Origin of the sequence: Chachezhania sediminis (assembly GCF_009765275.1) — a bacterium.
Lineage (GTDB): Bacteria > Pseudomonadota > Alphaproteobacteria > Rhodobacterales > Rhodobacteraceae > Chachezhania > Chachezhania sediminis.
The window spans coordinates 113,080-227,514 of the sequence record NZ_VOPH01000005.1 but is presented as its reverse complement, the minus strand read 5'-3'; the positions used below and the strand labels follow the sequence as shown (position 1 = coordinate 227,514).

The following is a 114,435-nucleotide window of genomic DNA, read 5'->3' as shown; positions in this document are numbered from 1 at the left end:
GGCGGCAGAACGCGAGGGCCTGAATCTGCGCCGCGTCGGTCAGACCAGGGTCGGCATCACGCTGGACGAGCTGACCCGTGCGGCAACGGTCGAGGCCGTCTGGCGCGCTTTCGGCATCGATGCGCCCAAGGACGACCCGTTGCGCGACGATGCGAAGGGCGAGGCCGAGCGCCTGCCCGAAGGTCTGAAGCGCGAGAGCGATTTCATGACCCACCCGGTCTTTCACATGAACCGGGCCGAGACCGAGATGATGCGCTACATGCGCCGCCTGGCCGACCGCGACCTGGCCCTGGACCGCGCGATGATCCCGCTGGGATCCTGCACCATGAAGCTGAACGCGGCTGCCGAGATGATGCCGATCAGCTGGCCGGAATTCGCATCGCTCCACCCTTTCGTGCCGGCGAACCAGGCGCTGGGCTACAAGGAGATGATCGACGACCTGTCGGCCAAGCTTTGCGCGATCACCGGCTACGACGCCTTTTCCATGCAACCCAATTCGGGCGCGCAGGGCGAGTACGCGGGTCTGATGACGATCCGCGCCTTCCACATCGCCAATGGCGAAGGGCACCGCAAGGTCTGCCTGATCCCGATGAGCGCGCACGGCACCAACCCGGCTTCGGCCCAGATGGCAGGCTGGGACGTGGTGGCGGTGAAATCGGCGGCGAACGGGGATATCGACCTGGACGATTTCCGCGCCAAGGCGGAAAAGCACGGGCCCAATCTGGCCGGTTGCATGATCACCTATCCCTCGACCCATGGCGTGTTCGAGGAAACGGTGCGCGAGGTCTGCGCCATCACCCATGAACATGGCGGACAGGTCTATATCGACGGCGCCAACATGAACGCGATGGTGGGTCTGGCGCGTCCCGGCGACCTGGGCGGCGATGTCAGCCACCTGAACCTGCACAAGACCTTCTGCATCCCCCATGGCGGCGGCGGCCCCGGCATGGGCCCGATCGGCGTCAAGGCGCACCTGACGCCGTTCCTGCCGGGCCACCCGGCCACGGGCGGCAAGACCGGCCCGGTGTCCGCCGCGCCCTACGGCTCGCCGTCGCTTCTGCCGATCTCCTGGGCCTATTGCCTGATGATGGGGGGCGAGGGGCTGACCCAGGCGACGCGGGTGGCGATCCTGAACGCCAACTACATCGCCAAGCGGCTGGAAGGCGCCTTCGACGTGCTGTTCAAGGGCGGCAAGGGGCGGGTGGCGCATGAATGCATCCTGGACACGCGGCCCTTCCTGGACAGCGCCGGCGTGACGGTGGACGACATCGCCAAGCGCCTTGCCGATTGCGGTTTCCACGCGCCGACGATGAGCTGGCCGGTGGCGGGCACGCTGATGGTCGAGCCCACGGAAAGCGAGACCAAGGCCGAACTCGACCGCTTCTGCGACGCGATGCTGGCGATCAGGGCCGAGATCGCGCATATCGAGGAGGGCCGGATCGACCGCGACAACAATCCGCTGAAGAACGCGCCCCACACGATGGAGGACCTGGTCCGCGACTGGGACCGGCCCTATTCCCGCGAACAGGGCTGTTTTCCGCCGGGATCCTTCCGGGTCGACAAGTACTGGCCGCCGGTCAACCGGGTCGACAATGTCTGGGGCGACCGCAACCTGACCTGCACCTGCCCGCCGATGGAAGCCTATGCCGACGCGGCTGAGTAATCGCCGGCCGGCGTGACCGGGCCAATGGGGCCAGATCGGGTCTGACCGGTGCCCGCCGGTTTCCCGACCGCGGCGCGGGCGTTGCGGTCGGATGCCTCCGGCGGGAGGTATTTGGAAAGAGAAGAAGGGGCGCGCGCGCCCTGCTTTCCGTCGGTGGCACGACAGCCGCCGGGCGAGGTTGAGACGCCGCGGCCCTGCTTCCCTGATCATCGCATGTTTCCGCGGCCGGATCGTGACACCGCGGTGCAGGCCGGCGCCAGCATCTGCGCCGCCCGCATCCATCCGGCACTGAGCCATGGCGTCCAGATCGACATGACCCCTGCCAAGGCCCGGACGCGGCGGCGCCGGGCAGGGGAGGCCGCGCCGGGCCCACGAAATTCCCCACCGGATCGTACATTCCGTGATATTCTTGACGTTAGGGAAAGCGTGCGAGTCGCAGCCCAGGTCGGGTGCAATCCACCAAGAACAAGGGCCGGAAAACCGGTTCGGGAGGAATGGAAGACATGAACCGGATGACGATGTGCCTGGCCGCCGCCGTGCTGGCCGGCGCAGGGGCCGTATCGGCCGAAACCCTGCAGGAGCGCGGCGAATACCTGGTCCGCGGGCCCGCCGGCTGCGGAAACTGCCACACGCCCATCGGTCCCGATGGCCCGGTCGCCAACATGGAGCTGGCCGGCCGCCTGGTCGAGAAGAACCCGGCCTTCACCGCCATTGCCCCCAATATCACGCCCGCAGGCGCAATAGGCGGCTGGTCCGATGCGGAACTGGCCCGCGCGATCCGCGAAGGCATTCGCCCCGACGGTTCGGTCATCGGCCCGCCGATGCCCTTTGCCTTCTACCGCGGTCTTTCGGATACGGACCTTGCGGCCATCGTGGCCTTCCTGCGGACCCTGCCGGGGATCGAGAACGATCCGGGTATCTCGCACTACAATATCCCGCTGCCCCCGGCCTACGGGCCCCCGGTCGCCGGGGTGGCCGACATCCCGCGGGGACCCACGGTGGAATACGGAGCCTACCTGGCCGGCCCGGTGACCCATTGCCTGGAATGCCACACGCCGATGGGGCCGCAGGGACCGATGGTCGACACCGACCTGGGCCGCGGCGGGTTCGAGTTCCATGGGCCCTGGGGCACCTCGGTCGCGTCGAACCTGACCAGCCATGCGGACGGGCTGGCCCGCTACTCGGATGACGAACTGAAGGCGATGATCGTGAACGGCACGCGTCCGGACGGCAGCCCGATGATGCCGCCGATGCCCTATGGCTACCTTGCCCACATGACACCCGGGGATCTGGACGCCATTGTGGCCTACCTGCGCACGCTGCCGCCGCTGCCCGACAAGGGGTAAGGTCGGGGCCGGCTACGGGGCGAAAGGATCCGTGTCGTAGCCGACGCCGGCCAGGTACAGCCCAGTCGGCGGCGCCACGGGCCCGCAGGTGGCCCGGTCGCGGGCCTCCAGCGCGGCCCGGACATCGTCCGGGGCCCAGGCGCCTCGGCCGACGCGCTCGAGCGTGCCGACGAAGCTGCGCACCTGGTTGTGCAGGAAGGACCGCGCCCGGACGCGGATCTGGATTTCAGGCCCGAAAAAGCCATCGACCCGCGCCACGTCCACGGCATCGACCGTCTTCACCGGGCTTTTCGCCTGACAGATCGAGGCGCGGAAGGTCGTGAAATCGTGCCGTCCCAGCAGATGGTTCGCACCTTTCTGCATGGCTTCGGCATCAAGGTCGTGACCGATCTTCCAGACCTGGCCGTGGATCAGCGTCGGCGGCGCCCGGCGCAGCAGGATCCGGTAGAGATAGCGCCGTTCCACCGCCGAGAACCTTGCATGCCAGTCGTCATCGACAGCCGCGGCGACGGTGATGGCAACCGGCGCGGGCTTCAGATGATGGTTCAACGCTTCCGACAATCGGAATGGATCCCAGCTTTTCTCCATGTCGCAATGCGCCACTTGTGCCAGCGCATGGACGCCAGCATCGGTGCGGCCGGCCGCGGCGATCGTGTGCGCGCGCGGCTCCAGCTTCGCCAGTGCGGCCTCGATTGCGCCCTGGACCGACGGCTGGTCGGCCTGGCGCTGCCAGCCCGCGAAGGGGCCGCCATCATATTCGACACGAAGGGCATAACGGGGCATGCGCGCCTCCTAGTCCGCGCCGCGCTGCCGGGCAAGGCCCGTGCGCGATCCCTGTGGTCCGCCCCCCTGCCGCAAGCGGTGCAAAGGGGAGTATTTGGAAGGAGAAGAAGGGGGCAGGCGGCCCCCGGACAGGCGCCGGAAAGTCGTCCCCGCAGGGCGCTGCAGGCTGTGAACCGCGCCGTCCAACACAGCCAGGGACTGCGCCTTTCCCTTCTTTGATCTTCAAATATCTCGGGGGTGTGGGGGCAGCGCCCCCACCTGTCCTGCCGCGACCGGCCCCGCGACCGGACGGCCCGTCAGGGTCCCGCGCGGTCCTGCCACTGGCGAGCGGCTGCGGAGGGGCTTATGTAGATTGCGAGGTCAGAAGGGGCAGAACCGGACGTGGTCATCTCTACACTTGCCGACGGGCTTGTGCGCAGCGTCGAGAGCGTCGGCGATGCCGTCACGGGCGCGTTCACCGATCCGACGATCCGGCTGGGCGTGACCGGGCTGGCGCGCGCGGGCAAGACGGTGTTCATCACCTCGCTGGTGGCGAACCTGCTGGACCGGGGCCGGATGCCCGGGCTGGTGGCCGCGCGGGACGGTCGGATCCAGGCGGCGTATCTCCAGCCCCAGCCCGACGACACGATTCCGCGCTTCGATTTCGAGACGCATCGCGACGCCCTGACCGCGCCGGTCCCGCACTGGCCCGACAGCACCCGGGCGGTCAGCGAGTTGCGGCTGTCGCTTAAGGTCCAGCCCGGCGGCTTCCTGGGCGGGCTTCAGGGCCCGCGGACCGTGCACCTGGACATCGTCGACTATCCGGGCGAATGGCTGCTGGACCTGGGCCTGATGGACCGCAGCTACGACAACTGGTCGGCCGACGTCCTCGACCGGCTGGAGGGGCGGCCCGAGGGCGCGGCCTATCTGTCGCTGGTCCGCGAGACCGACGCCGCACAGCGCTTCGAGGAACCGGTGGCCAAGCGGCTGGCCGAAAGCTTTGCCGCCTATCTGCAGGCCGCGCGCGATGCCGGGTACTATGACTGCACGCCGGGGCGGTTCCTGCTGCCGGGAGAGATGGCGGGGTCGCCCGTGCTGACCTTCGCGCCCCTGCCGCGGGATGCCGGACCGAAGCGGGGCACGCTGCTGCACGAGATGGCGCGGCGGTTCGAGGCCTACAAGAGCCAGGTCGTGCGGCCCTTCTTCCGGGACCATTTTTCGCGCATCGACCGGCAGATCGTGCTGGTGGATGCGCTGGGCGCGATCCATTCGGGCCCCCGCGCGGTCGAAGACATGCGCCTGGCCATGGCCGAGATCCTAGGCGCCTTCAGGCCGGGCCGCAATTCCTGGCTGACCCAGATCCTGATGGGGCGGCGGGTGGAAAGGATCCTCTTCGCCGCGACCAAGGCCGATCACCTGCATCACCTGCAACACCCCCGCCTGACCGCGATCATGGAGGCGCTGACGCGCGAGGCGCGCGACCGGGCGCAATTCGCCGGCGCCGAGACCGCCGCCATGTCCATCGCCGCATTGCGTGCCACGACCGAGGAGATGCGCGAGCATCACGGCCGCGAGCTGCCTTGCGTCCGCGGCATCGTCGCCGGCACGGGGCGGCAGGTGGCGTTCTATCCGGGCGAACTGCCCGAGGATCCGGCGCGGATCCTGTCGCCGGCGCGGGCGGGCGAGGACCGCTGGCTGCAGGAAGATTTCGGGCACATGTCCTTTGCCCCGTCGCCGCTGACGCTGAAACCCGGCGACGGTCCGCCCCATATCCGGCTGGACCGCGCCGCGGAATTCCTGATCGGGGACCGGCTGTGACCGGCACGCTGCGGCCGGCACGGCCGCTGGATGCGGGCGTGCTGGGGGATATCCTGCACGATTTCCAGGCGCGGACGCCCTGGATGCCGAAGCTTTACAGCGGGGCCGAGACGGTGGCCTTCTGCGGTACGCTGATCGACCGCGGCTGGGTCCGCGTGGCCGAGAGGGAAGGCGTGCCCGCAGGTTTCATCGCCCGGGACGGCGCGGAGATCTGTGCGCTTTACATCACCGATGCGGCGCGGCGGCAGGGCCATGGGGCGGCGCTTCTGGCGGATGCCAAGGGGCGGCAGGACCGGCTTTGGCTGCGCTGCTTCCAGGTCAATGCCGGGGCCCAGGCCTTTTACCGGGCGCAGGGCTTCCGGCAAGCCGGGACCGGAGACGGCACCGGAAACGAAGAAGGGTTGCCGGACTTTCTGTATGAATGGCAGGCGGAGGATGCGAGATGACCAGGGGACCCGTGATCTTCGATCTGGAAGATGACCGGCAGGGGCCGGCGCTGGACGTGGCGGCGGCGCCGCCGGTGCCGGAACCCGGCGTGCCGCAGGGCGCCGCGATGTTGACCGCGGCCCGGCTGGCCGGGCGACGACAGCGCGCCTCGCGCCTGGCCAAGCTGTTCTGGTCGCTGCTGGGGGCGCTGGTGACGGCGCTTCTGTCCTTTGCCGCCTGGCGCTTTGCCGAGGACCTGATGACCCGCGTGCCGGTGCTGGGCTGGATCGTGACCGGCCTTCTGGTGGCGTTCCTGGTGGTCGTCATCCTGATCGCTCTGCGCGAGATTGCGGCCATCGGCCGGCTGGCGCGGCTGGACGGGTTGCGCGCCGATGCTGCCAAGGTGCTGGAGACGGCCGATCTGGAAGGCGCGCGCGGCGTGGCGAAGCGGGTTGTCGCCCTTTATGCCCACCGGCCCGAGACGGGGAATGGAAGAACCCGGGTCACCGATCGTCTGGGCGACAGTTTCGAGGCCTCGGACACCCTGCGGCTGGTTGAACAGGACCTGCTGGCGCCGCTGGACCGGGCCGTGGTGCTGGAAATCGAAAGCTCGGCCCGGCAGGTGGCGATGGTGACGGCACTGGTGCCACTGGCGCTGGCGGATGTGGCGGCGGCGCTGGCCAATGCGCTGCGGATGATCCGCCGGATCGCCGAGATCTATGGCGGGCGGTCGGGTGTCATCGGCAGCTGGCGGCTGACCCGCGCCGTGCTGGGGCACATGCTGGCGACCGGTGCGGTGGCCGCGCTCGATGACATGATCGAGCCGGTGATGGGCGGGACGATCCTGTCGAAGCTCTCGCGCCGCTTCGGCGAAGGGCTGGTGAACGGTGCCCTGACGGCGCGGGTGGGGCTGGCCGCGATGGATGTCTGCCGGCCGCTGCCGTTTTCGCCCGGCCTGCGCCCGTCGTCGCGGGCCATCGTGAAGGCGGCGCTGACGGGCCTGTTTTCCCGGGCCGAGCGGGAGGGCTGAGTCCCGCATCGCCCCGTCGTGGGCCCGTCCGCCCACCCCGCCGGGGCGCCTGCGCGTCCCGTCTTGCCGGTTCGGGAGCGGTCAGAGTGTCCATGCGAACATATTGCGAATTGTGCATGTCAATGATCTGACGCAATGTGGCCCGACCCAACCATGGTTCCCGGGATCCCCGAATGCTTCAGCCACCCGACACGCCAGAGCATGGACACACGCCCGGAGAGGTGGCGGCGCGCATCGATGCGCCGCCGGGGAAGGGTGTGCTGGGCGATGTCGTATACGGGGCGATCGACGGGTCGGTGACGACCTTCGCGATCGTGGCCGGTGTCGCGGGCGCCGGCCTGTCCCCGTTCATCGTCCTGGCGCTGGGCTTTGCCAATGTGCTGGCCGACGGCTTTTCGATGGCGGTGGGCAACTATTCCGCCACCAAGGCGCAGGTCGACAATGTCGCCCGCGTGCGCGAGATCGAGAAGCGGCATATCGACCTCTATCCCGATGGCGAGCGGCTGGAAGTTCGCGAGATCCTGCGGCGCAAGGGGCTGACCGGCAAGGTGCTGGAGGCCGCGACCGACGCGATCTGTGCCGACCGCGAGGCCTGGATCGCCCTGATGGTCGAAGGCGAATACGGGTTGGGCGAAGTCGATCCGAGACCGCTGCGTGCCGCGCTTGCGACCTTCGGCGCCTTCCTGGCCGCGGGCATGGTGCCTATGCTGCCGTTCCTTTTCGGCCTTGCGGACGCATTCCGGGTGTCTGCCGGGCTGACGCTGGTCGTCTTCTTCGCCATCGGCGCGCTGAAAAGCCTGTGGTCGCTTGCGCCCTGGTGGCGGTCCGGGGCCGAGACTCTGGCCATCGGCGGGGTGGCGGCCGGGCTGGCCTATGTCGTGGGAACCCTGTTCCAGGTCTGAAGGCGGCGGGGCCGGCCGCCGCCGCGAAGGCCCATGCCTCTGGGGTCTTGCCCCGGGGCAGCGTTGACCGGTCTCTTTACCCTGCTGCGCCACCTGCCTATAACCCGCGCCATGAACAGCCTACTGCGCATGTTGATCCGAATTAGCGTCCCGGCGCTCTGATCCGTCAGAGCGGCCGGGTCATCCTTGCCGGGCGCCCGGCCGCGCGACCCATTCGGTCCGGCTTTGCGTCCACCCTGCTTTCCGACTTTCCGAACCTGAGGACGCCACCCGATGTGCGCCGACACGCCGACCGAGACGAAGACCGTCGATTACAAAGATACGCTGAACCTGCCGAAAACCGATTTCCCGATGCGCGCGGGCCTGCCCAAGCGCGAACCGGAATGGCTGGACCGCTGGGCCAGGATCGGCGTCTATGACCGCCTGCGGGAAAAGCAGGGCCGCACGCCCTTCACGCTGCATGACGGCCCGCCCTACGCCAACGGGCACCTGCATATCGGGCACGCGCTGAACAAGACGATCAAGGACATCATCGTCCGCTCGCACCAGATGATGGGCTTCGATTCCGGCTATGTCCCCGGCTGGGACTGCCACGGCCTGCCCATCGAATGGAAGATCGAGGAACAGTACCGTGCCAAGGGCAAGGACAAGGACGCCGTTCCGGTGGTCGAATTCCGGCAGGAATGCCGCAAGTTCGCCGAAGGCTGGGTCGACATCCAGCGCGAGGAGTTCAAGCGCCTTGGCATCACCGGCAACTGGGCCGACCCCTACCTGACCATGAACTTCCATGCCGAGCGTGTCATCGCCGAGGAATTCATGAAGTTCCTGATGAACGGTACGCTCTACCAGGGATCCAAGCCCGTGATGTGGTCGCCGGTCGAGGAAACCGCGCTGGCCGAGGCCGAGGTCGAATACCACGACAAGGAAAGCCCGACGGTCTGGGTGAAGTTCCGGGTAGGCGGGCTTAGTAATGATCGCAATGTGTGGCCTGACTTGGAAAAGCATCCGCTTTCCGACATGCAGAAAACCTTTGTCGTAATCTGGACCACTACACCTTGGACACTGCCTTCTAACAAGGCCGTCGTTTTCGGCGACGACATTGCTTATGGACTTTATGAGGTTACTGGCACTCCGGAAGAATGCTGGGCAGCGGTTGGCGAAAAGTTCGTTCTTGCCGATAAGCTTGCGGACGAAGTGATGAAGCGCGCCCGTCTGGAACCGGGCATGTATCGTCGAGTTAGCGATGTTGATCCCAACGAAATCGCTTGGGTAATGCACCCACTTGCCAATGTTGAAGGTGCAAATGGCGAGTGGAATGTCGAACGCGATTTCCGCGCCGCCGACTTCGTCACCGACGAGGAAGGCACGGGCTTCGTCCACTGCGCGCCGTCCCACGGGATGGAGGAATACGAGCTTTATCGTGGCCTCGGCATGCTGGAGCAGGTCATCACCTACAACGTGATGGACGACGGGTCGTTCCGTGCGGATCTGCCCTTCTTCGGCGGCAAGAAGATCCTGCGCGCCAAGGCCAAGAACGGCAGCTGGGAAGGCGACGCCAACGCCGCCGTCATCGCCAAGCTGACCGAGGTCGGCGGTCTTCTGGCCCGCGGCAAGATCAAGCATTCGTACCCGCACAGCTGGCGGTCCAAGGCGCCGGTGATCTATCGCAACACGCCGCAATGGTTCGCCGCCATCGACCGCAAGATCGGTGACGGGCAGGACACCTATGGCGAGACGATCCGCGAACGCGCGCTGAAGTCGATCGAGGACCTGGTGAAATTCACGCCGGTGTCTGGCCGCAACCGCCTGCATTCGATGATGGAAACGCGCCCCGACTGGGTGCTGTCGCGCCAGCGTGCCTGGGGTGTGCCGCTGACCTGCTTTACCAAGGTGGGCGCGCTGCCGACCGACCCGGATTTCCTGCTGCGCGATCCGAAGGTCAACGCCCGCATCACCGAGGCGTTCGAGGCCGAAGGCGCCGATGCCTGGTACAAGGACGGTGCCAAGGAACGCTTCCTGGGCAATGATTACGACCCGGCGGAATGGAACAAGGTCGACGATATCCTCGACGTCTGGTTCGACTCCGGCTCGACTCATGCCTTCGTGCTGCGCGACCGGGCAGACGGGACCGCGGACGGCATCGCCGACGTCTACATGGAAGGCACCGACCAGCACCGCGGGTGGTTCCATTCGTCGCTGCTGGAGGCCTGCGGCACGCTGGGCCGCGCGCCCTATCGCAACGTGGTCACCCATGGCTTCACGCTGGACGAGAAGGGCAACAAGATGTCCAAGTCGCTCGGCAATACCATCGGGCCGGACGAGATCGTCAAGCAGTACGGCGCCGATATCCTGCGGCTGTGGGTGGCGCAGACGGATTACACCGCCGACCAGCGGATCGGGCCGGAGATCCTGAAGGGCGTGGCCGACAGCTATCGCCGGCTGCGCAACACCATGCGCTTCATGCTGGGGTCCTTGTCGGACTTTACCGAGGCCGACCGGATCGACGTGTCGGACATGCCGGACCTGGACGCCTGGGTCCTGCACCGGATGGCCGAACTGGACGAGGTGGTGCGCAAGGGCTATGCCGCCTTCGACTTCCAGGGCGTGTTCCAGGCGGTCTTCACCTTCGCAACCGGTGATCTGTCGGCGTTCTATTTCGACGTGCGGAAGGATGCGCTTTACTGCGACGGCGATACGGTCGACCGCCGCGCGGCGCGGACCGTGCTGGACCTGCTGTTTCACCGCATCACCACCTGGCTGGCGCCGATCCTGGTCTTCACCATGGAAGAGGTCTGGCTGGAACGTTATCCGGGCGACGACAGTTCCGTCCATCTGGTCGACATGCCGGACACGCCGGCGGATTGGCGGAACGACGACCTGGCGGTGCGGATCGCATCCATGCGCAAGGTCCGCCGCGTGGTCACCGCGGCGCTGGAAATCCAGCGCCGCGAAAAGACCATCGGGGCCAGCCTGGAGGCCGCGCCGGTCGTCCATGTCGAGGACGCGGGCGTTCTGGCGGTGCTGAAGGCGATGCCGATGGATGATCTCTGCATCACCTCGGCCCTGACCCTGACCGCAGATCCCAGCCCGGCCGAGGCCTTCCGCCTGCCAGAGGTCGAAGGCGTGGGCGTGGTGTTCGAAAAGGCCGAAGGGCAGAAGTGCCAGCGCTGCTGGAAGATCCTGCCCGATGTCGGCCAGCACGGGCACGAAGGCGTCTGCGGCCGCTGCGACGCGGCGCTATCCTGATTGCCTTGCGCCGGGCCATGCCCGGCGCCGGGTGTTCCGTCCTGCATCCCGCCTGAGCGGGATGTCGTGCCAAGGCAGTCGCGTTGCCGCAAATGTCACGAACCGGGTTGATCCGGGCCGCGGTCCCGGTCAGCTTGATGCCATGCCCAGCGTCGCTGTCGATACCCGTTTCGGAACCCTGTGCGTCACCGAGGACGACGGCGCCATCGTGCGCCTGACCTGGGCCGATGACACGCATGACGCGGCGACGGCGCTTCTGCGCGAGGCCGTGGCCCAGATCCGCGCCTATGAGGCCGGGGAACTGAAGGTCTTCGATCTGCCGCTTGCGGTCCGCGGCAACGATTTCCAGAAGGCCGTCTGCGCGCAGATGTCGGCGATCCCGTTCGGCGAGACAAGGACCTATGGCGATATCGCCAAGGCACTGGGCCATCCCGCCCAGGCAGTGGGCCAGGCCTGCGGACGCAACCCGATCGCGGTCGTGATCCCCTGTCACCGGGTGATGGGCGCCAGGGGCCTGACCGGCTTTTCCGGCGGCGAAGGGGTTGAGACCAAGGTGCAGCTTCTGATCCACGAAAAGGCCGGCGGGTTCCTGATCTGAAGGCCTTCGCGTCGCGGCGGGATTGAACTCTGCCGTCATTGCGATCACATCATTGGACAATCGGAAGACGGAGGAGAGCGGAGCGATGAGCCCGACCCAAGACACGAACAAAGACCGGGCCGCGCTGAAGGCGGCAATCTATGACCGCATGATGGCCCTGGAAGCGCACGAGCTGGAGGTGGCGAAGGAACATTACCGTGCCTACCTGAGCGACGCCGTGATGGGCGAGGGCGCACAGCAGGACCGGTCCGCCGTGGCCGAGGCGACGGAAAGCCTGGACCTGGCCCATTCCTTCGATCACCCGGTGCAGACGCACCAGGCCAAGGTGGATGCGCTGGAAAACCTGGATTTCGGCCTGAAGTCCGAGGTGATGGCCGGCGCGGTCGTGTCATTCTCGGGCAAGAACTTCGTCGTGGCCGTATCGACCGACGCCTTCGAGGTCGGGGGAGAGCGCTACATGGGAATTTCGGAACAAAGCCCGATCTACCGCGCCATGCAGGGCCTGGCGGAAGGCGACAGCTTTGCGTTCAACGGCAAGGACGTGATGCTGGACCAGGTTTTCTGACCGACGCCTGCAACCCGGGCCAAGGCGCTTGGTGAAGCGCCTTGCTGCCCTCAGGCCCGCCGTTGCGCCCTTGGGTGGGCCGTTTCATAGACCTCCATCAGCCGCGCTGTGTCGACGGCTGTGTAGACCTGCGTGGTCGACAGGGACGCATGGCCCAGCAGTTCCTGGATCGCCCGCAGATCGCCGCCATTGGCCAGCAGGTGGCTGGCGAAGCTGTGGCGCAGGGCATGGGGTGTGGCGGTCGACGGCAGGCCCATCCGCAGCCGCGCCCGGGCCATCGCGCCCCGGATCAGCCGCGGGTTCAGCGCCCCGCCGCGCGCGCCGCGAAACAGCGCCACACCGCGTTCGACAGGGTAGGGGCACAGGGTGACATAGCGGTCGACCGCGTCGCGGGCGGCCGGCAACACAGGTACCATCCGTTCCTTGCCGCCCTTGCCGCGGATCTTCAGCGTCGCCGGCAGCGGGACCGCATCGCCCGTCAGGCCCAGCGCTTCGGATATCCGCAGCCCACAGCCGTAAAGCAGCGTCACCACGGCCGCATCGCGTGCGGCGATCCAGGGCTCGGCCGCGTCCATCTCGACCTCGCCCAGCATCTCCTTGGCGGCACTTTCGCTCAGGGGGCGGGGCAGTTTCTTAAGGAACTTGGGCGACCGTGTCGACAGCACGGCCGTGGGTTCGAACCCTTCGCGCCGGGCCAGCCAGCGATAGAAGCTTTTCACCGCCGACAGCCGCCGTGCCAGGGACCGGGCGGAAATCCCGGTCTTGCGTTCTTCGGCCATCCAGGCGCGCATGTCGGTGACGGTGATCTTGGCCAGCGCCCCCAGCCCCTCGCGCTCGCCATGGTGCAGGGTCATGAAGGACAGGAAGCCCACGACATCGGTGCGATAGGCCGTCACGGTCGCGGGGCTGGCGCCGTCGACGGCGGCCATGACCTCCAGCCAGGTCTGCAACGCATCCCGCGCTGCAGGAGAGATCAGGCCCGTTTCAGCCATTGTCGCATGGTCCTCTCGAAGACCCCGGCGAAGAAGGCCAGAAGGTCCGTGCCCTGCTGGGGCGAGAACTGTTTCGCATCGCCCGACCCGATCACCAGCAGCGCCGGCGCCCGCCCGGTGCCCAGGTCCAGGACCATGCAGGCCTCGGACCGGACCCTGCCGGCCTTGGCGCCGTAGATGTCCGCGCCGGCATGGCGCAACTGGCGCAGCACCACCTGCCTGCCGGTGTCCCCGCGCGAGATGTAGGTCTGGACGAAGCCCGGCCCCATCACCCGCAGCACGTCTCCCAGGCGGCCCAGGGTCGCGGCCTCGTCACCTTGGGCCGATTCCAGCACCAGGTGGATCGCCTCGACCCGCAGGATCTGGGCCACGTCGCTGCCCAGGCCCGTGACGAAACCTTCGAAGGTGTCGGGATCCAGCAGCTTCAGCACCGCGCGGTGGATCTGGTTGGTGCCGGAAATGCTGTCATAGGCCGCGGCAATCACGGAACGGTGGAGGTTTTCCAGCCGGTCCAGCCGCGATTCCAACCGCTGCATGGCCATGCCGCGCATGTCGACGATATTGTCGCCGCGCGCCGCTTCGGTCGCGCTGACCAGGGCGCGCATCAGGTCGGGATCGTCCAGAATCACATCCGGACGGGTCAACAACTTGTCCCGGGTTTCCGGGTCAATCTTGGCCGTACTGCTCATTTGGTCCCCGCAATCTGTCGTGCGATGCCGTGCAGGTGGGGTCCCGCCAGCATTTGCGACACCGTAACAGGGGACTAGGCCAAAATCTTCAACTATTTCACCCGGCGCCCGCAGGTGTGGCGCCGGGACCTCTTGGACCTGCCTGGCCTAAAGGATCTTCTGGCCGGTCTTTTCCCAGTCCGCCAGGAAGGCCGCCAGGCCCTTGTCGGTCAGCGGATGATCGGCCAGCTTGCGGATCACTTCCGGCGGGGCGGTGATCACGTCGGCGCCGATACGCGCGCTGTCGGCCACGTGATTGACCGTCCGGATCGACGCGGCGAGGATCTGGGTCTGGAAGTCGTAGTTGTCATAGACGGTGCGGATGTCCTCGATCAGCTCCATCCCGTCCAGGTTGATGTCGTCCAGCCGGCCGATGAACGGCGAAATGAACGTGGCCCCCGCCTTTGCCGCCAGAAGCGCCTGGTTGACCGAGAAGCAGAGCGTGACATTGACCATGTGGTTCTGGTCCGACAGGTACTTGCAGGCCTTCAGCCCGTCCCAGGTCAGCGGCACCTTGACGGCGATGTTGTCGGCGATCGCGGCCAGCTTCAGGCCTTCCTCGATCATCGTGGCGGCGTCGGTGGCCACCACCTCGGCCGAGACGGGGCCCGACACGATGCTGCAGATCTCCTTGGTCACTTCCAGGATATCGCGCCCGGATTTCATGATCAGGGACGGGTTGGTGGTGACACCGTCGACCATGCCAAGCTCGTTCAGCTCGGTGATGGCGGCGATGTCGGCGCTGTCGACGAAGAATTTCATAGGGTGCATCCTCGGGTTGGGCTTGGCACGGACTTGCGCGCGCTTTACCGCAGGACGCGTGATGCCGAAACCCCCTTGCCACCTCTCTGTCCCGCTGCGGGGCCGGTCATGACCGGGCCTGGGCCGCTGTTCGGCCCGGATCCGGCGGACGTCGGCGCGTCCGGGGCCTGGGACGACGACGTCTTCCCGCCCGGCGCGCTGGTGGCGGTGCAGACGACACAGCCGCTGGACCGCACGCTGGACTACAAGGCGCCCGAAGGCGGGGTGCGCTTGGGCGCCTATGTCGAGGTGCCGCTGGGCCCGCGCAAGGTGCTGGGCGTGGTCTGGGGGCCGGGGGCGGGGGATTTCGACCGATCGAAGATCCGGACCGTGTCCCGCGTGCTGGACGCGGCGCCGATGCGGGACGAGTTGCGGGAATTCTTGCAGCGCGCTGCCGATTACACGCTGACGCCGATGCCCGCGATGCTGCGGTTGGCCACCCGCGCGCCGGGGTTGGGCGATCCGCCGTCGATGCGCAAGGTCTATCGCCTGGGCGAGGGGGAACCGGCCCGGATGACCGATGCCCGCATCCGCGTGATCGAGGTGCTGGAGGAACATGGCGGCCATCAGGGCCCGGCCTTCACGCTGAAGGAACTGGCGGAACTGGCGGGCGTGACGCCGTCTGTCGTGAAGGGGCTGGTCGATGCCGGTGCGGTGCGGGAAGAGGAAAGCCCCCGCGACATGCCGTTCCCGCGCCTGGACCCGTCCCGCCCCAGCAAGGACCTGACCGAAGGCCAGGAAGCGGCGGCCGAGGTCCTGCGGGAGGAAGCCCGGTCCGACACCTACGGCACGACCCTGCTGAAGGGCGTCACCGGGTCCGGCAAGACCGAGGTCTATCTTGAGGCGGTGGCGGCCGCGCTGGCCGCGGGCAAGCAGGCGCTGGTGCTGCTGCCGGAAATCGCGCTGACCGCCGAATTCATCACCCGGGTCGAGGCGCGGTTCGGCGCGCGGCCGGCCGAATGGCATTCCGGCGTGACCATGACCGAACGCCGTCGTGTCTGGCGCATGGTGGGCGAGGGGGAGGCCGATCTGGTGGTCGGCGCCCGGTCGGCCCTGTTCCTGCCGTTCCAGCGCCTGGGCCTGATCGTCGTGGATGAGGAACACGATACCTCCTACAAGCAGGAGGACGGGGTTCTTTACAACGCGCGCGACATGGCGGTGCTGCGGGCCGCGATCTGCGGGGCGCGCGTGGTGCTGGCCTCTGCCACGCCCAGCCTGGAAAGCTGGGCCAATGCCGAGGCCGGGAAATACCGCCGCCTGGACCTGCCGGCGCGGTTCGGGGCATCGCAGCTGCCGGAAATGCGGACCATCGACATGCGGGCCGAACGGCTTCAGCCCGGGCACTGGATTTCCCCGACGCTGCGGCAGGCGGTGTCACAGCGGCTGGAGAAGGGGGAACAGTCGCTTCTCTTCATCAACCGCCGCGGCTTTGCGCCGGTGACGCTGTGCCGGGCCTGCGGCGAACAGGTGGCCTGCCCCCATTGCGACGCGCGGATGGTGGAGCACCGGTTCCTGAAGCGGCTGATGTGTCACCAGTGCGGCACCACCATGCCGGTGCCCGATGTCTGCCCGTCCTGCAAGGTCGAAGGCAAGATGACCGCCGTAGGCCCGGGTATCGAACGGCTGGCCGAGGAAGCAGCGGCGCTGTTCCCGGATGCGAAACAGGCGGTGCTGAGTTCCGACCTCTTCGGGTCCGCCCGCGCGCTGAAGGCCGCGATCGAAGAGATCGCGGCGGGGAGCGCCGATATCATCCTGGGCACGCAGCTGGTGGCCAAGGGGCACAATTTCCCGCTGCTGACGCTGGTGGGCGTGATCGACGCGGACCTGGGTCTGCAGGGGTCCGACCTGCGCGCGGCGGAACGGACCTTCCAGCTGATGCGCCAGGTGGCGGGGCGCGCGGGCCGGGCGGAACGGCCGGGCGTGGCGCTTCTGCAGACGTACCAGCCCGAACACCCGGTGATCCGCGCCATCCTGGGCGGCGACGAGGAGGCGTTCTGGGCCGCCGAGGCTGCCGAACGCCAGCAGGCGGGTGTCCCGCCCTATGGCCGGATGGCCGGGATCATCCTGTCGGGCACGGACGTGGCGCAGGTCTTCGACCTGGGCGAAGCGCTGGCCCGCAACGACGCGCCGATGCGCCAGATCGGGGCCCAGGTCTTCGGGCCCGCGCCTGCGCCCATCGCGCGGATCCGCGGACGGCACCGGGTGCGGTTGCTGGTCAAGGCCGACAAGGGGGCGCCGCTGCAGGCCGCGCTGGCCCGTTGGCTGGCGCCGGTGCGGCCAAAGGGCGATCTGCGGCTGGCCGTCGACATCGACCCGCAAAGCTTTCTTTGACGATCAGGGGCCGGCCGTTGGGTTGGCCCTGCCGGCGGGTGTTCCGAAGTGGACCAGGCAAGGCGACCGGATGGGCGTGACAGCTCGCGATCCGCTGGACCGGCCCCCTTCGCGTGCTTGTCCGCCGCTGCGATCCGGGCCAGTCTGGCGTCGCGACAAGGAGAGGGGACAGGGTGTGCAGGCAATCGTGATCGGGGCAGGCCCCGCGGGGCTGGCGGTTGCGGCCTGCCTGAAACGGGACGGGGCCGCGGTTACCGTGCTGGAACGGTCGGATCGGGTCGCGTCCAGCTGGCACCGGCACTATGACCGGCTGCACCTGCACACCCCGCGCTGGCTGTCGCACCTGCCGGATCACCCGATGCCGGACGACTGGCCGCGCTATCCGTCGCGCCTGCAGCTGATTTCCTATCTGGAAGACTATGCCATGGCCCAGGGTGTGGACCCGGTTTTCGGAACCTCTGTCCAGTCCGTCCAGCAGACGCCCGGCGGGTGGGAGGTGCAGCACGACAAGGGAACGGAAACGGGCGAGATCGTGGTCTTCTGCACCGGTCTGTCGCAGGAGCCCTTCGTGCCGGACTGGCCGGGGCTGGACGGGTTCCCGGGGACGGTTGTCCATTCGTCGGCCTATCGCAACCCTGTGCCGTTCGACGGGCAGCGGGTGCTGGTGGTGGGGTTCGGCAATTCCGGCGGAGAGATCGCACTGGACATGGCGGAGTTCGGCAATGCCGTCGACATCTGCGTCCGGAACGAGGTGAACATCCTGCCCCGCGAACTGTTCGGGCGGCCGATCCAGTCCATGGGCCTGTTGCAGAAGATCCTGCCCCACCGGCTGGCCGACGCGATCACCGGGCCGATTCTGCGCCGCGCCTTGGGCGACTATACGAAGTACGGCCTGCGGAAATCGAAACACGGCCCCGTCACCCAGATCCGCGAGGAGGGGCGCGTGCCCCTGATCGACATCGGCACGCTGGACGCGATCCGCGAGGGCAGGATCAAGGTACGCCCGGGGGCCCGACGGGTCGAGGGCGAGGTGGTGCATTACGAGGACGGCTCTACCGGGTCCTATGACGCCATCATCATGGCAACCGGCTATCGCGTTGACCTGCGCCCCTATCTGGGCCCGGCGCCGGAGGTGCTGACCGATGACGGGCGGCCACAGGTCTGCGGCGGACCGACGGCCTGGAAGGGCCTTTATTTCTGCGCCTACAACCCGTCGTCCATGGGGCAGCTGGGCCAGATCCGGATGGAATCCCAGGCCATTGCCAAGGATATCGCAGGCGGCTGAAGTGTCAGGCCGCCGGGGCCAGGCTGCGCTGGTCGACCAGAAGGTCGGTCCCCATCGCGCCGACCCACATCATGAACAGTGCGAGCCACGCGGTGCCCACGAAGATCGACGATCCGGTCACGCCCGCGCCGATGGCACAGCCGCCGGCCAGCATGCCGCCAAAGCCCATCAGCGCCGCCCCGATCATCGCCTTTCGCATCGCGACGGGACCGTCGAAGGCCTGAATCTTCAGCTCTCCGGCCAGGGCTGCGGCGACCAGCGCGCCGATGAAAACGCCTGGAACCAGCCCGATGTCGAATTCCAGCACCGGGTCGCGGACCAGGAAGAACATCAGCGTATGGGCGGAGGGCCCGGTGAAGGTGGCGCTTTCGATCTGCACAGGCTCGAACGCCACTTGTGCCAGAGCGTAGGTCAGGACCCAGCCGACCGCCACGGCAAAGCCCACGCCCGAGGCAAAGACCAGACGGGCGGCGCCGATCCGGTTCCGCCGCGCGATCACCAGCGCCACCGCCGCCGTCCCGGCGCCCAGCACCAGCCCGCCCCAGTCGGGCAGGCCGATCCAGGCCGACAGGTCCATGTTGCGCCCGCCCGACGTGATCCACAGCCCCGCCAGCCGCTCCCGCAGGGGGGCCAGCATGCCCGACAGGCTCATCTGTGCGACCACGGCGAAGATCAGGCCCGACACGACCGACCGTAGGTTGCCGGTGGCGGCCAGCACCAGAAGGCGGCCGGAACAGCCGCGGGCCAGCACCATGCCGATCCCGAAAATCAACCCGCCGATGGCCGCCCCCGACCAGCTGCCCGGCACCGCCATCATCCGCGCATCGGCCGACCGCATCAGCCCCGCAAGGCCGGCGGCCTGCACCCAGACCATGGCGGTGGAAAAGGTCAGCAGCCATACCGCCACCTTGTCGCCCAGCCGTCCGCGGGCGAATTCCACCGTTGCCGCACGCAGGCAGAACCGCGACCGCTGTGCCGCCACACCGAAGATCGTGCCGGTCACCAGACCGAACAGCGCCGCCGTCGGTCCTTCGCCGATCCGCTCGGCCAGCGATACAACCTGATCGAGAGTGTCCATGTGCGCATCTTTCCCGAATCACATTCGAATATGTGTGCCGGATCGGGCCTTCTGTGCCTTGACGCAGATCAGCTATGCAAACTTGCTAAGACACTATCCAAAGCAAGTTGACGCATGTATGGGCAATCCATGACACGGATCGTTCCCATCGCGGCGGCCGAGTCGCTGCCGCGCTGGCGCAGACCGGTCACCCTGCTTTTCGTCATGGCCTTCACCATGCCGATCGCCTTCTACTCCTGGTATGCCCTGATCACGAATTTCGTGGTCGAGGTCGGCGGATTCAATGGCGCCGACAATGGCCTTCTGCACACGGTGCGCGAGATCCCGGGCTTTCTGGCGATCGGCGTGATTGCGATCATCATCTTCGTGCGGGAACAGGTCCTGGCGCTGTCATCGCTGATGCTGCTGGGGCTGGCCACGGCCTTCACCGGCTGGTTCACGGATCTGGGCGGCATCCTTCTGCTGACCTTCCTCAGCTCGCTGGGGTTCCATTACTACGAGACGGTGAACCAGTCGCTGCAACTGCAATGGCTGCCCAAGGAACGGGCGCCCCAGATGCTGGGTTGGATCATGTCGGCGGCGGCCGCCACGACTGTCGTGGTCTATGTGCTGATCGTGATGCTGTGGGACGTGCTGAACCTGACCTACAGCGTGGTCTTCATGACCTCGGGCCTGATCACGACCGCCATCGCGGCCGCCTGCCTGATGCTGTTCCCGCAATTCGAAAGCCCGCATCCGCAGCTGAAGAAGTTCATCCTGCGCAAGCGATACTGGCTGTATTACGCGCTTCAGTTCATGTCGGGCGCGCGGCGGCAGATCTTCATGGTCTTCGCGGGCTTCATGATGGTCGAAAAGTTCGGCTTTCAGGTCCATGAGCTGACCGGACTCTACCTCTTCAACCTCGTGGTGAACATGTGCGTGGCGCCCTTCCTGGGCAAGATCGTCGGCCGGTATGGTGAACGGCGGGTGCTGATCGGCGAATATGCCGGCCTGGTCCTGGTGTTCCTGGCCTATGGCGGGATCTACTGGTTTGGGTGGGGCGTGGCGCTGGCGGCGACGCTGTTCGTGATCGATCACATCTTGTTCGGCCTGGCACTGGCGCTGAAGACCTATTTCCAGAAGATCGCCGATCCGGGCGACATCGCCCCCACCGCGGCTGTGGCCTTCACGATCAACCATATCGCGGCGGTGGTCCTGCCGGTGGTTCTGGGTCTTCTGTGGATGGCCTCGCCGTCGTCGGTCTTTGCACTGGCGGCCGGCATGGCGGCCACGTCGCTGTGCCTGGCGCTGCTGATCCCGCGCCACCCGGCGCCGGGGAATGAAACGCGCCTTTCGGTCGCCGTGCCGGCGCTGGCGGAATAGGATCGGGCGATGACACAGCAGGCGCGCTTTCTGACCGGATCCACCATGGGCCACGTCGCGCGCATGACGCTGACCGGCGCCTTCGGCATGACCTTCGTCTTCGTCGTCGATGCGGCGAACCTATTCTGGATCTCGCTTCTGGGCGACCCACAGCTTCTGGCCGCGATGGGGTTTGCCTTCGCGCTGCAGCTGATGTCGGTTTCCACTGGCGTGGGCATGATGATCGGGGCCGTGGCGCTGATTTCCCGCTCCATCGGAGCGGGGGACATGGACCGCGCCCGGCGCCTGGCCACCAGTGCCGCGATCACCGCCTTCATTGTGCAGGCCGGGGTGGCAACAGGGTTGATCGCGTTTCGTTATCCGCTTCTGGGCCTTCTTGGCGCATCCGGAGAAACCGCGGACATCGCGGCCCGCTACCTTGTGATCTCGCTGCCCACCATCGCGATCATGGCCTTCGGCATGGTCGGAATGGGCACCCTGCGGGCACAGGGCGATGCCCGGCGGTCGCTGATGGTGACCCTGTCGGCCGGTATCGTGGCGATGGTGCTGGATCCGTTGATGATCTACGTCCTGGGCTGGGGCGTCGACGGGGCGGCGCTGGGCGTGAACCTGTTCCGCGGGATCATGTGCATCCAGGCGCTGCGCTTTACCATCCGGGTCCATGACCTGATGGCGAAACCCAACCTGCACGACGTCATCCACAATGCCCGCGCGCATTTCGCCGTGGCCATTCCCGCCATCGCGACACAGTTGTCGACGCCGGTGGGCAACGCGCTTCTGACCGCCGTGATTGCGCCCTTCGGCGATGCCGCCATCGCCGGCTGGACCGTGATCGGCCGCATGACCGTGGTGGCCTTTGCCGGCATCTTCTCGCTCGCCGGGGCCATCGGGGGCATCTTCGGCCAGAACTACGGCGCCCGGAACCCCGAGCGGCTGCGGTCTGCCTATCGCGACGCGATGATCTTTGGCGCCTGCTACACGCTGATCACGTGGGTTCTGCTGGCCTGGGCCGCGGACGGCGTGATCGACGGTCTGGGCCTGCCGCCCGAGGCGGGGAAGGTGGTTCATGCCTTCACCGACTATGCCGCGGTGGCGTTCTTCTTCGTTTCGGCCCTGTTCGTCAGCAACGCCGCCTTCAACACGCTGGGCCGGCCGCTGTGGTCGACCGGGTTCAACTGGATCCGCGACGGCATCATCACCCTGCCGTTGGGCCTGGCCTTCGCGGCCTGGTTCGGCGCCAATGGCGTGATCTATGCCCAGGCGGTGGCCAGCGTGCTGGTCGGCGGCATTGCAGGCTATGCCGGGTGGCGCTATGTGCGGCAGCTGAGCCGCCAGATGACGGCCGCGGCGGCTGTTCCCACGGCACCTGCCTCGGTCGATCCCGTCGGCTGAGGCACCGCGACAAAGGAAGACCCCATGCCCACCTATTCGGCCCTGACGACCCTGCCCGGCAAGGCTGCGGCCGAAGCGCTTGGCGAAGCGATGGAAAACCTGGATCCGGCACCCGGCGGCGTTGGTGTGTTCGAGATCGAGGATGGGTCCGGCCTTTGGGAAGTCGGGAGCTATTTCGAGGAAGCCCCCGACGAGGTCGGCCTGGCGCTTCTGGCTGCGGTGCACGGGGCAAAGCCCTTCACCGTCTCGGAAATCCCGGAAACAGACTGGGTCGCCCATGTGAAGCGGGAACTGTCGCCGGTGGTGGCCGGGCGCTTCTATGTCTATGGCAGCCATGATGCCGACACCGTTCCGGAAGATGCCGAACCCTTGCTGATCGAGGCCGCGATGGCCTTTGGCACCGGTCATCACGGCACCACGCTGGGCTGCCTTCAGGCGCTGGATCACCTTGTGACCGAAGGGTTTTCGCCATCCCGCGTGGCCGATATCGGCTGCGGGACGGCGGTGCTGGCCATGGCCGCGGCGCGGATCTGGCAGGGCACGATCCTGGCCAGCGACATCGACCCCGTTGCCGTCGATGTGGCCCGCGCCAATGTCGAGGCGAACGGTCTGGCAGGCCAGGTCGAATGCCTGGAGGCCGCGGGCTTCGACGCGCCGGCGCTTGCCGCATCAGCGCCTTACGACCTGATCTTCGCCAACATCCTGAAAGGCCCGCTGGTCGCGCTGGCCCCCGATCTGGTCGCCAGCCTGGCGCCGGGCGGGGCCGCGATTCTGTCCGGCATTCTCAACGAACAGGCCGATGACGTGATCTCGACCTATACGGCGCTTGGGGCCGAACTGGCGGAACGCAATGTCATCGGCGACTGGACGACGCTGCTACTGCGTTACAAAGGTTGAACAATTCGATTCCGTCCAAGTTTCTGGGATTACGGTTTCGCGAATGTGATCGCTTTGGCGCGCAAGTTCCTGTTGTTGCAGGCGATATTGCCTGTACAGTTCGACCTGAATTTCACGAGTCGCGGGACACGGCCCTGAAGTTCGGGACGCGGCCGATCACTGCGGCTGCCGCACCCATGTCAACGGATCTGGTCATGCGTGCCGGCCTTCGGGGCCTGCACCGATCTCCGTCCGGTTCGCCTAGAGCTTGTTCCCCCAAGAACGCCGGACAGAGAAACGGCGCGTCGGATCACTCCGCCGCGCCGTTCCCTGTTCCGTCGGTCAGCGATCCAAGTGCGGGACCGCGACCCCTGCGGTCGATCAACGACCGTTTGCGATGGAATCGATGTCGCCACGCAGCAGACCGATATCTGCCAGTTCCTGGTCGGACAGACGCGACAGTGCATCGCGGGTGGTCCGGGCATCGACCCACGACGCATAGGCGCCGCGCAGGGTGGTGAACATGTGTCCGACACGGCCGATCAGGCCGACGCGGTGTGCGGTGCGGGTGGTGTCAAAAGCAGCCATAGCCGTTCTCCTTTAGGTTTGCCGGTTGCAAAACTGTTGTTGCGGACGGCAGCTGGCCGTCCCTCGTGTCTCACGATCGGTCATCTATTGAGCGGAATGAAAACCGGCAATGGCTGAAATGGCATGTTCCTTATGCGTCTGCTGCATAGGTCCGCATTTTCCGGAAGTGTTTGTAAATCTTTCAAGAATTCCTGTTGGGTTCGTGTGTCGCGGACAGGCGGGCCGATGTCGTTTCCGTCGGTTTCTGTCGTCGCAAGCGGGGCTGCGGCCGGTTTTGCGCATTCTCTCCGCAATTTGTGAACTGCGGTTGCGGCCTTGGCGGATGTTCGCCTTTCGTGCTATTGACTCAAAAGCCGGCGAATAACAGCCCATCCGCCGGGGTCGGACTGCCGGTCCGGGCCCGGAGGCGGGCACATAATCGGGCCGGAAGACGATGCCGGGCGCCCCAAAGGGCCTTCGGACGGGCAGCGAGGCAGGCGGGCATGCGGATACTGGGAATCGACCCGGGGCTTCGGACCATGGGCTGGGGCGTGATCGAAACCGACGGACCGCGGATGCGCCACGTGGCCAACGGGCTGTGCCAGTCCGAAGGCGACGATCTGGCTCAGCGGCTGCTGTCGCTTTACCACCAACTGACCCGGGTGCTGGGCGATCATGGGCCCGATACCGCTGCTGTCGAACAGACCTTCGTCAACAAGGACGCCGTGGGCACGCTGAAGCTGGGTCAGGCGCGGGCCGTGGCGCTGCTGGTGCCGGCGCAGGCAGGGCTGAGCGTAGGCGAATATGCCCCGAACAAGGTCAAGAAGACCGTGGTCGGCGTGGGCCATGCCGACAAGCGGCAAGTCGAACACATGGTGCGCCTGCAACTGCCGGGCTGCGAACCGGCCGGGCCGGACGCAGCCGACGCGCTGGCCGTCGCGATCTGCCACGCGTTCTATGCAAGGGCTGACGCTGCCCTGAGGATCCGCGCATGATCGGTCGTCTGTCCGGCATCCTGGGCTACCGGGCCGAGGATCATATCCTGATCGACGTCCGTGGCGTGGGCTACATCGTCTATTGTTCCTCTCGCACGCTGGCGACGCTGCCGGGGCCGGGAGAGCCCGTATCGCTTTATACCGAGATGCTGGTGAGGGAGGACCTGATCCAGCTTTTCGGCTTTCCCTCGCTGGTTGAAAAGGAATGGCACCGGCTGCTGACGGGCGTGCAGGGGGTCGGTGCGAAGATGTCACTGGCGATCCTGGGCGCGCTGGGCCCGGACGGTGTCAGCCGGGCGATCGCGCTGGGCGACTGGTCGACGGTGAAGGTCGCCAAGGGCGTCGGCCCCAAGACCGCACAGCGGATCGTCCTGGACCTGAAGGACAAGGCACCTACGATCATGGCCATGGCGGCCCCTGTCGCAGCGAAATCGAAACCGGGCGACGACGATGCGGTCATCGAACCCGTCGCCGAACCCACCCCGGCCGTCGCGCCGCCGCCGGCCTTTGCCCAGTCTGACGCGATGTCGGCCCTGACCAACCTGGGCTATTCCCCGTCCGAAGCCGCCGCCGCCGTGGCCGAGGTGCTGGGAGAGACGCCGGACGCCGACTCCGCCACCCTTATCCGCGCCGCTTTGCGCAAGCTGGCGCCGGCGGGATAAGATATGACCACCGACGCCGATCCCACCCTGCGAGCAGAGCGCATGCCCGAAGATGCCGAAGGCATGGGCGCGGCCCTGCGCCCCGAATCGCTGGACGCCTTCGTCGGCCAGGCCGAGGCGCGGGCGAACCTGCGGGTCTTCGTGCAGTCCGCCCGGCAACGGGGCGAAGCGATGGACCACACGCTGTTCTATGGCCCGCCCGGTCTGGGGAAGACGACGCTGGCACAGATTCTGGCGCGCGAATTGGGGGTGAACTTCCGCATGACGTCCGGCCCGGTTCTGGCCCGTGCGGGGGACCTGGCGGCGATCCTGACGAACCTCGAAGCGCGCGACGTTCTGTTCATCGATGAGATCCACCGGCTGAATCCGGCGGTGGAAGAGGTCCTTTATCCCGCGATGGAGGATTTCGAGCTGGACCTTGTCATCGGCGAGGGACCTGCGGCGCGAACGGTACGGATCGAGCTTCAGCCCTTCACGCTGGTGGGCGCCACGACCCGGATGGGCCTGCTGACCACGCCGCTGCGCGATCGTTTCGGGATCCCGACGCGGCTGCAGTTCTATACAGAGGACGAGCTGTTTCAGATCGTCACCCGCAATGCCCGCCTTCTGGGCGCGCCGGCAGACCCCGAAGGCGCGCGGGAAATCGCGCGCCGGGCGCGGGGCACGCCCCGGATCGCCGGACGGCTGCTGCGGCGGGTCGTCGACTTTGCTGTTGTCGAGGGCGATGGGCGCATCACGAAGGGTCTGGCCGACAACGCGCTGACCCGGCTGGGGGTCGACGGTCTTGGCCTTGACGGGGCCGACCGGCGCTATCTGAAGCTGATCGCCGAAAGCTATCAGGGCGGGCCCGTGGGGATCGAGACGCTGTCGGCCGCGCTGTCGGAAAGCCGCGATGCGCTGGAAGAGGTGATCGAACCCTACTTGCTGCAGCAGGGATTGATCCAGCGCACGCCACGGGGCCGGATGCTGGCCCAGGCCGCCTGGACCCATCTGGGGATGGCGCCGCCAAGGCCGCAGGGGGACCTTTTCGGCTGAAACCGGCTCGGGCCGGGATGGGCAATGGCGCTTCGGGGGCGTAGAACGGTGTCATCCGGTGCGCCCGACCGTCGGCTGGACGCCCGTCCCAGCGGAGGCAGGGTCATGACATCCATCGAAATCGTTCCTTTCACCACAGATCACCTGACCGCCGCACAGCGCCTTTCCGCTGCCGCTGGCTGGCCCCACAGAATCGAGGACTGGGCCTTCACGCTGAAGGTTTCGGGCGGTTTCGCGGCGGTGGCCGATGGCAGGGTCGTGGGCACGGCACTGTGTTCGCCGATGGGCGACCGGGCCGGGATCAACATGATCATCGTCGAAAAGGATCTGCGGGGGCAGGGGCTGGGCCGGCGACTGATGGAGGCGGCGCTGACCCTGGCCGGCGACCGGGACCTGCAACTGACGGCCACGGCCGAAGGACGGCCGCTTTACGAAAAGCTGGGCTTCGTCGCGGTGGGGCAGGTGCTGCAATGCCAGGGCCATGTCCAGACCATTCCCGTGGCGCCCCATGTCGCCCTGCGTCCCGCGACGGCGGACGATCTGGACACAATCTGCGCGATGGACCGCGACGCCACCGGCTCGGACCGGCGCGGCCTGCTGGCAGAGCTGTTGGCCAATGACCGCGTGCTGATCGGCGAAACCGGGTTCGGTGCCGTCCGGACCTTCGGCAAGGGCCGTCTGATCGGGCCTGTGGTGGCCGCGGATCGCTCGACGGCGCTGGCGCTGATCGCGACCTTCGCGGAACCGGGCCAGTTCCTGCGGATCGACGTCACGGACGATGCCGACCTTGCGCCGGTCCTGTCCGGCGCGGGCCTGACCGTTCTGCCGCCAGAGGTCGCGATGGTCCGGGGCGCGTCTGCACCTGTGCCGGAGAGGTTCCGCCGCTACGCCTTGGTGTCGCAGGCCCTGGGCTGACCCCACGGGTTGGACCCGGCCGCCCTTCGGGATAGCGTGGCGCCGCATCATCGCCTGCACCCCCGAAGGAGAGACGCCTTGACCCCGGAAGAGATCCAGTCGCTGTTCACCGCCGATGACGGCAGCTTCCGTTTCGCCCGCTGGGCCTATCCGATCGCGCCTTCTGTCTTCGGGGTGGACGACGCCACCATCAGCGTCTTCAAGGGCGCGTTCGAGGCGGTGGTCACGCTTGCCGGTCACAAGATGATCGAAATGGACCCCGAGATGGGCACCAATGCCCCGGTCTTCTGCGTGGCCGACTGGGAAGAGCTGGCCAATGCCGATCACATGGTCAAGCTGGTGCCGGAAATTGCGGCCCTGACCGAACGCCTGCGGGAATCGGATGCCAACCAGTACCGCGTCTTTCGCTTCGACGAGACGGGGGCGATCCGGGCCGTGCTTCTTTTCCTGCGGATCGACGAACAGCTGTCCCAGGTGCCCGCGGACGTGCTGGCGCTGACGCAGGTCGTGCAGACCATGCTGACCTGGTCCGACAGCGCCTTCCGCACCCGCTCGCCCTTGGCTCGGGCCGATGACACCACGATCCTGCGGCCCGAGATCGCGGACCTGATCCGCGCCGCCTATGACCCGGTGCTGCCGACCGTGGCGACCGACCCGTCCCATGCGCTGCGCCTGGCGGCCCGGATGGGGCAGGGCGCGTCATGACCCACCGCTTTCCGGTTCAAGTCTATTACGAAGACACCGACATGGCGGGGATCGTCTACCACGCCAACTACCTGCGCTATATCGAACGGGCCCGCAGCGACTGGGTGTCGAGTCTGGGCCTGGACCAGAACGCGATGCGCGACGACGGTCTGGTCTTCGTCGTCCGACGGATCGAGGCCGACTACCTTGCCCCGGCAAGGTTCGAGGACCGGCTGGAAGTGGTCACGGAACTGTCATCGGTATCCCGCGTGAAAATGGGCCTGACGCAATCCGTGTTCCGTGGCGAACAGCTTCTTTTCAAGGCCGAAGTGACCGCCGTCTGCATGACCATGGCGGGGCGGCCCGTTGGTCTTCCGGCAAAGATTTGCGCATTGCGGGCGTAACCGCACAGGCGTAAATCGGGCCTCGCATGGCCATTGCCGCGGATCCGGGATAGCCTGTTGCCATCCCGGTCCTTGTGCGTGCCAGATGCACGCATGGCAATCGGGGAAGGGGCGGTACAGCCCCGGCAGGATAACAAGGGCAGGCACACCGATGGAAACGGAACTGCTGGTACAGGCGCAGAGCATCGATTTTTCGGTCCTGGGATTGTTCGCCCGGGCCACGATCACGGTCAAGCTGGTCATCATGCTGCTGATTGCGGCATCGGTGTGGTCCTGGTCGGTCATCATCCAGAAACACCTGACCTATCGCGCCGCCCGGCGCGAGGCCGCCCGCTTCGACGAGGCGTTCTGGTCGGGCGAACCACTCGACTCGCTTTTCGAGTCGCTGGGACCCGATCCGCGGGGCAGCTCGCAACGGATCTTCGCGGCGGGCATGATCGAATGGCGGCGCAGCCACCTGAACGATGGCGGGCTGATCCCGGGGGCGATGTCCCGGATCGACCGGACCATGGATGTGACCCTGGCGGGCGAGGCGGAACGGCTGCAGGGCGGGCTGGGCGGTCTGGCCACGATCGGGGCGACGGCGCCTTTCGTGGGCCTCTTCGGCACCGTCTGGGGCATCATGAACGCCTTCATCGAAATCGCAGAGCAGCAGAATACCAACCTGGCCGTCGTGGCGCCGGGCATTGCCGAGGCGCTGTTTGCCACCGGCCTGGGCCTTTTGGCGGCCATTCCGGCGGTCATCTTCTACAACAAGCTGAACGCCGACAGCGGCAAGATCATCGCGGGCTACGAAGCCTTCGCCGATGAATTCGCCACGATCCTGTCGCGCCAGACGGGCGGATAGGCCATGGGCGCCGGTGTCCAGACAGGCGGCGGGGGCGGCGGGCGCAGGCGCGGCCGGCGCCGCACGCGTGCGATGCAGCCGATGGCCGAAATCAACGTCACGCCCTTCGTGGACGTGATGCTGGTGCTGTTGATCGTCTTTATGGTGGCCGCGCCCCTGCTGACGGTGGGCGTGCCGGTCGAACTGCCGAAGACCGCCGCCAATCCGCTGCCCGGGGAACAGGAAGAACCGCTCAGCGTTACCATCCTTCCGGACGGGACCGTGCAGATCATGACGACCGAAACCCCGCGGGGGGAACTGATCAGCCGCCTTCGGGCGATTGCCGGCGAACGCGATTCGCGCCGGGTGTTCCTGAGAGCGGACGGGGCAGTGCCGTACCGGGACGTGATGGAAGTGATGGGTGCCCTGAACGCGGGCGGATTTTCCGATGTGGGCCTGGTGACGGACGTCGGCGGTCCGACGCTGGATGCCCAGTCAGAATAGACCAGAATGGCTTTGGTGGGCCGGATGCAGACCGGAACCAAGATCTCAGTCGGGGCCCATGCCGTGCTCGTGGGCTGGGCGCTTGTGGGCGGCGTGTTCGCGCCGGACCACATGCCTCCGGTCGAGGTGCAGGAAGTCGCGATCATCCCGGCCGATGTCTTCGCCGCGATGACCACGGCGCCGGCCCCCGCGACGCAGGAGGCCGAACCGACGGAAGAAACGCCCCGGCCGGAAGCCGCGGCGCCCGAACAGGCGGAACCCGAACAGGTGACCCCGCCGGTGGCGGAGCCGGAGCCCCAGCCGGTGGCTGAACCGGAACCTGCGCCCGAACCGGAACCCGTGCCGGAGCCCGAACCTGAACCGATCCCCGAACCGCAGCCGGAACCGGAGGTCGTCGAGGTGCCGCAGGTCGTCCCGCCGCCCAGGCCCGAGCCGCAGCCCGAACCCCAGATCCTGCCGGACCCGGTCCCGGCCCAGCCGGATATCGAGCGTATCGCGCCCGAACCTGCGCCGGTGCCGCCCGAGCAGACGACGACCGACGAGGTGGCCCAGCCCGCCGTCAGCGACACCGAAGCCGCGGAAACGCCGGTTCCGGATCGCGAGGAGACGGTGCCCGAAGCCGCCATCGACCGCGCGGTCGAGGAAGCGGAAGAGGCTCCGCGTCCCACGGCGCCCCTGTCCTCGGTCAGGCCCAGGACGCGACCGGCGCCGCCGCCGCCGACCCAGACGGCCCGGCCCGAAACGCCCGCCGCCCCGCGCGAGGACGCGGTGAACGCGGCCCTTGCCGAGGCCCTGGGCGGCGAGACCCCGTCCGACACGCCGGCCCCGGCCGATCCGGTGCGCGTGCCCACAGGGCCGCGGATGACGGCGCAGGAAACCGATGCGCTGCGGGTTGCGGTGGCGTCGTGCTGGAACGTTGGGTCCTTGTCCTCGGCCGCGTTGCAGACGACGGTGGTCGTCGGCATGAAACTCGGCCGCGACGGACGGCCCGATGCGAACTCGATCCGGATGATTTCCAGCGAGGGCGGGACATCCGACGCGGCGAAACAGGCCTTCGAGGCCGCAAGACGGGCCATCATCCGGTGCGGGGCCAGTGGTTACAAGTTGCCTGCGGACAAGTACGATCAGTGGCGCGACATCGAAATGACATTCAATCCTGAAAGGATGCGGATCCGATGAAGGTGGGTTTTGCGGGTATCATGGCGGCACTGGCCGCATTCGCGGGCGTCGCCGCGGCGACGCTGCCAGCGGCGGCACAGCCCCTGCGGCTGGAGATCACCGAAGGCGTGATCGAGCCGATGCCCATCGCGGTGCCCGCTTTCGTGCCGACAAGTTCGGCCGCGTCCACCTTTGCGACCAACATCGCCAGCGTGGTGGCGGGGGACCTGACGGGGACGGGGCTTTTCCGGGAAATCCCGGCCAGCGCCCATATCAGCCCGGTCACGGATTTTTCCGCACCCGTCCGCTATGGCGACTGGAAGGCGGTGAACGCGCAGGCGCTGGTGACGGGATCGGTTGCCGTGTCGGGCAGCCGCCTGACGGTGCAGTTCCGCATCTACGACGTCTTCGCCGGGTCCGAACTGGGCACCGGCCTGCAATTCGTGTCGACGACCGATGGCTGGCGGCGCGTGGCGCACAAGGTGGCCGATGCGGTCTACAGCCGGATCACCGGGGAAAGCGGCTATTTCGACAGCCGCGTGGCCTTCGTGTCGGAAAGCGGGCCCAAGGCCGACCGGCGCAAGCGGCTGGCGATCATGGATTACGACGGCCAGAACGTGCAGTACCTGACCGACAGCTCCACCATAGTCCTGAACCCGCGCTTTTCGCCCACCGGGCAGCAGATCCTCTATACCAGCTATGACAGCGGCGTGCCGCGGATCAACGTGCTGGACGTGGGTCAGGTTCGCAAGCGCGTGCTGGAACAGAAGCCCGGCACGATGAGCTTTTCGCCCCGCTTCTCGCCCGACGGTCGGTCGGTCGTGTTCTCGCTGGCCGAAGGCGGCAATACCGACATCTACATCATGGACGTGGCCAGCGGCGCGTTGCGGCGGCTGACCAGCGGGCCGTCGATCGAAACATCGCCCAGCTTTTCCCCCGATGGCAGCCGGATCGTCTTCGAAAGCGACCGGTCGGGCACGCAGCAGATCTATGTCATGGGCGCGAACGGGGGCGAGGCGCAGCGGATCAGCTTCGGCGAGGGCCGCTATGCCACGCCGGTCTGGTCGCCGCGCGGCGACCTGATCGCCTTTACCAAGCAGGCGGGCGGGCGCTTCCACATCGGCGTGATGGCCCCGGACGGCTCGAACGAACGGCTGCTCACGGCATCGTTCCTGGACGAAGGTCCGACCTGGGCCCCCAATGGGCGGGTGATCATGTTCACCCGCGAGACAAGGGGCGAGGGCGGCCAGTCCAAGCTTTACACCATCGACGTCAGCGGCCGGAACCTGCGGGCCGTGCCCACGCCCGACGGCGCGTCGGATGCGTCCTGGTCGCCGCTCCAGCCGTGATCGCGGCACGTTCACACCTTCCGGGCCCTGTGCTAGGATCCGGCCAAAAGTCCGACACGAGGCACCTTGCATGACCCCTCTCCGCATTGCCGTCCTGACCGCCGCCCTTCTTGCGGTTGCGGCCTGCAGCAAGACGAACACCTTCAACAATACCGATATCGGTGGCACGCAGGTGGGCGGGGCGGCAGGGCTGCCGAACCCGACCACGCCGGCCTATTTCCAGCAGGCGGTCGGTGACCGGGTCCTGTTCGTGATCGACCAGTCCAGCCTGACCGACGCCGCCAAGCAGACGCTGAACGCGCAGGCGCAATGGCTGGGCAACAATCCCCAGTACGCGGCGACCATCGAAGGCCATGCCGACGAACAGGGCACGCGCGAATACAACCTGGCCCTGGGCGCGCGCCGCGCGAACGAGGTGCGGGATTACCTGATTTCGCGCGGCGTGGCGGGCAGCCGCCTGACCACGGTCAGCTACGGCAAGGAACGCCCGATCGAGATCTGCAGCGCCGAAAGCTGCTATGCCCAGAACCGCCGCGCGGTGACCGTGCTGGCGGGCGGCCTGTCGGGGTAAGCGGCGATGCGCGGGACCTTCAAAGTCGTTTTTCTGGTGGCGGCCCTGTGCGCCGGCCCCGCGCTGGCGCAGGACCGGGCCCAGACCCTTGCTGACATTCGCCAGGAACTGACCGTTCTGAACACCGAACTGAAGAAGCTTCAGCGGGAGTTGTCGACGACAGGCCCCGCGGCCGGCATTTCCGGCACCAGCATCCAGGGCCGCGTCGACGCCATCGAGACGGAACTGACGCGCCTGACCTCGAAGACGGAAGAGCTGGATCACCGCATCCAGCAGATCGTGGCCGACGGCACCAACCGTCTGGGCGACCTGGAGTTCCGTCTGGTGGAACTGGAAGGCGGGGATCTGGGCCAGATCGGCCAGACGCCGACCCTTGGCGGGGGCACATCGACGCCCGCGCCCATGGTGCCCGTGGCGCCAGAACCGCAGGGCGGCGGGTCGGGCGCGGCGCTGGCGGTGGGCGAACAGGCCGATTTCGATGCCGCGGTCGAGGCTGCGACCAAAGGCGATTACCAGGACGCCGCCGACCGCTTTCAGCGCTTCAACGAGACCTACCCCGGCAGCCCGCTGGCGGTCGAGGCCGACATGCGGCGCGGTCAGGCGCTGGAAGCCACCGGCAACACGCGCGAGGCCGCGCGGGCCTATCTGGCCGCCTTCACCGCCGACCCGCAGGGCACGCAGGCGCCTGACGCGCTGGTCAATCTGGGCACGGCGCTGGGCCAGCTGGGACAGCGGGACCAGGCCTGCATCACGCTGGGCGAGGTCGCGGCACGGTTCCCGAACGCGGCGGCCGTGTCCCGGGCCCAGGCCGAGATGTCCCGCCTTCAGTGCCAGTGACCGGCCAAGCGGGCGACCGGGGCGATCCGGTCGACCGTCTGCGGGCCGCCCTTGGTCTGCCCCTGCCGCCCGCCATCGGCGTTGCGGTCTCGGGCGGGGGGGATTCGCTGGCGCTTCTGCATCTTCTGGTCCGGGCGTTGGACGGCACCGATGTGCGCCTGCGCGCCGCGACGGTCGATCACGGGCTTAGGCCCGAAGCCGCGGCCGAGGCGGCGCATGTCGCCGCCCTGGCCCGCAAGCTGGGCGTGGAGCACGATATGCTGCACTGGAACGGCGGAACGGCCAGCGGCAACCTGCAGGGCGCGGCGCGGCAGGCACGCTATCGGCTGCTGACGCGCTGGGCGCATGTGCACGACCTGCCGGAACTGGCGCTGGGCCATACGATGGACGATCAGGCGGAAACGGTGCTGATGCGACTGGGCCGTGCATCCGGCGTCGACGGGCTGGCCGCCATGGCCGCGACCCGGGAGGTGGGGGGGGTCCTGCTGATCCGGCCGCTTCTGACCTTCACCCGCACCGAACTGAGGGACCATCTGCGCCGGGCCGGAATCGGGTGGTGCGAGGATCCCAGCAATGACGACAGCCGCTTTGCCCGGGTGCGCGCGCGTCAGGCCCTGCCGGATCTTGCGTCCCTGGGGGTCGACGCGCTGGCGCTGTCCGAGGTTGCGGCCAACATGGCCCGGGCGAAGCAGGCGCTGGACTGGGCGGCCCGTCAGGCCGCGCACGCCGTTGTCACAGTGGACGGGGGCGATCTGATCTTTGGCCGCCGGGCCCTAGCCGACCTGCCGGAAGAGATCGCCCGCAGGCTTCTGGCTGCGGCGCTGGCCTGGATCGCGGGACCCGGCTATCCGCCCCGCCGCGCGCCGCTGGCCGAACTGGCAGAGGCAGTGAAGGCCGGGGAGCGCATGACGCTCGGCGGATGTCTGCTGTTGCCGGAAGGCGACCGGGCGCGGCTCTGCCGTGAACTGAAGGCGGTCGCGGGCCTTGACACAGAGGCCGGGGCGCTCTGGGATGGGCGATGGATATTCGAGGGGCCGGTCGTGCCCGGCGCCCGGGTGCAGGTCCTTGGTCCGGAAGGGCTTCGCCAGGTCAAGACCTGGCGCGACACCCGCCGCCCGCGCGAGGCGCTGATGGCCTCGCCGGCGCTGTGGCTGGGCGGTAAAGTGCTGTCGGCGCCGCTTGCGGGCCTGCCCGGACGCCATGTCCTGACCTCCGAAGGGCGAGGACCGTTCTCTTCCTTCCCATTATCGCATTGAACCTGACGGCAGCATCTCTATCTTATGTGCAACCCCGGGGCCGCTTGCGGCCCCTGCCCAGTATGTCGGGAGAACATCCTTGAACAATGCGCGCAACATCGCCTTCTGGGTCGTGCTGTTCCTGCTGATCCTTGCGCTTTTCAATATTTTCGGAGGCTCCGGCGGATCGCTGCAAAGCCGCGAGATGCCCTATTCGGAATTCGTCCAACGGGTCGAGAAACACGAAGTCAGCAAGGTCACGCTGGACGGCGAACAGGTCCGATTCCGTGGCTCTGACGGACAGGACTATGTCACGATCAAGCCGCAGGACGCCGCGATCACGGATCTGCTGATCCAGAACAACATTCCCGTGCAGGCGGTGAAGCAGCAGCAGTCGGGCTTCCAGTCCTTCCTGATCACGCTTCTGCCGGTGCTTCTGCTGATTGGCGTGTGGATCTTCTTCATGAACCGCATGCAGGGCGGCGGTAAGGGCGGGGCCATGGGCTTTGGCAAGTCCCGCGCCAAGCTCTTGACCGAAAAGCAGGGCCGCGTGACCTTCGACGATGTCGCAGGTATCGACGAGGCCAAGGAAGAACTGGAAGAGATCGTGGAATTCCTGCGCAATCCGCAGAAATTCAGCCGCCTTGGCGGCAAGATCCCGAAAGGCGCGCTGCTGGTCGGCCCTCCGGGCACCGGTAAGACGCTCTTGGCCCGTGCCATTGCGGGCGAGGCTGGCGTGCCCTTCTTCACCATCTCCGGCTCGGATTTCGTGGAAATGTTCGTCGGTGTCGGCGCGTCCCGGGTGCGCGACATGTTCGAACAGGCGAAGAAGAACGCGCCCTGTATCGTCTTCATCGACGAAATCGATGCCGTCGGTCGCCATCGTGGTGCCGGTTACGGCGGCGGCAATGACGAACGCGAACAGACGCTGAACCAGCTTCTGGTGGAAATGGACGGGTTCGAGGCAAATGAAGGCGTCATCATCCTGGCCGCGACCAACCGGAAGGACGTGCTGGACCCGGCGCTGCTGCGTCCCGGCCGTTTCGACCGCCAGGTCACCGTGGGCAACCCCGACATCAAGGGCCGCGAGAAGATCCTGAACGTACACGCGCGCAAGACCCCGCTGGGCCCCGACGTCGACCTGCGCATCATCGCTCGCGGCTCGCCCGGCTTCTCGGGCGCCGATCTGGCGAACCTGGTGAACGAGGCGGCGCTGATGGCCGCCCGCGTGGGCCGGCGTTTCGTCACGATGGAAGATTTCGAGAACGCGAAGGACAAGGTCATTATGGGGGCCGAGCGCCGGTCCATGGTCCTGACGCCCGAGCAGAAGGAAAAGACCGCCTATCACGAGGCCGGCCACGCCGTCGTGGGTCTGACCCTTCCGGAATGCGATCCGGTCTACAAGGCCACGATCATCCCGCGCGGCGGTGCGCTGGGCATGGTCGTCTCGCTGCCGGAAATTGACCGCCTGAACTGGCACAAGTCGGAATGCGAACAGAAGCTGGCGATGACCATGGCCGGCAAGGCCGCCGAGATCATCAAGTACGGTGAAGGTGCCGTGTCGAACGGTCCTGCGGGCGATATCCAGCAGGCTTCGGGTCTGGCCCGCGCGATGGTGATGCGCTGGGGCATGTCCGACAAGGTCGGCAACATCGACTATGCCGAGGCGCATGAAGGCTATCAGGGCAATACCGGCGGCTTCTCGGTTTCGGCCCACACGAAGGAACTGATCGAGGAAGAGGTGAAACGCCTTATCCAGAGCGGCTATGAACGTGCCTTCCAGATCCTGACCGACCGCAAGGCGGAATGGGAACGGCTGGCACAGGGCCTTCTGGAATACGAGACCCTGACCGGCGAGGAGATCCAGCGTGTGATCGACGGCCAGCCGCCCCAGACGGGCGATGGCGAAGGTGGCAGTGCCTCGGGCAATGACGACACGTCCTCGATCACGTCGATCCCCAAGACCAAGCCCAAGGCCCCGCCCAGCGGCGGGATGGAACCTGAACCCAGCGTCTGAGGACCCAAGGGTGGAAAACAGGAAGGCCGGGCCAATGCCCGGCCTTTTCGATTCCGCGTGACATATTTCTGTATGCCGTCGTATACCGTTCGCGCGCGACTCGGATCGAAAGGTTGGCGGATGGACTGGAATCCTGCTCTTTATGCGCAATTCGCGGGGCTGCGCCTGCGGCCCGCCTTGGACCTGCTGATGCAGGTGGGGGACCTTCCCCCGGGTGAAATCTGCGACCTGGGCTGCGGCAACGGGGCCGTGGGCCCGGTGCTGGCGGCACGGTTCCCGGACAGGCGCGTTGTGGGCATCGACAGCTCTCCGGCGATGCTGGAACAGGCCCGGGCGACGGGGGCCTATGCCGATCTTCGGCAAGGCGATGCCACGGCCTGGATGCCGGATGCGCCGCCGGCGCTGATCTTTTCCAACGCACTGCTCCACTGGCTGCCAGCCCATGCCGCGCTGCTGCCGCGGCTGGCGGGGTTCGTGGCGCCGGGTGGCATGCTGGCCGTGCAGGTGCCGCATCAAAATCCCGCGCCGTCGCACCGGCTGTGGCACGATCTTGTCGCGGAACATTTCCCCGGCCGCTTCGATCCGTCGACGGCGCCGGGGATCCTGGAACCCGCCGACTATCACCGGATCCTGTCGCCGCTGGGCGGCCTGTCGCTGTGGGAAACGGAGTATTTCCAGGTCCTGCCCCCGGCGGCGGATGCGCATCCCGTGCGGCTTTTCACCTCGTCCACCTTCGCGCGGCCGGTGCTGGACGTGCTGTCGGAAGACGAGGCGGAACAGTTGATCGCGGCCTATGACCTTAGGGCCGCGCGGATCTATCCGCGCGAGGCGGACGGATCTGTCCTGTTCCCGTTCCGGCGGCTGTTCTTTACGGTGCAACTGCCGGCCTGACCCGGCAGGGAACAGGAGACGGACATGGCGACATTGCGCAACACCGGGATGACGGCCGAGGTGGTCTGGCTGGGCAAGGTGCCTACCGGAAAGGGCATTGCCGCGGAACCGGTCGAAGCGATGGACCTGACCTTCGACGGCCTGGCCGGCGAACGGCACGAAGGCACGTTCCGGCCGTCCTGCGTGCGGGTAAAGCAGCTTTACAAGGAAGGCACGCAGATCCGGAACGTCCGCCAGCTGACCATCCTGTCGGCCGAGGAGATGGAGGCGATCGCGGCCGACATGGGGATGGAGAGGCTGGACCCGTCCTTTCTGGGCGCCACTGTCGTCGTGCGCGGCATTCCCGATTTTACCCATATCCCGCCTTCGGCCCGGCTGCAGACCGGATCGGGCCTGACCCTGACCGTGGACATGGAAAACGAACCTTGCGTCCTTCCGGGGCGCGAGGTCGAAAAAGCGCATGCCGGCTATGGGCCCAAGTTCAAGCCCGCGGCCATGGGGCGGCGGGGGGTCACGGCCTGGGTCGAACATCCGGGCACTCTGGCCCTGGGGGACCGGTTCGCACTGCATGTTCCGGCGCAGCGCGCCTGGGTCGGAGAGGCGACAGCCGTTTCCGAATAGAAACAATCCACGCCGCCGGAAGGCCGGATTGCGTCGGAAAAGCCTGTTCCGACGCGGCCCGGACCGGATAAGGACTGCCCAGGACCATCAGGCGATTGCCGTGTCCCGGGCCAACCGAAAGGGACAGCCACCCGATGAGCACCAGATCCGATATCGAGATTGCCCGAGACGCGACCAAGCAGCCGATCCAGGAGATCGGGGCAAAGCTGGGGATACCCGCCGCCGACCTGGTTCCCTACGGCCATGACAAGGCCAAGCTGGGCCAGGGGTTCATCGACGGGCTGGCCGGCAGGCCGGACGGCAAGCTGATCCTGGTGACCGCCATCAACCCGACGCCGGCGGGCGAAGGCAAGACGACGACCACCGTCGGCCTGGGCGACGGGTTGAACCGGATCGGGAAACGGGCGGCGGTCTGTATCCGCGAAGCCTCGCTTGGCCCGTGCTTCGGCATGAAGGGCGGGGCGGCCGGGGGCGGGTACGCTCAGGTCGTGCCGATGGAGGACATGAACCTTCACTTCACCGGCGATTTCCACGCGATCACGGCGGCGCACAATCTGCTGGCGGCGATGATCGACAATCACATCCACTGGGGCAACGCGCTGGGGATCGATGTCCGCCGCGTGACCTGGCGGCGGGTGATGGACATGAACGACCGGGCGCTGCGCGACATGGTCGTGGGCCTGGGCGGCGTACCGAACGGCTTCCCGCGGGAAGCCGGGTTCGACATTACCGTGGCGTCCGAAGTGATGGCCTGCCTGTGCCTTGCGGCGGACCTGACCGACCTGGAAGAACGCCTGGGCCGGATCATCGTGGCCCAGACCTTCGACCGCCAGCCGGTCACGGCGCGCGACCTGAAGGCAGACGGGGCGATGACGGTGCTGCTGAAGGACGCGATGCAGCCGAACCTTGTCCAGACGCTGGAAAACAACCCGGCTTTCGTCCATGGCGGGCCCTTCGCCAACATCGCCCATGGCTGCAATTCCGTCATCGCCACGAAGACGGCGCTGAAGCTGGCGGATTACGTGGTGACCGAAGCCGGGTTCGGCGCCGATCTGGGCGCCGAGAAGTTCATGAACATCAAGTGCCGCAAGGCGGGGCTGGCGCCGGATTGCGTGGTACTGGTGGCGACGGTCCGGGCGCTGAAGATGAATGGTGGCGTGGGCAAGGATGCACTGGCGGCCGAGGATGTGGCGGCGGTCACCGCGGGCTGCGCCAACCTGGGCCGGCACATCGCCAACCTGAAGAAGTTCGGCGTGCCCGTGGTGGTGGCGATCAACCATTTCAGTGGCGATACCGGGGCTGAGATCGAGGCCGTGAAGGCCTTCGCGGCCGGGCAGGGTGCCGAGGCCTTCCTGTGCACGCACTGGGCCGATGGCGGCGCGGGGGCGCAGGCGCTGGCGGCGCGCGTGGCCCAGATCGCGGATGCGGGGCTGTCGCAATTCGCACCGCTTTACCCGGATGAAACGGGATTGTTCGAAAAGATCGAATGCGTCGCGCACGAGATCTATCGCGCGGGCGAGGTTGTGGCGGATGCCAGGATCCGCAAGCAGCTTGCGGATTGGGAGGCGCAGGGCTATGGCGCGCTGCCGGTCTGCATGGCGAAGACGCAGTATTCCTTCTCGGCCGATCCCACCCTGCGCGGCGCGCCGGAAGGGCACGTGTTGCCGGTTCGCGAGGTGCGGCTGAGCGCGGGCGCCGGATTCGTGGTGGCGATCTGCGGCGAGATCATGACGATGCCGGGGCTGCCACGGGTGCCGGCTGCGGAATCGATCCGGCTGAATGCGGCCGGTCAGGTGGAAGGTCTGTTCTGACCGGCAGGGCAGGCGCCAGGGGGCGCGGGCCGGCCGGGGCATCGAGCCCCGCCCGCCCCGCTCGCAGCCCCTGCGGGGCGGCGTCGCGCAAGGTGCGGCCGGTCGGACGAGCAATGGAGAACGGGAATGGTTGCAGAGATCATTGACGGCAAGGCCTTCGGGGCCCGGATCCGCGAACAGGTGGCCCGCGAGGTCGGCCGGCTTCAGGGCGACCACGGGCTGACGCCCGGTCTGGCCGTGGTGCTGGTGGGCGAGGACCCGGCCAGCCAAGTCTATGTCCGCAACAAGGGCATTGCCACCGTCGAGGCCGGCATGGCCAGCTTCGAGCACAAGCTGCCGGCCGACGTGCCGGAGGCCGAGCTCTATGCCCTTATCGACAAGCTGAACGCCGATCCGGAGGTCCACGGGATCCTGGTGCAGTTCCCGGTACCGGACCACCTGTCGGAACGCGATATCGTCGCCCGGATCGATCCGGCCAAGGATGTCGACGGGCTGGGCGTGACCAATGCCGGCCTTCTGGCCAGCGGCCAGCGGGCCATGATCTCGTGCACGCCGCTGGGCTGCCTGATGCTGCTTCGGGACCGGCTGGGGGACCTGTCGGGACTCGATGCTGTGGTGATCGGCCGGTCGAACCTGGTGGGCAAGCCAATGGCGCAGCTTTTGCTGCGGGACAGCTGTACCGTGACCGTCGCCCATTCGCGAACCAGGGACCTGGCCGAGGTCGTGCGCCGCGCGGATATCGTCGTGGCGGCCGTCGGCCGGCCGAAGATGGTGCCGGGCGACTGGATCAAGCCGGGCGCCACGGTGATCGACGTGGGCATCAACCGTATCCCCGCGCCGGAACGGGGCGAGGGGAAGACCCGGTTGGTGGGCGACGTCGATTTCGACTCGGTGAAGGAGGTCGCGGGGGCCATGACGCCTGTGCCGGGCGGGGTCGGACCGCTGACCATTGCCTGCCTGCTGGCGAATACTGTCACCGCCTGCTGCCGGATCGCCGGGCTGCCGGAACCGGAGGGGCTGACAGCCTGATCCCGGGGACGGAGCGGTGCGTGGGAACCACGCACGCTACGGGATGTCGCTCTTGCTGTGCGCTTGCGGCGTTTCGCCCGGCGGTACGCCGGGCAGAGGCCGGCCCGCCCCCGCCGATTGATGGTGGGGGGCGGTCGCTTTGCGACCTCCCCGCGGGAGGGTCGGGCAATGGTGCGTGGGGAACCACGCACCCTACGAGGTGGAATTCAGCCGCGCGGCATCGGGACGGCCGCCGGCCGGGGGCCTGTCAGGATCGCGATGGCGCCGGGTTGCATGAGACCCGACAGGGGTTCGGACCCGGTATCCAGCCCGCCTGTATAGGTACCGTAGGCCGGCAGGATCAGGCGCTGGCGGTCCACCAGGAAGGCGGGGCGGCGGATGCTGCCGCCGCGGGTGCGGACCCTGGCCTTTGGATGGTAATGGCCGGAGATTTCGCCCGATGCCCCGGCTTCGGCGATGTGGCGGAAGGTGAGGGGGCCCAGCACCACCTGCGCCCGATGGGTACCGCCCAGATCGATGGGGCCGGCGTCGTGGTTGCCTTCGATCCAGGTCCAGTCGCGTCCGGCCTGCAGGGTGGAGAGCCACAGGCGCTCTGCCTCCGGCAGGGCCTCGGCCGCGGCAAGGTCGTCGAAACTGTCGCCCAGGCAGATCACGTGGCGGGGCGACGTCCTTTCCAGATCGTCGGCCAGCCGGGCCAGCGTGTCCCGAGTTTCGTAGGGCGGCAGGGTCGCGCCGCTTCGGCGGGCCATCCGTTCGGACTTGCCGAAATGCAGGTCCGACACGCAGAGCAGCGCCTGATCCGGCCACCAGAGCGCGCCGGACCCCATGGCCATCAGCTGCGCGCCGGCAAGGGTGAAGGCATGGATGGAAGGATCGGCCGTCATCGTGTTCATGGTCCGTTCTTCGCGCAAGTGGCAGGGACAGGCAAGCCCCCTCAGGTCAGATCCGCAAGACCGGAGGTCTGCATCAGCAGTTCTGCCTCTTCCCTCAGCAGGCGCTCCTCGGCGCTGCCCTTCACAGGGACCTTGCCGACCTCCAGGAACAGGGGTGCGGCCAGGGGCGTAACCCGTTCCAACCGTCGCAGTTCGATCCGGTCTCCGATCCGGTCCAGCATCTCCTCGATCCGGCCGAAATCCACGAGGCCGCGCAGGGCCTCGGTCCGGGTGATCCGCAGGATCAGGTGGTCGGGATCGTACTTGCGCAGCGTGTCGTACAGGATGTCGGTTGAAAACGAAGCCTGCCGCCCGGTCTTCCGGGCCGTGGGCGTGTTGCGTTCGATCAGGCCGGCGATGGTGGCCGAGGCGCGGAAGGTCTTCTTCATCATCATGTTGCCCGCCAGCCAGTCGTCGCGTCCCTGGCGCAGCGCCTGCCGGTCGAACAGCGGTTCGACATCGTGCACCGGGTCCAGCCCCCAGATCAGAACGGCATAGTCGGTGGCGACGAAGCCCAGTGGGCTGTGGCCTGTCTCCTCCAGCCGCTTGGTGACCAGAAGGCCCAGCGTCTGCATCGCGTTGCGCCCGGCGAACCCGTAGATGCAGATGTATTCCTGCCCGTCATGGGGAAAGCTTTCGACAAGCAGGCTGTCCCTTTCCGGCAGGCGCGAGACCTCTGCCTGCAGGTCCAGCCATTCGGCCGTGTGGCCCGGCAGGGCCGACCAGTCCCGCGTGGCGAACATGTCCAGGATCCGGGTGCTGAGCTGGGTCGAGGTCGAGAACTTCGACCCCATGAAGGTCGCGATCTTGGGCTTGCGGGCGGCGTTCCGTGTGACCTCGACCGTCATTTCGCGCAGGCCCTCGTAACGCACGATCTCTCCGCCGATCAGGAAGGTGTCGCCGGGGGTGAGGGAGGCGGCAAAGCTTTCCTCGATCTCGCCCAGGGGCTTGGCGCCGCGGTCGCGCTTCAGCCGGACCTTCAGCGTGTCGGTGTCCTGGATCGTGCCGATGTTCATGCGGATCCGCTGCGCCGCGCGCGGGTCGCGCAGGTGCCACCGGCCGTCGGCGCCCTGCATCAGGCGCTGGTAGCGGTCATAGGCCCGCAGCGCATAGCCGCCGGTTGCGCAGAAATCGAGGCAATCGTCGAAAGCCGCGCGGGACAGCCCGGCATAGGGACCGGCCGAGGCCATTTCCCGGAACAGTTCGCCCGCGTCGAAAGGGCCGGAACAGGCGGCGATCAGGATATGCTGGCACAGGACGTCCAGCGGCCCGGGCCCACGGGGATCGCCGTCCAGATCATTGGCCTGTGCGGCTTCCAGGGCTGCCACGCATTCCACCACCTCGAACCGGTTGGCGGGGACCAGCACGGCCTTCGACGGTGCGTTGTAGCGGTGGTTGGCGCGGCCGATCCGCTGGACCAGTCGCTTCACGTTCTTGGGCGCCCCGATCTGGATCACCAGATCGACGTCGCCCCAGTCTATCCCCAGGTCCAGCGACCCGGTGCAGACCACGGCCCGCAGGTCGCCGCGGACCATCGCGGCCTCGACCCTTTCGCGTTGCTGGCGGTCCAGGGACCCATGGTGGATGCCGATGGGCAGGCCTTCGTCATTGGCAAGCCACAGGTTGTGAAAGAAGATTTCCGCCTGCGCGCGTGTATTGTGGAAGATCAGGGTGATGCGGTGCTGTTTCACCAGGTCCAGCACGGCCGGGATGGAATAGGCAGCCCCGCCGCCGGACCAGGGCGGACGTTCCTTCGTGGCAAGCATCGTGATGTCGGGGGCGGGGCCGGGATCGGCGGTCAGGATCGTGCAAGGATCCGGGTGGCGCGCCAGAAGACGGGCGATGGCCAACGGGTCTTCGACCGTGGCGGACAGGCCCACGCGCCGCAGGCCGGGGCAGAGCGTCTGCAGCCGCGCCAGCGCCAGCATCAATTGGTCGCCCCGCTTCGATTCGGCCAGCGCGTGGATTTCGTCCACCACGATGCGTTGCAGGCCGGCGAAGGTGCGCGCCGCGTCTTCGTAAGAGGTCAGCAGCGCCAGGCTTTCCGGCGTCGTCAGCAGGATATGTGGCGGGTCGGCCCGCTGGGCCTTCTTGCGGGTCGCCGTTGTGTCGCCGGTCCGGTCGTCGATGCGGATCGGCAGGCCGATCTCCGCCACCGGGGTGCGCAGGTTGCGCTTGATGTCGGCGGCCAGCGCCTTCAGGGGCGAGACGTAGAGCGTATGAAGGCCGGGCCGCGGGTCCACGGCCAGTTCCGCCAGCGTGGGCAGGAAGCCCGCCATGGTCTTGCCGCCGCCCGTGGGGGCGATCAGCAGGGTGGCGGGGGCGCCGGCCTGGTCGAACATGGCCTGCTGGTGCGGATGGATCGCCCAGCCGCGGGATGTGAACCAGTCGGTGATCGAAGAGGGAAGCTGCGCCATGGCACAGAGCTAGTCCCGCGAGGCACGCTAGTCCATCTTCGGCAGGTGCAGAAGCAGCGCGCGGATGGCCTCGGGCAGGCTGGTATCCGCCCCGGCAGGCGCAGCATCCAGTGCGCTGTCGATATCCTTGACCAGGATCCCGATCATGTTGTCGGGGGCATAGCCGTCCCGGGCGAATTCGATCTGCTCGAACCCGGAGGCGAACCAGTTCTGGCCAGAGGCATTGTCGATCAGCGACAGCAGCCGGTGACGGTCGACCCCGCCCACATCGGCCCAGTCCAGCACCAGCCGCGTCATGGCGGTGTTGGAGGCCGCCAGCAGGTTGTTCAGCACCTTGGCCTGCATGCCAGCACCATAGCCACCCATCCGGTGCACGCGGCGACCCATGGCCAGCAGCAGGGGCATCGTGTCGTCGATGTCGGCTTCGCTGCCGCCGACCATGAAGGTCAGCCGACGTTCTTCGGCCGCGACCTGGGCGCCGGACATGGGCGCATCGATCAGCGCGACATGGGCCGGAATCCGCGGCCGCAGCCCGGTCACATAAGCGGGCGAGAGGGTGGAGCAGATGACGATCCGTTCCAGCCGGGGCGCAAAGGCAAAGCTTTGGGGGCCGAAGAGCACATCCTCGGTCTGGGGGATGTCGCGGACCACGGTGATCAGCGTTTCGATCCCTGCGGCAAAGCCGGGCGCATCATTGGTCACGATCAGGCGCATGTCGCCGAAATCGGCGGCCGGGCGGACGTCGAAGCCGGTCGCGGCAAGGCCCATGGCGCGCAGCGCGCGCAGCATGGGCGCCCCCATCCGTCCACATCCTGCCAATCCGATCATCTTCCGTATGCCCTGCTCCGGCAGCCGTATGACTTCGCACCTGTTTCACGCCGCGGCGTTGCGGGGCGGAAACCGTCGTCGAAAATGTCTGAACCTGTCGATTTATCGCACATAAAGTGTACCAAGCTGCCAGGATTGCACGCATCCTCCTTGTCTGGACATTTTAACGAGGATTTTCGGAAAGTCGTGCATTCTGGTGCTTTCCACGTCGAAGCCGCATAAGGATCTCCAATTTGCCACAGGGATAGAAGTGGCGATTGAAGCGCCATTCAATTCGATTTGGTCAACAAGTGAAATAGCAACCCAAAGATGTTTTGAACGCCGGCCGGCGGCGGGACTTTGGGCCCTTTTGCGCCATGGCGGGTGGCTGCATCCGTGCTTGCCGTGCCTGCCGGGCAGTCCGCAATGACGTCCTTGGATTGTTTCGCACCGCGTTGCGCTTGACGGCATTTCCATTGAAATGGCATCGGGTGAAACGCGATGTGTCACCGGTCAGCTGCCACCGCCGGTATGCCCGCCTTGGCCGGAATACAGGCTGCTGCCGATTTCGGTTTCGATTTCGCTGCCCATCGCCGACAACCCGCCGTCGATCGAGGTATAGGCCGCACCGGCCAGCGCCACGACTGCCGCGGTCAGGATGACCCAGTCGATGGCGACGACGCCGTTTTCGTCCTTCAGGAACGTTTCCAGGAATTTGCGCATGTCTGTCCCTCCAACGGATCAAGCCTGCCTTGGTTTCCGGGCAGCGGGGCCGCTTCTTGGGGCACGCAGGCTGCCGCAGTGTCGTTAGACACCCGGATTGGGGCAGCAGTGGGGCAGGAATCGTGAAGGACTGTGCCGCGCGGCCGGCGCAGTGCAGAGGATTTGCGGCAATTCCGGGGGAAGGCGGGATCAGGCCCGCAGGCCTGCGCCCGGGCAAGGCGGGCGCCAAGACCGTCGCCCGCAGATCGCGGGCGACGGTGAAATCAGGTCAGACCAGGGTGGCCTCGGTCAGTTTCTCGACCTCTTCCATGGTCACGTCGGGGGCCAGTTCCTTGACCTTCAGCCCGCCTTCGACAACGTCGAAGACGCCCAGGTTGGTGATGATCATATCGACCACCCCCTTGCCGGTCAGCGGCAGGGTGCATTCCTTCAGGACCTTGGATTCGCCGGCTTTGTTGGCATGGTCCATGACAACGATCACGCGGCCCACGCCCGCGACCAGGTCCATGGCGCCGCCCATGCCCTTGACCAGCTTGCCGGGAATCATCCAGTTCGCCAGGTCGCCTTCTTCGGACACTTCCATCGCGCCCAGGATCGCCATGGCGATCTTGCCGCCACGGATCATTCCGAAGGACATGGCGCTGTCGAAAAAGGACGTCATCGGCAGTTCGGTGATCGTCTGCTTGCCGGCATTGATCAGGTCCGGATCCTCTTCGCCCTCGATGGGGAAGGGGCCCATGCCCAGCATGCCGTTTTCCGATTGCAGCATCACATCGATGCCGTCGGGAATGTAGTTCGACACCAGCGTCGGAATACCGATGCCAAGGTTCACGTACATCCCGTCTTCTAGTTCCTGCGCCGCCCGAGCGGCCATCTGATTGCGATCCCAGGGCATGATGCTCTCCTTTACGCGGCCGGACGGGTGGTGCGCTGTTCGATGCGCTTCTCGTGATCGCCCTGGATGACGCGATGCACGTAGACGCCGGGCAGATGGATATGGTCGGGATCCAGCGAGCCGGTCGGCACGATCTCTTCTACTTCCATCACGCAGACCTTGCCGCACATCGCGGCAGGCGGATTGAAGTTGCGGGCGGTCTTGCGGAAGATCGCATTGCCGGTGGCATCGGCCTTCCATGCCTTCACGATGGAAAGGTCGGCAAAGATGCCCTTTTCCATGATGTAGGTCTGGCCGTCGAAATCCTTGTGTTCCTTGCCCTCGGCAATGACCGTGCCCACACCGGTCTTGGTGTAGAAGCCCGGGATGCCGGCGCCGCCGGCGCGCATGCGCTCGGCCAGGGTGCCCTGGGGATTGAATTCCAGCTCCAGCTCACCGCCCAGGTACTGGCGCATGAACTCCTTGTTCTCGCCAACGTAGGAGCTGATCATCCTCTTGACCTGTTTGGTCTGCAGCAGGATGCCGATGCCGAAATCGTCGACGCCCGCATTGTTCGACGCGAAGGTCAGGTCTTTTGTGCCGGCATCCTTGATCGCCTGCAGGAGAAGCTCGGGGATGCCGCAAAGGCCAAACCCGCCGGCCGCGATCAACATGCCGTCGAACAGCAGCCCGTCCAGCGCCTCGGCGGCGGAACCGTAGACTTTCTTCATGAACCTCTCCCTATGAGCACGGTGTTAACCAGCTTGTGCCGCCCGTCCCATGTGAAGTCAACAAGACGGGCAGGCGCGTTCGCTGCCATGCGGCAACCGGAAAGGGCCCGAAGGGGGAAGGGCGCGTCAGATGACGCGCACCTGCGTGCCGACCGGGCACAGTTCGAACAGCTCGGCGATATTGGCATTGAACAGGCCGATGCACCCGTCCGAGCTTTGGCGGCCGATCTTCCGCGTGTCGTGGGTGCCATGGATGATGTAAGCCGGCCAGGCCAGGTACATCGCATGGGTGCCCAGCGGGTTGTCGGGGCCCGGGGGGATCGGTTTCCAGTCCGGGAAACGTTCCAGCTGCGACGCGGTGGGGGTCCAGCTGGGGCCCTCCTTCTTGCGCACGATCTCGGTATAGCCGCGCTTGGTCAGCTCTTCCGAGCGGGGGACCGAGGTCGGGTACACCCGGTAATCGGTGCCGTCGGCGGACCAGTAGTGCAGGGCACGCGACCGGGTATCGGCCACGATGCTGGCGACGCCCAGGCTCTGGAAGTGGTCCTGCCAGTTCTGGCCCGTGAAGCTGGAGATGTTGCGGTTGACCGGCGGTTCCGGTTCCGGCGGGCGGATGGCGTTCATCTGCGCGCGCGCAGATGTGGCGCCAAGGGTCAGTGCCGCGCCCGCCGTTCCAAGGAACAGACGGCGATCGAAAGAACGAGACATTATTGCCTTACCTTTCAACGTTGCTCGATGAAGTGTTTTTATTGGGTCTTGAAGGGGGATTCTTGGTGGTCTTCCTGATTTCCGACACAATCCCCGGTGCCGGAACGGAGTTCCAATCAAGAAATCTTGACCGGCAAGGCCCGATGTCTTTTAGCCACGGCAAGGGCGCTTTTCCAGTCCCATCTATCGGGGCAGGGTGCTGCGCTGGCGTGTCTGTCCGTGTGTGCGGGCCGACCTGAAAGCATCAATACGACCCGCGGCCAGGGGGCGGCAAATCCTGGCGATTTGCCGGTCCGGGCGGGTCCTGGCCGGATGGCGCGAAGGTCCCCGATGCACGGGCCGCACCGGGCACGTCGCAGAAAGGCTGCCCCGATGTTTGGGGACGCTCCCGGCAGGCTCATGGCCTTGCCGGGGCGGGGACTGTCCATTCCCAGCCTATTTCTTGGCAGCCGCAGCCTTGGCAGGGGCCTTCGCCTTCTTGGCGGGGGCTTTCTTTGCTGGGGCCTTCTTGGCAGCGGGTTTCTTCGCTGCCGGCTTTTTCCTGGTGCCCGACTTGGCCGCCTTGGCGTCCAGCAGTTCCTGAGCCTGGGTCATTGTAACGGTGTCGACCTCGATCGACTCGGGCAGCGTGGCATTGATCTTGCCCCACTTCACGTAAGGCCCATAGCGGCCCTTCATGACGGAGACGGGTCCGCCTTCGGGGTGGTCGCCCAGTTCGCGCAGGGGCGCCGCCGGGGCCGCCTTGCCGCCGCGACGGGGTTTCGAGGCCAGGACCTCCACCGCGCGGTTCATGCCGATGGTGAAGACTTCCTCGACATCTTCCAGGTTGGCATTCGTGCCCCCCCGGTCCGAGATGCTATCGGCATGCTTCAGGTAGGGTCCGTAGCGGCCGATATTCGACCAGACCATCACCCCGTCTTCCGGGTGCGGCCCGATTGCCCGCGGCAGGCTCAGCAGCTTGACCGCCTGTTCCAGCGTCGTTTCCTCGGGCGCCCAGCCCTTGGGGATCGACTGGCGCGGTGGCTTGGGCTGTTCGTCCGTCGCCTCGCCACGCTGGACGTAAGGCCCGAACCGGCCCTTGAAGGCATAGATCTTGTCGCCCGCGTCCTCGCCCAGGACCTTGCCTTCGGGCGGAATGCCGGACCCGTTCTCGTCCTCCATGCCCGGGGGGCCGAAGGGCCGGGTATAGCGGCATTCGGGATAGTTCGAACAGCCGATGAAGGCGCCGCCCGACCGGGCGGTGCGCATCGACAGGCGCCCCTGGCCGCAATTCGGACACAGCCGCGGATCGGACCCGTCTTCCTTCGGCGGGAACAGGTGCGGCTCCAGCACCTCGTTGATCTTCTCCAGCACCTCGGTGATCCGCAGTTCTGCGGTGTCGGCGATTGCGGCGGAAAAATCGTGCCAGAACCGGTTCAGCACGTCCTTGTAGTCGGCCTCGCCCGCGCTGACGCTGTCGAGCTGGTCTTCCAGCCCGGCGGTGAAGTCGTAGCCAACGTATTTCTGGAAGTAGTTGACCAGGAAGGCCGTCACCAGCCGCCCCTTGTCCTCCGGGATCAGTCGGTTCTTGTCCTTGCGGACATAGCCACGGTCCTGGATCGTGGTCACGATCGAGGCATAGGTCGACGGCCGGCCGATCCCCAGCTCTTCCATCTTCTTGACCAGCGTTGCCTCGGTATAGCGGGGCGGGGGCTGGGTGAAATGCTGTTCGGGCAGCAGGCTGCGCTTCTCGGCCGGTTCGCCCTGCTCGATCTTGGGCAGGCGCTTGTCGTCCTCGTCCGTGTTGTCGTCGCGGCCTTCCTCGTAGACGCGAAGAAAGCCGTCGAACAGCACAACCTGACCGGTGGCGCGCAGGCCGACCTTGTTGTCGGCGCTCGTGATTTCGACCGTGGTGCGTTCCAGACGCGCGGCTTCCATCTGGCAGGAAATCGTCCGCTTCCAGATCAGTTCGTACAGGCGCCGCTGGTCGGTATCGGTGACCTTAAGGTCATCCACGCCGCGGCCCATATCGGTCGGACGGATACATTCGTGCGCTTCCTGCGCGTTCTTGGCCTTGTTCTTGTAAATGCGCGGCGTCTTAGGCACGTATTCCGCGCCATAGCGCCTCGCGATCTCTTCCCGGGTCGCGGTCACGGCTTCGGGCGCCATGTCGATGCCGTCGGTCCGCATGTAGGTAATATAGCCGGCTTCATACAGGCGTTGCGCGGCGCTCATGGTCTGGCGGGCGCCCATGCCGAACTTGCGACTGGCTTCCTGTTGCAGGGTCGAGGTCATGAAGGGCGCCGATGGATTGCGGCTGGCCGGCTTCGCCTCGACCGAGGCGACCTTCAGCGCACGGTCTTCGATGGCCTTCACGGCGGCGGTGGCCGCGGCCTCGTCCCCCAGATCGTAGCGGTCCAGTTTCGAACCGTCGAGAGAGACCAGCCGCGCCTCGTACTCGTCGCCCTTGGGCGTCGACAGGATCGCCTTGACGGTCCAGTATTCGCGGGCCTTGAAGGCCTCGATCTCCATCTCGCGCTCGACGATCAGGCGCAGGCAGACGGATTGAACGCGGCCGGCGGATTTGGCACCCGGCAGCTTGCGCCACAGGACCGGCGACAGGTTGAAGCCCACAAGATAGTCCAGCGCGCGGCGGGCCAGATAGGCCTCGACCAGGGGCATGTCCACATTGCGGGGATGCGCCATCGCTTCCGTCACGGCGGACTTGGTGATGGCGTTGAAGACCACCCGGCTTACGGGGGTGTCCTTCTTGATCGACTTGCGCTTGGTCAGGGCTTCCTGAAGGTGCCAGCTGATCGCCTCGCCCTCGCGGTCGGGGTCGGTGGCAAGGATCAGTTCGCCATCTTCGGCCAGCGCATCGGCGATCGCCTTGATGTGTTTCTTGCTGTCCGCGGCGACTTCCCACTTCATGTCGAAATCGTGCTCGGTGTCGACCGAACCGTCCTTCGGCGGCAGGTCGCGTACGTGCCCGTAAGAGGCAAGCACGGTGTAGCCGGGGCCGAGATACTGATTGATCGTCTTGGCTTTGGCTGGGGATTCGACAACAACGACGGGCATTTAACGCCGGAACCTCCTGATAGTCGCTAGGCGCGGTCTATGGCGGGCGAACATGTGGGGTGCAAGCGGCGATTGTCAATCCGTGCGGTTTGAGCACAGGTGACAGGCCATCTGGATGGCTTTTCGGGCACCTTTCGGGCCCGGTGCAGCGCTGGACGCCGCGGTCGGGGCCGGTGGGAATCGGGTCAGTGCGGGCGCCCCGCGGGCAGGGACAGCAACCCGCCTGCCTGCCGCATGATGCGCCCGTCAAGTTCCAGGTCGACAAGGGCCGGGGCCGCGATCCGGGCCGGGACGGCCAGGTCGCGGATCAGCTGATCCTCGGTCACGGGCGAGGGGCCAAGCCGTGACAGGATCGCGCGGTGCAGGTCGATGGTGTCGTCGAAGTCCCGGGCCGGTGCGGCCTGTGGCGAAGTTTCGCGCACGGGGTCCTGCGGCGGCAGCTGCGGCCGTGTCGCACGGGTAGGACGGGCCGGCAGGGCCTCCAGTATATCGGTCACGTCGCGGATCAGGGTGGCGCCGTCGCGGATCAGCATATTGCACCCGGCGGCGCGCGCATCCATTGGGTGGCCGGGCACCGCCAGCACCTCTCGACCCTGGTCCAGCGCGTCGCGTGCGGTGATCAGGCTGCCGGACCGCGCCGCGGCTTCCACCACCACGACCGCCTGGGCGAGCCCGGAGATGATGCGGTTGCGCGCCGGGAAGTGCCGCGCCAGCGGGTTAAGCCCCATAGGCTGTTCCGACATGCAAAGCCCGCCATTCATGATCTGGTGCGCCAGGTCCGTGTTTTCCGGCGGATAAAGAACATCGACCCCGCCGGCCAGGACGGCGACGGTTCCGGTGTCCAGTGCGGCGGTATGGGCGGCCGTATCGATCCCGCGGGCCATGCCCGACACGACGACGAATCCGGCCTCTCCCAGCCCGCGGGCCAGGTCGCGCGCCATGCGCAGCCCCAGCGATGACGCGTTCCGTGCGCCCACAAGGGCCACCATCGGTGTCGACAGGATCGAGGTATCGCCCTTTACCCAAAGCGCCGGCGGCGCGTCGGGGATGTCTGTCAGGGCTGCGGGATAGTCAGGGTCGGAAAAGCACAAAAGCCGCGCTTTTGCGGCTTTTGCGGCCTTGAATTCGGCAATGATGACGCCAGCCGGACATATTTCATATCCTTCAATCCCAGCGTCCCGCGCCATTTCAGGCAACGCGGCCAGCGCGTTCTGCGCCGTGCCATGTTCCGCAATCAGCCGGTGGAACGTGCGCGCACCGACCTTGCGGGAGCGCAGCAGGCGAAGCCAGGAAAACCGATCTTCTTCCGTGGTGGGTGGGAGTGGGGGGTGAGTGGAAGAACTGTGGTTCTCAGTCATCCTTCGCTCCGCCTGTTGCACCCTTTGTTTAGCCCGGGACAGGTTAACGGGTGGTAAATTGGCGGCGGTTTTCAACGAATTCGCGAAAACTTCCCCATGAATCGCTTTATGCGTTTGATTTGGATCATATTTCTTCCGGACATCTTGCATATCCGGAAGGATGGGTCGGGCGCCGGCTGCGGAAAAATGACAATTCTATGCACGAATTCCGCAGGCAGGCCGGCGCCCGGGGCCGGGGGCCAGGTCCGGGCGACTCAGGCCGCGGACCCGCCCACGGTCAGCCCGTCGATGAGCACCGTGGGCTGGCCCACGCCCACGGGCACCCACTGACCCTGCTTGCCGCAATTGCCCATTCCGGGATCCAGCGCCATGTCGTTGCCCAGGCCGCGGATCTTCATCAGCGAGGTCGGGCCGTCGCCGATCAGCGTGGCGCCCTTGACCGGTGCGCCGACCTTGCCGTTCTTAACGCGGTACGCCTCGGTGCAGGAAAACACGAACTTGCCGTTGGTGATATCGACCTGACCGCCGCCGAAGCCCACGGCCCAGATGCCGTCCTTGATGTCCGCCACCAGATCGCCCGGGTTCGCGTCGCCGCCCAGCATCACCGTGTTGGTCATCCGCGGCATCGGCGGATGGGCATAGCTTTGGCGGCGGCCGTTGCCCGTGGGCTCGACCCCCATCAACCGTGCGTTCTGGCGGTCCTGCATGAACCCGGTCAGCACGCCGTCCTCGATCAGCACAGTCCGGTTCGAGGGCGTGCCCTCGTCATCCACGGTGATCGACCCGCGCCGGTCGGGGATGGTGCCGTCGTCGACGACGGTCACGCCCTTCGCGGCGACCTGCTGACCCATCAACCCGGCAAAGGCGGACGTGCCCTTGCGGTTGAAGTCGCCTTCCAGTCCGTGGCCCACGGCCTCGTGCAGCAGGATCCCCGGCCAGCCCGGCCCAAGCGCGATTTCCATGATGCCCGCCGGCGCCGGTTCGGCGCCCAGGTTCACCAGCGCGATGCGCAGCGCCTCCTGCGCCTTGGCCTGCCAGTCGGCGGGCTCGATCAGACCGTCCAGCGCCACGCGCCCGCCACCGCCGGCGGACCCGCCCTCGCGGCGGCCGTTTTCCTCGACGATGACCGACACGTTCACCCGGGTCATCGGCCGGCTGTCCACCGTCAGCGTTCCGTCGGGGCGCAGAATCGATACCTCCTGCAACCCCGCGGCCAGCGAGGCCGTCACCTGCACCACGCGCCTGTCCAGCCGGCGGGCATAGGCGTCGATCTCCGACAGCGTCTCGACCTTCACGGGGAAGGGGATGCCGGCATCCGGCGCTTCGCCGGAATAGAGCTTGCGGTTGGTCGCCCGCGGTGCATCGGCCAGCGTGCCGCCGCCGGCCCCCACGGCCAGGCGCGCAGTCTCGGCGGCCCGGCGCAGCGATGCGATGCTCATCTCGGTCGAATGCGCATATCCGGCCACCTCGCCCCGTACGGCGCGCAGACCGAAGCCTTCGCCCATGTCGTGGCTGGCGGTCTTCAGCCGTCCGTCGTCGAAGGTCAGCGCCTCGGACTGGCGGCGTTCGGCGAAGATCTCTCCGTCATCGGCGCCATTGGTCGCGTCCTGCAGCACCCGCAGGGCGTCATCCAGCGGCAGGGTGTCCTCGAAGGGGCGGAAGGGGGCGGCGGTATCGGACATGGGCGGAAAACTTTCGTTGCGGGCGCTTGGGTTGGGTCGCCGCGGGGGCGGCAAGCGTCTGTTTGACGCAAGCATATGTCTTTATCTGGTTCGCAGAATATGATTTCTACCTGCAACAAAGACAACGGTGCGCGCGCCGAAAGCGTGGCGTGCCAAAGCGTGGCGAAGCGATCCGCGGGCCAGGCCGACGCGAACGGGCTGAGGGAGCACGATGCGGCGCGGCGCACGGATCAGAATATGTGATCAACCGATCAGGAACCGAACATGAAGAATGTACTGACGCTTTCGGGGCTACTCGCTGCCCTCTCCGCTCTGCCCGCATGGGCGCAGGAAGGGCTGGAAGTGATCGGGCGGCCGCATAACGGCGGCACCGGGTTCCAGACGCCGGTGACCAAGATTGCCGAGGATCAGCAGTGGCTTGAAGGCATGATGATGGCCATCATGATCGCCATCTGCGTCCTGGTTGTCGGTCTGCTGGCGTGGATCGCCATTCGTTACAACCGGAAGTCCAACCCGAAGCCGGCATCGTTCACCCACAACACGCCGCTGGAAATGGTCTGGACGCTGGTTCCGATCGTGATTCTCGTCTTCATCGGCGCCTTCTCGCTGCCGGTCCTGTTCGAAGAGCAGGAAATCCCGGACGGCGACATCACCATCAAGGTGACCGGCAACCAGTGGTACTGGTCCTATGAATACGTGGACGAAGGTTTCGGCTTCGACAGCTACCTTCTGGCGCGCGAAGACCTGGAAAAGAACGGCTACCAGGACGACGAATACCTGCTGGCGACCGACACCGCCGTTGTGGTTCCGATCGGCAAGGTCATCGTGATGCAGGTCACCGGGTCGGACGTGATCCATTCCTGGGCGATGCCGGCCTTCGGCGTGAAGCAGGACGGTGTCCCGGGGCGCCTGGCACAGCTGTGGTTCGCAGCCGAGAAGGAAGGCATCTACTTCGGCCAGTGTTCGGAACTGTGCGGCAAGGACCACGCCTACATGCCGATCACCGTCAAGGTGGTCAGCGAGGAAGAGTATGCCAAGTGGCTGGCCAGCGCGAAGGAAGAATATGCCGGGATCCCGGCATCCTACGACGTGGCCGCGGCGGACTGACCCCGGCGCCGCACAGCAGTACAACGTGACGTGACGCCGGGGGATCAAAGCCTCCGGCGTTTGCCGCCTCTGAAAGACGTCGCCACCGCGCGGCGGTCAGGGGAAAAGGGGGGCCCGGACGGGACCTGACAGAAGGACGACGATGAGCGACATCGGCTACTCCAGCGCGCAGGCGCAATCGGCCGGCCGGCCGGTCGAGGCAGAGGCCTCGTTCGGCGACTATTTCGCGCTTTTGAAGCCGCGTGTGATGACGCTGGTCGTGTTCACGGCCTTTGTCGGCATGGTGGCGGCGCCGGTCCCGATTCACCCCTTCATCGGTTTCTGCGCGATTCTGTTCATCGCCCTGGGCGGCGGCGCCTCGGGCGCGCTGAACATGTGGTGGGACGCCGATATCGACGCGGTGATGAAGCGGACCCGCGGCCGGCCGATTCCCAAGGGCAACGTCCTGCCGCAAGAGGCGCTGGGCATCGGCCTGACCCTGTCGGGTCTGTCGGTCATGATGCTGGGCCTGGCCACCAACTGGCTGGCCGGCGCCATGCTGGCCTTCACCATCTTCTTCTACGTCGTCATCTACACCATGTGGCTGAAGCGGACGACGCCGCAGAACATTGTCATCGGCGGTGCCGCCGGGGCCTTCCCGCCTGTGATCGGCTGGCTGGCTGCGACCGGGTCGATGTCGGTCGAACCCTGGTTGATGTTCCTGCTGACGTTCATCTGGACGCCGCCGCATTTCTGGGCGCTGGCACTGTTCATGCGCTCGGACTACGACGATGCCGGCGTGCCGATGCTGACCGTGACCCATGGGCGCCGCGCGACGCGGATCCATATCCTGGTCTACACCGTGCTGATGGCCGTGCTGGCCATCGGCACCGCCTTCACCGCGGTCGGCGGCCCGATCTACCTGACCGTCGCCGTGGTGCTGAACGCCCTGTTCCTGGCCGGTGCTTTCCGGATCTGGCGCCGGGACGAAACCATGGCCGAGGCCGACAATTTCCGCGTGGAACGTCGGTTCTTCCGTCTGTCGCTGATCTTCCTGTTCGCTCATTTCGCGGCGATCATGGTCGAGGCACTGCTGAAGCCCTATGGGCTGGGAGGCTGGGGATGAGCTTTCGCGAACCTCATGAACTGCACCGCCGCCGCTTTGGCCGCAACCTTGGCGTGGGACTGGTGCTTGGCGCCTTTGTCGCGTTGGTTTTCGGGCTGACTGTGGTGAAGGTGACCAACACCGATTTCGGTATGGCACCGGTGCAGCAGGAGGCGAAATGAGGAACATGGATCCCAAGCAGAAGACGGTGGTGAAACTGGTGGGCGTCGTGGTCTTCATGGGCGCCATGGCCTGGGCTGCGGTGCCGGCCTACAACCTGTTCTGCAAGGTGACCGGTTTCGGCGGCACCCCGGCCGTGGCCGAGGCCGCCTCGTCCGAAGTGGTGGATCAGGAGATCACGATCCGCTTCGACGCATCGAAGGACCGGGGCATGCCCTGGGAGTTCCGGCCCATGGAACGGTCCATGAAGCTGAAGCTGGGCGAAACCGGACTGGCCTTCTACGAGGCGTACAACCCGACCGACCGGCCCGTCGCCGGTCAGGCCAGCTATAACGTCGTGCCCTATGCGGCCGGCGGCTATTTCACCAAGATCGAATGCTTCTGCTTCACCGAACAGGTGCTGCAGCCGGGCGAGCGGGTCGAGATGCCCGTGACATTTTACGTCGACCCCGACATCCTAAACGATCTGGACGGCAAGTTCGTTCACACGATAACGCTGTCCTATACTTTCCACGAGATCGACCTGCCCGAAAACCAGGCCGCGCTCGATCTGGAAGACAACGGATCCGGGACGCAGACGTCCCTGAACTGAACCAAAAAGAACCTGAACTGCGCCAAGAGGTGAGGGACATCCATGGCTCACGCTAAGAACCACGACTACCATATCATTGCGCCGTCGATGTGGCCCATGCTGGGCGGCATCTCGGCCTTCATCATGATGACGGGCGGCGTCCTTTGGATGCACGGCATCGACTGGTTCGTCTTCGCCATCGGCTTCATCGGTGTTCTCTACACCATGTTCGCCTGGTGGAGCGAGATGGCTGCAGAAGGCGAAAGCGCCGACAACACGCCCGTTGTGCGCCTGGGTCTGCGCTACGGCTTCATCCTGTTCATCATGTCCGAGGTGATGTTCTTCTTCGCGTGGTTCTGGTCGTTCTTCAAGCACGCCATCTACCCGATGTACGACTACCCGGGTACGGTCTATCACAAGATCCACTACCACTTTGCCGACCCGCTCAGCATTCCGCTGATGAACACGCTGCTGCTGCTGCTGTCGGGCTGTGCCGTGACCTGGGCGCACCATGCGCTGGTCCACAACAACGACCGCAAGTCGCTGGTGCAGGGGCTGGCCCTTGGCATCGCGCTGGGCATCGTCTTCACCGCTTTCCAGGCCTACGAATACCACCTGCTGCTGACCAAGGACGGCTGGACCTTCGGCGGCGACCAGTTCTATTCGAACTTCTTCATGGCGACCGGCTTCCACGGCCTGCACGTCCTGATCGGGACAATCTTCCTGATCACCTGCCTGATCCGTGCGATCAACGGCGCCTTCACGCCCGACAAGCACGGCGGCTTCGAAGCGGCGGCTTGGTACTGGCACTTCGTCGATGTCGTCTGGCTGTTCCTGTTCTTCGCAGTCTACCTGTGGGGCAGTGCGGTCATGCACTAAGCGGGGTCCCTCACCGCGAAAATCCAAGGCGCGCGGATCCCCGCGCGCCTTTTCCGTCCGACCTCCTGGAATCCTGCCATGCAACGCCTGTTCTTCATCGTGCTGTTCGGTCTTGTCGGAACCTCGATCCTTCTGCGGCTTGGTGTCTGGCAGGTGCAGCGGCTGGGCTGGAAGGAAAACATGCTGGCCGAGATCGAAAGCCGCATCTCGGCCGCGCCCGTGGCTGTCCCGGCGGCCCCGGACCCCGAGGCCGACCGCTATCTTCCCGTCACGGAGAAGGGCGAGGTCCTGGCGGGCGAGATTGACGTCTTCATCCCCGTGCAGGGTGGCGCGGCCTATCGCATCGTGGCCCCGTTCCGCACGGAAGACGGGCGCGTGCTGATGGTCGACCGGGGCATCGTGCCCGCGGGCGCGAAGAACGACATCCGGCCCGTTGGGCCGATGACCGTCACCGGAAACCTGGCCTGGCCGAACGAGGCCGACAAGTTCACGCCGGCCCCCGATACCGCCGGCAACATCTGGTATGCGCGCGACGTGCCGGCGATGGCGCAGGCACTGGGCACCGAACCCATCCTGATCGTTGCATCTTCGCCAACAGCTGCCGGGATTGAACCAGACCCTGTGGACACGGACGGCATACCGAACGATCACCTGAACTATGCGATCACCTGGTTCTCGCTTGCAGCGATCTGGGTGGCGATGACGGCATATTTCCTGTGGCAGACACGGGCCCGGCGGACAGACAAAGGCAAGGACCGATGAAGTACATCTCGACCCGCGGGCAGGCGCCCGAACTGAGCTTCGAGGAAGCGATGCTGACCGGGCTTGCCCGGGACGGCGGCCTGTACGTGCCGGCCGAGATCCCGGTGATGTCCCATGACGAAATCGCCGCGCTGTCGGGCCTTTCCTACGAGGAAACCGCCTTTCGCATCATGCGCCCCTTCGTCGGCGACACCTTCACGGACGACGAATTCGCCCAGATTATCGCCCGCGCCTATCACGGCTTCGAACACGAGGCCCGCGCGCCACTGGTGCAGCTGGCACCCAACCATTTCCTGCTGGAGCTGTTCCACGGGCCGACGCTGGCCTTCAAGGACTTCGCCATGCAGCTGATCGGCCAGATGTTCGACGTGGCCCTGAAGCGCCGGGGCGAGAGGGTGACCATCGTCGGCGCGACCTCGGGCGATACCGGCTCTGCCGCCATCGAAGCCTTCGCGGGGCTGGACGCGGTCGAGGTCTTCATCCTGTTCCCCGATGGCCGCGTGTCCGAAGTGCAGCGGCGCCAGATGACGACGCCCACGGCCACGAACGTCCATGCCCTATCGGTCACCGGCGATTTCGACGATTGCCAGGCCCGCGTGAAGGACATGTTCAACGACTTCGCCTTCCGGGACGATGTACGGCTGGCCGGCGTGAACTCGATCAACTGGGCGCGGGTGATGGCGCAGGTGGTCTATTACTTCACCTCGGCCGTCAGCCTGGGCGCGCCGCACCGCAAGGTCAGCTTCACGGTGCCCACCGGCAATTTCGGCGATGTCTTCGCGGGCGACATCGCCCGCCGCATGGGCCTGCCCATCGACAAGCTGGTGGTAGCCACCAACCAGAACGACATCCTGCACCGCTGCCTGACGGGCAGGGGCTATCACAAGGGCACCGTCCTGCCGTCGATCAGTCCGTCGATGGACATCCAGGTCAGCTCCAACTTCGAACGTGCCCTGTTCCTGGCCTATGACCGGGACGGCAAGGCCGTCAGCCAACTGATGGAGGACCTGCAGACCAAGGGCGGGTTCGACCTGTCGCAGGGCGTACTGGACGTGCTGCACGATAGCTATGCCTCGGGTCGCGCCAGCGAGGACGAGACTTCGGCCACGATCAGTGCCGCGCTGAAGGCTACCGGCGAACTGCTGTGCCCGCACTCCGCCGTGGCGGTGAAGGTCGCTTCTGAACTGCGGGTGCCGGAGGTGCCGATGATCACGCTGGCCACGGCCCATCCGGCCAAGTTCCCGGCGGCGGTCGAAGCGGCCGCGGGCGTGCATCCGCCTCTTCCCCCGCGGATGGCAGACCTGTATGACAGATCGGAACGGTTGACCCGGGTCGACAACGATCTTGGTGCCATCGAGACGCTTATCAGGGACCGGATTTCCGGGTGACGCCTACGTGACAGTACAGCAAGACCAACTCGCCAACGGATTTCGCATCGTCAGCGAGAACATGCCCGGCCTTCAATCCGCGGCCATCGGCATCTGGGTGACGGCGGGCGGCCGGCATGAACGCGTCGAACAGAACGGCATAGCTCATTTCCTTGAGCATATGGCCTTCAAGGGGACCGAGCGGCGCACCGCGCTGCAGATCGCCGAGGCCATCGAGGATGTGGGCGGCTATATCAACGCCTATACCAGCCGCGAGGTCACGGCGTATTACGCGCGTGTCCTGGAACAGGACGTTGCGCTGGCGCTGGACGTGATCGGCGACATCGTCCTGAACCCGGTCTTCGACAAGCGCGAGATTGAGGTCGAGCGCGGCGTGATCCTGCAGGAGATCGGCCAGGCCAACGACACGCCCGACGACGTGATCTTCGACTGGCTGCAGGAGGAAAGCTATCGCGACCAGCCGCTGGGCCGGCCGATTCTGGGCCCGTCCGAACGGGTCAGCGCCTTCAACCGCGAAGACCTGTCGACCTTCGTGTCGGAACATTACCGGCCCGAACGGATGATCCTGGCAGCAGCCGGCGCCGTGGATCACGATCAGCTGATGAAGATGGCGGAAGAAATGTTCGGCCACCTGAAGCCCGGCACCGAGAACGTGGTGATCCCGGCCCGCTTCACCGGCGGCGAATTCCGCCGCAACAAAAAGCTGGAACAGGCCCATTTCGCGCTGGCCTTCGAAAGCCCGGGCTACCGGGACGATGCGATCTATACCGCGCAGATCTATGCCAGCGCCCTGGGCGGCGGCATGTCGAGCCGCCTGTTCCAGGAAATCCGCGAAAGCCGCGGCCTGTGCTATACGATCTTTGCCCAGGCCGGCGCCTATGCCGATACGGGCACCACGACGATCTATGCCGGCACCTCGGCCGAACAGATCGGAGAGCTGGCCAACATCACCTTCGATGAAATGAAGCGCGCCGCATCCGACATGAGCCCGGAAGAAGTGGCCCGCGCCCGCGTCCAGATGAAGGCCGGCCTGCTGATGGGGCTGGAAAGCCCGTCGTCCCGCGCCGAACGTCTGGCGCGGCTGGTGCAGATCTGGGACCGCGTGCCGCCGCTGGAAGATACGATTGCCCGGATCGACGCGGTCACCACCGGCGATGTCCGGCATTTTGCCGAACATGTCGCGCAGGACGCGCCGGCAGCGCTGGCGTTGTACGGACCGATCAAGGGCGCGCCGACTCTCTCCGAACTGCAGGAGAGGCGTGCTGCCTGATGCTGCTGGCCAAACGGAAGCTGAGACTTGAGACCGAGCGTCTCACCCTCAGGCCGCCAATTCACTCCGACTATCGCGACTGGACGGCGCTGCGCCGCGAAAGCAAGGATTACCTGACGCCCTGGGAACCTGCCTGGGCGGCGGATCATCTTAGCCGGAAGGCGTTCACCAACCGGGTCTACTGGTCGCAACGGTCGGTCGCGGCCGGGACGGCGGTGCCGCTGTTCCTGATCCGACGGTCGGACGAGGCGCTGCTGGGCGCGATCACGCTGGACAATATCCGCCGCGGACCGGCCCAGGCCGGGACGCTGGGCTATTGGACCGGCCAGCGCTTTGCCCGCCAGGGCTATATGCGCGAGGCGATCGGGGCGGTGGTCCATTGCGCCTTCACAAGGCTCGATCTGTCGCGGATCGAGGCGGCCTGCCTGCCGGAAAACGCGGCCTCTCGCGGGCTCTTGGAACTGGCTGGGTTCAAGTACGAAGGGGTGGCGCAGTCCTATCTGCAGATCAACGGGCGCTGGCGGACCCATGTGCTTTATTCCGCGCTGCGGATGGACCGGCGCGGCCGCACCGACGCAGGCTAGGCCACGGCCCATGCGCATTTCCGGAGCGACGGGTCCGTACACGCGACCGTGACTGCCCGGGGCGCCGTTGTGCTTTGCGCCTTGGGGCACCGATTGTACCCTTCCCGGAAAACCCCGGGGAGTGTTGACGATGTATCGCCTGCTTCTTGCAGCCCTCGGCGTGCTGGCCGCGCCGGCCGTGGCGGACGCGCAGTCCAGACGTCCCAGCCATTGCATCGCCATTGCCGATGCGGCACCGGGGATCGAATATCTTTACAAGGCGGCCTGGACCGATCCGCTGCCCGACGACTACACCGTCCGGATCCACTACATCGCGCATGCGTCCTTCCTGATCCAGACGCCCGGCGGGTTGAACGCAGTGACGGACTATACCGGCTTCATCGGGACGACCCCGCTTGTGCCGGACGTGGTCACGATGAACCACGCCCATGATTCGCATTGGACCAATGCGCCCGATCCGGCGATCCCCCATGTCCTGCCCGGCTGGGGCCCCTTCGGCGAAGGCATCGACCACAACCTGGACCTAGGCGAAATGCTGGTCAGGAATGTAACGACAGACATCCGCTCGCCCTATGGCGGGGTCGAGGAGGACGGCAATTCCATCTTCGTCTTCGAGGTGGGGGGCCTGTGCATCGGCCATCTGGGCCACCTGCATCACGTGCCGAACGACCAGCAGTTCGCGGCGCTGGGGCGGCTGGACGTGGTGATTGCGCCGGTCGATGGCGGTATGACCATGCCTCTGCCGGAAATGGTGCAGGTGCTGCAGCGGCTGAGATCCTCGGTCGTGATCCCCAGCCACTGGTTTTCCTCCTACGCGCTGCGGCTGTTTCTGGACGGGATGGAGCAGGAGTTCGAGATCGACCTGACCGGGCGATCGGATTACGAGGTCTCGCTCCGGACTCTGCCCAGGCGGCCGACGGTGGTGGTGCTGATGCCGTCCTACCTGCGCGACTCCGACTGACAGGACTTGCCGGGGGGGCCGGGCTTCGGCATGCATTGCACATGAAACTGAAACCCGCCGATGCCACCTTTGCCGCTGCGCTGGAAACGCGTGTGGGCAAGGACGTGCTGCGCCCCGTCGAACCCCGCTACCTGGATGAACCCCGCGGCCACTATGCCGGTGCGGCCGGCCTCCTGGCGTTGCCGCGGACGGTCGAGGACGTGTCTGCCATCATAAAGGCGGCGGCCGGGGCGCGGGTGGGGGTGATCCCTTATGGCGGGGGCACGGGCCTTGTCGGTGCCCAGGTCGCACCCGAAGCGGCGGAATGTCCGTCGCCCCTGATCCTGTCGATGGAACGCATGACTGCCATCCGTGGCATCTTCCCGGAAGAGAACGTGCTGATCGCCGAGGCCGGGGCCATACTGGCCGACGTGCAGGCGGCGGCGCGGGACGCGGACCGGCTGTTCCCGCTGTCGCTGGCCGCCGAAGGGTCGGCCCGGATCGGTGGTAACCTGTCGACCAATGCCGGCGGCGTGAACGTCCTGCGCTATGGCACGGCGCGGGAACTGTGCCTGGGGCTGGAAGCCGTGCTGCCCGACGGATCGATCTGGCACGGGCTGCGGCGGCTACGGAAGGACAATACTGGCTATGACCTGCGCGATCTTCTGTGCGGGGCCGAAGGCACGCTGGGGGTGATCACCGCGGCCGCCCTGAAGCTGTCGCCGATCCCGGCCGAGATCGGGACGGCCGCGCTGGTCGTCCCGGATCCGCGTGCGGCGCTGGACCTTCTGTCGCTGGCCCGCGACCGGTTGGGCGAAATGGTGTCGACCTTCGAACTGATCCACCGGCAGGGGCTGGAATTCCTGTCGGAGAAGTTGCCGGAACTGCGTCAGCCCTTCGCGGAGCAGCCCGAATGGCAGGTTCTGATCGAGATCGGCCTGGCCCGCGGCATGGATCCTGTCGCGGCACTGGCCGACCTCTTCGAGGAAGCGGCGGAACGCGAGCTGGTGTCGGACGGTATCATCGCCCAGTCCGAGGCACAGCGGATGGACATCTGGAACGTCCGCGAGAACATCCCCGAGGCCAACCGCCTGATCGGCGCCATTGCCAGCCACGACATCGCCCTGCCGTTGTCGCGGGTGCCGGAATTCATCGACCGGATGCCCCAGCGGGCGGCGGCCATCGCGGACGTGCGGATCAACTGCTTCGGCCATCTGGGCGACGGGAACCTGCACTACAACTTCTTTCCCGTGCCGGGGCGCACCCGGGCCGACTATGCCGACCGGAAGCAGGCCCTGACCGAGGCGGTGCATGACCTGGTGGCCGAGATGGACGGATCGATCAGTGCCGAACACGGGATCGGTCGACTGAAGGTGGGGGAACTGGAACGCTATGGCGACCCGGTGAAACTGGCCGCGATGCGGGCGATCAAGGCCGCGCTGGACCCGGTGGGGATCATGAACCCCGGCGCGGTGCTGCGGGCCTGACCCGAGCACGGTTCCGCGGCCGCGTGACGGCAGATGCTGCAGAAAGACGGGTAGCGGCAGCCCTCCCGCCTGAACGGCGGGGGCGGGTCGGCCATTACCCGGCCTGTGGCCGGGTGGGACATCTGTTCGGCGTTTTTCTTTGACAGGGACCGAAGCTTAGTGTCCTTCGAAGGCGCACAGCGCGTGGACGTCCATGCCCATCGCTTCCAGCACCTTGCGGCCGCCCAGTTCGGGCAGCTCGATCACGAAGGCACAGCTGACGATCTCGCCGCCCAGCCGTTCGATCAACTGCACACCGGCCTCGGCCGTACCGCCGGTGGCCAGAAGGTCGTCGACCACCAGAACGCGCTCGCCCGGCTGGATCGCGTCGGAATGGATCTCCAGCACCGCCTCGCCATATTCCAGCTTGTATTCCTGGCTGACGGTCGCCGCCGGCAGCTTGCCCTTCTTGCGCACCGGCACGAAGCCCACGCTCAACTGGTGGGCGATTGCGCCGCCCAGAATGAAGCCGCGGGCCTCCAGCCCTGCGACCTTGTCGATCCGCATGCCCGCATAGGGGTGCAGCAGCTGGTCGATGGCCATGCGGAACCCGCGCGCATCGCCGAACAGCGTGGTCACGTCGCGGAACATGATACCTTCATGCGGGAAGTCTACGATGGTCCGCACGTAGTCCCGGACAGAGGTCGGTTTGGTCATGGCGCCGCTACCCTTGCAATCTGAGGCCCGCACGGGTGTGACACATGCGCTGCATGCAGGCAAGCATGCTGCACCGGCCAGAACGGCACCGAAGAAAAACGCATTCCGCTCAAGGCCTTTTCTGTATATTCAAAGGCTGTGCCACCATTGCCCGAGCGCTATCGACATTGACTTCCAATTCTATATCAACTCGGCCACAGCCTTTGGCGCCCGACCAGGACAGCAGTGACGTGACCAAGAAAGACGTGAAATCCGGCAAGAAGAACAGCCAGCTGGTTCTTCGGCTCGACAAGTCCGAACGGGATGCCTTCGTCGATCTCTGCAAGGAGATGGACACGAGCGCGGCCCGGGAAATCCGGGCCTTCATTCGCAGCTTCCTTAAGAAGAACGGCAAGAAGTAGCGCCGTGCCCGGGTGCCGTTGTCAGGCGTTAAGCACCCGCCCCGCAACCGCATCCAGTTTCGCCAGCAGCGCCGGGTCCCGCTTGTCCGGGGCCGTCAGGATGGCAAAGTCCAGCGCGCGGTCGCAGCCATGGGGGCAGGGCGCCCGTTCGGCGTCCAGAAGCTGCGGCAGACCGGCGACCAGCGCACGGCCCTTTTCGGCGTTGCCCGTCAGCGTGGCCACGATCGTGTTGATGTCGACCGCCCCGTGATCCGGGTGCCAGCTGTCGAAATCGGTGATCATCGCGACTGAAGCATAGCAAAGCTCTGCCTCACGGGCCAATTTGGCTTCGGGCATGTTGGTCATGCCGATCACGTCGGCGCCCCAGCTTTCCCGGTACATCTTGGATTCCGCGATGGACGAGAACTGCGGCCCCTCCATCGCCAGATAGGTGCCGCCCTTGTGGACGGTTATGCCGGCGGCCAGCGCAGCGGTAGCGCAGGCCTCGCTCAGGCGGGGGCAGGTCGGGTGCGCGACGCTGACATGGGCCACGCATCCTGTGCCGAAAAAGCTCTTTTCCCGCGCGAAGGTGCGGTCGATGAACTGGTCGACGATGACGAAATCGCCCGGCGCCATCTCCTCGCGGAAGGACCCGCAGGCGGAAATGCTGACCACGTCGGTCACGCCCAGCCGCTTCAGCGCGTCGATATTGGCGCGGTAGGGCACAGTGGTCGGGCTGTAGACATGGCCGCGGCCATGGCGGGGCAGGAAGACCATCTTCATGCCATTCAGCCGGCCCACCAGCAGAAGGTCCGACGGTGTGCCCCAGGGGCTCTGAACTTCGGTCCAGGTCGCGCCTTCCAGTCCGTCGATGTCATAGACACCCGACCCGCCGATCACACCGATCACGGTTTCCGTCATGCTGGCCTCCATCAGACCCGGTTACTTCTTCTGTTTCTCCTGATCCGCCCTGGCCTCGTCCGGCCGCGTGATCGAGAAGGTTTCGCTGACCTTGGTATAGTCGCGATAGCCAAGGCGGGACAACGGCTGGAAGGTCAGGATGTCGAAGATCCCGTCCCGCAGGCAGTCGTCGCGCAGGTGAACGCCCACCACCTCGGCCAGGACGACCTGGTTGGCGTCGCCCAGCGTGTCGATGATGTGGGTCATCCGGCATTCCAGCGATGCCGGCACACCTTCGACGCGGGGGCAGTCGATGACCGAACAGGCGGCTTTGGTCACGCCCGCGATCTCGAATTCGTCTACGTCCTTGGGCAGGGTTTCCGAACTGCGGTTCATCGCGTCGCGCATGGCGTATTCGACGATGTTCACGCAGAAGACGCCGGTCTCGCGGATATTGGCGACGGTGTCCTTGGTGTGGTCCTGATCGCCCTTGGCGCTGGTATTGCCGAAGGCGATCTGGGGCGGGACATAGGACATTGCCGTGAAGAAGGAATAGGGCGCCAGGTTCGCGACACCGTTCCTGTCCTGGGTGGAAATCCAGGCAATGGGCCGGGGCGTCACGATGGCGTTGAACGGGTTATGCGGCAGTCCGTGTCCGTCTTCGGGCCGATAGAACATGTGGCAACTCCTGCTGTTTGCCCAAGGGGTAGCGCCATGATAGGGCGGACGCCACCGCAAAGGACGACGCTGGAAAGAAGGCAGGCCACCGTTGGCATTTCAGATGGAAACCAAGGCCGACTGGTGGGAGGTCGAGGCACTTTACGATACCTGTTTCGCACCGGGGCGCGAGGCGCTTTCCTCGTACCGGTTGCGCGATGGCGTTCCGCCGGTGGCGCGGCTGTGCCGCCTGTCCCGGGACGAAACGGGGCAGGTCGCCGGTGCGATCCGCTATTGGCCGATTCGGGCCGGCGGTGTGCCGGCCCTGCTTCTGGGCCCTGTTGCCGTCCACCCGACCCACCAGTCCGAAGGGTTGGGCGGCGCGCTGATCATCGACAGTCTGGCCATCGCTCAGGACGACGGGTGGGAGCGCGTGATGCTGGTGGGCGATGCGCCATACTACAGCCGGTTCGGCTTCACCCGGCTGGCCGATGTCACCATGCCGCCGCCGACGAACCCCGACCGGGTGCTGGGCCATGAACTGGTGCCGGGGGCGTGGAAGGGTATCGCGGGGCCGGTCGAACGCTGGGCCTGACACGGCCCCGCCATTGATCCCACGGCCGGACGCCCCAAGTAAAAGGGCAGGAGAGAAACCATGTCCCAGGCCCTGATCCAAAGACCGGAAGTCAACGACGCCCTTGTCCAGTCGCAACTGGCCTTGCTGGCCGACCGATATCGTGGCGCGTCCGGGCCGGGCCTTCTGATGTTGAACGCGCTTGGCCTGAAGGCCGAGACGCTGATCGACCGATTGCCCGACGGCGTGCGCGACCGGATGGGCGCGATCACCGAGGCCGCGCTGCGCAGTTCGATGAAAGCCGCGCATTTCAGCCGACGCGCCGTTCCGGACAAGTCGCCCCGCACCAATGCTCTGGCCGCTGCCGCCATGGGCGCTGCCGGCGGCATCGGTGGCCTCTCCACCGCCCTGATCGAGCTTCCGGCCACGACCACGATGTTCCTGCGCTCCATCCAGGGGGTGGCCGTACAGCACGGCTTCGACCCCGCCTCCGAGGCGGTTCAGTTCGACTGTGTCCGGATCCTGGCAGATGCCGGCCCCCTGGCCGAGGACGACGGTGCCGATGCCGGCTTCTATTCCGCGCGTCTGACATTGACCGGATCGGCGGTTCAATCCCTGGTCTCGCGCGTGCTGCCGCGGTTTTCCGAAGCCATGGGTCGCAAACTGGCGACCCGCACCGTGCCGGTGCTGGGGGCAGCGACCGGGGCGGCCACGAACTTCATCTACGCCCGCTACTATCAGGAGATGGCGCATGTGGGCTTTGCCCTGCGACGCCTGTCCATAGAAGCCGATATTTCGCACAGCGAAATTGTGGATAACTTCGTGGACAAGCTGAGGGCATCTTCGCGCTGACCCCTTAATTGCCTGTTCCAGAGCTCTGAAATCGCCGGTGGATCTTTTTCGGGCAGTGTTCGAACGTTTCGGTCGTTCACGGGAACAAAACTGTGCGGAATTCGTTACTTGACCAGGTTGCCGCTGGCCGACAACTATACATTTACTTTATTTTTACCGAGTATGGTGCACTGAGTTTGAAGATGGGTAACGAAGACCCCGTGAAGGTCAGAACTGAAATGCCGACGACGAATTCCACACAGTTCTCTGCCCTCTGCTATCGGATGGTGAGAGGCAAGCCCGAGGTTCTGCTGGTCACCTCCCGGGGGACCGGCCGATGGATTCTGCCCAAGGGCTGGCCGATGGAAGATCGGTCGCCCGCCGAAACTGCACAACAGGAAGCCTGGGAAGAGGCGGGCGTCAAAGGCAAGGTTCATGACGAAAGCCTGGGCAGCTTCGATTACGTGAAGGACCAGGGCGAGGCCGATATCCAGTGCCGGATTTCCGTCTATCCGCTGAAGGTCCAGAAGATGTCGGACGATTACCCGGAAGAAGGCCAGCGCCGCCGCAAATGGTTTTCGCTTCGCAAGGCCGCCGAGAAGGTGGGCGAAAAGCAGCTGCGCCGCATCCTGAAGAATTTCGATCCGACCTCGCGCAGCTGACAGCGCGTCACGCCCTGCGGAGATCTTGACCGGCGCCGGACCGTGGATATCTATTGGAGTGTCCTTTGAAACGGCCGGTGATCGGCCTTCTTCCGGGGCGATCCCGCTGGAGTGGACAATGATCCGATACGCCCTGAAGTGCAGCCAAGGCCATGATTTCGAAAGCTGGTTCCAGTCGGCTTCGGCTTTCGACAAGCTGCTTGGGGCCGGGCTGGTCGAATGCAGCATGTGCGGCGACAGCAATGTGACCAAGGCGTTGATGGCGCCGTCCGTCTCGGCCCCCAAGAAAGAGGCTGCCAAGCCCCGGCGCGACCTGGCCGAGCCGCAATCCGAGATGGAGAAGGCGATCGCAGAACTGCGCCGCGAGGTGGAAAAAAACTCGGAATACGTGGGGCTGAGCTTCGCGGACGAAGCGCGTGCCATGCACGAGGGTGAGACCCCGCACCGGTCGATTTATGGCGAGGCGCGCCATGACGAGGCGCGCAAACTGATCGAGGATGGCGTGCCCGTCGCCCCCTTGCCCTTCATGCCGACGCGAAAGGCAAACTGACCATGCAGACCCTGATCACGGGCGCCAACCGGGGGATCGGTGCGGCGCTGGCGCGGACCTGTGCCGCGAACGGTCATTCCGTGCTGGGCACCGCCCGCGACGGATCCTGCGATTTCACGCTGGACGTGGCCAATCCGGCCGCCTTCGCGACCTTCGCGGAAGAAGTCGAAACCCGCCTGGGCGAGACCGGTGTGGACCTGCTGGTCTGCAATGCGGGCATCTACCTGGACAAGGGGCAGCCGTTGCAGGGCGGCTTTCCCGGGCAGATGTGGGCCGATACGTTTGCGGTGAACGTGACCGGCGTCTTCCTGACCGTGCAGGCGCTGCTGCCGGCGCTGCGGCGGGCAGGGGGCGCACGGATCGCCATCATCTCCTCCGCCATGGGCTCTGACCAGCGGGCGCCGGGCGGCAGCTATATCTATCGCGCGTCCAAGGCTGCGGCGCTGAACCTGGGCCGGAATCTGGCGCAGGACCTGAAAGCCGAAGGCATTTCCGTCGGGATCTACCATCCCGGTTGGGTGCGAACCGACATGGGCGGCAGCAGTGCCGATATCACGGTCGATCAGGCCGCGACCGGGCTTTTCGACCGGTTCGCGGCGCTGGGCCCCGAGACGACAGGCTGTTTCCAGACCTGGGACGGCACGCCCGTCCCCTTCTGACACTCCTTGCACCCCGGGTGGGTTGGGCGTAAACGGCCCCGGTATTTTCGACCAAGCTAAGGCCAAGACCATGCCCGTTCTCGTCATGAAATTCGGTGGCACTTCCGTTGCCAATCTCGACCGGATTCGGCGGGCGGCGAAACGCGTGGGCGTCGAGGTGGCCAAGGGCTATGACGTCATCGTCATCGTCTCGGCCATGTCCGGCAAGACGAACGAGCTTGTGGGCTGGGTGAACGAGACGTCGCCCCTGTTCGATGCGCGGGAATACGATGCCGTCGTATCGTCGGGCGAGAACGTGACCGCCGGGCTGATGGCGCTGACGCTTCAGGAAATGGACGTGCCGGCGCGCAGCTGGCAGGGCTGGCAGGTGCCGGTGAAGACGACGTCCGCCCATTCGGTCGCCCGGATCGAGGAGATCGGCACCGAAGGCATCACGACCAAGTTCGCCGAAGGCATGCGCGTGGCCGTCGTGGCCGGTTTCCAGGGCGTGTCGGCCGAAGGTCGCATCACCACGCTGGGACGGGGCGGCAGCGACACGACCGCGGTGGCCTTTGCCGCCGCCTTCGGTGCGGAACGCTGTGACATCTACACCGATGTCGACGGCGTCTACACCACAGATCCGCGGATCTGCGCCAAGGCCCGCAAGCTGGACCGTATCGCCTTCGAGGAGATGCTGGAACTGGCCTCGCTGGGCGCCAAGGTGCTGCAGACCCGGTCCGTCGAACTGGCAATGCGTTACAAAGTGAAGCTGCGGGTGCTCTCCAGCTTCGAGGAACCGTCCGACACCGCGGGGACGCTGGTCTGCGACGAGGAGGAAATCATGGAATCCAAGGTTGTGGCTGGCGTGGCCTTTTCGCGCGAGGAAGCGAAGCTGACCCTGATCGGCGTGGACGACCGGCCCGGCGTGGCGGCTTCGATCTTCGGGACGCTGTCGGATGCCGGTGTGCTGGTCGACATGATCGTCCAGAACATCGCCGAGGACGAACGCACCGACATGACCTTCTCGTGCCCCACCAACGAGGTGAAGCGCGCCGAACACGCGCTGGACAAGGCCCGCGCCGATGGCGTCCTGGGCTATGCCGACCTGGTGGTCGATGACGGGGTGGCGAAGGTGTCGGTCGTGGGGATCGGCATGCGCTCGCAATCGGGCGTGGCTGCCAAAATGTTCCGCGTGTTGAGCCAGGAAGGCATCAACATCAAGGTCATCACGACCTCGGAGATCAAGATTTCCGTGCTCATCGATCGGAAATACATGGAACTTGCAGTGCAGGCCCTGCATGATGCCTTCGAACTGGAGCGCGCGGACTAGGGTTATCGGCACCGCGCCCCACCGAACGACAGTGAGGGGCTTTTCAGCGCCGTGACACCGGATCGTTTCGAGACCGAAAGCCGCAAGCTTCTGCGGCGGCTGCGCGACGTCATGGCGAGCGAGGCCGCCGGCCAGGCGCGGCTGGACATGATCACGCATCTGATCGCGGACAGCATGGGGACCGAGGTGTGCTCGGTCTACCTGTTCCGCGACGAGGATACGCTGGAACTTTGTGCAACCGAGGGCCTGAAGCCGGAGGCGGTGCACAAGACCCGCATGCGGCTGGGCGAGGGCCTGGTGGGCCGGGTCGCGCGGACCGGTTCCGCGGTGAACACGCCGAATGCGCCGGCGGAACCCAATTTCCGTTACATGCCGGAGACGGGCGAGGAACGTTATTCCTCGTTCCTGGGCATCCCGATCCAGCGCCTGGGGCAGGTGCTGGGCGTGCTGGTCGTCCAGTCCCGCGATGCGCGGACCTATTCCGCGGACGAGGTCTATGGTCTGGAAGTGGTGGCCATGGTCATCGCCGAGATGACCGAGCTGGGCGCCTTCGTGGGCGAGGAAAAGGCGCTGGCACGCCTGCACCAGCAATCGGTCATGATCAAGGGGACTGCGGCGCAGGAAGGGGCCGCCGAAGGTCATGTATGGCTGCACGAACCCCGCGTGGTTGTGACGAACCCGGTGGCCGAGGACCCCACGCGCGAGACCGAGCGGCTGCATACGGCGGTCGAACGTCTGCGTGGTGATGTCGACCGGATGCTGGAAATGGCCGGCACCACCGACAAGGACCACCGTCAGGTTCTGGAAACCTATCGGATGTTCGCCAATTCCAAGGGCTGGATCCGGCGGATGGAAGGCGACATCAGCCGCGGCCTGAGTGCCGAAGCGGCGGTGGAAAAGGAACAGTCCGAGGCGCGGACGCGCATGATGCGGGTGGCGGATGCCTATCTGCGGGAACGGCTGTCCGACCTTGACGACCTGTCGAACCGGCTGTTGCGGCTGCTGACCGGGCAGGGCCAGGCGACGGGGGCCGAGATGCCGGGCGACCCGATCCTGATCGCGCGGAACATCGGCCCGGGCGAATTGCTGGAGTACGGGCGGACCCTGCGCGGCATCGTGCTGGAAGACGGATCGGTCGGCAGCCATGCCGCCGTGATCGCCCGCGCGCTGGCGATCCCGCTGATCGTCCACGCCGAACGCATCACGACCGAGGCCCTGAACGGCGATCACATCCTGGTCGACGGCGACCGGGGCGCCGCGCATCTGCGCCCCGACGAGACGGTGGCGACCGCCTTCCGCGACAAGATCGCGATGCAGGCCCAGGCGCAGAAGCGCTATTCCTCGATCCGGCACGAACCGGCGGTGACGCGGGACGGACAGCGCGTGACGCTGATGATGAATGCGGGCCTGATGGCGGATCTGCCGTCGCTGGACAGTTCGGGGGCAGAAGGTGTGGGCCTGTTTCGGACCGAACTGCAGTTCCTGGTCCGCAACCAGATGCCCCGCCGGTCGGAACTGTCGGCGCTTTATGCGCGTGTACTGGAATCGGCGGGCGGCAAGCGGGTCGTGTTCCGGACGCTGGACATCGGGTCGGACAAGGTCCTGCCCTATATGAAGGCCACCGACGAACCGAACCCGGCGCTGGGCTGGCGGGCGATCCGCGTGGGGCTCGACAAGCCGGGAGTGCTGCGGATGCAGCTGCAGGCGCTGCTGCGCGCAGCCGCTGGCGGGCCGCTGACGATCATGTTCCCCTTCGTCGCCCAGTTCGAGGAATACCGCGCCGCCAAGGCCGAGGTCGACAAGGCCATCGAACGAGAGAAGATCCTGGGCCACCCGCTGCCGTCCTCTCTGGAGGTCGGCGCGATGCTGGAGACGCCCTCGCTGGCCTTTGCGCCGCAGAAGTTCTTTGACGAGGTCGGGTTCCTGTCGATCGGCGGCAACGATCTGAAGCAGTTCTTCTTTGCCGCCGACCGTGAGAACGAGCGGGTGCGCCGGCGCTACGACACGCTGAACGTCAGTTTCCTGGGCATTCTGGAACAGATCGTGCGCCGCTGCGAGGAGAGCGACACGCCGCTGAGCTTCTGCGGCGAGGATGCGGGCCGGCCGCTGGAGGCCCTGTGCCTGGCTGCCATCGGGCTGCGGACGCTGTCGATGCGCCCGGCCTCCATCGGTCCGGTGAAAAGCCTGCTGCTGCGGTCGGATCTGGGACAGGTGGCGGATATCATTGCCGAGGCCCGGGAAACGGGCGAACAATCGGTGCGGCCGGCGATCCTGAAATATCTGCGGGATACGGACTGATCGCATTGCGCCGCGTGCCGCGTCGGCCGGGAAAGCGGGGGGCCGCCGCCCCCCGTTCCCCTTGCGTGGGGGGCTTGCCCCCACACCCCGTCATTCTTCCGGGATCTTGCCTTTGCCCAGCTGGGCATAGATCGGTTTGCCGCCAAGGCCTTCGGCAGTGAAGGTGGCCAGGATCGATGTCGTCATGATCGACAGGATCAGGTCGGTGGCCCCCGTCATCTCGACCACGATGACGATGCCGGTCAGGGGCGCGCGGACCATGGCGGCGAAGAGTGCGCCCATGCCGGCCACGGCGAAGACGCCGGGCGGAATGTCGGTGATGATGCCCAGCTTGGACAGCAGCACGCCGTAGAGAAGGCCGATGGCGGTGCCGATGGACAGCATCGGCGCGAAAAGGCCGCCGGGCGTACCGGCCGAATAGCTGGCCATCAGCATCAGGCTGCGTGACAGGAACAGGATCAGCAGCGTCATCGCCCCGGGGTGCAGTACGATGTCGGTCACGACCAGCTTTTCGCCCCCGCCAGTATAGCTGGGGGTCATGACCACGAAGGCACCGGCCGCCCCGCCTACGACCGCAGCCCAGAGATAGGGGACCTTTTGCGGCAGGTTCCCGAAGACCTTCACCCGGTTCACGATGCCCGCGTTCAGCACCACGCCGAAGGCGCCGAGGAAGATCCCCAGCGGCAGGAACAGGCACATCTTCAGGATGGCCGGGTCGCTGTAGTGCGGGATGTCCAGGATTGGGCCGCTGGAGAACAGCTGGTCGCTGACCATCGTGGCCACGACACAGGCCAGGATCACCGACTGGAACGAACGGAAGCGGAAGTCGAAGACGCGGCGCATCTCCTCGGTCACGAAGATGATGCCGGCCAGCGGCGCGTTGAAGGCCGCGGCCAGGCCGGCCCCGGCACCCGCTGTGATGGCGGCCAGCGTGTTGCGGTGGTTCATCTTCGAGAGCTCGGCAATCATCGCGGCCATGGCACCGCCCAGGTGGATCGTCGGCCCCTCGCGGCCCAGGACGAGGCCTGAACCGATGCCCAGCACGCCGGCCCCGAATTTCACCGGCAGGATCCGGCGCCAGTTCAGCTTGCCGTCGGTGGCCAGGGCCTGAATGATCTCGGGAATGCCGCTGCCCGCGGCATCGGGCGCGAAGGTCCGCACGATCCAGGTGCCCAGCGTCGTCATGGTGGCGGCCCCGGCCACGGCCACGACCCAGGTGGGAAGCCCGATCAGCGTATCATGCGTGTCCAGGTAGGTCCGGAGATTGGACATCAGATCCAGTGCGGCATGCAGGGCCGAGGCAACGCTGCCGGTGGCGATGCCGACACCGATGATGAGGAAGAAGAAGACAAAGGTCTGAAGCCGCGTCTCCTTCGGTTCTGCGTCGGGGCGATCGGCCATGGGCAATGTCTCCGGTCGGAAATCGTAATCACGTCACAGGCCTAGCGTGGCGGTGTCCATGCTCTCAAGCGCAAGCGCTGCCGGGTGCCGGTTAAAACGGTCGGCTGGTGCGCGGCCACCACGCGTTGCCGCATGCCGCTTGGGTAATCCGGCAGCGGCGGATATCCGTGCTTGCGCCGGCACCGGTCCTTCGATTTGATCGCCAGGTCGGACACGACCTGTCCGGGCATTCATGTCAGGACGAGAAGATGACGACGGGCAGCGCGGGTGCCGGCACCCTGACCGAGCATGGCACCCAGGTGGCCAAGGCCGTGGCGCTGCTGCTTGGCGCGATCCTGTGCTTCGACGCGATGTCGATCCTGGTGCGGATCCTGTCGGATCATTACTCGCCCGCCGAGCTCTCGGCCTATCGCAACGTGGTGGGGGTCCTGCCCAGCCTGGCGCTGCTGGTCTACACTGGCGAACTGAGCTTTCGCAAAGGCGCCTTCCGGATCGAACAATGGCCGCTGGCCATCCTGCGCGGCATCGCCGTGGCCTGCGCTCAATGGAGTTTTTACGGCGCGCTGGCGGTGCTGGAGATCGCGACCGTGTCGGCCCTGTCGCAGATCAATGCCGTTTTCGTGGTGCTGCTGTCCATCGTCGTCCTGGGGGAAAAGGTCGGGCCCTGGCGCTGGCTGGCGGTAGGCCTGGGATTTGCCGGCGCGCTGATGATCCTGAAGCCCGGCAGCGATGCCTTTTCGTGGTATGCGCTGCTGCCGATCCTGGCGGCGGCCTGTTATGCCTTTTCCATGGTCACGGTCCGCAAGTTCACGCCGGAAACGTCGAACGCCATGATCTACCTCTATTCCTCCGCCGCGGCAGCGGTGGGGGCGGTGATCCTGGCCGGATTCACGACCGAATTTTCGCCCATTCGCGGCTGGGTTGACTTGGCGCTGGTCCTTGCCATGGGCATCATCGGCGGGACCGGGGTCCTGATCATGATGCTGGCCTACCGGATGGCGGCTGCAGCGGTGCTGGCGCCCTTCACCTATTTCAGCCTTCTGACCGCCTTCCTGGTCGGCTGGATCGTGTTCGGAGAGTTCCCGGTCGAAAAGCTGTTCCCGGGCGTCTTGCTGATCGTCGTCGCGGGTGGCGTGATCATGTGGCGGGAAAACCGCGCCCGCGGGGCCTGATCCGACCCCTGGGGCCGGTTGCCGGGGGGGCTGCCTGCCCTGAAGGTTACGGCCTGGGAACAGGCGGTGATCGAGGTGGCGAACACCCCTGGCGATATCGCCGCGGTGATATTCCCGAAAACGGCGACCTTTGTCACGCCGATGCCATTAGTGGCCGTTATGGGGCGGATTGTCGGCGCTCTTCGTGAATGGATCGCCCAGAATCGGCCCGAAAACGTGTTCAATTGGACATGGCGCGCAATCTTCTTGACTCGTCCGGGCTTGGCATTCCAAGGGTACTGGCGCAAAGTCGGGCAACGTTTTGTGGTATCAAGTTCGGAAGACAGGCCAAGGAGACCTGAGAAATGCAGAAAGTGACCCTTCGCATCGGCATGTTGGGTGCCGTGTCCATGGCCGTCATGTCGCTGGCTGCATGTGAGGGCGGGTTCGGGCGAGGCACCCCGGGGCTGTCCGGCGAGCTTCGGGATATGAAGCTTCAGTGCATGGATGGGGACTATGCCATGTGTTCCGAGATCGGGCACATCATGGCCGAGAACCGCCGCGCTGAAGGCGTCTGGGACGGCAATACGCCTTGGACCAAGACCACCCGGAATGGCGTTGGATCGCAGATCCTGATGCCGGGTACGACGGCATCGACCACGGTGAACACCGGCACGGTGTCCCAGTAGATCCACGTCCGCCGGTTGCCTGCGGCCAGCTTGTCCGACCGGATCCTGCCAGCCCGGCAGACACGTGATTTCGTCCCGGGTTGGTGCATCATGCGCATCGCGTCATGGACCCGCCAGAGCATGTGTTGGCGGGTGGGACCGCATGGCTCGGCGCGATTGCCCAACCGAAATGCGGCGACCTGCCGGCGCGTTTCAGGGCATAGTCCCGGGTAGGGCCCGGGTAGGGGCTGCCGGATCTTGCGTTTCGGCCGAATGATATTCTGCGGAGCTGCGCGGAGCTTTTGGATGCCACCCTTTCGCAGCCGAGTGCCGGCCCGCCGGTTGCCACGACCTCGGCCACAAGCAGAACCGCCGCATTCAGCGTCAGGTGCCCGGCGCCGACCAGCCGTCCCCGATAGACGGTCATGCCGACCGACAGCCGCAACGCCCCGGCGGCGGTCAGGGCGCCACGGATCGTTCCCGGCATGATCGCGGGCGGTGCCTAGACGTCCAGTTCTTCCACGAAACGGGCGTTTTCCTGGATGTACTGGAACCGCAGTTCCGGCTTCTTGCCCATCAGCCGTTCCACCAGGTCGCCGGTTTCGCCCGGCTCGTCCTCGTCGATGGTGACGCGGATCAGCTTGCGCGATTTCGGGTCCATCGTGGTTTCCTTCAGGTCCTTGGCGTCCATTTCGCCCAGGCCCTTGAAGCGGCTGACATCGATCTTGCCGCGCCCGCCCAGGCCTTTGGCCATCCATTCGTCGCGTTCGCGTTCGTCGATGCAATAGACGCGCTTGGCCCCTTGCGTCAGCCGGAACAGTGGCGGGCAGGCCAGATAGAGGTGCCCGTGGTCGATCAGCGGCCGCATCTGGGTGAAGAAGAAGGTCATCAGCAGCGACGCGATATGGGCGCCGTCGACATCGGCGTCGGTCATGATGATGACCTTGTCATAGCGTAGATCGTCGATGTTGAATCGCGTCCCCAGTCCCACGCCCAGGGCCTGCGACAGGTCCGAGATTTCGGCGTTCGAACTCAGCTTGGACGAGGCCGCGCCTAGCACGTTCAGGATCTTGCCGCGGAGCGGCAGCAGGGCCTGGGTCTTGCGGTCGCGGGCCATCTTGGCGGACCCGCCGGCGCTGTCGCCTTCGACCAGGAAGATTTCCGTTCCGTCCCGGGCGGTGGCGGAACAGTCGACCAGCTTGCCCGGCAGGCGCAACTTCTTGGTGGCCGACTTGCGGGCGGTTTCCTTTTCCTGCCGGCGGCGTAGCCGTTCCTCGGCCCGCAGGATCAGGAAGTCCAGGATGGCACCGGCAGCCTTGGTGTCGGCCGCCAGCCAGTTGTCGAAGTGGTCGCGCACCGCGCCTTCGACCAGGCGCTGCGCCTCGGTCGTGGCCAGGCGGTCCTTGGTCTGGCCCACGAATTCCGGTTCCCGGATAAAGCAGGACACCAGCGCGCAGCCGCCCGTCAGCAGGTCGTCGCGGTTGATCTGCGCGGCCTTCTTGTTGTTCGACAGTTCCCCATAGGCGCGGATCCCTTTCAGGATTGCGGCCCAGAAGCCGGCCTCGTGCGTGCCGCCTTCGGGCGTGGGAACGGTGTTACAGTAGGACTGGATGAACCCGTCGCGGGACGGCGTCCAGTTGATCGCCCATTCGACCTTGCCGGCGGTGCCGAACTTCTCGCGGAAATCCACGGTGCCGGAAAAGGGCTTGTCGGAATAGGTCGAGGCCTTGCCCAGCGTTTCGGTCAGATAGTCGGCAAGGCCGCCCGGAAAGTGGAACGTGGCCTCCGTGGGCGTCTGGCCGTCGTCCACTTCCGACTTCCAGCGGATTTCGACGCCGGAAAACAGATAGGCCTTGGACCGGATCGATTTGAACAGCCGCGCGGGCTTGAACCGGTGGGAGCCGAAGATTTCCTCGTCCGCGTGGAAGGTGATCGTGGTGCCGCGCCGGTTCGGGGCTGCGCCGACCTCCCTAAGGGGGCCAAGGGGAATCCCGCGCGAGAAGCGCTGTTCCACCAGCTTCCGGTCGCGGGCGACCTGGACCACCATGGAATCCGACAGTGCGTTGACGACCGAGGCACCGACGCCGTGCAGACCGCCCGAGGTCTCATAGGCCTTGCCGGAAAACTTCCCGCCGGCATGGAGCGTGCACAGGATGACCTCCAGCGCGGATTTCCCGGGGAATTTCGGGTGCGGGTCGAAGGGCATGCCGCGGCCGTTGTCGCGGATGGTGACGGCGTAATCGGCGTGAAGCTCGACCTCGATCCGGTTGGCGTGGCCGGCGACGGCCTCGTCCATGGAGTTGTCGAGGATTTCGGCCACCAGGTGATGCAGGGCGCGTTCGTCGGTCCCGCCGATATACATGCCGGGCCGTTTCCGGACCGGTTCAAGGCCTTCCAGGACTTCGATGGAAGAGGCGTTGTAATCGCCCTGGGGCGTCTCGGGCAGAAGGTCTTCGGGCATGGCGCTGCTCTTTTTCTTGGTGGCCCCGACTATGGCAGGGATGGGCCCCCGAGGGAAGGGGACGGGTCGTCCGGGGGGGCGCCCCCAAAGGTCCATGAGCAGGTTCTGGGCACCGGGGGAATTGGAGGGCATCCGGCTTGCGCCGTGTGGGCGTGTCGCCCGTGGAAGCGGGGGATTGCCGCCCCCCCGAGAACCCCGCGTGCTCCCGCGTGGGGGCACGTGGCACTCCTCTCGGGGCGCCGGGCTTCAGGCCCAGGCGAGGATTTCGTTCGCGACGCGTGCCGGTTGCTGGTGACAGATCCAGTGGTCGGCATCGGCAACCTCGACCCGGGTGAGGTCGGGGGCGAAGTCTTCGAGCCCGGCATTGCTTTCGGGCAGAAGAGCCGTGTCGCGCTGGCCCCAGATCAGCAGGTGCGGGCAGCGTACCATCATCCGGCCGGGCGGGATCGCGGGCACGTCGATCGCCTCACCCGGCAGCGGCACCTTCACGGGAGAGGCGCGATACCAATGAATCATCGTCTTCAGCCGGCCGGTCCAGGCCTTTTCATAGTCGGCCTTGCGCGGCCCTTCGAGCCAGCCGGTGTCCATCTTGGCCGAGAAGAGCGAATGCAGCTTTTCGAAGGCGTTGGCGGCCAGGATGTCCTCGGACCCGTCCCGCCGCAGGAAGGTCATGTATTGCGACGCCTCGGTCTGCGCGCCGCCCTTGGCCAGCTCTCGCTGGAAGGGGCCGGGGTGGACGCCGTTCAGGATGATCAGCTTCTCGATCTTCTCCGGGTGAAAGAAGGCCAGCCCATAGGCCACCGCCGCGCCCCAGTCGTGACCCAGCAGGGTGACCTTGCCACCCAGGTGGTCGATCAGGGCGGACATGTCGCCGACCAGTTCGGGGACGACATAGTTTTCCACGCCGTCGGGCGCCCAGCTTTGGCCATAGCCACGCTGGTCCGGGGCCACGCAGTGGAAGCGGTGCGACAGCAGCGGCGCCAGATCCTCCCACGCGCCGGAATATTCCGGGAAGCCGTGCAGCATCAGAAGCGGCGGAAGGGAAGGGTCGCCCCAGCGGCGCAGGAAAAAGGGGTGGCCGTTCAGGGTGACGGTTTCGGTGATCATGTGGGGCTCCGTGACGGGTCAGGGCAGTGTGTTGAGGTATCGAAGGACGGGAAGCAGCCGGTCGAAGGTGGCGGTCAGAAGGGCGGGCAGGTCCGACAGTTCTGCCGGATCGGGACCGCGCCAGAGCGTCAGGCCCTTCCGGCGCAAGAGATCGGCCCGGGGATGATCGGCCGGGCAGGGGGCGGGGACACGTTTCAGTTCCGGTTCGCCCGGGGTGAACCCCGCGGCCGAAAGGACCGCGATCATGGTGGCGATCCGTTCGCCGTCCGCCCGGGTCAGGTCGTCCCTCCAGACGGACAGCGCGTCCTTGCCAAAGGCGAAGGCACCGCCGCCGACGCGGAAATGATCGGGCGAGACGCCGAAGAAGAGACCGGGCGCCGCAGTGCCGTCCATCGCCCACATCAGGTGCAGATGCGTGGTGTAGGGCGCCTTGTCCTTCGAGAACCGCACGTCGCGCTGGGCACGGAGGAGTTTCGGCTTCAGCGTTATGTCGTGGGTCCGGCGTATCCTGGCCGCGACGGTGTCCAGCAGATGTTCGGCCGGGCGCTTCAGCATCCGGTCGTAATCGGCCTTGTGTGCCTGGAACCAGTCGCGGCTGTTGTTCCGCGACAGGTCGGCCAGGAAACGCCGCGCCTCTGGCACGAGCGCCGTAAAGCTCTCGGTCATTGTCTCTCTCCCCGAGGCAAGGCTAACACGCCGGGGCCGGCCTGCGAGGCGCCCGTTCCAATGACCTTGCGTCGCATGCGCGCCGCCATGACCGGATCGGGAAGCGGGTCTGCCCGAATGGTCGTCCGGGCCGCTTGCCAGATCCTGGCGCGCCGACTAAGGGGAGGCCATGTCCAAATTGCTGTCATATTCAGCGCATGTTCGCGCCACAGTTGCACTTGGCTTGCCGTTGATCGGCGGGCACGTGGCGCAGTACGCGATCGGTCTGGGCGACACGATCATGATGGGGTGGTACGGCGTGTCCGAACTGGCTGCTGTGTCCCTGGCGGGCAGCCTGTTCTTCACGGTGTTCCTGTTCGGCTGCGGCTTTGCCTGGGCGGTCATGCCCATGGTGGCGGCGGCCGAAGGCGCAGGGGACGAAACGGCGGTGCGCCGGTCCACCCGCATGGGCCTGTGGCTGTCGGTGATCTATGCCGTGCTGGCGCTGCCGGCGATGCTTTATGCCAAGCCGATCCTGAAGGCGCTGGGCCAGACCGAGGAGGTCGCGGCGCTGGGTGCGGAATATCTGGCCGTCGCGGGCTTCGGTATGTTGCCGGCGCTGCTGGTGATGGTGCTGAAATCCTATCTGGCCGCGCTGGAGCGCAGCCGCGTCGTCTTCTGGATCACGGTGCTGGCGGCGATCTGCAACGTCTTCGCGAACTATGCGCTGATCTTCGGCCACTGGGGGATGCCCGAACTGGGGATCCGCGGGGCCGCCTATGGATCCGTCGTGACGCAATGCGTGTCGCTTCTGGCGGCCGGGATCTATGCCGCGCTGGCGCTGCCAGAGCATTCGTTGTTCCGCCGGATATGGCGCGCGGACTGGGAAATGTTCGGCCGCGTCCTGCGCCTGGGCCTGCCCATCGGCCTGACGGTGCTGAGCGAGGTCACGATGTTTTCCGCCTCGGCCGTCATGATGGGCTGGCTGGGGACCGAGACGCTGGCCGCCCATGGTATCGTCATCACCGTCAGCGGCGGGACCTTCATGGTCCATATGGGCCTGTCGAATGCCGGTACGATTCGCGCGGGCCAGTCCTTCGGCCGGGGCGACCGGGCCAATCTGAAGCGTGGCGCCCGTGTGGTCATCGCGCTGTCGGTGGTTGTGGCGCTTGTGACGACGGCGATCTTCCTGACCATGCCCGAAACGATCCTGAACCAGTTCATGGAACCGGATGCGGCCGGCCGGGCCCAGATCCTGGCCATCGGCGTCGGGCTGTTCGCGGTTGCGGGGCTGTTCCAGCTGGCCGACGGGGCGCAGGCCATTGCGACGGGCCTGCTGCGGGGCGTGCAGGACACCGCCATGCCGATGCTGATCGCGGCCCTGGCCTATTGGGGCGTGGGGATACCGGCGTCCTACCTTCTGGGCTTTCCCTTCGGCCTGGGCGGGGTCGGCATCTGGTCGGGGCTGGTCCTGGGGCTGGCAGCTGCGGCTGTGCTGCTGATGTGGCGGTTCTGGACCTTCGGGGTGGCCAGCACGACCCCCGGGCCGCGGACGGCCGCGGCCTGAGGATCTCAACCGTCAGGAAAAGATGTCCTGCCCGGCCGCAGACCGGGCAGCGGCAGACGCTCCCCCCCGGGGGCTGGCGCATCGGGACCACCCCGCCGGCCGGCCCCCTTCTTTCGGGAACGGCAGACGTTCCGCTTGGGCGGTTTGCTTGTGAATTTCTTGCCAGAGAGAGACCGGGCCTGAAGCTGGAAACCCCTCAGCCCTTGGTCAACCGGTCGGCCTTCTTGCGGACCAGAACCGTGCGCAGGTCGTGCATGGCCAGAAGCAGCTGATCGGTCACCTGGTCCAGCTGCCTGTCGGTGGCCTTGGACTGCACCCAGTGGGCCGTCGTGTTCAGGTAATCCACTGCCCGCAGGATATCGTCGATGTCCCGCCGGGCGAGGAGCGCCGTACGCTCCTCCATCCAGGCGCGGATGCGGGTCATGTCTTCCCCGGTCAGGGCCCGATCGCCATGAGCCCTGATCTCGCCGTTGCGGATGTTCACCACGGCGATCTGTTCCATCTCTATCCGGCGCTGCCGGTTATCCGTGTCCACGCGGAACACGAAGGCCCCGTTCTCGCGGACACGGAAATAGTATTCGGGCAATTCTGCCGTCATGACGGCGCCTTAGCCGAGGCTGGCACAGAACTTGGCGATCCGGGCGCAGGCATCGGTCAGCACCTCGTCCGAGGTCGCATAACTGATCCTGAAGTTCGGAGAGAGCCCGAAGGCCGCCCCGAAGACCACTGCCACGCCGGTATCCTCCAGAAGCTTGGTCGCGAAGATCTCGTCATTCTCGATCACCGTGCCATCCGGGGTCTTCTTGCCGATCAGCCCGGCAATGGACGGATAGACATAGAAGGCGCCTTCCGGCGTCGGGCAGACCATGCCGTCGATGGCGCTGAGCGCGCTGACAACCAGGTCGCGGCGGCGCTTGAAGGCCTGACGGCGTTCCTCCAGGAACTGCTGGTCGCCGTTCAGCGCCTCGACCGAGGCCCATTGGCTGATCGAGCAGGGGTTCGACGTCGACTGCGACTGCACCTTGCGCATGGCGGCGATCAGCTCGACCGGGCCCGCGGCATAGCCGATGCGCCAGCCGGTCATGGCATAGGCCTTGGACACGCCGTTGCAGGTCAGGGTGCGGTCGTACAGCGCCGGCTCCACCTCTGCAGGGGTGCAGAAGGTGAAGTTGTCATAGGCCAGGTGTTCGTACATGTCGTCGGTCATGATCCAGACATGCGGATACTTCACCAGAACGTCGGTCAGGGCCTTCAGGTCGTCCTTGCTGTAGCCCGCGCCGGTCGGGTTCGACGGCGAATTGAAGATCAGCCACTTGGTCTTGTCGGTGATCGCCGCTTCCAAGGTTTCCGGCGTGATGCGGAAGTTGTTCTCCAGCGTGCCCTCGATGAAGACGGGCGTGCCGCCGGCCAGAAGCACCATGTCGGGATAGCTGACCCAGTAGGGCGCGGGGATGATCACCTCGTCGCCTTCGTTCAGCGTCGCCATCAGGGCGTTGTACAGGATCTGCTTGCCGCCGGTGCCGACGCTGACCTGCTCGGGGGTGTAGGTCAGGCCGTTCTCGCGCTGGAACTTGGCGCAGATCGCCTTCTTCAGCTCGGGGATTCCGTCGACATCGGTGTACTTGGTCTTGCCCGCGTCGATGGCGGCCTTGGCCGCATCCTTCACGTTCTGGGGGGTGTCGAAGTCGGGTTCGCCCGCGCTCAGGGACAGGACGTCTACGCCGGCGGCTTTAAGCGCGCGCGCCTTGGCAGAGACGGCCATCGTCGGAGACGGTTTGACGCGGGACAGCGTCGCGGACAGGAAACTCATGGCGGCCTCGGTTTGTATGTTGAGCGCATCTGTCATAAGGTCCGCACCAAACCCGTTCAAGGGAAAGAGGAGAGGCCATGCACGGTGACGGCGATACCGATTGGTACGGACCGGACTCAGCGACCTTCGGGGACCGTATCGCCGGGGCCCGCGAGGCCGCGGGCTTAAGCCAAGCCGAACTGGCACGCAGGATCGGCATCAAGAAAAGCACGCTCAGCGGCTGGGAACAGGACCTGAGCGAACCGCGCGCGAACCGGCTGCAGATGATGGCGGGGCTGCTGAATGTCTCGATCACCTGGCTGCTGACGGGCGAAGGCGAGGGCGCGCGTGCCCCCGGCACGGGGACCACAATGCCCGAGGCCATCGCGCTGATCGGCGAGATTTCCGATGTGCGAGAGACGCTTGCGGCCGCGGCCGAGCGTTTGGCCCGGATCGAGGAGCGGTTGCGTCGCCTGGAACTCATGGAAGAGGCAGAGTGAGATGAACGTCACGGTCGAACCGCGCGAGATCCGGTTGAAGCGGCTTAAGATGCGCTCCATGCGGCGCGGGATCAAGGAAATGGACCTGCTGCTGTCGACCTATGCCGACACGCGGTTGCCGGAACTGGATGAGGCCGGGCTGGATATCTATGACCGTCTCCTGGAGGAGAACGACCAGGACCTCTACGCTTGGGTCTGCGGGCGCGGAACGCCGCCCGCTTACCTGTCCGACATGCTGGAAGAGATTGCCGTCATTATTCAGAATAATCGCTGAAACACTTAACCGATTCTTCGGGAATTGCGCGCAAATTGCACTCGGGCGGAGTGAGACGGAGGCGCGCATGAGTGTCGAAATGCCGATTGGGCACCCCGCCAAACGCGGGTTCATGACCAGCTATCTGGAAACGCTGGCTTTGGTCGAACGGCTGCATCGCCTGCTGCTCGACGTGATCAAGGACGAATTCGAGCGGGTGGGTGTGCTGGAGATCAACGCCGTCCAGGCGCTGCTTCTGTTCAACATCGGCGACAACGAGGTGACGGCAGGCGAACTGAAGACGCGCGGGTATTACCAGGGCAGCAATGTCAGCTATAACCTGAAGAAACTGGTGGAGATGGGCTATATGCACCACCAGCGCTGCGAGATCGACCGCCGTTCGGTCCGCGTGCGGCTGACCCCCCGCGGGCGCGAGATCCGGGACATCGTGTCCGGCCTGTTCGCGCGCCACGCGCAGGGACTGGAAGACAGGGACGTCATCGACATCGACGGGATGGACGGCATCACCGGGTCCCTGCGCCGGGTCGAACGGTACTGGACCGACCAGATCCGTTACATCTACTGATCCTACCTTTCGATCCGGCCATGTGGGCCGCGGGCGACCGTGCAGGTTCGGTCCGCTTCTGGCGCCATCCGGCGGGCCGAGTGCGCCTGCCGGCCCGGTGTCGGGGCACCCGGGGCCGCCATGGCGCCCCGGGCCGGCGATTTGGTCGGCACCAGCTTCCCTTGAACCTTTGCCTTGAACCCGTGTGACCCGGCCCGGGGGCTGTGGCGTGGGACCTGTCACGGGGCCGCTGTCGAGGCTTCGGACATGCGGGATTCGGACATGGGACTTCGGACAAGGGGCCTCGGACTCTGGGGCATCGTGTCATGGGGGCCGGAGTGTCTACGGGCGCGAAAGCCGTCTTTGCCTTTCGAAACCTGCTCTTGCGGTTCCGCTTTGCCTCGCCACGCCTGCCTGCTAGCACTGTTCGCGACAGGGCGAAAATAACGAGGGCGCGATGAAGAAGGCCGAAATCGGACTTTATGGCATCGGTACGATGGGCCGCGCTCTGGCCCTGAATTTCGCGGAGAATGGTGTTTCGGTCGTTGTCGGTAACCGCGAACTGGACCAGATCGCAGCCTTCATCCGCGCGGCCGGGCCGCTCGCGGAGCGGATCCGGGGCACCGAACGGCTGGAAGACCTGGTGGCAGGACTTCAGGTTCCGCGGACGGTCCTGTTCATGATTCCCTCCGGCGATCCGGTCGACCAGATGATCGCGCAGCTGGCGCCGCTTCTGGAACCGGGCGACACGATCATCGACGGCGGCAACGCCGATTTCCACGATACCCGGCGGCGCAGCGACGCCCTGGCGGCCAAGGGGCTGCATTTCGTCGGCATGGGTGTGTCGGGTGGGGAAGAGGGCGCGCGCCACGGGCCGTCGATGATGGTCGGCGGGTCCGACGACAGCTGGCGGACCTTCCGACCAATGGCCGAGAAGATCGCGGCGAAATACGGCGATTTTCCCTGTGTCGCCCATGTGGGGCCTGACGGCGCGGGGCATTTCGTCAAGACCGTCCACAACGGCATAGAATACGCTGACATGGGCATGATCGCAGAGATCTATGGCCTGCTGCGCGATGGCGCCGGATGGGAGGCTGCGCGGATTGGTGCGCTCTTCGGCGACTGGACGACGGGGCCGCTTGCCTCGTTCCTGGTGGAAGTCACTGCGCATGTCCTGGCGACCACAGACCGGGAAACCGGCCTGCCTTTGGTCGACCTGATCCGCGACACCGCCGGCCAGAAGGGCACCGGCCGCTGGACCGTGATCGAGGCGCTGCATCTGGGTCAGTCGGCAAGCGCGATCGAGGCGGCCGTGGCGGCGCGTAACTGGTCCTCGGAAGCGGCGACGCGTGCGGTCGCTGCGGATGTGCTGAGCCCGGGCGGGGCCGCAGCAGCAAGGATCCCTTCGGCCGATGTCCTGGCGGGTGCGCTGAGGGCGGGGCGGATCCTGGCCCATGCGCAGGGCTTTCGCATCCTGCGCGCGGCCTCGGTTGAGTATGGCTGGTCGCTGGACCCGGCGCAGATCGCCGATATCTGGCGGGCCGGCTGCATCATCCGGTCGGACCTTCTGAACGAGATCGCGGGCGCCTTCCGTGCCGGTGCGCCGGAAGGCGAACTGGTCCTGTCGCCGGCGATGCAGATCGCCTTGGCGGAGACGGTTCCGGGCCTCCGGGCCACGGTCGGGGCGGCGGTTGCGGCCGGTTTGCCGGTGCCGGGTCTGGCGGCGGCACTGGGATGGTACGACAGCCTGCGCCAGGCGCGCGGCACGGCGAACCTGATCCAGGCGCAACGGGATTTCTTTGGCGCGCACAGGTTCGAACGCACCGACGGCGGCGGGCCGGTCCATGCGGACTGGGCGTCGGGAGAGATGACCGGCTAGGGTTGCGCCGCATGCCGCGTCGCCCGGAACGCGGGGGGCGGCCGCTCCCCGCGCGCCCGGCTGCGCGTCAGGTGCGGGGTTTTGCGCGCAAGGTGGGGTCGGCGACCGTGGGATCTTCGGGCCAGGGATGGCGCGGATACTTGGCGCGCATGTCCTTGCGGACGTCCGCATAGGATCCGGTCCAGAAGCCGGGCAGGTCGCGGGTGATCTGGATCGGGCGCTGGGCAGGCGACAGAAGCGTGATCTTCAGGGGCGTTCCCCCGACGGCCGGGTGAGTCGTGACGCCGAACAACTCCTGCAGGCGGACGGCGATTTCCGGTCCTTCCTCGCCATAGTCGATGGCGATCTGACGGCCTAGCGGCGTGGTGAACCGGGCCGGCGCGCGGGCGTCGAGATCCTGCCGCTGGGGCCAGGTCAGCCGGGCCTCCAGCGCGGGGTAGAGGTCGAAAGACCGCCAGTCCTCGGCCGAACGCACGCCGCCCAGCATCGGGGTCAGCCAGGCTTCGATGTCTTCCATCAGCAGGGATTCGGAAAAATCCGGCAGGTCACGACCGTCCGCACGAAGGAGTTCGACCCTAGCCGCCAGCCGCCGCGACTTGTCATCCAGCCGGATCCCCAGATCGCGCACGCCATCCAGCATGGCGGCGGCCACGGCCTCCTCGGGCGCGTCCTTCCAGGCCCGGTCGTCCAGCGCGATGGTGCCCAGCCGTTCCTGCTGACGTGCCTCGACCCGGCGATGCCGCTTCGACCAGGTACAGCTGTCCACCCAGGCAATCCGGTCGGCGAAGATGGCCCGCAACTCGGATTCGGCGATCTGGGCGGCCAGCCGGACCCGGGCCTCGCGCTGGTCGCCATCCAGATCCAGCGCGACAAGATAGGGCGCGCCGGCCAGCGGATCGCCATCGGGCAGGATAGCGCCCTTGCCGCCGGAGAGAAGGTAGCGCGGTGCATCGCCCTTGCGTCGTTGGCCGATCCGGTCGGGATAGGCCAGGGCGGCCATCGCGGCGGCCGAAAGGTCGCCCCCGGTCTTCGGCGCCTGGCGGGCCAGCCGCTTGGCCTCGGCCCGGATCCGGTCGAGCGTACCCCGGTTGGCCTCGTGCGGGCCGGACCGTCCCTGTACCGCGCGAAGCCGCAGAGTCAGATCGACCGGCGCCCCCTTCAGCGGATCGCGTTCGGACAGAAGCGCCGCAATCGGGGCGGCATCGGGTCCCGCGATTGCCAGCATGTGGGCAAGGCGGGGGTGGAGCGGCATCTCGGCCAGCACGCGGCCGTGGGCGGTCAGGGCACCTTTTGCGTCCAGCGCGCCAAGATCGAACAGAAGCTTGCGCGCCTCTGCCATCGGGCCATCGGGGGGCGGGGTCAGAAAGGACAGGTCCCCGGCGGCGGCGCCCCATTGCGCCAGTTCCAGCGCCAGACCGGTCAGATCTGCGGTGGTGATTTCCGGCGGGGCGAAGGCCGCCAGGGCGCCTTCCTCTCCCTTCGTCCAAAGGCGATAGCAGGCGCCGGCGGCGACCCGGCCGGCGCGACCGGCGCGCTGGGTCGCCTCGGCCCGGGTGACGCGTTCGGTGACCAGCCGGGACATGCCGGAACCGGGATCGAACCGCGCGCGGCGTGCCTGGCCGGCATCGACCACGACCCGCACGTCCGGGATCGTCAGCGAGGTTTCGGCGATGGAGGTCGACAGCACGATCTTTCGGCCCCGGGCCAGCGGCTTCAACGCTTCCTGCTGGGCCGCGAAGGGCAGGGCGCCATAGAGCGGCAGCAGCCGGCAGGCGGGGGGCAGGCGGGACCCCAGAAGCGTGGTCGCGCGCCGGATCTCGCCCTCTCCGGGCAGAAAGACAAGGATGGCACCGCCGGTGGATCGCGTCTCGGCCTCGGCGCGTTCGACGGTGTCGGCAAGGGCGGGCAGCAGGGCGGGCCGGGGCCCCACGGGCTGGTCGCGCCAGATCAGATCGACCGGATAGCTGCGCCCTTCGGAGGTGACGATGGGCGCGCCCATCAGGTCGGCCACCGGTTCGGCATCCAGGGTGGCGGACATGACCAGGATCTGCAGATCGTCGCGAAGCGCGCCCGCGACCTCCAGGCACAGGGCCAGGCCAAGGTCGGCGTTCAGGGACCGTTCGTGGAATTCGTCGAAGATCACGGCGCCGACGCCCGGAAGGTCCGGGTCGGTCTGCAGCATCCGGGTCAGGATACCTTCGGTCACCACCTCGATTCGCGTCTGGCGAGAGGTCCTGGCCTCGCCCCGGATCCGGTAGCCGACGGTACGGCCGACCTCTTCGCCCAGGGTGTCGGCCATGCGCTGGGCGGCGGCACGGGCGGCCAGCCGGCGGGGTTCCAGCATCACGATCCGGCCGTCCGTCACCCCGGCCGCCAGCATGGCCAGTGGCACGCGGGTGGTCTTGCCGGCCCCGGGCGGCGCCTGCAGCACGGCACGACCGTGGCTGTGCAGGGCCTCCAGCAGCGCAGGCAATGCGTCGTCGATGGGCAGGGCGTCGGTCATCGCGGCCTTATCGCGCCTGCGCGGGGTTGCGTCCAGTGGCCGGGTCTGGACTTCCGGCGCGGGGATGGTCCATCAAGCGACGGGCCGAAGGGGAAGCGAGACATGACATCAGACCTGGCAGACCGGATCCGGGCGGGCGAACGCCGCGCGCTGGCGCGGGCGATCACGCTGGTCGAAAGCCGCCGCGCCGATCACCGGGCCGAGGCCGAGGCGCTGCTGGCCACCCTGGCGCAGGACCCGCGCGAGGCGATCCGCATCGGGATGTCCGGCACGCCGGGCGTGGGCAAGTCGTCCTTTATCGAGGTCTTCGGCATGATGCTGACGGGGCAGGGCCTGAAGGTGGCGGTGCTTGCGGTCGATCCGTCCTCGGCCCGGTCCGGCGGTTCGATCCTGGGGGACAAGACCAGAATGGAACGGTTGAGCCGCGATCCCAGGGCCTTCATCCGTCCGTCCCCCAGTCAGGCCCATCTGGGTGGCGTCGCCCGCCGCACGCGCGAGGCGGTGACCCTGTGCGAGGCCGCCGGCTTTGACGTGATCCTGATCGAGACGGTCGGCGTCGGCCAGTCCGAAACCATGGTGGCCGAGATGTCGGACCTGTTCGTGCTGCTGCTGGCCCCGGCCGGCGGCGACGAGCTGCAGGGGGTCAAGCGTGGCATCATGGAACAGGCGGACCTGATCCTGGTGAACAAGGCTGATGGAGAGTTGAAGTCCCAGGCGACCCGGACCTGCGCCGACTATGCCGGCGCCCTGCGCCTGCTGCGCAAGCGGGCCGAGGATCCCGATGGCTATCCCAGGGCGATGACGGTTTCGGCGATGCAGGAAATCGGGTTGGACACGGCCTGGGCCGCGATGACCGACCTTGCTGCCTGGCGAAAGAAACAGGGGCACTGGGCCCGGCGGCGCGCGGCGCAGGCGCGGCACTGGTTCAGGACCGACGTGACCGAGGCGCTGCTGGCGCAGCTTGACACCGCAGCGGCGCGGGAGTTGATGGCGGAACTGTCGGACGAGGTCGCCGAAGGGCGGCTTCTGCCGGGGGCGGCTGCGGGCCGGATGCTGGCCTTCCTGAAAGAACAGCAGTCCTAGCCATTGCGCTTGACGGCGGCCGCGATTCCCCCTATCTGGCTCCGACCAGTTTCCGGGCGCGGCCACAGGCGGCGCCCTTGACCTTTGGCGCCGGGTTCAGCGGGATCTGTGCGTACTTACAATGCGAAGGATGAACCGATGTCGCGTCGTTGCGAACTGACCGGAAAAGGCCCGATGAGCGGGCAGAACGTGAGCCACGCCAACAACAAGACCAAGCGTCGGTTCCTGCCCAACCTGAACGATGTCACGCTGCAGTCGGAAACGCTGGGCCGTGGCGTGAAGCTGCGCATTTCGGCCCATGCGCTGCGCAGCGTCGACCACCGCGGCGGCCTGGACGCCTTCCTGGCCAAGGCCAAGGATGCGGAACTGTCGGACACCGCGCTGAAGGTGAAGAAAGAAATCGAAAAGGCGAAAGCCTCGGCCTGAGGGCCGCTCGCGCCGCATCTTCCGGCCGCACTATCGTGATCAAGCGCCCCGCCATTGGCGGGGCGTTTTCGTCTTGTGGGTCCCTTGCCCCGCGTGGCACCAGTGACCCACCATGCGCCGTTTCCGGACATATCTGGCCCTGAGCCTTGCCGCGCTGCTGGTCCTGACCGGCGCGGGGCTGGCCGCGGCACGCACGGCCCCGGATCCGGCGGGGCGGATGGTGCTGTGTTCCGGCGCCGGTCCCGTTGCCGTCTTTGTCGATGCGGACGGCAACCCTGTCGGGCCGCCGCATTTCTGCCCGGACAAGGCGCTGCTGCTTCTGGCTGCGGTTGCACTGCCGCTGCTTCCAGAGCTGGTTCATCTGTCCGAAGAGACTTCCGAAAGGGTCGCACATGTGCGCATGGCGTCCCGCGCGGTTCCGCATATTCTGCCAAGAGGACCCCCGTTGCCCGTGTGATTGCGAACCATTCCTGCCTTGACGCCCGACAACACACGGAGCACCCGATGAACATTCGAAATCAAATGGCCGGCCTTGCCCTTGCCGCCCTCTCTGCCACTGCCGCCTGGGCCGATCCTGTGATCGAGATCGTCGATCCCTATGCCCGCGTCGCCTCGCCCACGGCGATGTCCGGGGCGGCCTTCATGGTGCTGCGCAACACCGGCGACACCGACGACAGGCTGATCGCGGTCCGCACGCAGGCGGCCGCGAAGTCCGAGCTGCACACCCACAAGGAAAACGACCAGGGCGTCATGCAGATGATGGCGGTCGAGGACGGCTTTGCGGTGCCCGCCGGCGGCGATCATGCGCTGGCGCGGGGCGGCGACCATGTCATGCTGATGGGCCTTTCCGCCCCCCTGGCGCAGGGTGACGCCGTGCCCATGGTCTTTGTCTTCGAGAAGGCCGGAGAGATCGCGGTCGACGTCCCCGTCGACAACGAGCGCAAGCCGGAAAACTGAACGGTTGCTGTCGGACGTGACGGGGCCAGACGGCTGACGGGGAACCGTCAGTTGCGGCGCACCAGTTCGTCGACCCAGGCCGGCACGATTTCTGTCGCCGGTCCCAGCCGGGTCTCGTGGAACAGGCGCGACCCGGCCGAGCGTTCAAGGTTCAGTTCCAGCGTCCGGATATCGTTGGCGCGGGCTTCCTGCACGAAACCCGCCGCCGGATAGACCTCGCCCGAGGTGCCGATCGACACGAAGAGGTCGGCCGAGGCCAGGTGGTCATAGATTTCGCCCATCCGATAGGGCATCTCGCCGAACCAGACGACGTCCGGGCGCCCGAACGGGCCGCCACAGGCCGGGCAGGCCTCGTCCGGCGCCATGGTGTCCGGGGCATGCCAGCGGTGCCCACAGCCCGCGCAGAGCGCGCTGTCGAGCCGCCCGTGCATGTGGATGACCCCCGCGGCGCCGCCGGCTTCGTGCAGGGCATCGACATTCTGGGTGACGATCACGACTTCGCCCGCGTGATGGGCCTGCAGGCGGGCCAGCGCGACATGGGCGGCATTGGGCTTGGCCTCGGCCGCCTTGACCCTACGGAAGTTGTAGAACTCCTGCACCATCGCCGGGTTGCGGGCGAACCCTTCCGGGGTCGCCACGTCCTCCAGCCGGACCTGGGTCCACAATCCGTCCTTGTCGCGGAAGGTGCCCATGCCGCTTTCGGCCGAGATGCCGGCGCCGGTCAGGATGACGATCTTTTCCATGGAACCCCGCTCCGCTACCCTCTGGTGACTTTAGATTTCGGAGGTGGGCCATGAAAGTCCTCTTTGTCTGCCTGGGCAACATCTGCCGGTCGCCCGCGGCCGAAGGCGTCGCGCGGGCGCGGCTGCCCGGTGTGACGTTCGACAGCGCCGGAACCGGCGACTGGCACGTGGGAGAGCCGCCCTACGGGCCCATGCAGCGGGCCGCGGGCGCGCGGGGGATCGACTTGGGCGACCTGCGCGCGCGGCAGGTGGTGGCGGCGGATTTCGAACGGTTCGACCTGATCGTCGCCATGGACGCCGACAATGTGGCCGGGCTGGAACGGGTGCGCCCGGCGGGGAACAAGACGCCGGTCACGCGCCTGACGGATTATGCGCCGGATTGCGGCGCCTTGGCCGTGCCCGACCCGTATTACACGCGGGATTTCGACGGTGCGCTGGACCTGATCGAGGCCGGCATCGCCGGGTTGGCGCAAGTCCTGGCGCCTAGCGGGGCGTGACCGCCGGAACGCTGCCGGCCCGACCCATCCGTCGGCCGGCTGTCCCTGGCAACGGACTTCGCCGATCGGGTGGCGATCCAGCCGGCGGCAGGGGGCCAGGTTCGTTCGCGGCGGTCCCGCTTGGCCCCGGCGGTCTGCGCCGGCCGCGTCAGGCTGCAGCCGTCGAGTGGGCGTAGTCCATGTAAAGCTCACGGGCCTTCGACGCGACCGGACCGACGCCAAGATCGCGGTCTTCGAACTTCACCACCGGCATGACCTTGGCGATGTTGCCGGTGATGAAGATCTCGTCCGCCTGTTCGAAATCGGCGACGGTCATCGTGGTTTCCGACACCTCGACCCCTTCGGCCGTCAGAAGCTTGATCACCCGCTGCCGGGTCAGGCCGTTCAGGAAGCACCCGTTCGGCGCCGGTGTGAACACGGCGCCGTCCTTGACCGCGAAAACATTGGTGCTGGCCGTCTCGGCCACATTGCCGTCGATATCCAGCGACAGAGCGTTGGAAAAGCCGCGCGCCCGCGCCCAGGCCATGATCCGGCCATTATTAGGGTAGAGAGAGCCGGTCTTGGCTTCGGTGATCGCCATGTCCTGCCGCGGCCGGCGGTAGGGTGCCACCGTCAACGTGTAGGAGCCGACCTGCGGCATCGGCATGTCCTCCAGGCAGATCGCGAAGGCGGTCGAATCCGGGTCGATGTCGATCAGGCCGGGGCTGCCATCGCGGGCCCACATCATCGGCCGGATATAGAGTTCGGCATCGGGGGCGAAGCGCTTTAGCCCTTCGCGGATCAGGGCCTCGATCTCCGGTCCTTCGATCGACGTGTTCATCCCCATCGCGGCGGCAGACCGGATCAGGCGGGCGCAGTGCAGGTCCAGGTCCGGCGTGACACCGTCGAACAGCCGGGCGCCGTCGAAGACCTGCGACCCCAGCCAGGCCACGTGGTCCGCCGCCGTGATGATAGGGGCGCTTCCGTCCACCCATTTGCCGTCGACATATGTTGCGATGGTGCTTCCGATAGCCATGAGACGTTCCGTTTCTGCGCGTGTTGTCCGGAGTCTGACCCCTGCGGCACCCGAGTGCAAGACTGCCGCCTTCCGATGCGGGTCAGAAGCCGCTGTCCGTCATGATCTTTTCCGCGGCGGCATGTCGGACGGGGCCGTAACCCCGGATGTCCATCGGCATCGCCAACAGCGCCCGCGCGGCCTGCGGATCTGCCGCGTAGGTCTGTTCGACCCTTGTCAGGACGCGTTCGAACCAGTCCAGCAGCGCCCGGTCCAGCTTGCGATCCTCGGTGTAGGAAAACGGATCGAAGGCCGATCCGCGCAGGGTTTTCATCCGGGCCAGCATCTTCAGTGGCTTTTGCATCCACGGCCCGAAGGTTTTCTTCAGCGGTCGCCCGCGGGCGTCCTGGCCCGTGTTCAGAAGCGGAGGTGCAAAGTGATAGTTGACCGCGAAGTCGCCTTCGAACGTATCGTGAAGTTCGCGGGCGAACCCGGTCGAGGTCATCAGGCGCGCGACCTCGTATTCATCCTTATATGCCATAAGCTTGAACAGTGATCTCGCGGCAGAGATCACCGGGGCGTCGCCCGCATCGGCAGGCAGCGCGGACTGGAACCGGTCCAGCCGCGCGCGGTAGCGGTCGGCATAGGCCCTGTTCTGGTAGTCCTCCAGAAAGGCGGCACGGGCGTCGATCAGGTCCTGGGCCGTTTCCGCGGCCTTCGGCGTCTCGTCCAGGTACTCCGCCAGCGCCTGCGGCCGTGCGGCCAGAACGCGGCCCAGGTCGAAGGCCATGGCGTTCTTGTCGACCGCCACGCCGTTCAGCAGGATCGCCTGTTTCAGAGCAACTTCGCTGACCGGCACCATGCCTTGCTGAAAGGCGGCGCCCATGGCCATTATGTTCGCGAAGACGCTGTCCCCCATCAGTTTTTCCGAAACGCGGTTGGCGTCGAAGGCCAGCATGTTTTCGGCGCCCACGGTCCGGCCGATCAACCGTTCGCGGGCGTCGATCTTCAGGTCGGCATCGCGGTGCAGGACCAGGTCGCCTGTCGGCATCTCGGCCCGGTTCAGCACGACCCTGGTGCCGGGCCGATAGTGGGCCGACGCCTTGGGCGAGGCACAGACCACCGCGTCGCAACCGATTACGCCGTCGGCCGCGCGCTCCTCGATCCGGACCTGGTTGATCTGGTCGGGCGTCGCTGCGATGCGGACATAGCCCAGGACCGTCCCGAACTTCTGGGCAAAGCCGGTGAAGTCCAGCACGCTGGAACCCTTGCCCTCCAGATGTGCGGCCATGCTGATCAGGGCACCGACCGTCACGACGCCCGTGCCGCCGACGCCGGCAACAAGCAGGTTGTAGGGCGTGGAAAGGTCGGCGGACGTGGGGCGCGGGAGGTCGGTCTTCAGGGCGTCCAGATCGATGCTGATAGGCCTTGGCTTCTTCCGCGTGGCGCCCTTAACAGTCACGAAGCTGGGGCAGAACCCGTTCAGGCAGGAATAGTCCTTGTTGCAGGACGACTGGTTGATCTTGCGCTTGCGGCCGAATGCCGTCTCTTTCGGTTCGACACTCAGGCAGTTGCTTTCGACCGAACAGTCGCCGCAGCCCTCGCAGACGAGGTCGTTGATGAAGGCAAAGGTATCCGGGTCCTGCATCTTGCCGCGCTTGCGGCGGCGGCGCTTCTCTGTCGCGCAGGTTTGTTCGTAAATCAGGATACTTACGCCCGGGACCTCGCGCATTTCGCGTTGCACGGTGTCCAGATCGGCACGGTCGTTGAAGGTGGTGAAGGCCGGAAAGTCGGACGGATTGAATTTGGTCACATCGTCCGAGACGACGGCGATCCGCTCGATCCCTTCCGCCCGGCAGGACATGGCGATGGCCTGCGGACTGATCGGCCCGTCGACGGGCTGGCCGCCGGTCATGGCGACGGCGTCGTTGAACAGGATCTTGAAGGTGATGTTTGCCCCGGCCGCCACGGCCTGCCGGACCCCCAGCGAGCCGGAATGATACCACGTTCCTTCGCCCAGGTTTTGGAACCGGTGCGGCTTGCCCGCGACAAAGCGCGATCCGGCGGACCAGGTCACGCCTTCGCCGCCCATCTGAGCGTAGCCCAGCGTGTTGCGGTTCATCGATGCCGCCATGACATGGCAGCCGATGCCGCTCATCGCGACGCTGCCGTCGGGTACCTTGGTCGATGAATTGTGGGGGCAGCCAGAGCAGAAGTACGGCGTCCGCGTGGCACCGGGCACGTTCAGGACAGGTGTCGGGTTTTCCGTCAGGGCGCGGGCCCGCGCGGGCAGGTTCTCGTCCGGGAAGAAGGGGGCAAGGCGCTTGGCCAGCACGGGCACCAGCTTCAGCGGGCTGAACTCACCGGTCCAGGGCAGCAGGTCGGCGCCAGTCTCGTCATGCTTGCCGACCATGCGCTGCGGCTTGGCGCCGGGCCAGTCGTAGAAGTGTTCCTTGAACTGGCTTTCGATGATGCCGCGTTTTTCCTCGACCACCAGAACCTCGTCCTTGCCGGACACGAAGTCCAGCGCGTCCCGGCGCGCCAGCGGCCAGACCAGCCCCACCTTGTAGATGTCGATCCCCAGGCGGCGGCAGGCGGCCTCGTCCAGGCCCAGCAGGCGCAGGGCCTCCATCAGGTCCAGATGGGCCTTGCCGGTCGTCACGATGCCATAGCGCGCGTCGGGGATATCATAGATCCGCCGGTCGATCGGGTTCGCCTCGACAAAGGCATGGAGCGCAGCGAGCTTCGCGACCATGCGGACCTCGATTTCGGTCGACGGCATCTCCAGCGGGCGGATGTGCAGGCCGCCGGGCGGCACGTCGATGGGCGGATGGCTGAAGGTCCGGTCCGGTTTCAGATCGATCGACTGTCCGGATTCCACGGTTTCCGAGATTGCCTTGAACCCGACCCACAGGCCGGAAAACCGTGACAGGGCAATGCCGTATTCGCCAAATTCCAGATATTCGCCGACCGAAGCGGGGTTCAGCGTGGGCACGAACCAGGACATGAAGGCCACGTCCGACTGGTGCGGCATGGACGACGACACGCAGCCATGATCGTCGCCCGCCACGACCAGAACGCCGCCCTTGGGGTGCGATCCGAAGGCGTTGCCGTGCTTCAGCGCGTCGCCGGACCGGTCGACGCCCGGGCCCTTGCCGTACCACATGGAAAAGACGCCTTCGACCTCTGCCGCGGGATCCAGTGCCGCCTGCTGGGCCCCCAGGACGGCAGTGGCGCCCAGGTCCTCGTTCACCGCGGGCAGGAATTCGATCCGGTCTTCGGCCAGGCGGGACTTCAGCCGCCACAGTTCCTGATCCACGCCGCCCAGCGGCGAGCCGCGATAGCCCGAGATGAATCCGGCGGTCCTCAGCCCTGCGGCCCGGTCGCGCCGGGCCTGGTCCAGCATGATGCGGATCAGGGCCTGCGTTCCGGTCAGGAACACCCGGCCTTCGGTCAGCGCGTTGCGGTCCGTCAGCTTGTAGCCTTCGATCCGGCGGTCCTGCTTCGTCATCGGCGTGCCTCCCTTCGGCTGCTGGATGGAAGGATAGACCGGAGGATCTGAAAAATGTGACCGTGTGTCTTGGTCAGACCCTAGAAATATGAAATGATCTGCCAGAATAGGTGGGAGATCCGGTCGATCATGCCAGAAGTGGACCGTATAGATCTGAAGATCATTCAGGCGCTGAAGCGGAACGCCCGCATCTCGAACGCCGAACTGGCCGAGACGGTCGGCACGTCCGTATCGTCCTGCTGGCGGCGGGTGCGCGCGCTGGAGGACAGCGGCGTGATCGCAGGCTACACGGTCCAGCTGGACGACAAACAAATGGGCATGGGCTTTCAGGCGATTGTGCATGTCCAGTTGCGTCGCCATGCCCACGACGATTTCGCACCTTTCGTGAAGGCGATGCACCTGCAGGACGAAATCCGGGCCTGTTGGGCCACGACCGGGCAGGCGGATTACCACCTGCATGTCGTCTGCGCCGATATCGACGGCTTCAACCGGTTCCTGGACGAATTCCTGTTCCGCATGCCGGCGGTGGCCAGTGCGCAGACCAACCTGATCCTGCGGACCCTGAAATGATCGGGCTTCGGCCGGATCGGTGGTTCAGTTCGGTTGGGCGTAGGCTGACGCGATGTTCGCGCTGGCAACATCTGCCCGAACCCGGAAGCTTTGCGTTGTCGATCCGGGTCCGGGCTTTCCACAGCCGGAGTGGTCGAGAAGCTGCAAGGCCCGTTGGAAAAGGTAAGCTGACCCTTCGGAAGATTAACCAATCCCGCACTCTGTCATTGGCAAAAGGACAGATGCGCATTTTCTTAATTCCGGAATTGCCGTCGGTGCATTCGCGGGGAAGCAATTAAGTTCGTTTCAAATGGTATGGTTATTGAAGGGGCGGCGACAAGCATGCGGCATTGTCCGGATCGGTCGGTCGACAGCGGCCGCCAGACTGGGGCGTGAAGCCAATTGGGGGCGAATGCCACTAATCTTTTGGGAAGCAAGCATCCCGGGACATTGCTTTGGACGCTTGCATTGATGAAGTGAGGCCTCCGCGGCGGACGGAACGCCACGCGCAGGGTCAGATCAGCCCGCGCCAGCGCAGGACGACGATCAGCAGCACCATCACCAACAGGATATTGAAGGCCAGCGCGGCGGCCCAGCCCAGCCACCAGCCCTTGTGCCGTTCCTTCGGATCGACAGAGGCCAGATGGGCGCGGATTTCCTTCGCGTCGCGGTCGAGGCTTGCGGTGTCGAGCATCAGGTGCAGTTTCGGGTGCGAGGCGAGGGGTTCGGCCGCAGCAAGGACGCGGGCCTTGGCGCGAAGCCGTCGCGGCAACAACCCGCGGGTGCGACGGAAGCTTTCGGCGACAGTCTTACCGCTGGTCCCCAGCTTTTCATGGGCCAGCTGGCTGAGCGCCTGCAGTTCCTGCGCGATGTCCGCCTGTGCTTGCATGTTCGATTCCCGCCGTGCCGCGGGACCATACCGGGTTCGCCGGGGCAAGGGAACGGGGTGGAACGGGGTCGCGACTGAAGTCGCGCTCCTGCGGAGGCCGGGGCGTTCGGAGTTCCGGGCCCAGGAGAGCGGGCGGGTGAGGTCAGGGCGGTCCGGCCTCGGTAGCCTGTTTGTCCCGCGCCTCCCAACCGGTCAGCCAGTCGGAACCGCCGAGCGCCGAGACCAGGGGGGAGAGATCGTCGACATGGGAGCGCCAGGTGTCGAGGCCCCTGCGGTTGATCTGTTCGCGGACCTGCAGGGCGGACGCCGTGCGGACAGCGCCGGCGGCATCTTCAGGGGTCAGGCAGGCCGGATCCCAATCGAGGCCGGCATGGGCGACAAGGGCGCGAATCTGGGGCTCCGGATCCTCGACCAGCGCACGGTAGGATTGCTGGCGAAGCATGGGGCCCAGTTTGGTGGCGTAGTCGTCGAGAGAGCGATGCGCAGCCAGGGTCATGTGGGCGATCCGGTCGAGGGAATAGGAGAAGGCCTGAGGGCTGCCGAAATGGGTCGAAAGGCAGGACAGCCCGGTGTCGAGCGGGTGGCGCAGCATGAAGACGAAGCGGGCCTCCGGGAGGAGGCAGTGGGCAAAGCCCAGGTCGAAGAGGTTCAGGGGCAGCTTGTTGACCACGATCCTGTCGGGCGCAGGCAGCGCGATGCGGGCGCGGGCGTAGAAGGCGGTGCGATGGCGCGCCAGGTCATCCGGCGTCAGCGCCCGGAACCAGTCCCAGCTGGTCTGGTCCGGCGGCAATGTTCCGGTCCTGCGCACGGCGGCGCGGCGTAGGTCGGCCAACAGGTCCTGCAGAACGGGGTGCTCGCCGATGCTGCGGACCTTCGGGTGGCGGGACAGGATTGCCTCCACCAGCGTCGTGCCGGAGCGGGGCAGGCCCACGATGAAAAAGAGGCGCGGTTCGGCACTGTCCGGCGCTCGGTGCGGGGCAGGCCAGCGGGCAGGGTCGAAGGTTGCGATCTGCCCGTCGACATGGGCGTCGATGGCGGCGGCGGGATATGGCGGCGGGGCCAGGGCCTTGGCCTGTCGGAAGGCGCGGAAGGCGCGGTGGTGGTTTCCCGATGCGGCCTCGATCCGGCCGATGGCGTTCAGGGCAAGGGTGCGGTCTGAGGCCTGCGTCTTCTTTGCGCGGGCAAGGTCGCGCAAGGTTCGGGCGCGGGCGCTGTCGGGGGCAAAGGGGCGCAGACGGTTCAGCGAGGCCAGCGCCGGCACGTTGCGGGGGCGGAGCGACAGCAGCGTCTCGAACGCCTGGATCGCGCCGTCGCGGTCGCCGGCAGCCAGGCACATCGCGCCCAGCCTGCCCCAGGCGGCGGCATCTTTCGGGCCGGTGTCGGCCACGATGCGCATCAGCTGAAGCCCCGCATCGGTCGCGTCCAGGTTCCAGTAGCAGGTGGCGGCCAGGTCCAGCAGCATCCGGTCCTGTGGCGCCGCGGCGAGAAGGGGGAGGAGCACGGTCAAGGCGGCCTCGAACTTTCCCGTCGCGACGAGATCGGCGGCGGGATGCGACGGGGTACGGGGAAGCTTTGGGGCGGGCATCGGTCTGGGCAAGGCGCTGTGTTCCTGAAGCCGGGGCTGAGGGGGACCGTACGGGAACATCGTTAACCGCGAATTGAGGCCGGTGCGGTCAGTGGTACTGGCGGCCGGGCGGCGCGGGCGGTATCAACGGGCCATGCTGAACTGGAACGCATATGGGCCCGCGGATGCGCGGCCGCCGCTGGTGATCGCGCATGGGCTCTTCGGCTCGGCCCGGAACTGGAACGTGATAGCGACACGGCTCGCCGAGACGCGGCGGGTGATCGCCGTGGACATGCGCAACCACGGCCATTCGCCGTGGAGCGACGATCATTCCTATGCCGCGCTGGCCGGCGACCTGGCCCAGGTGATCGACAAGATCGGCGGCCCGGCCGACGTGCTGGGCCATTCGATGGGCGGCAAGGCGTCGATGATGCTGGCGCTGACCTATCCGGAAACCGTGCGGCGGCTGATCGTGGCGGATATCGCCCCGGTCGCCTACGGGCACAGCCAGATGCAGTACATCACGGCGATGAAGGCCGTGGACCTGTCCCAGGTCCAGCGCCGGTCGGACGTGCGGGAGCAACTGGCGGCGCAGGGGGTGGATCCGGCCCTGCAGGCGTTCTTTACCCAGTCGCTGGATCTGGCAGGCAAGCGCTGGCAGATGAACCTGGACGCACTGGCGGCCGGCATGGACGACCTGGTGGGCTTTCCGAAGGTCGACGCGCACTGGGACGGGCCGGCCCTGTTCCTGACGGGCGCCCTATCAGATTATGTAAAGCCGGAGCATCGGGAGCTGATCCGGTCGCTGTTCCCGAAAGCCCGCTTTGCCAAGATTCCGGGGGCGCAGCACTGGCTGCATGCCGACAAGCCGCGCGAATTCGAGGCGGCGGTCAGGGTCTTCCTGGACAGTTAGGATTTTCGGGGGGCAGGGATCGCGCCCTCGCCGGGTCGGGCGGGCTGGGGCGCGTACGGGCCCCGGCGGAAGTGTTCAGGGCAGATGTCGCGGGCGACGGCCGGTCAGCCGCGCCCGCGGACGGGATCAGTAGATCGGGAAGCGCTGGCAGAGTTCTGCGACTTCGGCGCGAACGGCCTCTTCGACCTCGGCATTGCCGTTTTCACCATTGGTGGCCAGGCCGTCGACGACGCGGACGATCCAGTCGGCAATCAGCCGGAATTCCGGCTCGGCGAAGCCGCGGGTGGTGCAGGCCGGGGCGCCAAGGCGGATGCCTGACGTCACGAAGGGCTTTTCCGGATCGAAGGGGACGCCGTTCTTGTTGGTCGTGATATGTGCGCGCCCCAGTGCGGCCTCGGCCGCCTTGCCGGTCACGCCCTTGGGACGCAGGTCCGCCAGGCAGAGGTGGTTGTCGGTGCCGCCCGAAACGATGTCGATCCCGCCCTTCATCAGCTGGTCTGCCATTGCCTGGGCATTGGCCACCACCTGCGCGGCGTAGGTCTTGAACTCCGGCCGCAGCGCCTCGCCGAAGGCCACGGCCTTGGCTGCGATCACGTGCATCAGCGGACCGCCCTGCAGACCCGGGAAGACGGCAGAGTTCACCTTCTTGGCGATCGCCTCGTCATTGGTCAGGATCATGCCCCCGCGCGGACCGCGCAGCGACTTGTGGGTCGTCGTGGTGACCACATGGGCATGGGGCAGGGGCGACGGGTGCACGCCACCGGCAACCAGACCCGCGATATGGGCCATGTCGACCATCAGGTAGGCGCCGATCTCGTCCGCGATCTCGCGGAACTTGGCCCAGTCCCAGACCCGGCTGTAGGCGGTGCCGCCGGCCAGGATCAGCTTGGGCTTGTGTTCGAGCGCCTTGGCGCGGACCTCGTCCATATCCAGGACCTGATCCTGCTGGCGTACGCCGTAGGAGACGACGTTGAACCACTTGCCCGACATGTTGACGGGGCTGCCGTGGGTCAGGTGACCGCCAGCATTCAGGTCGAGCCCCATGAAGGTGTCGCCCGGCTGCAGCAGCGCCAGGAACACGGCCTGGTTCATCTGGCTGCCGGAATTCGGCTGCACGTTGGCGAAGCCTGCACCGAACAGCTCTTTCGCGCGTTCGATGGCCAGCGTCTCGACCACGTCGACATACTGGCAACCGCCATAGTAGCGCTTGCCCGGATAGCCTTCGGCATACTTGTTCGTCAGGACAGAGCCCTGTGCCTCAAGCACGGCGGCGCTGACGATGTTTTCCGAGGCGATCAGCTCGATCTCGTCGCGCTGGCGACCGAGTTCGTTGGTGATGGCGCCGAAGATCTCGGGATCGCGGGAGGAGAGAGACTCGGAAAAGAAACCGCTGTCGCGATGAGTGACGGTCATGGCGTGCTCCACTGTTCGGGGCGTGTCGGGCTCTCCTAGCGGAGGTGCGGCACGGGATAAAGCCCGTAGAGGGTCGTATTGGCGCATGGATGCGACATCCACGTCAATTTCCTGCGACGGCTGGCCTTGTGAGGAAAGCTGTGCTTGTTTCGGAACCGGTCGCTGCGGACAGGAAACATCGGTCATGGTGCAAAAGATTGCCTTCCTGGCCAGCCGGGCCCCGGTGGCACAGACGGCCCGCGCGGCGCTGATCGGACGCTATGGCGACGTGGCGGTCGAAAAGGCCGACGTCATCGTGGCGTTGGGCGGCGACGGGTTCATGCTGCGCACGCTGCACGCGACCGAGGCGCTGCCCGCCCCGGTCTATGGCATGAACCGCGGGACCATCGGTTTCCTGATGAACGAATATTCCGAGGCCGATCTGCCGGAACGCCTGGCCGCGGCCGAGGAAGAGCTGTTGAACCCGCTGGCGATGCTGGCGGTCGACCAGGCCGGCAACACGCACGAGGCGCTGGCGATCAACGAGGTGTCGCTGCTGCGGGCAGGGCCCCAGGCGGCGAAGCTGCGGATTTCCGTCGACGGGCGGGTGCGCCTGTCGGAACTGGTCTGCGACGGGGCGCTGGTGTCGACCCCGGCGGGATCGACCGCCTACAACTATTCCGCCCACGGGCCGATCCTGCCGATCGGGGCGGATGTGCTGGCGCTGACGGCCATCGCGGCCTTCCGACCGCGGCGCTGGCGGGGTGCGCTTTTGCCGAAGACCGCGCGCGTCCGTTTCGACGTGATCGAGGCGGACAAGCGGCCGGTGCATGCGGATGCCGATTCCATTTCGATATCGAATGTTCATTGGGTGGAGATTCGATCCGAACCTTCCATTACCCACAGAATTCTTTTCGACCCGGGTCATGGGCTGGAAGAACGGTTGATCGCCGAGCAGTTTACTTAAAGTGGCTCAATACGCGTAATTGGGTATTGCATTATGTTAATGATCTGTTAACAAACTTATATATTCTTGTCGCAAATTAGACGTTTGTCTAAGTTGCCGACCGTGTCGCTGTGTGCCGGTTGTTCGAGTTTTCCTTCAGAGTTGGCATGTTTCGCCCGAAGCGGGCGCGGTGGTCCATCGCGCCCGCAAAGCCTGTGCCAAAATCTCTATTCGACATCGCACGATGACGAAAAAAGGCAGAAGCCGAAGCTTCTGCCTGTTTCATTAATTCCGTAATTCCCGTTTCAGGAAATTTGCCGGTCGCGTCCTTCCCAGAAGGGTTTGCGCAATTCCGTCTTCAAAACCTTGTTCGCGCCCGACAGCGGGAACGGTTCGGTGCGATAGGTGATCGAGCGGGGGCACTTGTAGCCAGCGATCAGCGTGTGGCAGTGTGCGATCAGTTCTTCCGTCGAGGTCTGGGCTCCCTGCTTCAGGATGACGATGGCGTGGACTTCCTCGCCCCATTTCTCGGACGGGATACCGATCACGGCGCTGGTGGCTACGGCGGGGTGACGGCCCAGGGCATTCTCGACTTCGGTGGAATAGACATTTTCCCCGCCCGAGATGATCATGTCCTTCACCCGGTCCATAAGGAAGACAAAGCCTTCGTCGTCCATGTAGCCGGCATCGCCGGTATAGACCCAGCCGTCCTTGATCGTGGCGGCGGTGATGTCGGGCTTTTTCCAGTAGCCCAGCATCGCGTTCGGGCCCTTGACCACGATGTGGCCGACCTCGCCCCGGGGCAGTTCGGTATCGTCCTCGCCGCGGATCTCGATCTCGTCGATCCGCGTGGCCCGGCCGGCCGACCGCAACTTGCCGGCCTTGGGGCCTTCGGTCACGTGGTATTCCGTCCCCAGGATCGTGGCGACGGGGCTCAGTTCCGTCTGGCCGAAGGCTTGCAGGAACTTCACGCCGGGGAACTTGCCGAAGGCGTCGATCAGGGTCGCCTCGGTGATGGGCGAGGCGCCATAGGCGATCAGTTCCAGCGACGAGGTGTCGGTGTCCGCCAGTTTCGGCGCGGCCAGGATCATCTGCAGCATGACCGGCACCAGAAGGATATGGCTGGGCCGGTAGCGTTCGATCGCCTCCAGCGTGGCGTCCGGGGTGAAGGCCGGGATCACGACATGGGTGCCCGCCGCGAAGGTGATCGCCATGAAGAACAGGAAGTCGGCGATATGGAACATCGGTGCGGCGTGCAGATAGACGGTACCGTCCAGGATGCCGATGGCCTCGGAATTGGCGATGCCGCCGGTGAAGAAATTGGTGTGCGACAGCATCACGCCTTTTGGGAACCCGGTGGTGCCGCCGGTATAGAACAGCCCGGCCATGTCGTCACCGCCGCGGCCGGCATCCGGGGCGGGGGTGGCTGCGGCCAGCATCGCCTCGTAGTTCAGCATGCCGGCGGGCGTTTCGCCGTCGCCGACATAGATCACGTGCTTCATGCCCGGCACCTCGGCCCGGATCTTTTCGACGGTCGGCGCGAAGGCGGCATCGACCATCAGGACGCTGCATTCGCCGTCGTTCAGGGCATAGGCGCATTCCGGCGGCGCCCAGCGGATGTTCAGCGGCATCACCGCACCGCCACCCCAGGTCACGCCGAAGAAGTACTCCAGGTAGATGTCGGAATTCAGCGACAGCATCGCCACGCGGTCGCCCGGGCCCATGCCCAGGTCCTGAAGCGCCCCGGCCAGCCGTTCGACCCGGCTCCGGAACTCGGCCCAGGTCCGGTCACGGCCTTCGAACCGGGTTGCAAGCCCGTTCGGATTGATCTGCGCTGCGCGACGAAGAATTGCAGAAATCTGCATGGTCTTTCGGCCCTCCCCAAGCCTTTGGATCCATCATCTTTTTCATGACCTTCATGGCAGCGCCGGGCGCTGTCAACAGGGGCCATCGCAGGCGTGGACAGGGGAGGGAAACGGCCGCGGCGGAACCGCCACGGCCAGTGGGTCAGACGGTCAGCCCATCTGCTGCCAAAGCGGCAGGCACATCCGGCCCACGCGCGCCTCGATCGCCTGCATGGCATCGACGATCAGGTCCTCGCGCCAGCGGCGGCCGCTGATCTGGACGCTGATCGGCTGCCGGCCCTTGGGCAGGTCCGCCAGGCGCGTCGGGACCGATCCCGCGGGCAGGCCCATGAAGTTCATCGCATAGGACCAGATCGCGGCGCCCAGCACCTCGTTCACGCCGTCTTCGCCTTCCGCATCGCGGTCCGGTGCGAAGAAGGGCTGCGGCAGGAACGGCGACAGGACCAGCGGATAGTCCTGCAGGAAGAAGGACCAGGTCCGCGCGAAATGGCTGCGCTTGGCCATCATTTCCAGAAGCTCGACCCCGTCATAGGGCGGGAACATGTCGAAATAGACGTCGAAGATCTGGTTGATCGTCTTCGACCCCGTGGCGCGGATCGCGGTTTCGGTCAGGGCCTTCGTCTCGCCCATCAGGGCGCGATAGCCGATCTCGCCCGCTTCCTTGATCAGCGGCGGCTCGACCTCGACCACGTCATAACCTGCATCGACCAGCGCGTCGCGCGCGTTGTCCAGCGCGGCCTCGACTTCGGGGTGCAGATCGAAGCCGCAGGTTTCCTTTGTGAAGCCGACCTTGATCGGGCCGTCCAGCGCGTCGCCGCGCCAGGGCAGGGGCACATGGAACGGATCTCCCGCACGGTTCCGGATCATCGACGGCATCGCCAGGTGCAGGTCGGCGGCGGACCGGACCAGCAGGCCCTGCACCGACATCGACTGCGACAGCATCCCCCGTTCGGCGGTCTGCGACGGGTTCCAGGCAGGGACCCGGCCCAGGCCAGGCTTCACCGTCACGGCACCATTGGCCGCGGCCGGGAACCGCAGCGACCCGCCGATATCGTTGCCATGGGCCAGTGCGCCGATCCCGGCCATCACGGCCGACCCGGCCCCGCCCGAAGATCCGCCGGCCGAGATGTGCTTGCCCCAGGGGTTATGGGTGCGCCCGTAAAGTTCGTTGTCGGTATCGGCCCGGAAGGAAAATTCCGGCGTGTTCGTGCGCCCGATCACAACGGCGCCGGCATCCAGCAGGTTCTTGACCAACGGCGCATCGTCGGGGGCGATGACGTCTTTCAGCGCGACCACGCCATTGGTGGTGGCATGGCCCTTCTGGTCGACATTGACCTTGATCGTCACCGGCACGCCATGCAGCGGGCCGGGGTCGTTTCCGGCGGCAAGGGCTGCGTCCAGCGCATCGGCGCGCTCCATCGCTTCGGTCCGCAGGTCGGCCACCACGGCGTTCAGGGCGGGATTGACCGCGTCCATGCGCGCGATGGCGTCGCCCACAGCGTCAGAGGCCGAAACCTCGCCTTTCCGTGTCAGCGCTGTCAGTTCGACGGCGCCAAGCTGCCAAAGGGGCTTGTCGGGCATGATCTTCTCCTGTGCCGGGGTGGGAACCGGCGGCACAGTAGTCCTCGGGGCGGCAGTGGCAAGGCCGCCCCGACGCAATTGCCTGCGACCAAGAGGTCAGGCGGCAGCGTAGCCTATGGTCTGCAGCGCCTCGCGGATCTCGTCCAGGATGGCGGGATCGTCGATCGTGGCGGGCATCTTGAAGGGTTCGTTGTCCGCGATCTTGACCATGGTCGCCCGCAGGATCTTGCCCGACCTCGTCTTGGGCAGACGGTTCACGACCACCGCCAGCTTGAAGGCGGCGACCGGGCCGATCTGGTCGCGGACGCTGGCCACGACTTCCTTCACGATCTCGGCATGGTCGCGATTGACGCCCGCGTTCAGACACAGGAAGCCCACGGGCATCTGGCCTTTCAGCTGGTCGGTCACCCCGATCACGGCGCATTCGGCGACGTCCGGATGTCCGGCCAGAACCTCCTCCATCGCGCCGGTGGACAGGCGGTGCCCGGCCACGTTGATCACGTCATCGGTGCGCGCCATGATGTAGAGGTAGCCGTCCTCGTCGATATAGCCCGCGTCGCCGGTTTCATAGTAGCCGGGAAAGTTGGTCAGGTAGGACTTCCTGAACCGGTCTTCGGCATTCCACAGCGTCGGCAGCGTGCCGGGCGGCAGGGGCAGGGGCGTGACGATGGCACCCAGCTCTCCGGCGGGCAGTTCCCGGCCTTGGTCGTCCAGGATCTTCATCGCGTAGCCCGGCATCGGCACGCCGGGAGAGCCCAGCTTTACCGGAAGCTCCTCGATCCCCATGGGGACTGACACGGCGGGATAGCCCAGTTCGGTCTGCCACCAGTGGTCGATGACCGGAACGTTCAGGTTCCGTTGTGCCCACTGGATCGTGTCGGGGTCGGCGCGTTCGCCGGCCAGGAACAGGGTCCGCAGGTTGCCGAGGTCGTACTGGTCGATCAGCTCGCCCTTCGGATCCTCGCGCTTGACGGCGCGGATCGCTGTGGGCGCGGTGAAGAAGGCGGCAACTTTATGTTCCGCGATCACGCGCCAGAAGGTGCCGGCGTCGGGCGTGCCAACGGGCTTGCCTTCGAAGACGATGGTCGTGTTGCCGTGGATCAGCGGGCCATAGCAGATATAGGAATGGCCCACGACCCAGCCCACGTCGGACGCGGCCCAGAAGACCTCTCCCGGCTGGACGCCATAGACGTGGCGCATGGTCCAGTTCAGCGCGACCAGGTGGCCGCCGGTGGCGCGGACCACGCCCTTGGGCGCGCCAGTGGTGCCGGAGGTGTACAGGATATAGGCCGGGTGATTGCCTTCCACCGGGACGCATTCCGCCGGTTCGACACCGTACTGGAAGCTGTGCCAGGCGTAATCGCGGCCTTCCTCCAGCCGGGCGACTTCCTGTTCGCGCTGGAAAATGACGCAGAAATCCGGCTTGTGATTGGCCTGGGCCAGAGCGCCGTCCAGCAGCGGTTTGTAATGGACGACGCGGCCCGGTTCCAACCCGCAGGAGGCAGCGATGATCGCCTTGGGCGTGCAGTCGTCGATCCGGACCGCCAGCTCGTGCGCGGCAAAGCCGCCGAAGACGACCGAATGAATGGCGCCAAGGCGGGCGCAGGCCAGCATTGCCTCCAGCGCTTCGGGCACCATCGGCATGTAGATGATCACCCGGTCGCCCTTTTCCACGCCCTTGGCCCGCAGCGCGCCGGCCAGCGAGGCCACGCGCTTCTGCAACTCGGCATAGGTGATCTCGTGCTTGGTGTGGGTGATCGGGCTGTCGTGGATGATCGCCACGCGGTTGCCATGGCCGGCTTCGACATGGCGGTCGACGGCATTGTAGCAGGCGTTGACCATCCCGTCGGAAAACCATTCGTAGATCGGCGCGTTCTCGTCATGCAGCGCCCGGGTGGGGGGCTCGACCCAGTCGATGGCTTCTGCCGCGTGCATCCAGAACGCCTCGGGGTCCGAGGACCAGCGTTTCATCAGATCGGCATAGCTCATCAGGGTTCTCCTCCGTGCCTGTTAACTCCCGTCATGCGGGATAATACCTTTCCGGCGGTTGTCGCCAGAGCATGGGCCTTCTGCAAGGCTGATATGCATGCCGCGTTGACGCAGCGCAAAGTGCAAGGATTTTTTTCGGTCCTCCGGGGCGGCCAGGGGCGAATCGTCCGACCGGGTGCCGGCTTGGGGAAGCGGATCCAAATCCGCTTTGGAAGGCCCTTCGAAAGGGCCTTCCTGTCCCGGCCCTGCCGCTATTCGTAGACGGCGACCGGGGTGCCCGCGATGGCGGTCATGTTCAGCAACCCCCGCGAGGTGATCGAGTTCGACACGATATGCGCGCGATTGCCCATGCCCATCAGGATCGGCCCCACCTCCAGCCCGCCGGCCTTGGCCTTCAGGATGTTGCGCACGGCGCTGGCCGAATCCGCCTGGCCGAAGACCAGGATATTCGCGGGCCCCTCGAACCGCGACTGCGGCAGGACCCGGGCGCGCAGTTCTCCGTCCAGGGCCGTGTCCGCGTTCATCTCGCCCTCGTAGGCGAAGTCGCGCGGCTGGCTGTCCAGGATCGCCAGAGCCTCGCGCACCCGCACGCCAGACCCCTTGGACAGGTTGCCGAACTGCGATTGCGAACACAGCGCCACCTTCGGCTCCACCCCGAAACGGCGCGCGTGGCGCACGGCGCCCAGCACGATGTCGGCCAGGGCCTTCGGATCGGGTTCATGGTGGACCTGCGTGTCCGCGATGAACAGCGGCCCGTCCTCCATGATCATCAGCGACAGCGCGCCCACGGGCTTCAGCGCGTCATTGGCCAGCACCTGTGTCACATAGTTCAGATGCCAGCGGTATTCGCCGAAGGCGCCGCAGATCATGCTGTCGGCCTCGCCCCGTTGCACCATGATCGCGGCAATGGCGGTCGTGTTGGTGCGCAGGATCGCCTTGGCGACGTCGGGCGTCACGCCGCGCCGCGCCATGATCTCGTGATAGCTGGTCCAGTAGTCGTAGTAGCGTTCGTCCTGCTCGGGGTTGACGATGTCGATGTTCTCTCCGGGACGGATCGTCAGGCCCAGCTTTTCGCACCGGGCTGCGATCACGTCGGGGCGGCCGATCAGGATCGGCGCGTCGTTCATCTCTTCCAACACGGCCTGCGCGGTGCGCAGCACCCGTTCGTCCTCGCCTTCCGCAAAGACGATCCGGCGCGAGGTCGAGGCGGCGGCGTCGAAGACCGGCCGCATAAGCAGGGCGGACTTGAAGACCGACTGCTCCAGCTTCTCGAAATAGGCGTCCAGGTCCTCGATCGGCCGGGTGGCCACGCCGCTTTCCATCGCGGCCCTGGCGACGGCGGACGACACGATGGCGATCAGCCGCGGGTCGAAGGGTTTCGGTATCAGGTAGTCCGGCCCGAAGGTCAGCTGTTCCCCGCGATAGGCTGCCGCGGCCTCGGCGCTCGTCGTTTCGCGCGCCAGTTTCGCGATGCCATTGACGCAGGCCACTTCCATCTCGTCGTTGATCGTGGTCGCGCCCACGTCCAGCGCACCGCGGAAGATGAAGGGGAAGCAGAGGACGTTGTTCACCTGGTTCGGGAAGTCGCTGCGCCCCGTGGCGATGATCGCGTCGGGGGCGACCTTGCGGGCCTCTTCCGGCATGATTTCGGGCGTGGGGTTGGCCAGGCCGAAGATGATCGGCCGCTTGGCCATCCGCTTCACCATCTCGGGCGTCAGCGCACCCGCGACCGACAGGCCCAGGAACAGGTCCGCGCCGTCGATCACGTCGTCCAGCGTCCGGAGGTCGGTCTTCTGGGCAAAGACGTCCTTGTGCGGGTTCATCTCTTCCTTGCGGCCTTCATAGACCAGGCCCGCCACGTCGCACAGCCAGATATTCTCGCGCTTGGCGCCCAGCTTCACCAGCATGTTCAGGCAGGCGATGCCCGCCGCTCCGCCACCGGTGGACACGATCTTGATGTCCTCGAACTTCTTGCCTGCGACATGCAGCGCGTTCGTGGCCGCAGCCCCCACCACGATGGCGGTGCCGTGCTGGTCGTCGTGGAAGACGGGGATGTTCATCCGCTCGCGGCACAGCTTTTCGACGATGAAGCAGTCGGGCGCCTTGATGTCTTCCAGGTTCACGGCGCCGAAGGTCGGCTCCAGCGCGCAGACGATGTCGGCCAGCTTTTCCGGGTCGGGTTCGTTCACCTCGATGTCGAAACAGTCGATATTGGCGAACTTCTTGAACAGGACCGCCTTGCCTTCCATCACAGGCTTGCCGGCCAGCGCGCCAATGTTGCCCAGCCCCAGAACTGCCGTTCCGTTCGAGATCACGGCAACCAGGTTTCCGCGCGAGGTATAGCGCGCCGCGTTCTGCGGGTCGGCCTTGATTTCCAGGCAGGCCTCGGCCACGCCCGGGGAATAGGCCCGCGACAGGTCGCGGCCATTGGCCAGCGGCTTGGTCGCCCGGATTTCCAGTTTTCCGGGGCGCGGGAATTCGTGATAGAAAAGCGACGCCTGGCGCAGATTTTCGCCGTCCGACATGGGCAGCACTCCTTCATCGGTGCGCGGGCGGAACGGCCCGCATGGGAACAGGTCTGCCCGGCCAGGCACCCGGCGCCTGACGGCCGGTGCCCCTGCGAGAAGGGCAATCGGAAATTCTTGTCCGCGACGAACCTAGCGGGCTTGGGTGGAAAGGCAAAGCCCCGCTGGGCCTACCCGTGCCGCCGCGCTTCGGCTTGAAAATACGCCCCCGTCGCGCCACTGTCTGGGCAGGACGAGAGGCCCGCCATGACGACCCAAAACGACATCATCGCAGAGATCCGCCTGCCCACGCAGGAACTGCGCAACGACATTCCCTTCTTCACAAGGGTGCTGGGGATGCGGATGGACATGATCTATCCGGCCGACGACCCGCGGGTGGGGGTCTTTTCCGGCCACGGCCTGCGCCTGCGCATCGACCGCGATGCCACCGAAGCTCCCGGCACGATTCGGATCCTGACCGACGATCCCGACGGGTTCGCCGGCGGCGCCCGAAACCTGACCGCGCCCAACGGGACCAGGGTGGAAATCGTCGACCGAAACCCGCCGCTGGTCCTGCCCACGACGCTGCATTCCTTCGTCGTCCGCCGACTGGCCGACCAGGCGCCCTGGATCGTCGGCCGCGCAGGCATGCAATACCGCGACCTGATCCCCGACCGTCTGGGCGGGTCGATCATCGCCAGCCACATCCGCATCCCCGATGGCGGTCCGGTGCCGGACATGGTCCATTTCCACAAGGTGGGATTCCAGCTGATCTTCTGTGTCCGCGGCTGGGTCGATGTCCTTTACGAGGATCAGGGCGGCCTGCGCCGCCTGACCCCCGGCGACTGTTTCATCCAGCCGCCCGAGATCCGGCACCGGGTCATGGAAGCCTCCGACAATGTCGAGGTGATCGAGATCGGGGTCCCGGCGGAACACGTGACCGAGATCGATCACGACCTGACCCTGCCCACGCCCCACATGCGCCCCGACCGGGAATGGCAGGGGCAGCGTTTCGTCCACAACCTGGCGGAAGGTGCGACATGGGGCGATTTTCGTCTGCCGGGCTTTCAAAGCCGCGACACGACCATTGCCGCGAACACACAGAACGTGGCCGGCGTGCAGGTCGTCCGTCCAGGGCACGGCACGCCCGCCTGGACGCGCCACGATGCCGACA

The 114,435-nt window shown here is 66.3% G+C and carries 104 protein-coding genes (2 of these 104 cut by a window edge); 68 read left to right on the top strand and 36 right to left on the bottom strand.

Annotated elements, in window-relative coordinates:
- Both gcvP and FQK05_RS16760 read left to right on the top strand, forming a co-directional pair.
- Positions 1-1,663, top strand: the 3' portion of a protein-coding gene (gcvP, locus tag FQK05_RS16765) for an aminomethyl-transferring glycine dehydrogenase (RefSeq protein WP_158968919.1). 1,205 nt of this gene lie to the left of the window's left edge; only the last 1,663 of its 2,868 coding nucleotides appear in the window; its start codon lies off the left edge, out of view; it ends in the stop codon at positions 1,661-1,663.
- 503 nt (positions 1,664-2,166) lie between these two features.
- Entirely contained in the window at positions 2,167-3,009 is an 843-nt protein-coding gene (locus tag FQK05_RS16760; protein ID WP_233270549.1) for a c-type cytochrome, read from the top strand.
- Between the two features lie 12 nt (positions 3,010-3,021).
- On the opposite strand, the gene truA is transcribed toward FQK05_RS16760, so the two are convergent.
- The gene (gene truA / locus FQK05_RS16755; RefSeq protein WP_158968915.1) at positions 3,022-3,792 is read right to left on the bottom strand and encodes a tRNA pseudouridine(38-40) synthase TruA; all 771 of its coding nucleotides are present in this window, start codon (positions 3,790-3,792) and stop codon (positions 3,022-3,024) included.
- A 381-nt stretch (positions 3,793-4,173) separates the two neighbouring features.
- On the opposite strand from truA, the gene FQK05_RS16750 reads away from it, so the two are divergent.
- The 7 genes from FQK05_RS16750 (at position 4,174) to FQK05_RS16720 (ending at position 12,356) form a co-directional block, all read left to right on the top strand.
- Positions 4,174-5,589 carry a YcjX family GTP-binding protein gene (locus FQK05_RS16750; RefSeq protein ID WP_158968913.1) on the top strand — a complete coding sequence of 472 codons (1,416 nt, stop codon included), beginning with the start codon at positions 4,174-4,176 and terminating at the stop codon, positions 5,587-5,589.
- Complete coding sequence (locus tag FQK05_RS16745) at positions 5,586-6,035, top strand: GNAT family N-acetyltransferase (RefSeq protein ID WP_233270548.1); 450 nt, start codon at positions 5,586-5,588, stop codon at positions 6,033-6,035. The genes FQK05_RS16750 and FQK05_RS16745 overlap by 4 nt, the downstream gene beginning before the upstream one ends.
- A complete protein-coding gene (locus tag FQK05_RS16740) occupies positions 6,032-7,045 on the top strand; it encodes a YcjF family protein (protein WP_158968911.1) in 1,014 nt (337 codons plus the stop codon). The genes FQK05_RS16745 and FQK05_RS16740 overlap by 4 nt, the downstream gene beginning before the upstream one ends.
- A gap of 173 nt (positions 7,046-7,218) precedes the next feature.
- Complete coding sequence (locus FQK05_RS16735) at positions 7,219-7,947, top strand: VIT1/CCC1 transporter family protein (protein ID WP_158968909.1); 729 nt, start codon at positions 7,219-7,221, stop codon at positions 7,945-7,947.
- 273 nt (positions 7,948-8,220) lie between these two features.
- Positions 8,221-11,193 carry an isoleucine--tRNA ligase gene (gene ileS / locus FQK05_RS16730; protein WP_158968907.1) on the top strand — a complete coding sequence of 991 codons (2,973 nt, stop codon included), beginning with the start codon at positions 8,221-8,223 and terminating at the stop codon, positions 11,191-11,193.
- A gap of 142 nt (positions 11,194-11,335) precedes the next feature.
- A complete protein-coding gene (locus FQK05_RS16725; protein ID WP_158968905.1) occupies positions 11,336-11,791 on the top strand; it encodes a methylated-DNA--[protein]-cysteine S-methyltransferase in 456 nt (151 codons plus the stop codon).
- Positions 11,792-11,876: 85 nt separating this feature from the next.
- The gene (locus tag FQK05_RS16720) at positions 11,877-12,356 is read left to right on the top strand and encodes a hypothetical protein (RefSeq protein ID WP_158968903.1); all 480 of its coding nucleotides are present in this window, start codon (positions 11,877-11,879) and stop codon (positions 12,354-12,356) included.
- 50 nt (positions 12,357-12,406) lie between these two features.
- Here FQK05_RS16720 and FQK05_RS16715 read toward each other — a convergent pair whose 3' ends face one another.
- The 3 genes from FQK05_RS16715 to fsa all read right to left on the bottom strand — a co-directional run bounded on the left by FQK05_RS16715 (position 12,407) and on the right by fsa (position 14,838).
- The gene (locus FQK05_RS16715) at positions 12,407-13,348 is read right to left on the bottom strand and encodes a tyrosine recombinase XerC (RefSeq protein WP_158968901.1); all 942 of its coding nucleotides are present in this window, start codon (positions 13,346-13,348) and stop codon (positions 12,407-12,409) included.
- A complete protein-coding gene (locus tag FQK05_RS16710; protein WP_158968899.1) occupies positions 13,330-14,037 on the bottom strand; it encodes a DUF484 family protein in 708 nt (235 codons plus the stop codon). Before FQK05_RS16710 ends, FQK05_RS16715 begins: the two co-directional genes overlap by 19 nt.
- Positions 14,038-14,184: 147 nt before the next feature.
- Positions 14,185-14,838, bottom strand: coding sequence for a fructose-6-phosphate aldolase (gene fsa / locus FQK05_RS16705; RefSeq protein ID WP_158968897.1), 654 nt, complete (start codon positions 14,836-14,838; stop codon positions 14,185-14,187).
- A gap of 108 nt (positions 14,839-14,946) precedes the next feature.
- On the opposite strand from fsa, the gene FQK05_RS16700 reads away from it, so the two are divergent.
- On the top strand, positions 14,947-17,208 hold the full coding sequence (locus FQK05_RS16700; protein ID WP_158968895.1) for a primosomal protein N': 2,262 nt from the start codon (positions 14,947-14,949) through the stop codon (positions 17,206-17,208).
- A gap of 175 nt (positions 17,209-17,383) precedes the next feature.
- Positions 17,384-18,493: a flavin-containing monooxygenase gene (locus tag FQK05_RS16695; RefSeq protein WP_158968893.1), complete on the top strand. Its 1,110-nt coding sequence runs from the start codon at positions 17,384-17,386 to the stop codon at positions 18,491-18,493.
- Positions 18,494-18,497: 4 nt separating this feature from the next.
- Here the strand turns inward: FQK05_RS16695 and FQK05_RS16690 are convergent, their stop codons facing one another.
- Positions 18,498-19,571, bottom strand: a complete 1,074-nt coding sequence (locus FQK05_RS16690; protein ID WP_158968891.1) for a YeeE/YedE family protein — start codon at positions 19,569-19,571, stop codon at positions 18,498-18,500.
- 129 nt (positions 19,572-19,700) lie between these two features.
- On the opposite strand from FQK05_RS16690, the gene FQK05_RS16685 reads away from it, so the two are divergent.
- The 3 genes from FQK05_RS16685 to FQK05_RS16675 are packed head-to-tail and all read left to right on the top strand — an operon-like array spanning position 19,701 to position 23,222.
- Positions 19,701-20,933, top strand: a complete 1,233-nt coding sequence (locus FQK05_RS16685) for an MFS transporter (RefSeq protein WP_158968889.1) — start codon at positions 19,701-19,703, stop codon at positions 20,931-20,933.
- A gap of 9 nt (positions 20,934-20,942) precedes the next feature.
- On the top strand, positions 20,943-22,325 hold the full coding sequence (locus FQK05_RS16680) for an MATE family efflux transporter (protein WP_158968887.1): 1,383 nt from the start codon (positions 20,943-20,945) through the stop codon (positions 22,323-22,325).
- A gap of 24 nt (positions 22,326-22,349) precedes the next feature.
- Positions 22,350-23,222, top strand: a complete 873-nt coding sequence (locus tag FQK05_RS16675; protein ID WP_158968885.1) for a 50S ribosomal protein L11 methyltransferase — start codon at positions 22,350-22,352, stop codon at positions 23,220-23,222.
- 360 nt (positions 23,223-23,582) lie between these two features.
- Here FQK05_RS16675 and FQK05_RS16670 read toward each other — a convergent pair whose 3' ends face one another.
- Entirely contained in the window at positions 23,583-23,789 is a 207-nt protein-coding gene (locus FQK05_RS16670) for a DUF1127 domain-containing protein (RefSeq protein WP_158968883.1), read from the bottom strand.
- A 482-nt stretch (positions 23,790-24,271) separates the two neighbouring features.
- Between FQK05_RS16670 and ruvC the strand changes: the two genes are divergently transcribed.
- From ruvC to folD, 18 genes are all read left to right on the top strand, one after another.
- The gene (gene ruvC, locus FQK05_RS16665) at positions 24,272-24,763 is read left to right on the top strand and encodes a crossover junction endodeoxyribonuclease RuvC (RefSeq protein ID WP_158968881.1); all 492 of its coding nucleotides are present in this window, start codon (positions 24,272-24,274) and stop codon (positions 24,761-24,763) included.
- The gene (ruvA, locus tag FQK05_RS16660) at positions 24,760-25,425 is read left to right on the top strand and encodes a Holliday junction branch migration protein RuvA (protein ID WP_158968879.1); all 666 of its coding nucleotides are present in this window, start codon (positions 24,760-24,762) and stop codon (positions 25,423-25,425) included. Before ruvC ends, ruvA begins: the two co-directional genes overlap by 4 nt.
- A 3-nt stretch (positions 25,426-25,428) precedes the next feature.
- On the top strand, positions 25,429-26,460 hold the full coding sequence (gene ruvB / locus FQK05_RS16655; RefSeq protein WP_158968877.1) for a Holliday junction branch migration DNA helicase RuvB: 1,032 nt from the start codon (positions 25,429-25,431) through the stop codon (positions 26,458-26,460).
- 105 nt (positions 26,461-26,565) lie between these two features.
- Positions 26,566-27,375: a GNAT family N-acetyltransferase gene (locus FQK05_RS16650; protein ID WP_158968875.1), complete on the top strand. Its 810-nt coding sequence runs from the start codon at positions 26,566-26,568 to the stop codon at positions 27,373-27,375.
- A 78-nt stretch (positions 27,376-27,453) separates the two neighbouring features.
- On the top strand, positions 27,454-28,080 hold the full coding sequence (locus tag FQK05_RS16645; RefSeq protein ID WP_158968873.1) for a hypothetical protein: 627 nt from the start codon (positions 27,454-27,456) through the stop codon (positions 28,078-28,080).
- The gene (ybgC, locus tag FQK05_RS16640) at positions 28,077-28,463 is read left to right on the top strand and encodes a tol-pal system-associated acyl-CoA thioesterase (protein ID WP_158968871.1); all 387 of its coding nucleotides are present in this window, start codon (positions 28,077-28,079) and stop codon (positions 28,461-28,463) included. The genes FQK05_RS16645 and ybgC overlap by 4 nt, the downstream gene beginning before the upstream one ends.
- Before the next feature lie 151 nt (positions 28,464-28,614).
- A complete protein-coding gene (gene tolQ, locus FQK05_RS16635; protein ID WP_158968869.1) occupies positions 28,615-29,310 on the top strand; it encodes a protein TolQ in 696 nt (231 codons plus the stop codon).
- 3 nt (positions 29,311-29,313) lie between these two features.
- A complete protein-coding gene (locus tag FQK05_RS16630; RefSeq protein WP_158968867.1) occupies positions 29,314-29,793 on the top strand; it encodes an ExbD/TolR family protein in 480 nt (159 codons plus the stop codon).
- A 6-nt stretch (positions 29,794-29,799) separates the two neighbouring features.
- Positions 29,800-30,972, top strand: a complete 1,173-nt coding sequence (locus FQK05_RS16625; RefSeq protein WP_233270547.1) for an energy transducer TonB — start codon at positions 29,800-29,802, stop codon at positions 30,970-30,972.
- A 20-nt stretch (positions 30,973-30,992) separates the two neighbouring features.
- A complete protein-coding gene (gene tolB, locus FQK05_RS16620) occupies positions 30,993-32,300 on the top strand; it encodes a Tol-Pal system beta propeller repeat protein TolB (RefSeq protein WP_158969259.1) in 1,308 nt (435 codons plus the stop codon).
- Positions 32,301-32,370: 70 nt separating this feature from the next.
- A complete protein-coding gene (gene pal, locus FQK05_RS16615; RefSeq protein WP_158968865.1) occupies positions 32,371-32,871 on the top strand; it encodes a peptidoglycan-associated lipoprotein Pal in 501 nt (166 codons plus the stop codon).
- A gap of 6 nt (positions 32,872-32,877) precedes the next feature.
- Positions 32,878-33,708: a tol-pal system protein YbgF gene (gene ybgF / locus FQK05_RS16610; protein ID WP_158968863.1), complete on the top strand. Its 831-nt coding sequence runs from the start codon at positions 32,878-32,880 to the stop codon at positions 33,706-33,708.
- Positions 33,705-34,964: a tRNA lysidine(34) synthetase TilS gene (tilS, locus tag FQK05_RS16605; RefSeq protein ID WP_158968861.1), complete on the top strand. Its 1,260-nt coding sequence runs from the start codon at positions 33,705-33,707 to the stop codon at positions 34,962-34,964. The genes ybgF and tilS overlap by 4 nt, the downstream gene beginning before the upstream one ends.
- Positions 34,965-35,043: 79 nt before the next feature.
- Entirely contained in the window at positions 35,044-36,960 is a 1,917-nt protein-coding gene (gene ftsH / locus FQK05_RS16600; RefSeq protein WP_158968859.1) for an ATP-dependent zinc metalloprotease FtsH, read from the top strand.
- Positions 36,961-37,080: 120 nt separating this feature from the next.
- Positions 37,081-37,851 carry a methyltransferase domain-containing protein gene (locus tag FQK05_RS16595; RefSeq protein ID WP_158968857.1) on the top strand — a complete coding sequence of 257 codons (771 nt, stop codon included), beginning with the start codon at positions 37,081-37,083 and terminating at the stop codon, positions 37,849-37,851.
- Positions 37,852-37,875: 24 nt separating this feature from the next.
- Positions 37,876-38,472, top strand: coding sequence for an MOSC domain-containing protein (locus FQK05_RS16590; RefSeq protein WP_158968855.1), 597 nt, complete (start codon positions 37,876-37,878; stop codon positions 38,470-38,472).
- A gap of 134 nt (positions 38,473-38,606) precedes the next feature.
- On the top strand, positions 38,607-40,283 hold the full coding sequence (locus FQK05_RS16585) for a formate--tetrahydrofolate ligase (RefSeq protein WP_158968853.1): 1,677 nt from the start codon (positions 38,607-38,609) through the stop codon (positions 40,281-40,283).
- A gap of 126 nt (positions 40,284-40,409) precedes the next feature.
- Entirely contained in the window at positions 40,410-41,312 is a 903-nt protein-coding gene (folD, locus tag FQK05_RS16580; protein ID WP_158968851.1) for a bifunctional methylenetetrahydrofolate dehydrogenase/methenyltetrahydrofolate cyclohydrolase FolD, read from the top strand.
- Between the two features lie 206 nt (positions 41,313-41,518).
- Here folD and pdeM read toward each other — a convergent pair whose 3' ends face one another.
- From pdeM to tldD, 10 genes are all read right to left on the bottom strand, one after another.
- Positions 41,519-42,205 carry a ligase-associated DNA damage response endonuclease PdeM gene (gene pdeM / locus FQK05_RS16575; RefSeq protein ID WP_407644511.1) on the bottom strand — a complete coding sequence of 229 codons (687 nt, stop codon included), beginning with the start codon at positions 42,203-42,205 and terminating at the stop codon, positions 41,519-41,521.
- A 41-nt stretch (positions 42,206-42,246) separates the two neighbouring features.
- Positions 42,247-44,661: a ligase-associated DNA damage response DEXH box helicase gene (locus FQK05_RS16570; RefSeq protein ID WP_158968849.1), complete on the bottom strand. Its 2,415-nt coding sequence runs from the start codon at positions 44,659-44,661 to the stop codon at positions 42,247-42,249.
- Positions 44,662-44,688: 27 nt separating this feature from the next.
- On the bottom strand, positions 44,689-45,489 hold the full coding sequence (locus FQK05_RS16565) for an NAD(P)-dependent oxidoreductase (protein ID WP_158968847.1): 801 nt from the start codon (positions 45,487-45,489) through the stop codon (positions 44,689-44,691).
- 492 nt (positions 45,490-45,981) lie between these two features.
- Positions 45,982-46,191 (bottom strand): hypothetical protein, encoded by a 210-nt coding sequence (locus FQK05_RS16560; RefSeq protein ID WP_158968845.1) that lies wholly within the window; start codon positions 46,189-46,191, stop codon positions 45,982-45,984.
- 268 nt (positions 46,192-46,459) lie between these two features.
- Entirely contained in the window at positions 46,460-47,086 is a 627-nt protein-coding gene (locus FQK05_RS16555; RefSeq protein WP_158968843.1) for a CoA transferase subunit B, read from the bottom strand.
- A gap of 11 nt (positions 47,087-47,097) precedes the next feature.
- Positions 47,098-47,796 (bottom strand): CoA transferase subunit A, encoded by a 699-nt coding sequence (locus FQK05_RS16550; RefSeq protein ID WP_158968841.1) that lies wholly within the window; start codon positions 47,794-47,796, stop codon positions 47,098-47,100.
- A 126-nt stretch (positions 47,797-47,922) separates the two neighbouring features.
- Positions 47,923-48,504: a L,D-transpeptidase gene (locus FQK05_RS16545; protein WP_199252695.1), complete on the bottom strand. Its 582-nt coding sequence runs from the start codon at positions 48,502-48,504 to the stop codon at positions 47,923-47,925.
- A 435-nt stretch (positions 48,505-48,939) separates the two neighbouring features.
- Positions 48,940-51,561 (bottom strand): type I DNA topoisomerase, encoded by a 2,622-nt coding sequence (gene topA, locus FQK05_RS16540; RefSeq protein WP_158968839.1) that lies wholly within the window; start codon positions 51,559-51,561, stop codon positions 48,940-48,942.
- Between the two features lie 185 nt (positions 51,562-51,746).
- Positions 51,747-52,919: a DNA-processing protein DprA gene (dprA, locus tag FQK05_RS16535; protein WP_158968837.1), complete on the bottom strand. Its 1,173-nt coding sequence runs from the start codon at positions 52,917-52,919 to the stop codon at positions 51,747-51,749.
- A gap of 254 nt (positions 52,920-53,173) precedes the next feature.
- The gene (tldD, locus tag FQK05_RS16530) at positions 53,174-54,601 is read right to left on the bottom strand and encodes a metalloprotease TldD (RefSeq protein WP_158968835.1); all 1,428 of its coding nucleotides are present in this window, start codon (positions 54,599-54,601) and stop codon (positions 53,174-53,176) included.
- A gap of 264 nt (positions 54,602-54,865) precedes the next feature.
- Between tldD and coxB the strand changes: the two genes are divergently transcribed.
- From coxB to FQK05_RS16480, 11 genes are all read left to right on the top strand, one after another.
- Entirely contained in the window at positions 54,866-55,708 is an 843-nt protein-coding gene (gene coxB, locus FQK05_RS16525; protein WP_158968833.1) for a cytochrome c oxidase subunit II, read from the top strand.
- A 142-nt stretch (positions 55,709-55,850) separates the two neighbouring features.
- Positions 55,851-56,813 carry a heme o synthase gene (cyoE, locus tag FQK05_RS16520; RefSeq protein ID WP_158968831.1) on the top strand — a complete coding sequence of 321 codons (963 nt, stop codon included), beginning with the start codon at positions 55,851-55,853 and terminating at the stop codon, positions 56,811-56,813.
- Positions 56,810-56,974: a hypothetical protein gene (locus tag FQK05_RS25910; protein ID WP_199252694.1), complete on the top strand. Its 165-nt coding sequence runs from the start codon at positions 56,810-56,812 to the stop codon at positions 56,972-56,974. Before cyoE ends, FQK05_RS25910 begins: the two co-directional genes overlap by 4 nt.
- Entirely contained in the window at positions 56,971-57,564 is a 594-nt protein-coding gene (locus FQK05_RS16515; protein WP_233270545.1) for a cytochrome c oxidase assembly protein, read from the top strand. The genes FQK05_RS25910 and FQK05_RS16515 overlap by 4 nt, the downstream gene beginning before the upstream one ends.
- Positions 57,565-57,606: 42 nt before the next feature.
- Positions 57,607-58,422 carry a cytochrome c oxidase subunit 3 gene (locus tag FQK05_RS16510; RefSeq protein ID WP_158968829.1) on the top strand — a complete coding sequence of 272 codons (816 nt, stop codon included), beginning with the start codon at positions 57,607-57,609 and terminating at the stop codon, positions 58,420-58,422.
- 78 nt (positions 58,423-58,500) lie between these two features.
- Positions 58,501-59,184, top strand: a complete 684-nt coding sequence (locus FQK05_RS16505; protein WP_158968827.1) for an SURF1 family protein — start codon at positions 58,501-58,503, stop codon at positions 59,182-59,184.
- Positions 59,181-60,572, top strand: coding sequence for a threonine synthase (gene thrC, locus FQK05_RS16500; protein WP_158968825.1), 1,392 nt, complete (start codon positions 59,181-59,183; stop codon positions 60,570-60,572). Before FQK05_RS16505 ends, thrC begins: the two co-directional genes overlap by 4 nt.
- A gap of 7 nt (positions 60,573-60,579) precedes the next feature.
- Complete coding sequence (locus FQK05_RS16495; protein ID WP_158968823.1) at positions 60,580-61,842, top strand: M16 family metallopeptidase; 1,263 nt, start codon at positions 60,580-60,582, stop codon at positions 61,840-61,842.
- Positions 61,842-62,426, top strand: a complete 585-nt coding sequence (locus tag FQK05_RS16490) for a GNAT family N-acetyltransferase (protein WP_158968821.1) — start codon at positions 61,842-61,844, stop codon at positions 62,424-62,426. Before FQK05_RS16495 ends, FQK05_RS16490 begins: the two co-directional genes overlap by 1 nt.
- A 130-nt stretch (positions 62,427-62,556) precedes the next feature.
- The gene (locus FQK05_RS16485; RefSeq protein WP_158968819.1) at positions 62,557-63,387 is read left to right on the top strand and encodes an MBL fold metallo-hydrolase; all 831 of its coding nucleotides are present in this window, start codon (positions 62,557-62,559) and stop codon (positions 63,385-63,387) included.
- A gap of 41 nt (positions 63,388-63,428) precedes the next feature.
- Positions 63,429-64,853 carry an FAD-binding oxidoreductase gene (locus FQK05_RS16480; protein WP_158968817.1) on the top strand — a complete coding sequence of 475 codons (1,425 nt, stop codon included), beginning with the start codon at positions 63,429-63,431 and terminating at the stop codon, positions 64,851-64,853.
- A gap of 156 nt (positions 64,854-65,009) precedes the next feature.
- On the opposite strand, the gene FQK05_RS16475 is transcribed toward FQK05_RS16480, so the two are convergent.
- Positions 65,010-65,549, bottom strand: a complete 540-nt coding sequence (locus tag FQK05_RS16475; RefSeq protein ID WP_158968815.1) for an adenine phosphoribosyltransferase — start codon at positions 65,547-65,549, stop codon at positions 65,010-65,012.
- A 230-nt stretch (positions 65,550-65,779) separates the two neighbouring features.
- On the opposite strand from FQK05_RS16475, the gene FQK05_RS25905 reads away from it, so the two are divergent.
- Positions 65,780-65,950, top strand: coding sequence for a hypothetical protein (locus FQK05_RS25905; protein ID WP_199252693.1), 171 nt, complete (start codon positions 65,780-65,782; stop codon positions 65,948-65,950).
- Between the two features lie 21 nt (positions 65,951-65,971).
- Here FQK05_RS25905 and FQK05_RS16470 read toward each other — a convergent pair whose 3' ends face one another.
- Positions 65,972-66,850 (bottom strand): S-methyl-5'-thioadenosine phosphorylase, encoded by an 879-nt coding sequence (locus FQK05_RS16470; protein WP_158968813.1) that lies wholly within the window; start codon positions 66,848-66,850, stop codon positions 65,972-65,974.
- Between the two features lie 21 nt (positions 66,851-66,871).
- Positions 66,872-67,507, bottom strand: coding sequence for a flavin reductase family protein (locus tag FQK05_RS16465; protein ID WP_158968811.1), 636 nt, complete (start codon positions 67,505-67,507; stop codon positions 66,872-66,874).
- Between the two features lie 103 nt (positions 67,508-67,610).
- Here FQK05_RS16465 and FQK05_RS16460 point away from each other — a divergent pair, with 103 nt between their 5' ends.
- The 7 genes from FQK05_RS16460 (at position 67,611) to ptsP (ending at position 74,369) form a co-directional block, all read left to right on the top strand.
- The gene (locus FQK05_RS16460; RefSeq protein WP_158969251.1) at positions 67,611-68,081 is read left to right on the top strand and encodes a GNAT family N-acetyltransferase; all 471 of its coding nucleotides are present in this window, start codon (positions 67,611-67,613) and stop codon (positions 68,079-68,081) included.
- 60 nt (positions 68,082-68,141) lie between these two features.
- Positions 68,142-68,912, top strand: coding sequence for an EcsC family protein (locus FQK05_RS16455; RefSeq protein WP_158968809.1), 771 nt, complete (start codon positions 68,142-68,144; stop codon positions 68,910-68,912).
- A 200-nt stretch (positions 68,913-69,112) separates the two neighbouring features.
- Positions 69,113-69,553 carry an NUDIX hydrolase gene (locus FQK05_RS16450; protein ID WP_233270544.1) on the top strand — a complete coding sequence of 147 codons (441 nt, stop codon included), beginning with the start codon at positions 69,113-69,115 and terminating at the stop codon, positions 69,551-69,553.
- Positions 69,554-69,671: 118 nt separating this feature from the next.
- Positions 69,672-70,103 (top strand): DUF1178 family protein, encoded by a 432-nt coding sequence (locus tag FQK05_RS16445; protein ID WP_158968807.1) that lies wholly within the window; start codon positions 69,672-69,674, stop codon positions 70,101-70,103.
- 2 nt (positions 70,104-70,105) lie between these two features.
- The gene (locus FQK05_RS16440) at positions 70,106-70,762 is read left to right on the top strand and encodes an SDR family oxidoreductase (RefSeq protein WP_158968805.1); all 657 of its coding nucleotides are present in this window, start codon (positions 70,106-70,108) and stop codon (positions 70,760-70,762) included.
- Positions 70,763-70,832: 70 nt separating this feature from the next.
- Positions 70,833-72,071: an aspartate kinase gene (locus FQK05_RS16435; protein ID WP_158968803.1), complete on the top strand. Its 1,239-nt coding sequence runs from the start codon at positions 70,833-70,835 to the stop codon at positions 72,069-72,071.
- 111 nt (positions 72,072-72,182) lie between these two features.
- A complete protein-coding gene (gene ptsP, locus FQK05_RS16430; RefSeq protein WP_158969247.1) occupies positions 72,183-74,369 on the top strand; it encodes a phosphoenolpyruvate--protein phosphotransferase in 2,187 nt (728 codons plus the stop codon).
- 90 nt (positions 74,370-74,459) lie between these two features.
- Here ptsP and clcA read toward each other — a convergent pair whose 3' ends face one another.
- A complete protein-coding gene (clcA, locus tag FQK05_RS16425) occupies positions 74,460-75,770 on the bottom strand; it encodes a H(+)/Cl(-) exchange transporter ClcA (protein WP_158968801.1) in 1,311 nt (436 codons plus the stop codon).
- Positions 75,771-76,018: 248 nt separating this feature from the next.
- Between clcA and FQK05_RS16420 the strand changes: the two genes are divergently transcribed.
- The 3 genes from FQK05_RS16420 (at position 76,019) to FQK05_RS16410 (ending at position 77,610) form a co-directional block, all read left to right on the top strand.
- Positions 76,019-76,942 carry a DMT family transporter gene (locus tag FQK05_RS16420; protein WP_158968799.1) on the top strand — a complete coding sequence of 308 codons (924 nt, stop codon included), beginning with the start codon at positions 76,019-76,021 and terminating at the stop codon, positions 76,940-76,942.
- 66 nt (positions 76,943-77,008) lie between these two features.
- Positions 77,009-77,299, top strand: a complete 291-nt coding sequence (locus tag FQK05_RS16415; protein ID WP_158968797.1) for a hypothetical protein — start codon at positions 77,009-77,011, stop codon at positions 77,297-77,299.
- The gene (locus FQK05_RS16410) at positions 77,287-77,610 is read left to right on the top strand and encodes a hypothetical protein (protein ID WP_158968795.1); all 324 of its coding nucleotides are present in this window, start codon (positions 77,287-77,289) and stop codon (positions 77,608-77,610) included. The genes FQK05_RS16415 and FQK05_RS16410 overlap by 13 nt, the downstream gene beginning before the upstream one ends.
- Positions 77,611-78,091: 481 nt before the next feature.
- On the opposite strand, the gene parE is transcribed toward FQK05_RS16410, so the two are convergent.
- The 3 genes from parE to FQK05_RS16395 all read right to left on the bottom strand — a co-directional run bounded on the left by parE (position 78,092) and on the right by FQK05_RS16395 (position 81,823).
- Positions 78,092-80,050, bottom strand: coding sequence for a DNA topoisomerase IV subunit B (parE, locus tag FQK05_RS16405; protein ID WP_158968793.1), 1,959 nt, complete (start codon positions 80,048-80,050; stop codon positions 78,092-78,094).
- Positions 80,051-80,296: 246 nt separating this feature from the next.
- A complete protein-coding gene (locus tag FQK05_RS16400; RefSeq protein ID WP_158968791.1) occupies positions 80,297-81,157 on the bottom strand; it encodes an alpha/beta fold hydrolase in 861 nt (286 codons plus the stop codon).
- 18 nt (positions 81,158-81,175) lie between these two features.
- A complete protein-coding gene (locus tag FQK05_RS16395; RefSeq protein ID WP_158968789.1) occupies positions 81,176-81,823 on the bottom strand; it encodes a TIGR02453 family protein in 648 nt (215 codons plus the stop codon).
- Positions 81,824-81,992: 169 nt separating this feature from the next.
- Here FQK05_RS16395 and FQK05_RS16390 point away from each other — a divergent pair, with 169 nt between their 5' ends.
- Complete coding sequence (locus tag FQK05_RS16390) at positions 81,993-83,369, top strand: MATE family efflux transporter (RefSeq protein ID WP_158968787.1); 1,377 nt, start codon at positions 81,993-81,995, stop codon at positions 83,367-83,369.
- A 196-nt stretch (positions 83,370-83,565) separates the two neighbouring features.
- On the opposite strand, the gene FQK05_RS16385 is transcribed toward FQK05_RS16390, so the two are convergent.
- Together FQK05_RS16385 and FQK05_RS16380 are read right to left on the bottom strand one after the other, a co-directional pair.
- On the bottom strand, positions 83,566-83,967 hold the full coding sequence (locus FQK05_RS16385; RefSeq protein ID WP_158968785.1) for a hypothetical protein: 402 nt from the start codon (positions 83,965-83,967) through the stop codon (positions 83,566-83,568).
- Positions 83,968-83,976: 9 nt separating this feature from the next.
- Positions 83,977-85,179, bottom strand: coding sequence for a pyridoxal phosphate-dependent aminotransferase (locus FQK05_RS16380; RefSeq protein WP_158968783.1), 1,203 nt, complete (start codon positions 85,177-85,179; stop codon positions 83,977-83,979).
- Between the two features lie 77 nt (positions 85,180-85,256).
- Between FQK05_RS16380 and FQK05_RS16375 the strand changes: the two genes are divergently transcribed.
- The 4 genes from FQK05_RS16375 (at position 85,257) to gndA (ending at position 88,355) form a co-directional block, all read left to right on the top strand.
- Positions 85,257-85,658, top strand: a complete 402-nt coding sequence (locus FQK05_RS16375) for a helix-turn-helix domain-containing protein (RefSeq protein WP_158968781.1) — start codon at positions 85,257-85,259, stop codon at positions 85,656-85,658.
- Between the two features lies 1 nt (position 85,659).
- Positions 85,660-85,932 carry a succinate dehydrogenase assembly factor 2 gene (locus FQK05_RS16370; protein WP_158968779.1) on the top strand — a complete coding sequence of 91 codons (273 nt, stop codon included), beginning with the start codon at positions 85,660-85,662 and terminating at the stop codon, positions 85,930-85,932.
- 67 nt (positions 85,933-85,999) lie between these two features.
- Positions 86,000-86,497 carry a MarR family winged helix-turn-helix transcriptional regulator gene (locus FQK05_RS16365; protein WP_158968777.1) on the top strand — a complete coding sequence of 166 codons (498 nt, stop codon included), beginning with the start codon at positions 86,000-86,002 and terminating at the stop codon, positions 86,495-86,497.
- Between the two features lie 436 nt (positions 86,498-86,933).
- Positions 86,934-88,355 (top strand): NADP-dependent phosphogluconate dehydrogenase, encoded by a 1,422-nt coding sequence (gene gndA / locus FQK05_RS16360; protein ID WP_158968775.1) that lies wholly within the window; start codon positions 86,934-86,936, stop codon positions 88,353-88,355.
- A 67-nt stretch (positions 88,356-88,422) separates the two neighbouring features.
- Here gndA and hrpB read toward each other — a convergent pair whose 3' ends face one another.
- On the bottom strand, positions 88,423-90,858 hold the full coding sequence (gene hrpB / locus FQK05_RS16355) for an ATP-dependent helicase HrpB (RefSeq protein ID WP_158968773.1): 2,436 nt from the start codon (positions 90,856-90,858) through the stop codon (positions 88,423-88,425).
- 102 nt (positions 90,859-90,960) lie between these two features.
- On the opposite strand from hrpB, the gene meaB reads away from it, so the two are divergent.
- From meaB to FQK05_RS16335, 4 genes are all read left to right on the top strand, one after another.
- Positions 90,961-91,941 carry a methylmalonyl Co-A mutase-associated GTPase MeaB gene (meaB, locus tag FQK05_RS16350; protein ID WP_158968771.1) on the top strand — a complete coding sequence of 327 codons (981 nt, stop codon included), beginning with the start codon at positions 90,961-90,963 and terminating at the stop codon, positions 91,939-91,941.
- 138 nt (positions 91,942-92,079) lie between these two features.
- Positions 92,080-92,367, top strand: coding sequence for a 50S ribosomal protein L28 (rpmB, locus tag FQK05_RS16345; RefSeq protein WP_158968769.1), 288 nt, complete (start codon positions 92,080-92,082; stop codon positions 92,365-92,367).
- 112 nt (positions 92,368-92,479) lie between these two features.
- Positions 92,480-92,824, top strand: coding sequence for a hypothetical protein (locus FQK05_RS16340; protein ID WP_158968767.1), 345 nt, complete (start codon positions 92,480-92,482; stop codon positions 92,822-92,824).
- 47 nt (positions 92,825-92,871) lie between these two features.
- Complete coding sequence (locus FQK05_RS16335) at positions 92,872-93,324, top strand: copper chaperone PCu(A)C (RefSeq protein ID WP_158968765.1); 453 nt, start codon at positions 92,872-92,874, stop codon at positions 93,322-93,324.
- Between the two features lie 47 nt (positions 93,325-93,371).
- On the opposite strand, the gene FQK05_RS16330 is transcribed toward FQK05_RS16335, so the two are convergent.
- Complete coding sequence (locus tag FQK05_RS16330; RefSeq protein WP_158968763.1) at positions 93,372-94,067, bottom strand: NAD-dependent deacylase; 696 nt, start codon at positions 94,065-94,067, stop codon at positions 93,372-93,374.
- Between the two features lie 50 nt (positions 94,068-94,117).
- Between FQK05_RS16330 and FQK05_RS16325 the strand changes: the two genes are divergently transcribed.
- A complete protein-coding gene (locus tag FQK05_RS16325; RefSeq protein WP_158968761.1) occupies positions 94,118-94,564 on the top strand; it encodes a low molecular weight protein-tyrosine-phosphatase in 447 nt (148 codons plus the stop codon).
- A gap of 148 nt (positions 94,565-94,712) precedes the next feature.
- Here FQK05_RS16325 and FQK05_RS16320 read toward each other — a convergent pair whose 3' ends face one another.
- Together FQK05_RS16320 and FQK05_RS16315 are read right to left on the bottom strand one after the other, a co-directional pair.
- Entirely contained in the window at positions 94,713-95,579 is an 867-nt protein-coding gene (locus FQK05_RS16320; protein WP_158968759.1) for a branched-chain amino acid aminotransferase, read from the bottom strand.
- Positions 95,580-95,661: 82 nt separating this feature from the next.
- Positions 95,662-99,069 (bottom strand): indolepyruvate ferredoxin oxidoreductase family protein, encoded by a 3,408-nt coding sequence (locus FQK05_RS16315; protein WP_158968757.1) that lies wholly within the window; start codon positions 99,067-99,069, stop codon positions 95,662-95,664.
- A 93-nt stretch (positions 99,070-99,162) separates the two neighbouring features.
- Here FQK05_RS16315 and FQK05_RS16310 point away from each other — a divergent pair, with 93 nt between their 5' ends.
- On the top strand, positions 99,163-99,639 hold the full coding sequence (locus FQK05_RS16310) for an Lrp/AsnC family transcriptional regulator (RefSeq protein WP_233270543.1): 477 nt from the start codon (positions 99,163-99,165) through the stop codon (positions 99,637-99,639).
- Between the two features lie 493 nt (positions 99,640-100,132).
- Here the strand turns inward: FQK05_RS16310 and FQK05_RS16305 are convergent, their stop codons facing one another.
- Together FQK05_RS16305 and FQK05_RS16300 are read right to left on the bottom strand one after the other, a co-directional pair.
- Positions 100,133-100,507, bottom strand: coding sequence for a hypothetical protein (locus FQK05_RS16305; RefSeq protein ID WP_158968755.1), 375 nt, complete (start codon positions 100,505-100,507; stop codon positions 100,133-100,135).
- A gap of 142 nt (positions 100,508-100,649) precedes the next feature.
- On the bottom strand, positions 100,650-102,008 hold the full coding sequence (locus FQK05_RS16300) for a sulfotransferase family protein (RefSeq protein ID WP_233270558.1): 1,359 nt from the start codon (positions 102,006-102,008) through the stop codon (positions 100,650-100,652).
- Positions 102,009-102,225: 217 nt separating this feature from the next.
- Here FQK05_RS16300 and FQK05_RS16295 point away from each other — a divergent pair, with 217 nt between their 5' ends.
- The gene (locus FQK05_RS16295; RefSeq protein ID WP_158968750.1) at positions 102,226-102,984 is read left to right on the top strand and encodes an alpha/beta fold hydrolase; all 759 of its coding nucleotides are present in this window, start codon (positions 102,226-102,228) and stop codon (positions 102,982-102,984) included.
- Positions 102,985-103,110: 126 nt separating this feature from the next.
- On the opposite strand, the gene glyA is transcribed toward FQK05_RS16295, so the two are convergent.
- The gene (gene glyA, locus FQK05_RS16290) at positions 103,111-104,397 is read right to left on the bottom strand and encodes a serine hydroxymethyltransferase (RefSeq protein ID WP_158968748.1); all 1,287 of its coding nucleotides are present in this window, start codon (positions 104,395-104,397) and stop codon (positions 103,111-103,113) included.
- 184 nt (positions 104,398-104,581) lie between these two features.
- On the opposite strand from glyA, the gene FQK05_RS16285 reads away from it, so the two are divergent.
- Positions 104,582-105,343 (top strand): NAD kinase, encoded by a 762-nt coding sequence (locus FQK05_RS16285; RefSeq protein WP_158968746.1) that lies wholly within the window; start codon positions 104,582-104,584, stop codon positions 105,341-105,343.
- Between the two features lie 284 nt (positions 105,344-105,627).
- On the opposite strand, the gene FQK05_RS16280 is transcribed toward FQK05_RS16285, so the two are convergent.
- From FQK05_RS16280 to FQK05_RS16265, 4 genes are all read right to left on the bottom strand, one after another.
- Entirely contained in the window at positions 105,628-107,187 is a 1,560-nt protein-coding gene (locus tag FQK05_RS16280) for a long-chain-fatty-acid--CoA ligase (RefSeq protein WP_158968744.1), read from the bottom strand.
- A gap of 150 nt (positions 107,188-107,337) precedes the next feature.
- Entirely contained in the window at positions 107,338-108,768 is a 1,431-nt protein-coding gene (locus tag FQK05_RS16275; RefSeq protein ID WP_158968742.1) for an amidase family protein, read from the bottom strand.
- 96 nt (positions 108,769-108,864) lie between these two features.
- Complete coding sequence (prpE, locus tag FQK05_RS16270) at positions 108,865-110,757, bottom strand: propionate-CoA ligase PrpE (protein WP_158968740.1); 1,893 nt, start codon at positions 110,755-110,757, stop codon at positions 108,865-108,867.
- A 251-nt stretch (positions 110,758-111,008) separates the two neighbouring features.
- Positions 111,009-113,282 (bottom strand): NADP-dependent malic enzyme, encoded by a 2,274-nt coding sequence (locus FQK05_RS16265; RefSeq protein ID WP_158968738.1) that lies wholly within the window; start codon positions 113,280-113,282, stop codon positions 111,009-111,011.
- A 246-nt stretch (positions 113,283-113,528) separates the two neighbouring features.
- Here FQK05_RS16265 and FQK05_RS16260 point away from each other — a divergent pair, with 246 nt between their 5' ends.
- A protein-coding gene (locus tag FQK05_RS16260; RefSeq protein ID WP_158968736.1) for a cupin domain-containing protein crosses the window boundary here: on the top strand, positions 113,529-114,435 show its 5' portion. The gene runs 206 nt beyond the window's last position; the window shows 907 of its 1,113 coding nt (coding positions 1-907); its start codon is at positions 113,529-113,531; its stop codon lies off the right edge, out of view.

Bases quoted from the DNA above. Each gene is read 5' to 3' on its own strand.
- FQK05_RS16760 (WP_233270549.1), top strand. From the start codon at position 2,167: ATGAACCGGATGACGATGTGCCTGGCCGCCGCCGTGCTGGCCGGCGCA.
- truA (WP_158968915.1), bottom strand. From the start codon at position 3,792: ATGCCCCGTTATGCCCTTCGTGTCGAATATGATGGCGGCCCCTTCGCG.
- FQK05_RS16740 (WP_158968911.1), top strand. From the start codon at position 6,032: ATGACCAGGGGACCCGTGATCTTCGATCTGGAAGATGACCGGCAGGGG.
- FQK05_RS16735 (WP_158968909.1), top strand. From the start codon at position 7,219: ATGCTTCAGCCACCCGACACGCCAGAGCATGGACACACGCCCGGAGAG.
- ileS (WP_158968907.1), top strand. From the start codon at position 8,221: ATGTGCGCCGACACGCCGACCGAGACGAAGACCGTCGATTACAAAGAT.
- FQK05_RS16725 (WP_158968905.1), top strand. From the start codon at position 11,336: ATGCCCAGCGTCGCTGTCGATACCCGTTTCGGAACCCTGTGCGTCACC.
- FQK05_RS16720 (WP_158968903.1), top strand. From the start codon at position 11,877: ATGAGCCCGACCCAAGACACGAACAAAGACCGGGCCGCGCTGAAGGCG.
- FQK05_RS16715 (WP_158968901.1), bottom strand. From the start codon at position 13,348: ATGGCTGAAACGGGCCTGATCTCTCCTGCAGCGCGGGATGCGTTGCAG.
- FQK05_RS16710 (WP_158968899.1), bottom strand. From the start codon at position 14,037: ATGAGCAGTACGGCCAAGATTGACCCGGAAACCCGGGACAAGTTGTTG.
- fsa (WP_158968897.1), bottom strand. From the start codon at position 14,838: ATGAAATTCTTCGTCGACAGCGCCGACATCGCCGCCATCACCGAGCTG.
- FQK05_RS16700 (WP_158968895.1), top strand. From the start codon at position 14,947: ATGACCGGGCCTGGGCCGCTGTTCGGCCCGGATCCGGCGGACGTCGGC.
- FQK05_RS16690 (WP_158968891.1), bottom strand. From the start codon at position 19,571: ATGGACACTCTCGATCAGGTTGTATCGCTGGCCGAGCGGATCGGCGAA.
- FQK05_RS16685 (WP_158968889.1), top strand. From the start codon at position 19,701: ATGACACGGATCGTTCCCATCGCGGCGGCCGAGTCGCTGCCGCGCTGG.
- FQK05_RS16680 (WP_158968887.1), top strand. From the start codon at position 20,943: ATGACACAGCAGGCGCGCTTTCTGACCGGATCCACCATGGGCCACGTC.
- FQK05_RS16675 (WP_158968885.1), top strand. From the start codon at position 22,350: ATGCCCACCTATTCGGCCCTGACGACCCTGCCCGGCAAGGCTGCGGCC.
- FQK05_RS16670 (WP_158968883.1), bottom strand. From the start codon at position 23,789: ATGGCTGCTTTTGACACCACCCGCACCGCACACCGCGTCGGCCTGATC.
- ruvC (WP_158968881.1), top strand. From the start codon at position 24,272: ATGCGGATACTGGGAATCGACCCGGGGCTTCGGACCATGGGCTGGGGC.
- ruvA (WP_158968879.1), top strand. From the start codon at position 24,760: ATGATCGGTCGTCTGTCCGGCATCCTGGGCTACCGGGCCGAGGATCAT.
- ruvB (WP_158968877.1), top strand. From the start codon at position 25,429: ATGACCACCGACGCCGATCCCACCCTGCGAGCAGAGCGCATGCCCGAA.
- FQK05_RS16650 (WP_158968875.1), top strand. From the start codon at position 26,566: ATGACATCCATCGAAATCGTTCCTTTCACCACAGATCACCTGACCGCC.
- ybgC (WP_158968871.1), top strand. From the start codon at position 28,077: ATGACCCACCGCTTTCCGGTTCAAGTCTATTACGAAGACACCGACATG.
- tolQ (WP_158968869.1), top strand. From the start codon at position 28,615: ATGGAAACGGAACTGCTGGTACAGGCGCAGAGCATCGATTTTTCGGTC.
- FQK05_RS16630 (WP_158968867.1), top strand. From the start codon at position 29,314: ATGGGCGCCGGTGTCCAGACAGGCGGCGGGGGCGGCGGGCGCAGGCGC.
- FQK05_RS16625 (WP_233270547.1), top strand. From the start codon at position 29,800: ATGGCTTTGGTGGGCCGGATGCAGACCGGAACCAAGATCTCAGTCGGG.
- tolB (WP_158969259.1), top strand. From the start codon at position 30,993: ATGGCGGCACTGGCCGCATTCGCGGGCGTCGCCGCGGCGACGCTGCCA.
- pal (WP_158968865.1), top strand. From the start codon at position 32,371: ATGACCCCTCTCCGCATTGCCGTCCTGACCGCCGCCCTTCTTGCGGTT.
- ybgF (WP_158968863.1), top strand. From the start codon at position 32,878: ATGCGCGGGACCTTCAAAGTCGTTTTTCTGGTGGCGGCCCTGTGCGCC.
- FQK05_RS16595 (WP_158968857.1), top strand. From the start codon at position 37,081: ATGGACTGGAATCCTGCTCTTTATGCGCAATTCGCGGGGCTGCGCCTG.
- FQK05_RS16590 (WP_158968855.1), top strand. From the start codon at position 37,876: ATGGCGACATTGCGCAACACCGGGATGACGGCCGAGGTGGTCTGGCTG.
- FQK05_RS16585 (WP_158968853.1), top strand. From the start codon at position 38,607: ATGAGCACCAGATCCGATATCGAGATTGCCCGAGACGCGACCAAGCAG.
- folD (WP_158968851.1), top strand. From the start codon at position 40,410: ATGGTTGCAGAGATCATTGACGGCAAGGCCTTCGGGGCCCGGATCCGC.
- pdeM (WP_407644511.1), bottom strand. From the start codon at position 42,205: ATGAACACGATGACGGCCGATCCTTCCATCCATGCCTTCACCCTTGCC.
- FQK05_RS16570 (WP_158968849.1), bottom strand. From the start codon at position 44,661: ATGGCGCAGCTTCCCTCTTCGATCACCGACTGGTTCACATCCCGCGGC.
- FQK05_RS16565 (WP_158968847.1), bottom strand. From the start codon at position 45,489: ATGATCGGATTGGCAGGATGTGGACGGATGGGGGCGCCCATGCTGCGC.
- FQK05_RS16560 (WP_158968845.1), bottom strand. From the start codon at position 46,191: ATGCGCAAATTCCTGGAAACGTTCCTGAAGGACGAAAACGGCGTCGTC.
- FQK05_RS16555 (WP_158968843.1), bottom strand. From the start codon at position 47,086: ATGCCCTGGGATCGCAATCAGATGGCCGCTCGGGCGGCGCAGGAACTA.
- FQK05_RS16550 (WP_158968841.1), bottom strand. From the start codon at position 47,796: ATGAAGAAAGTCTACGGTTCCGCCGCCGAGGCGCTGGACGGGCTGCTG.
- FQK05_RS16545 (WP_199252695.1), bottom strand. From the start codon at position 48,504: ATGTCTCGTTCTTTCGATCGCCGTCTGTTCCTTGGAACGGCGGGCGCG.
- topA (WP_158968839.1), bottom strand. From the start codon at position 51,561: ATGCCCGTCGTTGTTGTCGAATCCCCAGCCAAAGCCAAGACGATCAAT.
- dprA (WP_158968837.1), bottom strand. From the start codon at position 52,919: ATGACTGAGAACCACAGTTCTTCCACTCACCCCCCACTCCCACCCACC.
- tldD (WP_158968835.1), bottom strand. From the start codon at position 54,601: ATGTCCGATACCGCCGCCCCCTTCCGCCCCTTCGAGGACACCCTGCCG.
- coxB (WP_158968833.1), top strand. From the start codon at position 54,866: ATGAAGAATGTACTGACGCTTTCGGGGCTACTCGCTGCCCTCTCCGCT.
- cyoE (WP_158968831.1), top strand. From the start codon at position 55,851: ATGAGCGACATCGGCTACTCCAGCGCGCAGGCGCAATCGGCCGGCCGG.
- FQK05_RS25910 (WP_199252694.1), top strand. From the start codon at position 56,810: ATGAGCTTTCGCGAACCTCATGAACTGCACCGCCGCCGCTTTGGCCGC.
- FQK05_RS16515 (WP_233270545.1), top strand. From the start codon at position 56,971: ATGAGGAACATGGATCCCAAGCAGAAGACGGTGGTGAAACTGGTGGGC.
- FQK05_RS16510 (WP_158968829.1), top strand. From the start codon at position 57,607: ATGGCTCACGCTAAGAACCACGACTACCATATCATTGCGCCGTCGATG.
- FQK05_RS16505 (WP_158968827.1), top strand. From the start codon at position 58,501: ATGCAACGCCTGTTCTTCATCGTGCTGTTCGGTCTTGTCGGAACCTCG.
- thrC (WP_158968825.1), top strand. From the start codon at position 59,181: ATGAAGTACATCTCGACCCGCGGGCAGGCGCCCGAACTGAGCTTCGAG.
- FQK05_RS16490 (WP_158968821.1), top strand. From the start codon at position 61,842: ATGCTGCTGGCCAAACGGAAGCTGAGACTTGAGACCGAGCGTCTCACC.
- FQK05_RS16485 (WP_158968819.1), top strand. From the start codon at position 62,557: ATGTATCGCCTGCTTCTTGCAGCCCTCGGCGTGCTGGCCGCGCCGGCC.
- FQK05_RS16480 (WP_158968817.1), top strand. From the start codon at position 63,429: ATGAAACTGAAACCCGCCGATGCCACCTTTGCCGCTGCGCTGGAAACG.
- FQK05_RS16475 (WP_158968815.1), bottom strand. From the start codon at position 65,549: ATGACCAAACCGACCTCTGTCCGGGACTACGTGCGGACCATCGTAGAC.
- FQK05_RS16470 (WP_158968813.1), bottom strand. From the start codon at position 66,850: ATGACGGAAACCGTGATCGGTGTGATCGGCGGGTCGGGTGTCTATGAC.
- FQK05_RS16465 (WP_158968811.1), bottom strand. From the start codon at position 67,507: ATGTTCTATCGGCCCGAAGACGGACACGGACTGCCGCATAACCCGTTC.
- FQK05_RS16460 (WP_158969251.1), top strand. From the start codon at position 67,611: ATGGAAACCAAGGCCGACTGGTGGGAGGTCGAGGCACTTTACGATACC.
- FQK05_RS16455 (WP_158968809.1), top strand. From the start codon at position 68,142: ATGTCCCAGGCCCTGATCCAAAGACCGGAAGTCAACGACGCCCTTGTC.
- FQK05_RS16445 (WP_158968807.1), top strand. From the start codon at position 69,672: ATGATCCGATACGCCCTGAAGTGCAGCCAAGGCCATGATTTCGAAAGC.
- FQK05_RS16440 (WP_158968805.1), top strand. From the start codon at position 70,106: ATGCAGACCCTGATCACGGGCGCCAACCGGGGGATCGGTGCGGCGCTG.
- FQK05_RS16435 (WP_158968803.1), top strand. From the start codon at position 70,833: ATGCCCGTTCTCGTCATGAAATTCGGTGGCACTTCCGTTGCCAATCTC.
- ptsP (WP_158969247.1), top strand. From the start codon at position 72,183: ATGGCGAGCGAGGCCGCCGGCCAGGCGCGGCTGGACATGATCACGCAT.
- clcA (WP_158968801.1), bottom strand. From the start codon at position 75,770: ATGGCCGATCGCCCCGACGCAGAACCGAAGGAGACGCGGCTTCAGACC.
- FQK05_RS16420 (WP_158968799.1), top strand. From the start codon at position 76,019: ATGACGACGGGCAGCGCGGGTGCCGGCACCCTGACCGAGCATGGCACC.
- FQK05_RS16410 (WP_158968795.1), top strand. From the start codon at position 77,287: ATGCAGAAAGTGACCCTTCGCATCGGCATGTTGGGTGCCGTGTCCATG.
- parE (WP_158968793.1), bottom strand. From the start codon at position 80,050: ATGCCCGAAGACCTTCTGCCCGAGACGCCCCAGGGCGATTACAACGCC.
- FQK05_RS16400 (WP_158968791.1), bottom strand. From the start codon at position 81,157: ATGATCACCGAAACCGTCACCCTGAACGGCCACCCCTTTTTCCTGCGC.
- FQK05_RS16395 (WP_158968789.1), bottom strand. From the start codon at position 81,823: ATGACCGAGAGCTTTACGGCGCTCGTGCCAGAGGCGCGGCGTTTCCTG.
- FQK05_RS16390 (WP_158968787.1), top strand. From the start codon at position 81,993: ATGTCCAAATTGCTGTCATATTCAGCGCATGTTCGCGCCACAGTTGCA.
- FQK05_RS16385 (WP_158968785.1), bottom strand. From the start codon at position 83,967: ATGACGGCAGAATTGCCCGAATACTATTTCCGTGTCCGCGAGAACGGG.
- FQK05_RS16380 (WP_158968783.1), bottom strand. From the start codon at position 85,179: ATGAGTTTCCTGTCCGCGACGCTGTCCCGCGTCAAACCGTCTCCGACG.
- FQK05_RS16375 (WP_158968781.1), top strand. From the start codon at position 85,257: ATGCACGGTGACGGCGATACCGATTGGTACGGACCGGACTCAGCGACC.
- FQK05_RS16370 (WP_158968779.1), top strand. From the start codon at position 85,660: ATGAACGTCACGGTCGAACCGCGCGAGATCCGGTTGAAGCGGCTTAAG.
- FQK05_RS16365 (WP_158968777.1), top strand. From the start codon at position 86,000: ATGAGTGTCGAAATGCCGATTGGGCACCCCGCCAAACGCGGGTTCATG.
- gndA (WP_158968775.1), top strand. From the start codon at position 86,934: ATGAAGAAGGCCGAAATCGGACTTTATGGCATCGGTACGATGGGCCGC.
- hrpB (WP_158968773.1), bottom strand. From the start codon at position 90,858: ATGACCGACGCCCTGCCCATCGACGACGCATTGCCTGCGCTGCTGGAG.
- meaB (WP_158968771.1), top strand. From the start codon at position 90,961: ATGACATCAGACCTGGCAGACCGGATCCGGGCGGGCGAACGCCGCGCG.
- rpmB (WP_158968769.1), top strand. From the start codon at position 92,080: ATGTCGCGTCGTTGCGAACTGACCGGAAAAGGCCCGATGAGCGGGCAG.
- FQK05_RS16340 (WP_158968767.1), top strand. From the start codon at position 92,480: ATGCGCCGTTTCCGGACATATCTGGCCCTGAGCCTTGCCGCGCTGCTG.
- FQK05_RS16335 (WP_158968765.1), top strand. From the start codon at position 92,872: ATGAACATTCGAAATCAAATGGCCGGCCTTGCCCTTGCCGCCCTCTCT.
- FQK05_RS16330 (WP_158968763.1), bottom strand. From the start codon at position 94,067: ATGGAAAAGATCGTCATCCTGACCGGCGCCGGCATCTCGGCCGAAAGC.
- FQK05_RS16325 (WP_158968761.1), top strand. From the start codon at position 94,118: ATGAAAGTCCTCTTTGTCTGCCTGGGCAACATCTGCCGGTCGCCCGCG.
- FQK05_RS16320 (WP_158968759.1), bottom strand. From the start codon at position 95,579: ATGGCTATCGGAAGCACCATCGCAACATATGTCGACGGCAAATGGGTG.
- FQK05_RS16315 (WP_158968757.1), bottom strand. From the start codon at position 99,069: ATGACGAAGCAGGACCGCCGGATCGAAGGCTACAAGCTGACGGACCGC.
- FQK05_RS16310 (WP_233270543.1), top strand. From the start codon at position 99,163: ATGATCTGCCAGAATAGGTGGGAGATCCGGTCGATCATGCCAGAAGTG.
- FQK05_RS16305 (WP_158968755.1), bottom strand. From the start codon at position 100,507: ATGCAAGCACAGGCGGACATCGCGCAGGAACTGCAGGCGCTCAGCCAG.
- FQK05_RS16295 (WP_158968750.1), top strand. From the start codon at position 102,226: ATGCTGAACTGGAACGCATATGGGCCCGCGGATGCGCGGCCGCCGCTG.
- glyA (WP_158968748.1), bottom strand. From the start codon at position 104,397: ATGACCGTCACTCATCGCGACAGCGGTTTCTTTTCCGAGTCTCTCTCC.
- FQK05_RS16285 (WP_158968746.1), top strand. From the start codon at position 104,582: ATGGTGCAAAAGATTGCCTTCCTGGCCAGCCGGGCCCCGGTGGCACAG.
- FQK05_RS16280 (WP_158968744.1), bottom strand. From the start codon at position 107,187: ATGCAGATTTCTGCAATTCTTCGTCGCGCAGCGCAGATCAATCCGAAC.
- FQK05_RS16275 (WP_158968742.1), bottom strand. From the start codon at position 108,768: ATGCCCGACAAGCCCCTTTGGCAGCTTGGCGCCGTCGAACTGACAGCG.
- prpE (WP_158968740.1), bottom strand. From the start codon at position 110,757: ATGAGCTATGCCGATCTGATGAAACGCTGGTCCTCGGACCCCGAGGCG.
- FQK05_RS16265 (WP_158968738.1), bottom strand. From the start codon at position 113,282: ATGTCGGACGGCGAAAATCTGCGCCAGGCGTCGCTTTTCTATCACGAA.